Genomic DNA, 115,343 nt, shown 5'->3' on the forward strand with positions numbered 1-115,343 from the left:
ACATCCAGCGAGGCGCGCCAGAGGCCAAGACCGGCAAGCAGGCTCTCAAGCAGCCCGCCGGTGCGCAAAATCAAGATCCAGGCGTAGATGCGGATCAAAAAATTGGTCCAAAAAGGCACCAGCAGAGCAAACAGGGCGATCTGGCGCAGGGTGCGGGGGGCGCGGGCCAGCCAGAAGGCGAGCGGATAGCCGATCAACACCGTGGCGGCGGTGGTGAGGGCGGCGATGGCGAGCGAATCGAGCCAGATCTTGAAGTAGAGCGGGTCGAAGAGCCGAACGTAGCTCTCAAAGTTCAAGCGCAGCAGAACGTCGCCGTAGGGGCCACGGCTGAGCACGCTCATCAGCGCAACGAGCAGCAGCGGGACAGCGAGAAAGACGAATAGATAAACAACCGCCGGAGCCGCAAGCAGCACACCCCTGGAGGCGGAGGACTTCACGGCGCGCTGTCCGGCAGGACGACCGTATCGCGCCAATCGACCGCAAGCCGGCAGGACGTTCCCGGTGACAGGTTGCCAGTGTCGGCGCGATTTTGGAGCAGCACCCGCAGCTGCAGGCCGCCCTCTAAGGCCACCCGCTGCAGGGTCTGGGCACCGCTGTAGCTGGCTTCGAGCAGGGTTCCAGAAAACCAGTTGCCCGCACTGGGAGAGGCATCCACCGGCAGAAGCTGCAGTTTTTCTGGCCGGATCGAGACGGCCACCGGTGCGCCGGGGGCAAGGGGCACGGTGGCTACGCCGCGCAGTCGCCGGTTGAGGGCTGGGACGAAGATCGCGACACCGCCTGCGGCCTCCTCTGATTTGACTGTACCGGCAAGCCAGTTGGTCTCGCCCACGAACTCGGCAACGAAGCGGCTGGTGGGCCGCTCGTAGATTTCGCCTGCCCTTCCTACCTGGGCAATCTGGCCCTGGCAGATTACGGCGATCCGATCGGAGAGGCTCAAAGCTTCGTCTTGATCGTGGGTGACAAAGATAAACGTGATGCCCGTCTGCCGCTGCAGAGCCTTCAGTTCGGTGCGCAGTTGGCGGCGCAGTTGCAGGTCGAGGGCGCTCAGCGGTTCGTCGAGCAGCAGCACCGCCGGTCGCTTGGCGAGGGCACGGGCGAGGGCGACGCGCTGCTTCTGGCCGCCGGAGAGCTGGTCGGGGCGTCGGCTTGCGAGCTTTTCGAGCCTGACCAGTTCAAGGGTCTGCTCGACCCTGGAGCGCACCTCGCGGCGGTCGAGCCGCTCCATCTCAAGCCCAAAGGCGATGTTTTGATAGACGTTCAGGTGGGGAAAGAGCGCATAGCTTTGAAAGACGGTGTTTACGGGCCGGCGGTACGGGGGCACTCCGGCCATCGGCTCACCGAGGATGGCGATCGTGCCGCTGTCGGGTGCCTCAAAACCGGCAATCAGCCGCAGGAGCGTCGTCTTTCCGCAGCCGCTCGCTCCCAAAAAAGAAAAGAACTCCCCCGCCTGCACGCTCAGGCTCACCCCATCGACGGCCCTGAGCCGGTTTCCAGCGGGGTCACAGAAGGACTTGACGATCCGATCGAGTTCGACGACGTTCAACGGCGGCGCTCATCCTGGGCGGCGTACTTCAGCAGAATAAACGTAATGTTGTCGTGGCCAAGTTCCTCAAGAGCCAGATCGACCAGCGCCTTTGCCCCGACGATCAGATCGGTGTCGAGCAGGGGCAGCAGGGCGCTCTGCCAGAAGCGCTCGATCAGGCCACCATCGCACAGCCCATCGCTGCACAGCAGCACCAGGCACTCCTCCGGCAGGACGAAAGTCTGCACGGTGGGCTGCAGCGGAGACGCGGTGGCGACTCCGAGGGCCTGGGTGAGGTTGCCGCTGCTACTAATCTGCAGCATCGCGCCGCTGGTGGCGCGGGCCAGGCTCACCTCCTGGTTGGCAACGTCGTCATCGACTGTAAGTTGCTGGCAGTGGTGGCGGTCGATGAGGTAGATGCGGCTGTCGCCGACGTGGGCGATGTGCAGCAATCGCCCGCTGAGCAGGTAGGCGACGACGGTCGTGCCCATCTGGCGAAACTTGCTGCGTCCCTGGCGGCGATTGGCCTCGAGGATCTGCTCGTTGGCACGATGCAGCGCCTGGAGGAGGCCCTGGCGCAGCTGCAGGGGCGGCACCTGCTGGGTGCTCAGTTGGGCGAGGTCGTACTTGAGACTTTCGAGGGCCATGCGGCTTGCCACCTCGCCTGCCTCGTGGCCGCCCATACCGTCGCAGACGATCCCGAAGCTGCCTTGAGAGTCGTAGGCGAAGCAGTCCTCGTTGTTGTCGCGCCGCCCCGGATCGGTGATCCCGTAGACATCCGGCGGTCGGGTGAGCTGCCAGCGGCCTGCCTGGGCCTCAAGGGCAGCGAGCAGGGCATCGGCTGTGGCAAGTTCGCCTGCGGCGACGGCGCGGGCGATCTGCGACAGCGACGGCGCGAGCGGCTGCAGAGCAAGCCAGGCACTGCCCAGCGCGCTCAAAGATGGAGGCTGGCTGTCCGTAGCCAGATAAAACAGGCGAATCTGCCAGCCAAGCACGCCAATGTTGTCCGGCGACAGCAGGGAGGAGGCGACTTTTTCTTGCAGACACGGTTTCCAGAGCCGGACAACCTGGATAAGCCAGCCGAGCTGCTGCAGATAACTGGCCCCCGCCCATCCCTGGACAAGGGTCGGCCAGGGAGAACCATCGGCAAAGAGCGGCCCGTTGGTCAACAGTACCCACGGCGGGCCGTCCAGAGCGCTGGAGCAGGTATAAATTTCTGGAATCGCCCAGCGAAACAGGTTGAGCCGCTGGTACGGTCGGGCGAGGGCAGGCAGTTGGGCAGGGGACTCGACTGGTTGCTCCGGCTCAAGATCGCGGACCACCAGCGGAGCCGGGGCGACTATCTGATAGCGCCTGCCTGAAGCCTGGCAATTGCCGCTCATCAGATAGTACATTGCCCTACTCTTCGACTTCGAACCGGAAACTCAACTTGTTGCCCTTGCCCAGAGCGATCAGATCGCCGTGGTTGAGGCGGCGGCGAAAGCGGGTACCCGGTCGAATCAGCTCGCCGTTGAGGTAGGTACCGTTGCTGCTTCCGGCATCTTCGAGGGTGAAGGTGCCCTCGAGGTTCTGAATCGTGGCGTGGATGCGCGAGACGAACTCCGCCCCCGGCAGATGGGAGACGTCGATGTCCGGCGGGATCTCTTCGTTGGGTTTGCCGACATAGATGAGCGCTTGATCCGGCGGCAGTTCGAGCCGTTCGCTGCTGCCTGTGTGGACGAGGGCGGCGGCAGCAAGCTGCAGACGGGTGCCGGGGGAGCCGACGGCGGGCGAATTTGGGCGCGGTGGAGTTGGGACGGGACGCGGCGGCAGCGTGTTCTGCGCGGTGGGAGCGGGAGCAGCCGGTCCTGGCAGGGGGGCGCTGGGACGGGGCGGCGGCGATTCGACGATGGGCGGTGGGGCGGGGGGCGGAGCCTTGATCGCTGGTGGCGGTGGCGGCGGAGCCGGACGGGGCGGAGCCGGACGGGGCGGAGCCGGGGCAGGGGGAACCTTGGCCGCCGCAGGCGGAGGAGCCACAGGAGCGGCTGGTGGCGGAGGCGATGGAATAGCTGCCGGTGGAGCCGGTGGGGGCGGTGGCGGCGGAGCCGTCGCTGCTGCCGGAGCAGGGCGGGGCGGAGTAGGGGGTGGGGGCGGCGGAGGTGGTACAGGAGCACTCGCTACGGGCTGGGGCGGTACAGGAGCGCTCGCTGCTACCGGAGCCACTTTGGGCTCCACTTCGAGTTCGATGCCGCACTCGCCGCAGTACTGGCTGGGCAGAGGATTGATGCTGCCGCACTCGTAGCAGACAACGGCAACGGTGCTCTGGCAGCGCTGGCACTCCAGGGCGTTGTCGGGGTTGCTGTGCTCGCACCGGGTACAGATGATCGGCATAGGGCTACTGGTTAGATGAGGGTGAAGAAAGCGGTTCGGCAGCGGGCTTCAGTCCGCCTGCGCCCCCCCCACGACCGGGTTTACCTCTGGCGGGTTTGCTCAGGGTGGCAGCGGTCGGGACCGACTGCGGCGGTGGCGGTGGGGTGGGATCGTACGTCTCGATTACGAAGCCACGGCTCACGGTACCGGCCTTGTTGGTCGCCTGGAGGGTGATCGGTATCTGCTCACCCGCCCGCGTAAAGGGCGGCAGCGTCAGGGTGTACTTGGGCGGGAAGGTGCCGTAGGTTTCGATCTCGACGTTGACGTTGTCGCCTGTGATCTGCCACTTGAGTGTCACCTTATCGCCCGGATCCTTGGCGGTCTTGATCTTGAGGGAGACATTGGCGGGTGCCGGTGTGCCGTTGAGGGTAAAACTTGAGATCAAGGGCTTGCGAATCGGGTCGGGCCGCTTCTGCGGCTTCGGCACGATCTGGATCAAGTCGGTCTGGGCGGCAACGGCGGCGGCGTCAGAATTTTTTTGCAACACTTTCATCTCGAAGACATAGTAACCGCCTTTGCGCGCATCGGTCTTCACGAATCGGCACTGCAACAAGTCGGGTTTTGTAAACCAGCCACCGCCGCCCAGCAACTGGCATTTGCCCTTGAGGTCGCTGGGCAGGTTGGTGATATCGTTCAGGCTGCCCTCGAAGGCAAATTCGAGGGGCTTGCTCACCGACTGTCCGTTACCGGCGCGGGGGTTGATCACGATCTTACGAATCTGGTCGGGATTGCGAATCTGCCAGTTGAGGGTGATCCGGTCGCCGTTCTGTTCGCGGTAGACGACGCTGTCGGCACCAAAACTTTCGACCCGTACCGGATCGGGGGTGCGGAAGAAGAACCACCAGATGAGGTAGATGAGGCCCAGGATCACCGCCAGCACGATCAAGCCCGCCAGCAGCAGCTGCCACCAGGGGCGGGGCAGCCATTCGAGGGTCGCCTTGGGCATCTCCTTCGGTAGGGGCAACTCCTTGGCATCTTCGAGGTCGATCTTGAAGGGAATCTCAAACGGTTGACCGAAGAAGGGCCGCTGCCACCAGTTTTTGGGTTTGACCGTCAGATCGAGGCCAACGGTTTTGCCGGGCAACAACCGGATCTGCGAGGGTTTGCACTCGTAGATGGCGTACTCGTCCTCCTCGGTGCCTACCGCCCGGATATTCAGTTCGCGAATCACGTTGCCGTCGTTGGTGAGCAACACCTTGTAGCGCCCCGGTTTGCGGGTGACTTTGCCCAAAAGCGTCTCAATCTCGGCGGCAATCTTATAAAAGGGCGGCAGCTGCAGGTAGACCAGATCGAGCAGTACCAGATCGGGGGTGTTGGCCGAGTAGACCCGGATCGTGGGCGAATAGCTGCCCGCCAGAGTGTCAGGGGGCGGCTGAAAAGACAGGGTGATGAGCCCCTTGGTGTTGGGGTTGAGGTCGAGGCCGTCCGGGCAGTCGATGAGGCCCGGCCCGCTCAGGCTCGGTACCTGATAGCGCACCGAGTACCAGTTGTCCTCGAGGTCGGGGCAGGTGAGCCGAAAGCGATCGACCCGATCGGAGCGGTTGTGGACCTGGATCTGGATGGGCTGGGGCTTGCCGGGCTTGAGAACGAGGGGCTGGCTGGAGGAGGTCTGGGGCTTGAGCGAAAAAGTCGGATCGCTGACGCGCACGGCCTGCTGGTCGCGGGGCAGCAGTTGCAGCTGACGGGGCCGCTGCATGGGCGTGTCTTCGGGATAGTGCAGCGGGGCGTCGATGACGATGACGTAGTCGTAGGTGCCCGGAAACGCCTGGGCGGGGATCGAAAAGCGGAAGGCGACCTCGCTGCTCTGCTTGGGATCGAGGGCGAGTCGCTGGCGGGGCGAGTCGCACCACTTGCGCAGCTCTTTTGAAGAGTCGTCGATAAAGACATCGATCACCGCGCTTTGATCGCCCTGGTTGCTCACGGTGATAAAAAGCTCGACCACCTCGCCCGGCATACTGACCTGCGAACCGGGCGGGTTCATGATAAGCGCAATCGGACTCGGTCGCGTCTGAATCACGGCAGGCCCACCCGTCGCATCTGCACTTGAAAATCGTCGCCGCCGCTTACGGTGATGAGCCCCTGGCGGTCGCGGCTCAGATCGACCGTGTTGATCTTTTTGGCGCGCTCCTCGACGGTGCGGCCCGCGATAAAGCGCGCGTCGCGCCCGCCTTTGGCTGTGATGTTCCAGAGGACGACTTTGTGATCGTCGCCGCCGCTCACCAGAAAGCGGCCATCGTCGCTGAAGGCGAGGGAGCGGACGGCGAAGCCGCCGTGGGCCACCCACTGATCGATCACCGGACAGGTGATATCGATGGGCACGTTGCTCGCAACCTTTGCTCCAGAATCGATGGCGACTGCCTGGGTCGGGTCTTTGCTGTCGGCCTGCACCCGGCTACCGAGGGCCACAGCCCCTTTGAAGGGCGCTTTTTTAGGGCTCGCGACATCCGAGCACTGCGTGAGATCGTAGGTGGTGATGTTGCCCTGGGAATCGGCGGTGGCGAGAATATTCGGATTTTGGGAGGCGAGGGCGACGCTCCAGATTACGTCGTTCTGGCCGCCGCGCGGCTGCAGGCGTCGGGGTCTGCTGTCGGGGGCATCGAGGTTCCAGAGCACCAGCCGCAAAAAGCGCCCGGCGCTAATCAAGGTGCGCTCGTCGCCGCTCAGTTCGAGCGCCTGCACCGTGTAGTCGAGTTTTTTGTCCAGCTCGAAGACGTGTCTGGGCCGGGTATCGTCGGAGAGCAGATCCCACATGACGACGATCCCGCTGCCGTGGCCGCTGAAGAGGTAGCGCGAATTGGCCGTAAAGGCCAGATCGAAGACGCGGTCGTTGAGTTCGGGCTGGTAGATGAGTTCGCGGCTCTTTTCACCGGTGGCGACATTCCAGATCTGCACCGCTCCATTTTCAAGACCGGCGGCCAGTTCGCTGTTGTTGCGGGGCATAAAGCGCAGGGCGCGCACAGGCTTGCCGGTATCGACCAGAACGCCCTCGTACTTGAGCGAACCGCTGCCCGGTTCGATGCTCCAGCTGCGGATCGTGCGGTCGTCGCTGGCGCTGAAGACCAATCGCGCATCGGAGCTGATGCGCACGGAATTGACCAGGTCGGTGTGGTAGGGCGGGTTGAAGTACTGATAGAGAGAAATTGCCCCGAAACTGCCTGAGACGAAGAAAAAGCCAAACATCAGCAGCTGCAGCCACAGCGGCAGTTTGGGCAGGATGCGCAGCGTCAGCTTCTGTGCGGGCGGATCGGCGTTGCCCAGCCGGTCGTCTGCGAGGACCGCCACCGTCTCGAAGCGGTACGTCCACGGCAGACCAAACAGGGGCCGCTTTTTGAGGATCGCAAGCTTCAACTCGGTCGTGGTGGCGAGATTGAGGACACCTGGATCGGGGGTGAGTTGGTGGCCGCATCGGCTGGTGTCGCGGCCCTGCAGATCGACGGTGACTTCCTGGCGGAGGTTGCTCGCGTTTTTGAATACCAAGGCAAAATTTGCGCTCTCCTCGCTCCAGTCGGGCCACCAGGCACCGCCTTTGGCGGGCAGTCGCTGCTGGGGCTCACTGCAGTTAAATTGCACAAAGCCAACCGGCAACACTTCGAGGCTGCCCTCGGCGCGGGCAGGCGGACCCGCCTGGGGGACGCCCTCGACGCTGAAGGGATACTCCTGGCTGGGAGCCTGGCTCGGTCCTGGCGGCAGACACTGAAAGGTGGAGTCGAGCTGGGAACCGGCCTCGATGATAAAGCGGCGCTCGGTGCCCATGCTCATCCAGGTGCTGTCGATACCCACAAAGCGCAGCACCATGTCGAAGGGGCGCTGGCTCATGTTGCGCACGCGCACGGGAATATCGACCGGGTTGCGCGGATAGGTCTGAAACTGGCGCACCGGCAACTCGATCGACAGCTGCGAGGGGCCGGAGCCCGGCTCGATGATCAGCCGCAACAGGTACTTGCGCTCTTCTTTGAGCTGGGGCGAGGTGATGAGCACCGTGACGTTGACGGCCCCGACAAATCCCGCGATCGGTGTATCGACGATCGTGATCTGGAACTGGGTCCGACCACCGGGGGGCTTGGCGGTCGAAACTTCTGGATGCAGCTGGTACCAGTTGGGGTTGCGACCGGACCCGGCGGCAAGCAATTCTAGTTTGAAACCAGCAAACTGTTCACTGTCGTTGCTGACAGTCACTTCAAAGGTGACAGGCGGACCACCGGGCCGGTAGGTAACCGTCTGCTCCGAGAGGACAGCACTGATCAGGCGTTTTTCCATACAGAGTGTGCCCGGCTACCCCGCCCAGGCATGAGCGTGGCGCAATCTTACCCCCTGAGAGTGACCTCTACTGTCTTCTTTCAAAGAAACTTCTCGCACTGGAGTAGGCCACAGTCACCCACTGGTTGAGGGCGGCGGAGAACCAGTTCATGCCGCGCGCCTGCAATAGCTGCATCTCCTGAGCGGCCCGCTCCTCAGCTGCACTGCGCTTACCGGCTGGTCGGGCACCGATCCCAGGGATCTGCGGCAGATCGTTCATGCTCTTGCCAAAGATCTTGGCCCCGGAGGGAGCCTCCATCGGTCGGGGTGGACCGGCGGGGCGCTGCGGCATTCCTGGTCGCTGGGGAGCACCCGCCTGGGGCGCAACCGGCGCATTCGGGTTGGGGCGCGCTCCTGCCTGCGGAGGGTTGGGGCGCGCTGGTGCCCCGGCTTGAGGAGGGTTGGGACGCACTGGCGCACCGGGGCGCTGGGGGGCGCTCACCTGGGGCGGCGCAGCGGCAGCCATGCCGGGACGTTTGGGCAGTGGCGGCGGCTTGAAGCCGGGGCGGGCCCGGCTTGCTACCCCTTCGACGATCGCAGTTGCCCCTTTGTCGGGTCGGTGTGACTTGTTGAACGTTCCGCCGAACATCGTCTGCCGGAGGCCGTAGACGACTTGCTGAAGGTCGAGGATAGACTCGAAAAAGTTGGGCATGGTTGCTCCTTCTCCGGACCGGAGGGGACGGCAGGGCGCGTCCGCAAAGAATGTATGGCGGATCTGCCCCGCTATTATAGCCAGTTCTCCTGTACCAGCCGGAATGCCACAGCACAACCGCACCGTCAGGACGCACGGGTCATAAAACTACTAGGGACGTTTTTGCAAGAATATGCAGCCGGGTCGGCAGGGGCTAGCGTCCACCGAAGGCAACTGCCTGTTGCTGGAGGCCAAAAAGCTGCCGCCGCCGCCAGGCGTAGGTGAGAATGTTGATCCCCAATTCTTGAGCGGTGCGGATAGCGAGGCGCGAGAGGGCAAAGTTTTCGTCGATGCCCCAGGCGGAGGCGAGATCGCCCACCACCAGGATGATGCCGCCGCCGGTCAAAAGTCGCAGTGGCTGCTGGTTGATCATCGGTAGGGCCGCAAACAAAAACGGCTGGGTGCGAAGCGGGTGATCCCGCCTGAGCCGCTCCAGATATTCGAGGGGAGTCTCAAACTGTTGGGCCAGGGCCATGACACTCTCGATAAGCGGCGTGGCGTCGAGGGGCGCATCGACCAGGAGCACTCCGCCCCGGTCGAGATAGTTCTTGAGCGCTTCAAATTCGCGGCTGTTGAGCACCAGCGGTTGACGACCGGTCAGATAGAGCAGGTCGTAAGCTTCTGCCTCGACCTCTTCGTCGTCCGGCTCAAGGGTGACCTGTCCGACTTCTTCTGCACCCTGCAGGGCCGGATAGAGCACTCCGGTCGCCTTGAGCAGATAAGACAGATTGAAGAAGTTGCGCGTAAATTCGGGGTCGGGGTGGTTGACCAGAGCCATGTTGACCACCGCCTGGGGCCGGGGCTGGGCATGCAGCCGAAAGCGCAGATCGACGGCGTTGTAGCCGGGGAAGAAGACATCGCGTGGGTTCTCAAGCTGCACCGGTCCGGGCTGCAGCAGCACCCGGCAGACTTCGACTTCGAGATCTTCGGGGGGGCTGCTTTTTTCATCGACGCGGAAAGTCTCCTGAACGATGTCGCGGCGCTCGTCGCGGCGCAACTCGTCGGGATCGACGTACTTGACGACCAGATAGACCATCAGCGGCTCCTGGTCGCTCAACTCGACGGCGATCCGAAAGTCGATGGGCTGGGGCACGACGATCGGGTTGCCGATGAGGTCGATGGCGATGCCCGGCTGGATGCGCACCCAGCGCCCATCGCGAAATTCGACTCTCACATCGGCAGGTGCCGGGATTGCCTGCACGCCCAGGCCGCAGACGATTCCTGGCTGGTTGAGTGCCTGGAAGTGCATCCCCTGGCGCAGGCGGTGGTACTCGTGGGCGCGCCGCCAGCGCTCGGCGTTGATGAGCAGGCCGTCGCTCGCCTGCAGGCGCTCGAAGGGCTTGATGGACGGAGACGGAAAAAGTTGAGTCATGATCGCAAGCCGTAGCACTCGGGGTAAGAAAAATTCAAGAAGCCGCCGGTGGAGGCGGATCGGGCGGTTTGGGCGGTGGTGGAGTGGGTCTGCCCTGGGCAGGCGGGTTGGCGGCACCACCAGCCGCTGGCTTTGGCGGTACCGTTCCACCCTGGATGGGCGGTTTGGGAGGCGGTGCAGTTCCACCCTGGGCAGGGGGAGCCGGAGGCGGTGCCGCTCCTCCCTGGGCGGGCGGTTTGGCCGGGGGGGCCGGTGGCTGAGGAGCGGGCTGGGACCGATTCGGGGCGGCGGGAGCTGGTTGGCCGCCGTTGGCAGGTGTATTCGGTGGCTGGGACGCAGGAGCCGCCTTTGGATGGGGACTGGTGGCCGGTGCCGGGGGGCGCGGCGGCACACCGGCCCGTCCCTGAGCAGGAGCAGCAGGTCGGGGGGCACCGGGCGAACCGGGTGGGCGGGTGGGGGAGGACGGCACCGCCTGGCCCCCCCTGGCCGGGGCGGGGCGGGGGCGGGGCAGGTGGCCCCTCGATGAACAGATCGTAGGTGCAGAAAGCCGGGCGCTCCTGCTCGATAATCAGCCGCACCAGCCGCTCGTTGACCTGATTGGGACGCTGTTCGCGCAGGCGCACGACAAAGTGAAAGGGCCGCCCGCCCCCCAGTACGGTTCCCTGGCCGAGGTGCTCGGCACCGAGGACGAAGCCCCGGCCAAAGTGATCGCTGATGCTGATGTGTTTGCCCGCCTCCTGGGCAATGTGATCGTCGAGCGGCAGGCCGGTGTAAAGGTGCAGGTAGAGTCTCAGCCCGCGCCGGGTGCCCCGGTTGCGATAGATTTCGACCGCCCGCTTGATCAGCCGACGCTGCTGGGGGAGATCCCAGCGCGCATCGATGGGCCAGGAAACCCAGTAAGCCAGAAACGGCAGCAGTGTCTGGGGAGCGGTGAGCGGGTCGAGATTGGCCCACATCGCTTCGAGGCTGTGGTAGGCAGGCTCGAAGGTCTCCTCGAAGATCTTGAGAAAGCGACCGATAAAGTCAACTTCGCGATAAAGAACCGGCAAATAGTTGAGATAGAGGCTGTGGGCCCGCACGTGGAGGCTGAATTCTTCGAGCTCGACTTGATCGAGTTCGAGGGCGTTGGTGCCGTGAAAAAAGTATAACCGACTTTGAAAATCAAGGTCGAGCCGCCGCCGCTTCTGCGGGCTGAGTGCCTGCTGGTCCTCAAAGTAAGAAGCGTTGACCTGAAAGTAGAGCACCGCCTCCATCTGCTGGCCGGGGGCGAGTTCGTGGCCCTCCATGCCGATGCGGCACCAATCGACAGGAAAGTTGCCTTCGACGCGCAAGTTCAGCCAGATTGGGCGCTTGCCGAGATTTTTGACCTGCACGATCATCTCGCTCGGCTCCCCCGGATGCAACAGCAGGCTCGCAGCGGATTGGCTTGCGACAGTCGTCGCCTCAGCGGGCCCGGCCACCTGCAGACCAGCGAGGGGCACCGCCTCGGGGATGCGCATCGGGGTCAGCTGGATGCTGATGAGCTTGCGGTCGCTGGCCTGCGCCACCGTACACCTCCTAGCGGTTGGTAATCAGGTTGATGACGTGGCTGGAGCGCAGGCGGTTGTCGGCCCACGAGCAGATGAGTCCAAACGGACCCGGATCGATCACCGGGTCGGGGGCCGGCTTGCGCGTCCAGTTCGGCCCCCGCTTGCGCAGCGGGAAAAGCAGTACCTGCCCCAGGTAGCGCACCCCCGACGTCTGCTGCAAAAGGGCGATCACATCCGAAGGATAGACCGGGCGGCCAAAGGGCCAGCCCCTGCCATCCGGGCCGCCGGTGATCGGGTTGAGAAAGCGATAGAGGGCGACGCGCAGATTGAACAAGATCTCCTGCTGGGCACGGGGATTGTTGTACTCGGGTTCCAGGCCCACTTCGGTCTGAACGGCGACGCCGACGTATTCGGGCTCCTGCAGTTGCACCTGCACCCCCATCAAGCGCCGCTCCTCGAGGTAAGCCAGGATCTGCTGCTGCAGTTGGGGCCTGAGGCTAAAGAGATCCGGGTTGATGCCCTCACCCCGGCCCACCGAATCGGTGTTGGCCTGGGGAACGATGAGCAGCCGAACGGTGCCGGCCTGGCCTTCGGGGGTCGGCAGACAGCGCACACGGGCGACAGCACCGCTGGCACCGCGCTCGGTGAGGACCTCAAAGTCTTCGGGAGTCACCGCCCGGTCGCGAGTTCTCAGCATCTGGGGAGCGCGCAGGACGGCCTGATCGAGGGACTCGGCGTCCGCCCCGTTGCGGGCAGGCTGGTGGTTGGTGACCCGCGCGATGTAGGGGACGGCGGATTTGAGCACCTTGAGGGCACCGACCTGCACGTTGCCCTTGCGGCCACCGCCTACCCGGTAGGAGACCATGCGGATGAGCGCCCCGCGCGGTGGAATCGCTCCGTACTGGCGCTCCTGCTGGGCGTTCTGCTCGTCGTAGGCCACCAGTTGCGGGGTGATGCCCTGCTGCTGGATGCGCGAGCGAATTGCGCTTTCCATGCGGATCTGGCCGGGTTCGCGAATCAGGGGACCAAACTGGACGGTGCCGGTGAGCGAGTCGATCGTATAGTGCAGGTCGTCCGGCCCGGAATCGGCAAAATCGGGCACCTCCTTCCAGATCTGCGGCAGGCCGCTCGGGGGGGTGACGAGGATGTGCTCGTTCGGCGTGCGCGCCAGCACAGGGGAACCTTGAAGCTGGAATTTCTGGCCGGGGATGCCGTCGCTCGTACCGAGGCGCTCCTCGCGGATTGTCGTGCTGTTGCTGGCGTTGACCGTACCACCGATCGAGCGCACCGCCAGGCCCACAATCCGGGGCGAAGCGTTGTAGGCAGGCTGGTTGGGGGAGGCAGGCAGACAGACGCAGCGCAGCCAGCGGCCCTGGTAACTTGTGAAGCGCGCCGGTGGCCAGCGCTGGGGTAGGTGCAAGATCGTATCGACGCCCTGCAAAGGATTTTTGCCCTGCTGGGCCATCTCGCTGAAGCTGAAGCCCCGCGTGGCGTCGTCCGGTTCCCGCAAAAGCACCGGCTGCCAGCGCTCACCGTCCCAGGCTTCCCAGCGCCGGGGCGGCAGGTTGGGGTTGATGCCGGTGGGGGTGGCCGCTGCCCCTTTGAAGGTGACAGCGAGCACGTTGCCGTCGAGGGGCTGCTCGGGATCGATCACCAGATAAAAACAGTTGCCCGCCTGGGGTTGCTCGTCGAAGATGGGTTGCTCGCTTCCTCCCCAGTGGCCGTTCGGCTGGCGGGTCCACAGGTCGGTGACTCGGTCGCGCAGCGCCTGGGGCGTCTCGTCGGTGGTCTGGGAGGTGAGAAAGTGGGTCAGATAAGGCCGCCCGATGAGCAAAGGCCGATCGGTCGTAAAGACAATCGCCTCCTGGGTCTGGGTGCGTTCGGTGGCGACTTCGGCACCCGCCGGTATCCGGTAAACATCCGGCAGGGAGTTACTGAGATAAAACGTAATGTCGGTGCTGGCAGGAGCGGGGGGCTGCAACCGGATGCCCAACAGCTCCAAAAAGGCGACGTAGTTGCGCCGGGGCACCTGATTGAAGCGCAGGAGCATCTGGTCGGTGAGCCAGGCAAATAGCTCGATAAGCGTGATACCTGGATCGCTCAGGTTGTAGTCGGTCCACTCCGGGCAGTAGCGAGGAATGCGCAACAGGCACTCGGAAACCAGATCCTCGAAGGTGCGGTCGTCGAGGTTGGACTTTGGTAGCTTGGGCAGAAAATCGAACTCCACGGGTGGCTACTCCGTCTCGGCTTGCGGATTGAGGTAAAAGGGGAAAACCAGACTGCGCGGATCGGGGACGCCCTTGAGGCGGTACTTGATGATGATATCGACTCGCCCGCGCACCGGGTCCGGCTCGGTGAGCACCTCGTCGAGGTCGATGCGCGGCTCCCAGATTTCGAGTGCCTCGCTGACGGCCATCCGGATGCGCAACAATGTCGTCGTGTTGAGGGGAGCAAAGGCCAGATCCGCCAGGCGGGAGCCAAAATTGGGGCGGTAGACCCGTTCGCCGACGCCGGTGCGCAAAATGATCCAGATCGCCTCCTCGACATCCTGCGCGGCGGAGCTGACCTGGATGCCGCCCTGCAAATTGAGCCTTAGGGGAAAGGCCAGGCCCGTACCCAGGTACGCGCGCTGTTTTTCGCTCAGTGAGTCTTCCACAAAGACAATTCCGCACCTGCATGGGGCGTTCCATAGACTATCAAGCTTAGCGGAGGCGGACCATTCGCCAAAGGTCGAATGGCCCTACAGGCGCTTTGCGCCAGCCTGACCGGCCTCGAGTCTAAAAGCGGCGAGGGTGCTTACCGGGCTATCGGAGCGGGTGACATCGCTTACGGACCGGTAGTCGGTCCGCCACAGCCCGCGCTCAAGAGTGCAAAGTCCGTAGCCCCGCGCCGCGCCGTCGAAGAACCGGATGTGGGGATTGGCCGGCAGGGCGGCCTGGACGCGCCGGATCCAGTCTTTTGGAAAATCGGAGCTGATCGAGGTGCCGGTAAATTCGGTGGCGACGGTGGCCGATTCGGGCTTCTCAAAGTCGCTCTTTAGATCGCTGACCCAGCTTGAATGGATGTCGCCGCTCAAGACGACCGGGTTGGCCACTCGCGCTTCGGCAAGAAACGCCAGCAACCGGGAACGGGCCGCCACATAACCGTCCCACTGATCGAGGTTGTAGATGGGTTCGGCATCGCTGCCGCTATTGAACTGGGCCATCATCGTCTGCTGGGCGATCACGTTCCAGCGCCCGTGCGAGCGGCTGAGCCCCCCGAATAGCCAGCGCTCCTGATCGGTTCCTGTCATCGTCGCTTCTGGGGCGAGGGCGGCGGCACAGCGGGGCTTGAGGCCATCGTCGCAGGGCTGGTCGCTGCGGTACTGGCGGGTGTCAAGCACCTGCAGGGCCAGCAGATCGCCAAAGGCGAAGCGCCGGTAGAGTTTTAGACTGGCACCGTCCGGCAGAGCGCTGCGGCGCAGGGGCATGTGCTCGTAGTAAGCCTGGTAGGCAGCGGCCCGCCGTCTGCGGAAGGTCTGGGGATCCTGGCTATCCTCGGGGATGAGCCCGGCATAGTTGTTCTGGACTTCGTGATCGTCCCAGGTGACGATCCAGGGAAAGGCGGCGTGGGCGGCCTGGAGATCGGCGTCGAGTTTGTAGAGGGCGTAGCGGTTGCGGTACTGCTCAAGGCTCGTCGCTGCCGGGCCGTCGTGCTGCCGGACCCGGCCCGGCAACGCTCCCCGCTCGTAGATGTAATCGCCCAGGTGCAGGGCAAAATCGAGATCCTGGGCTGCCATGTCCCGGTAGGCTGCGTAGTAGCCCGCCTCGTAGTTCTGGCAGGAGGCAAAGGCGAAGCGCAGTCGTGCTGGGTGGGTGCCAACTGCCGGAGCGGTGCGGGTTCGCCCGACCGCACTGACCTCGTTACCCACCTTGAAGCGGTACCAGTACCAGCGAGCGGGCTGAAGCCCACTCACCTCGACATGAACTGAGTGCCCCCACTCCGGTCGGGCCGTCACCGTTCCCTGCCGGACGATCTGGCGCATCCGCTCATCTTTGGCCACCTGCCACTGGACATTGACGGGCCGGTTGGGCATCCCACCCCCTGCCAGCGGCTCCGGAGCCAGCCGCGTCCAGAGCACCACGCCGTCGGGCAGCGGATCGCCCGAGGCGACGCCAAGGCTAAAAAGCGGTCCACTGCCGGCTGCCAGTGCCCGGCGCACCAGAGGTGCAGTCACGGCGAGACCGACGAAGAGGCCCGCACCGGCCAGCAACTGTCGTCGGCTCGTCGCCAGTCCGATTTCCTGCCCGTTCGTCATCGAAAAATGTTCAATAAACCCCTACAAGTCTACCGACTTCGATCAGCGCTCGCAGTCTAAAGTTCGTTCGGGTCGATGCCCAACTGCCGCAGGCGCTCAGCGAGCGCGTCCGCCCGCGCCCGCTCCTGCTCTGCTCTAACTTGCTCCTGAGCGGCCCGCTCCGCCCCGCTCGGTACGACCTGCCCTTCGCGGTCGCACCAGCGCAGCCAGGTGTCCTCGCGGCCCTCAAATTCGCCCTGCCAGAGGGTGAGACCAATCCCCACGCTGTCAAGCCAGGTGCTTGTGCGGGAAACGTAGTCGAGGCCGGAGAGTTCAAAAATTTCGAGCACCGGTCCTTTGAGCTGTTGCAGCGGGTCGTAGATCGCATAGAACGGCACCCGCATCGCCGCGTAGGTGCTGAACTTGCTGCCCCGCTCGTTGCCTTCGGTGTTGGAGACAATCTCGATGACCACCTCCGGCGGCTTACCGAACTCCCAAAAAAAGTAGGAACGGTTCTGTTTTTGCCACCAGTCGCGGGCGAGCTGGACATTTAAGCTCAAGAAGGCATCCGGCACCAGGGGCGGGCGGTTGAGCGCATAAAAAAGCCCGACGTTGGCAGCGACGATAAACGGAGCTGTGAAGACCTGGCTGCTGTAGAGCGGCTCGGTGAGCAGCCGCTACTGCTTTTCGGAAGGAAAATTGTCCACCGGCGCATCATCCTCGGTGACCAGATTCGCGATCGCCGCCGCCAGTTGTTCAGAAGAAACTTCCATAACCTGCTCTGGAGTGATCTTCGCCAATTATGGACAGATTAACACATTTGGTGCTATCCATTGGCCGTCAGGCAGCCCAAAAAGTGTCCGGCAGCCGTGCGGCGGTGAAGAGCTTCAACGCATTCTGGCAATCGCAAGCCCGGCGACGCGGGTGATCGCAGGTCCAATCGCCCGGCCCAGACCTCCCAGGTGCTTCTCCGCTAAAAAGCGGCTGCGGGCGGCGTAGATCGCCGAGCGCAGCTTGAACTGGGAATGGTCCGCCCGATAGGTGAGTACGTTGTGGCCGGCGCGCTGCCAGTCGCTCTGCTCGGTGGGGCTGAGTCTACCCTCGGAGACGACGCGATCGAATAGCTGGGTGCCAGGCAGCGGGTAGGTGACCGTAAAGCTCAGATAGTCGAGGGGCAACGTCGGGATGAAGCGCAGGGTGGCGAGGATGTCCTCGGTCCGCTCGCCTGGATAGCCCACCTGAAAGAAGGCGGCGGCTTTGATCCCGACGCTGTTTGCCGCCTGGATCGCTGCGTATACATCCTCTGGGCTGAAGCGCTTGCCCATCTGCCGCAACACCCGTGGGCTGCCGGATTCGACGCCAAAGAAGATCCGCTCGCAGCCCGCCTCGGCCATCCGCTCGAAGACCTTGCGCTGCACATCCACCCGGCCCAGGCAGTCCCACTTGAACTTGAGCCCGCGCTGGAGGATCTCTTCGCAGATCTTGAGGGCGCGCTGCCAGTTGAGCATAAAAATATCGTCGGAAAACCAGATGTGGGTGTAGCCCGCCGAGAGGGCCGCTTCGATGTCCGTAAGCACCTGATCGATGCTGTGCTCGCGGTAGGTGGCTCCAAAGATGGGCTGGTCGCAGTACTCGCAGCCGTAGGGACAGCCTCGGGCGGTAAAGACCGGCGTCTGGGCGTAGCCAAAGGTCTTGAGCCAGTAATCGCGGTAGTGCTCGTGATCGAACAGATCCCGCGCCGGCATCGGTAGCTGGGTGAGCACCGCTTTGGGAATGAGCGGTGCCTTCGCCGTGCCGGTAAGCGCCCCGGCCCCATCCAGCCTCCGCAGTCCAGCAAGCTCTTCGTAGGGGCGGCCAGCTTTGAGCCGGCAGATCAGTTCGTCCCACAGCAATTCGCCCTCGCCGCCCATCACCAGATCGAAGGGGGGCAAAAACGCCTGGGGCTTGCCGGAGGGCATCGGGCCCCCGGCGACCAGCAGCACGTCCCGGCCCAGGCGCTCGCGCAGGCTCCGCGCCAGGATCAAGGCGTCGGCGTGCATCGTCACCATGCAGTAGATGCCCACCACCAGCGGTTTTTCGGCCACCGCCTGCTCGATTGCCCAGTCTGTACCCCGGAAGGTGCAGTCGAGAAAGCGAACGCTGTGGCCGCGCGCCCGCAGATAAGCGGCGATGAAGCCCTGGCCCAGGGGCGGGAAGAGCCACAGCTTCCGCCCTGGTGCCTCGCGGTGGACGTAAGGGTAGATCAGCACCACCTCGGCCATCGGTTGGACGCTCTTTGGGTCTTGGGGCAATTTATTGTGGCATGGGCTCCGATAATTAAGGGAGTCCTGTCAACCTGCAAAGCCCGTGTCCGAGACGATCTGCGCCATCGCCACCGCCATCGTTCCCCAGCAGGGCAGCGTCGGCATCGTGCGACTATCGGGCGACGAGGCGCAGGCAATTGCCGCTCGCGTCTTTCGAGCGGCGGGCAAACAGCGCTTCGAGAGCCATCGCATCCACTACGGCCACTTCGTCGCTCCAGATGGAACAGTCATTGACGAGTGCCTGATGCTCTTGATGGCGGCTCCCCGATCGTTCACCCGCGAGGATGTGGTCGAATTTCACTGCCACGGCGGAATCGCCGTCGTCCAGCAGATTCTGCGCACCTGCATCGAGCAGGGAGCACGGCTGGCCCGGCGGGGCGAATTTACGCTGCGGGCCTTTCTCAATGGCCGCATCGACCTGACCAGGGCGGAGGCGGTGGCAGAACTGGTGGCCGCCCGCTCCCCGGAGGCTGCCCAGGTGGCCGTCGCAGGGTTACAGGGCAAACTCGCCCAGCAGGTGGGCACCCTGCGCAACCGTTGCCTGGAATTGCTCGCCCAGATCGAGGCGCGGCTCGACTTTGAAGACGACCTGCCGCCCCTGGACGAAGGGGCGATCAAAGCCGATCTGGCTATTCTCCATGCCGGAATGCGCGAACTCATCGCCACCGCCAGCCGGGGCGAGCTGTTGCGCACGGGCTTAAAAGTGGCGATCGTCGGGCGGCCCAACGTCGGCAAGTCGAGTCTGCTCAACGCCTGGAGCCGGGTGGATCGGGCGATCGTCACCGAACTCCCTGGCACGACCCGCGATCTGGTCGAATCGATGCTCAACTTGCAGGGTATTCCCCTGCAGGTGCTCGATACCGCCGGCATCCGCGAAGCGCAGGATAAAGTCGAGCAGCTAGGCATCGAGCGCTCCCGCAGCGCCGCCCGCACAGCCGACCTGGTGCTGCTGGTGATCGATCGCACCGAAGGCTGGACCTGCGCCGACAGCGAGATCTTTGCCCAGTTGCGCGACCAGCAGCCGCCGCCGCTCATCGTCGTGGTCAACAAAAGTGACCTGGAAGGCCCGCCCATCCATACCCCGACGCGGGGCGTAGTGGCCCAGGTCGCCACCGCCGCTGCCTGGGGCCAGGGCATCGCCGAACTTGAAGCGGCGATCTTATCGGCGATTGGCCAGCAACAGCTGCAGCTCAGCAACAGCGACCTGGCGATCAACGAGCGGCACCACGAGGCACTGGTACGGGCCGAGGCGGCCCTCAGCCGCGTCGATGAAACCCTCGTAGCAGGATTGCCCCTCGATTTCTGGACGATCGATCTGCGCACCGCCGCTCAGGCGCTCGGTGAAATCACCGGCCAGACTGTCACCGAGGCCGTGCTCGATCGGATCTTCAGCAAGTTCTGTATCGGCAAATAAAGAAAGTCTCCGATGCTGTCGGTTCGCTTTTGGTTTAGTTGTTAACTTTATTAAGAGATCCTGGAACTTCGCTCGAAGTGAGCGGTGCTCTGGGTAAGTTCGGACCGTAGCTTCAAAGGTGCGTGTGCGTGAACCTCGAACTGGCCCACTTACGAGCAGATTGCGGTGGCGCACCTTCTCCCGTCGCCGCCTGCTCGGCTGGCTGACATTAGCAGCAGCTGGTGGCGGTCTGTTGCAGTGGCGCTTCGCAAAGGCACAGCCTGCAGTCTTTGAGCAGGACAGGCTTCAGTTGCCCCGACGGCTGGACAGGCCGCGCCGGGTCGCTGTTGTCGGCGGTGGACTGGCGGGACTGGCCTGCGCCTACGAGCTGACGAGTCGGGGCTTTCAAGTGACGCTCATCGAGCGCGCCGACCAACTGGGTGGCAAGCTCGTGAGCTGGCCTATCGAGGTACTGGGCGAAAAGTTCACGATGGAGCACGGCTTTCACGGCTTCTTCCCCCAGTACTACAACCTCAAGAGCCTGGTGGCCGAACTGGGACTGGGGGGGAATTTTCGCGATCTCAAGACCTACGCGGTTCTCTACCGCCGCAAGTACGCCCCCGAAATTTTTCGCCCGAGCAGTGCTGCCTTTCCGTGGAACATCGTCGATCTGGCGATCGCATCGGCCAATCGGGCCGACTGGGGCCTTAACCTGGTAAGCCCCGCCCACTGGCAGGTCTTCCAGGCGATCACCAGCTTCCACTCCCAGCAGAACCGCAGGCCGCTGGAGGATTTTTCGGTGAGCGAGTGGGCAGCCGGCAGCTTTCCGAGGGGACTGTTCGATCTCTATTTTTTGCCCTTCGCCAAATCGACCCTCAACGCCCCGGATTTGCTGAGCGTCGGGGAGATGCTCCAGTTTTTTCACTTTTATTTTTTTGGCAACCCCGAGGGCCTTGCCTTTCAGGGCACCCGCACCGATATGGGCACGAGTTTGATCGAGCCGATGGCGCGGGCGATAACGCGCTGCGGCGGCACGATCGTCGCGGGTGCTCAGATCGAGCACATCCGCTGGCAAAATGGCCGGATCGCTTCGCTCACCTACCGCCAGGGCAACAGCAGCTCCGGTACAGTTCCTTTCTGGGTAGAGCCAGATCGCGTCCACAGCGCCGGTCCCGACCAGAACTATACGGACGGCGAGCAGTCCTTCGCCGTGCGGGGGGCGGCCCGCCAGGCGGTCTCCCTCACCTGTACCCACCAGGGCTGCACGGTGGCTCGCCTGCCGGACGGTCAGTTTCGCTGCCCCTGCCACGGTGCCACCTACGACAGCGAGGGGCGGGTCTTGCAGGGACCAGCCCGCCGGGACCTGCCTCGCCTCAAGGTCGTTTCGTCCACCGGCGAGCGGCTGCAACTGGCAAGCGAAGCACCGGCGGCAACACCGGTGGAGCTTGAGGCCGATTACTTTGTGCTGGCGGCGGACGTGCCGGGAATGCAACAGCTATTTGAGCGCAGTTCGGGCGATGTCAACGAGGCCGTGCGCGATCAGGTGCGCAAGTTACCGGTCGCCGACCCGTTTGCAGTCGCCCGCTTCTGGTTCGACCGCGACTTCGAGTGGCACTACAGCGACTTTGCCTCGCTGTCGGGTTACCGGCTCACCGACAGCATCACCCTCTACCACCACATCCAGCGCGAGTACATCGAGTGGGCAAAGCGCACCGGCGGCAGCGTCGTCGAACTGCACGCCTACTGCTACAAAGAAAAAGAATTTCCGACCCGCGAGGGACTGCTCGCCACCTTCGAGGCAGAACTGTTCGAGATCGTGCCTGCCCTGCGCACCGCCCGCATCCTGCACCGGGAACTGCTCAATCAAAAAAACTTCTCCGGTTATCCCCCCGGCAGCTACGCCGATCGCCCCGAGACAAAGACAGCGGTGGCGAATCTGCTGTTTGCCGGTGACTGGGTAAAGATGCCCTTTCCCTGCGGCCTGATGGAGCGGGCGGTGAGTTCCGGCCTTCTTGCCGCCAACGCCATCTTGCAATCAGAGGGGCTGCAGCGGCGGACCCTGCACACGGTCAACCCGGAAGGTGCCCTGCGTCCCCTCACCCGGCTGTGGGATCCGTAGGCGATGAACGACATTCGCAGGCTGCCCATCAACCCCGACCACTGGTACGCCGTCGCCCAGAGCCACGAACTGGCCCACAAGCCCCTGGCAGTCACCCTCTGGGACAGGGCGATCGTTCTATTTCGCAGCCAGAGCGGCACTGTTCATGCCCTGGAGGACCGCTGCCCCCACCGGCAGGTCAGACTGAGCGGTGGCCGCATTTTCAAAGACGAACTGGAGTGCGCCTACCACGGCTGGCGCTTCGACAGCCAGGGCATCTGCACCTACGCGCCCTACCAGCAGGGGGTTCCTAGAGGCTGCCGGGTGCGCTCCTACCCCGCCTGCGAGGGCGACGGCTTTGTCTGGATTTTTGCGGGCGATCCGGCGCAGGCCCACAGCCGGTTGCCCCTCGCCATTCCCGAATGGTCGCACCTTAACTACATCGCCACCGTCTCGCTCATCGACTGCCGGGCCCATTTTTCGTATCTCATCGAAAACCTGATGGACATGCACCACGGCCACCTCCACGAGAACTTCCAGGCGTGGGGCGAAGCTCAGCTTGAGTCGTTGAGCGAGCAACCGGAGCAAATAGACGCCACCTACACCGCCGAGAGCTACTACCGCATCGATCGGATCTGGTCGGTGGCGCAACTGTTTATACCGGCCCTGCGCCAGCCCCACCCGGAGACGCTCAAGGTGAGCTACATCTATCCCCACTGGCGATCCAGTCTGGGAGCCGATTTTCGGATCTATTGCCTGATCTGCCCCACGGGATTGCGCACTACCCGCGCCTACCTCGTTCACTTCACCTCCCTCGAAGCGTTCGATCACCTGCACAAACTGCCGGTGCCCTTTCGCCGCTTAGTTAAAGACAGCTTCTTCGGCTCCGCCCAGAGCCTGCTCGACGGGCTGGTGCGCCAGGATGTCGAGATGATCGAACAGGAACAGCGCGCCTACGACCACTCGCCCTCTCAAAAAAACTGGGAACCGAACCGTGCCCTCGCCGCCGTACAGCGCCTGATTCGCGCCCAGAGCCGGGCTGGTCAATCGGCACTGTAGGTTCTACGCTGTAAATAAACAGCGATCCTGGAGAATGGACAGATCATGGCTGTAATCACGCTCCTCAGTGACTACGGTCTGGAGACCAGTGCCGTCGGTGCCATCAAGGGCACCCTCATGAAGGGGTGTCCGGGCGTACAACTTATCGACCTCACCCACCAGATCCAGCCGCAGGATCTGCTTGCGGCCCGCTTCGAGCTGATGACGGCCTACCGCAGCTTTCCGGAGGCGACGGTGCATCTGGCGATCGTCGATCCGGGGGCGATGCTGGGCCGTCGGGCGGTGGCCTTTCGCACCGCCCAATATGCTTTTGTCGGCCCAGACAATGGCCTGTTCGACGGTGTGCTCGATCTCGAACCAGCTTTAGAGGCGGTGGAGTTGCCCGGTCTCCAGTCGCCGCCCAATCGCCTGTTTCGAGGCCGCGATGTCTTTGCCCCGGCGGCAGCCGCCCTCGCTGCCGGCAAAGCTCTCAGCCAGGTTGGCAGGCCCATCGCCCCGGCGTCGCTGGCGCGCTTTGAGGTCAACCTCGCCGATCGGCGGGCGGACGGCATCCACGGCCAGATCCAGAGAATCGACCGCTTCGGCAACTTGATTACGAACATTCCCGGCGAATGGGTAGGCGAGCGGCTCTGGGAAGTGCGCGTCCTGGGCCATCACTTTCTTTTTTCCCTTGCCGGTGCCGATCCCCAGGGGGGCAGACTGCAGGCACAGATCGCAAGCCACGGCTTTGTCCAACTGGTCTTCGAGGGAGGCGACTGTGCGCGCCGCCTTGGGGTGGCAGTGGGCCAGGGCGTCGTCATGCGCAGCCTCAGTCCTGTGCTCTAGACGATGAACTGGCCATCGCTATTTTGGGCAGCCTGGTAGCTGCGGGCATCAAAGTACAGATCTTCGAGCGTCACCTGATCGAGGGCAGCGAGCACCGAGCGGTGCAGCCGGTCCCAGAGGGCAAACGTTACCCAGTCCTCCGCCTGCTCGTCGTCGCGCAACTGCCGACTCAACGGCTCGATCCCATCGCCCACGGCCCTGAGGATCGCCCCCAGGCTGATCTGCGCCGGTGGCCGGGCGAGCAGATAGCCCCCCTGCACTCCCCGCACCGAAGCCACGAAACCGTTTTGTCGCAAAATAATGAGTAATTGCTCAAGAAAATGTTTAGAAATGTTCTGACGAAGGGCGATCTGGCGGATCGACTGCGGTGGTCCGGCGCGGTGGATCGCCAGATCCAGCAACGCTTTAACGCTGTAATGGCCCCGGGCGGTTAATTTCATCTTTCGATTAAGTATTGTAAAGGAGAACGGATGGTATTCTGGAGTCGGTGTTACATTCATGCGTAAAGCGCAATTTATTGCAAGGACTGCGGCTTCATGAGCAAGGTGTATGACTGGTTCCAGGAGCGCCTCGAAGTTCAAGCGCTCGCGGACGACATCACAAGCAAGTACGTCCCTCCCCACGTGAACATCTTCTACTGCCTGGGCGGGGTGACGCTGATTTGCTTTTTGATCCAATTCGCCACCGGCTTTGCGATGACCTACTACTATAAGCCGACGGTGGCCGAGGCGTTCAGCTCGGTCAACTACATCATGAACGAGGTGAGCTTCGGCTGGCTGATTCGCTCGATCCATCGCTGGTCGGCTTCGATGATGGTGCTGGCGATGATCCTGCACGTCTGCCGGGTCTACCTGACGGGCGGCTTCAAGCGCCCGCGCGAGTTGACCTGGGTAACGGGTGTTCTGCTCGCTTGCCTCACGGTCAGCTTCGGTGTGACCGGCTACTCGCTGCCCTGGGATCAAGTAGGGTACTGGGCGGTCAAGATCGTCACCCAGGTGCCCTCGGCCATTCCGGTCGTAGGCGATCTGATCGTGCAGTTCCTGCGCGGCGGTGCCGGTGTCGGCCAGGAGACACTCACCCGTTTCTACAGCGCCCACACCTTTGTGCTACCCTGGCTGACAGTGGTTTTTATGTTGATGCACTTCTTGATGATTCGCAAGCAGGGCATCTCCGGTCCCCTGTAAGCACAAACCGGATTTACCAGACAAGGAGAGAGTGAGATGCCGATTAAGCGTCCCGAACTGGATGATCCTGAGATCCGCGAGCTGCTCGAACAGGGCATGGGCCACAACACCTACGGTGAGCCTTTCTGGCCCAACGACATCCTGATTTTTGGCGTCGTGATCTTCGGTACGATCGCAAGCATCGTTGCCCTGGCCGTCCTCGACCCGGCCAAGATGGGCGAGCCTGCCGATCCGTTCTTGACACCCAAGCACATCCTGCCGGAGTGGTACTTCTACCCGGTCTTCCAGATGCTGCGCACGGTGCCCAACAAGCTTCTGGGTGTCGTCTTGATGGTCGCGATTCCGCTCGGCCTGGCGCTCGTGCCTTTCATCGAGAACGTCAACAAGTTCCAGAACCCGTTCCGCCGCCCGATCGCCACCGCCGTCTTTTTGATTGGCGCAGTGGTCACCTTCTATCTGGGCATCGGAGCGATGATTCCTGACATCGGCAAGTCCCTCACCCTGGGACTGTTCTAAGCGCTGCCGATTCCACTTCGTCTTCCTAAAAAGCGCCGCAGACGCGGCGCTTTTTGCTTGTCGCTAGAATGTGCTGCCAAAGCGGCTTTGAGCCATAATAGAGGGAAGTCGGCTGTTGACGGATGCCCGCAGTTGGCCTAGCTTAAAATTAGTTAATAAACTTAACACTCGTGTCCGGGAGGGAGCCGTTCTGTGAATAACAAGAACTGGCGCAATGCAGGTCTTTACGTACTGCTGGCGATCGTCGTCATCTCGCTTGCCAGCGCTTTTTTCAGTGGTCAGCCCCAGGCTCAGCCCGAACTGCGCTACAGCGAGTTCCTGCAGCAGGTGGATCAAGGCCAGGTCAAGCAGGTGCAGGTCAATCAGGAGAACCTGACCGCCCAGGTGGTACTCAAGGATGACTCCAAGGTGCGGGTGAACCTGCCTCCGGGCGACAAGCAATTCTGGAATCTGATGCAGAAGAAGGGGGTCGAGGCGACGCCGATTCAGCCTAGCGGCAACAACTTCCTCTTCTCTGCCCTCAGCTCCTTCTTCTTCCCGCTGCTGCTTCTGGGCGGCCTGTTCTTTCTTTTGCGCCGCGCCCAGGGCGGTCCCGGCAACCAGGCGATGAACTTCGGCAAGTCGAAGGCCCGCGTGCAGATGGAGCCCCAGACCAAGACCACCTTCACCGACGTTGCGGGCGTCGAAGAAGCGAAGCTTGAGCTGCAGGAAGTCGTCGATTTTCTCAAGAACGCCGATCGCTTTACGGCGGTCGGGGCCAAGATTCCCAAGGGCGTGCTCCTCGTCGGTCCTCCCGGCACCGGCAAGACGCTGCTCGCCAAGGCAGTGGCCGGTGAGGCGGGGGTACCGTTCTTCTCGATCTCTGGTTCTGAATTTGTCGAGATGTTCGTGGGCGTCGGTGCCAGCCGGGTGCGCGATCTCTTCGAGCAGGCCAAGAAAAATGCCCCCTGCATCGTATTTATCGACGAAATCGATGCCGTAGGCCGCCAGCGCGGTGCCGGCCTCGGTGGCGGCAACGACGAGCGCGAGCAGACCCTCAACCAGTTACTGGTCGAGATGGACGGTTTCGAGGGCAACACTGGCATCATCATCATCGCCGCCACCAACCGCCCCGACGTCCTCGACGCGGCCCTGCTCAGGCCCGGTCGCTTCGATCGGCAGGTGGTCGTCGATCGGCCCGACTTCAAGGGCCGCCTGGAGATTCTCAAAGTCCACGCGCGCGGCAAGACCCTGGGCAAGGACATCGACCTCGAGAAGATTGCCCGTCGCACCCCCGGCTTTACCGGCGCGGATCTGGCGAACCTGCTCAACGAGGCCGCCATCCTCGCCGCCCGCCGCAACCTCTCCGAGATCTCGATGGACGAGGTCAACGACGCCGTCGATCGCGTCCTGGTCGGCCCCGAAAAGAAAAATCGTCTGATGACCGAAAAGCGCAAGCGGCTGGTAGCCTACCACGAGGTCGGTCACGCCCTGGTCGGTGCGCTTTTGCCCGAGTACGATCCGGTCCAGAAGATTTCGATCATCCCCCGTGGCATGGCCGGTGGCCTCACCTGGTTTGTGCCCGACGAAGAGCGCGCTGATTCCGGCCTTTATAGCCGCTCCTACATGATCAACATGATGGCGGTCGCCCTCGGTGGCCGAATCGCCGAGGAGTTGATCTACGGCGAGGCGGAGGTGACGACCGGAGCCTCCAACGACCTCCAGCAGGTGGCCCAGGTCGCCCGCAACATGGTCACCCGCTACGGCATGAGCGACAAGCTCGGTCCTGTGGCCCTGGGCCGCCAGGGCGGCAGCATGTTCCTGGGCCGCGACATCATGACCGAGCGCGACTTCTCCGAAAAGACAGCCGCTGTGATCGACAAAGAAGTGCGCGACCTCATCGACCAGGCTTACGACCTGGCGCGGAGCATCCTGCAGCGCAACCGCGAGCTGATGGACCGGGTGACCGAGGTGCTCGTTCAAAAAGAGACGGTCGACGCCGAAGAACTCGAGCAGTTGATCGAGGCCAGCCTCAGCAAGGCCACCGCCTGATCGGCAACTAAAAAGTCACACCCAGAGCACCCGGAAAGTAAATCCATCCGGGTGCTTTTTTACTGGCTTTAGAGACTGCCTACGGCCCGCTGGATGGCGACCAGAGCCCGGTTGTAGCCGATTACCGCCGTGAGCTGGTTGACCCGCGCCTGGGTGAGGTCACGATCGGCGGTGATCACATCCGTCTGGGTGCCCACGCCCGATTCAAAGCGGCGGCGGGCCAGCCGCAGTGCTTCGGTGGCGCTCACCACCGCGTCGTTGGCGGTCTGGATCTGCTGTCTTGCGGTCTCAAGCGTCGAGATCGAAGTCTCGACGCTGTAGCGCACGGTGTTGTAGGTGTCGCGGTAGTTGACCTCGGCGATGCGGGCAGTGGCGACGAACTGGGCAGCGTTGGCGTAGGCAGCACCGCCGTCAAACAGTTGCCACTGGATCTGGGCACCGACGCTGTAGCCGGTGTAGATGCCGACCACCTGATCGAGCATATTGTCGTAGAAAGCACCGGTGGCGAACAAACTCACCTGCGGACCGTACTGGGCGTAGTTGACAGCCTCGTTGGCCTTGGCCTGGCGGCGCAGGGTGTCCTGGTAGGCCAGCTCGGTGCGCTGGGTGAGAGCCCGCTGGATCGATTCGTTGAGGCCCAGCTTCCAGTCACCCACCTGCTCGATGGGTTCATTCGCCTTGATCTCCGTCGGATCGTCGTAGTTGAGCAATCGGGCCAGGTTGCGCTCGTTGACCACGCGCTGGTTGAGGGCGTTGAGATTTTGTTGGACGGAGTTGGCCAGTTGCACCTGGGCCTGGAGCACGGCGAAGTGGGTGCCGGTACCGGCCCGCTCTTGAGCCTGGGCGTCGCGGAGGCTGGCCTGGGCGCTCTTGACGGAGGCGGTGCCGATTTCGACGTTGCCGTCGGCGGTCTGCAGGTCGTAGTAGGAGCCGATCACCGTGTTGATCACGTTCTGGCGGGTGGTCTCGTAATTGAGCGTCGCCGCCTTCAGGTTCTCCTCGGCAGCGAGGATCGCACTGCCGACCTGACCGCTCGAATAGACGACCCAGTTGACGTTGATCGAGCCCTGGACCACTGAACTTTCCGATAGAAAGAGCGATCCGATATTTGAACTGGAGGTTGCCGTCGTAAAGGCGGTGGCAAGGGCCTGGGCCTGGGCATTGTTGAAGGCGGGCACCTGGCCGGAGCTGACAGTTGCGACGGCGCTGCCGGCAGGAACGGCTCCCGTGAGCGCGAGGGATAAGGGGTTGCTGCCGGGGGTTGCCGTCACGATGGCGTTGCCGGTGGTCACACCGAGCGAGGAGAAGACACTGCCGGTTCCTGTCTGCTGGAACTGGCTCGGATTGAACGTCGGGGTGTTCGCGGTGCTCTGGTTGATGAGCACCCGCTGGATCGTGTTCTGTGGCAGCTGGCTGTAGGTGTAGCTGGTGTTGAGGTTGATCGTCGGGTACAGCCCCGCCTGGGCCTGAAATTTACCCGCCAGAGCCTGCTCGACGGCGTAGCGGGCGGCCAGCAGTTGGGTACTGTTGGCGAGGGCGATGTTGATCGCGTCGCGCAGCCTGAGCGATACGGTGTTCTGAACCCGCAGTTCGACGGGGTTGGCCGGGATCGGCGGCCTCTGCACCTGAGCCGGGGGACCAGCGAGGTCGGCTGCTCCGCTGCCCGTGGGTGTCGCGTCTGGGCCGGTGGGCGCATTCTGGGCATGGGCTGCCCAGGCCGTGCTGAGGCTTACCGCCAACAGCAGCGCAGCGCTGCGAATTCTCATCGAAGGACACTCCTCAAGAAGCTATCGGGGGCTTGGGTGAGCAGATGGACTCACCGCCGGGGCTCACCGCGCAAAATTACGATCAACGCCGACGATTTAGACGATATAGGCGAATGCCCGGATCTGCAGTGTTTAGTTTATGAAGTTCCAGGGAATGAACTCAATAGCGTCGGGTTAATAACGAAAAGATTCAAGGAAGGTTGACAAAGGGCAGCGCGGCAACCGGTGATAATAAAGGACAATCCAGCCGGTGCAGTGAGAAAGATGACGAGAACCGCAGGCATACGGGTGTTTCTGGCCGCCGCGAGCGCAGGTAGCTGCCTGTCGGGCCTGCCCCTGCTCGCTCAGACCAGTCAGACGACGATCAATATTCCCAACACCAGCACGTTCGTCACGATACCGGGCACCTCCACCACCGGTCGCAGCGCCGTACCCGCCACGCCCACACCCACGACCGTACCGGTCTACGCCGGGCCGGTGCTGCCGGGGGGCACCTACAGCGGTCCTATCTCCGGCGGCACCTTCGTCAACGGTCTGCTCGTCACCCCAAACGGCAGCTACTCCAACACCGGCATCTACCAGGGGCTGCCGGCACCGGTGGTCAACTTCAACGCCGTCAACAACAACAACGGCACCTCGCCGACCCTCAGCCCCAGCAGTGGTCCTTAAATCCGTTTGGAAGCTCTCTGCGCGCCTGCCCTGAGCCTCAGTAGCTGATCTGGAGGGTAACATCCGCTTCGACCTGGGCGGTGCCGCCCTCGATCGGCGTCGAAGCGTCGGCGGAGAGCGTTTTGGCCAGGGCGAACGGTCGGGGCGGGCGACTGGTGTCGCCTACCTGAATCGAACGCACCTGTCTGGCGGTGAGGTTGAGGCTTTTGAGCACGGCATCCGCCTGGGCCTGGGCGTCGGCGACGGCCCGGCTGAGGGCGACGCTGCGCGCCGCATCGAGTTGGGCGTCGGGGGCACTGAAGCTCAGGTTCTGCACGACGTTCGCACCGCTGCCGACGGCGGAATCGAGAATTTTGCCCGCCTGGGCGATCGGCACCTGAAAGCTCAGGTTGCTGCTGGCCGTAAAGCCGATCACCTTCGCCGGTTCGCGGTTGACGGGGTTGTTATAGCGCGGATAGAGCTGTACGTTTGTCGTCCGCAGCTTCTGGACCTGCAACTGCTTGAGGCGATCGACCAGGGGGTTGAGCTGGGTGCGCAACTGCGCCTGGGCTTCGGCGGCGGTGGAACCGTCGGCCTGCACGCCGAGGTTGAAGATCGCATCGGTGTACGGAACGCTCTCGCTTCCGTGTCCTGTCACCGTCAGGGTGCGCTCGGGCGGCGTTGCCTCCTGGGCCTGGGCAGGGAGAAATGTCATAAGGGTAACGATGCAACTGAGAGCGACGACGAGAAGACGCCTTGGCATAGAGGGATGGGGGTAATGTCTCCACGAACCTAGCATTTCATCCTCTTCATTCGGGCGCAACAACCGATAGACACGAGCGCAAAAAAGTGTGAGCCCGCTCGTAGATATCAAGACGGCTGCTCAGGCGCGGCCCGGCGACGTTGAGAACTTTGATCGCCTGCCGGGCGAGCCAGTCGCTCACCTGATGCGGGTCTGGAGTGTCCGATAGATCGATCACCAGGCAGGGTCTACCCAACTCGGTGCAGAGGCGGCGGGTAAGGGCAGTGCCGCCGGTGAGCGCGCCGATTGTCAAGATCAGCGTGCCGTCCGAGTCGCGGACGTTCCAGGCGGTGCGCTGGGCCGGATCGGTGCTCGGCGTCTCCCTGAGGGGATATTCGTCAGCGATCGGACCGTCTTCTGCCCAGTGGCCAGCCGGACACCACCCTCCGATCGCAATACCTTGTTCGCGGGCCGCATCGAGGGCCGCGCGATCGACGCCGCTCTGGCCGCCGCTCACGATCTGCTTGAGGCTCAGGCCCATCAATCGAGAGGTCCGGCAAAGTCCGAATCGACGTAGTGAAACAGAATCGATGTCGAGGTGCAGTGCTGGGGCAGGCGCTTGCGGAAGTGAGAAATCGCCCGGCCCCGAAAAAGCAGTGCGTCCCCCAGAGCCTGATAGACCGTCACCAGTTCCCTCTCGGTTCGCAGATGCAGCGGCCAACCGGTGGCCAGTTCCGGCTCCGGTGCAAAGTCAAGGCAGAGAGCAAGGGTGTACTCGCACTGCTCGCGGTCACAATGCTCGGGCAACTCGACGCCCCCCGGATAGCAGAGGCTGAACACGTAGGAAGGCTTGAGGGGACGCCCGGCGACGGCACTCACGACTGCAGTGAGTTGATGGTGAAAGAAGTGAACGACCGGCTCGTTGTGAAGACTATAGAAGCGATAGTCGCCATCAACTCTCGGTTGCAGTCTGTCCTTGCGGTGCAGGTAGCGGTAGTACCGGCGCAATGCCCCCAGGTAGAAAGGATGGAGCAGACCCGCCAGGGGCACCCAGCCTTCCTTGAATTGTTCACCAGCCAGCCCAAGCTTTTGCTCCCAGACTCGACGCCCGATTGCCACATCCTCTTTAGCCCGCAGCACTCCTGCCCATCGCAGGAGCGAGCGCATAGAAGGTGTGAGACCTGCTGGTTCCTCTGCACCGGGTTGTAACTGCGAGAAGACCGCAGCAAGCCTGGAGCCATACCAGAACGGCATCTGGACCTGCGTAGCCGGATCGTTCAGCCAGACCGTCGGCCAGGTGTCAAGGAAAGCCGGTGGAATACTCGCGATCTGCTCGGGCCATTGACCGGCTGGTAGAAATTGGCAGGACGGGTTGACCACCAGTGAAACAGTCTCAGTTGCATCGACTGGCACGAATCTGGCAGGCACCAGGAAGTCTGGCTGCTCATCGAGCAGGCAATAAAAACGATCCGGCGCGGGTCTTTTGGCTGGGGCAGCCTGCAGCGCGCCGGTGAGCCAACTAAAGGTGAGGGTGCTCATCGATGCAACCAGCCGTTGATGGTGAAGCGGCTATCGGCAAACGCCTTCGAGGGGCAATGCACCGGCAGGATCTCGTGTACCAGTCGGCCTGGGAAAAAGACAATCTGGTTTTGTTGGGGGATGATGCCCTTAAAGGAGCTGGCTCCAGAACACCCGTTCTCGAAGGACGTGTCGTAGATTCGCAGCTCTCCACCAGTGAAAGCAACCGGTTCGCGGTGGAAGAAATAGATAAAGGTGATCTCCCTGGTGCGGCTCAACTCGTGGGTTGAATCGGTGTGCTTGCCAAAAAAATCGCCATCGTTGCTCGCCGTCATCTGCGGCTCGACTTCTGCGATTTCAAATGGTGTATATTCGAGCTTCTCAGCAATTCTCGGCCAATAAGAAAGAATGCGCTGAGTAAAAAGCGTGGAGTACCTTTCTAGATCGAAGAAGACGCGGGAGCGCCGCTGGCTAAAATCGAGGTTGTTCGTACCGCTGCCTGGCACGAGTACCCGGCTGGCTTGAAAGTGAGCCTCGTGAGCGAGGGCAAATTCGATCAGCCCAGTCAACTCCTCCTTGGATAAAAACTCTTCAAAGACTGCAACCTGCGTACCCCGTATGGTTGCACTGTTAACAGAACGCTGACCGTTGGGAGTCTGTTGGCCAATGAGCGGTTCTCTGCTTTTTCGAGTACTTGTCGTATCGGGTGGATGAATGCGCATCGGCACACCAGGAAGAGCATCGGGTGGATGAATGCGCATCGGCACACCAGGAAGAGCATCGGGTGGATGAATGCGCATCGGCACGCCGGGAAGACCAGGTTCTTGTGCATCGACACGGGCTGCTTGAGTGTTCATCTGGGTATCCACAAGACGACGCACCACCGCATCGCCAAACACTCTAGCCATACGCTGGCCGATAACATTCCCCACAGCACCGGCAAGTCTTTCGGCAATCGCCGCTTCTAATTCTGCAGAAGGTGTTTCATGGGATTTTATGTGCTGAAAAATACTGGCCAATAGCTGCCGTTCCTGGTCTGTGATCACTCGCTCATCTTTTATCAGAGCATCACAAAGCATGTCGATGGTTAGAGATTGTGTTTCCACCCGTGAGCACTCCTTACTGAAAACGAGAACTTTCCTTGTCTTCCCGCATGACTTGCAAGCGCATGGCATTGACCTGAGCCTTGAGAGTAGCCACTATAGCTTGAGACTCAGGATCTTTGAGTACATCTTTGAAGATCGGCTCTTTCGTCAACCAGCGGTAGTTGCGAAAGCCAGAGTGAATCGCTGCATCGAGCCAGTATTGCGCCTTTGCCTTTTCTCTTTTGATGGCATAAATAGCGGCAAGATCAAGACGAATTTTAAAGTTCTCGTCGCCAGCGGCAATCCGCTGCTCGTCGAGTCGAAGGCTGCGCCCTAATAGCTCTCTAGAACGTAACTGCTGTCCCTGCTGAAGTGCAATGTAGCTCAGCTGAGTTGTTGGTTGCAACTGAGAGATAAAAAAGGGTAATTGGGGATCGATATCGTCGATAAGCTTTTTCAAGTACCCATCAGCCTGCGGCCAGTGCCCCTGGATGTATTCGATGTACCCGGCACTGTCTAATGCCATTGGTTCTCGTGAATTTGACTCCAGCAAGCTATTCACCATCTGTTGCGCCTGCTTGTTTTCTCCCTGCAACAAGTACAGGACGCTCAGTGTATACAAAGAATAGCTGTAATCAGGCTGAAAGCTGAGGGCCTTGTTCAGCCATTGCTTCGCTTTTTCATCTTCTCCAAGGAGCCAGTAGACAAAGCCAATGTCATCGTAGGCATCGGCGGTAGCAGGATTGATCGAGAGTCTCTTTTTGTACAGGTGCATTGCAGAGTCAAGGTGGCCTGTGTCCCGCTCTACACCGGCGAGGTTACCGATCGCAGGATAATAATTTGGATTCGATGCGATGATACGCCGATACTCGGCTGCTGCCCGATGCAGTTGTCCTTTGGCATCGTAGGCTTCGCCCAGGGAATTACGAGCATGGGGGGAGTCAGGATCGAGGTTGAGCGCTTTGCGACTGACGGCAATCGCCGTATTCAGCCACGCTGGAGAGTCACCGAAAGCCTGTGTTTTTTGAACATAGGCGGCAGCGAGGCCATCGTAGGCACGGGCGTACTCAGGATCTCTTTGCAGGGCGCGCTTGTAGAGATCGATGGCCAGCTCAGTATATTTTCTGGTATTGCGACGGCGATAGGCGTTGCCTTGCAGGAAGTAGTTATAGGCAGTCAGGTCATCAGGTGGTATCTGCCCGAGGCGCGAGCGCTCCTGAGGAGACAGTTTTACTTGCAGAGTACTTGCGATCTGGCTCGCGATGTCCGCCTGGATCGTGAAGATATCGCTGAATTTGCGGTCGTAGTGCTCTGCCCAGAGCTGCGCCTCGGTTTGGGGATTGATCAGCTGAGCGACGATGTGAACCCGCCCACCTTCAAGGCGGGCATCGCCGGTGACGATCGCACTGACTCCCAGTTCCTGGGCGATCTCGCGCAGGCTCTTGTTGCTGTTTTTGTAGTACTGGGCGACATTGCTGGAGATGACGGTCAGCTCGGCGATCTTGCCCAGTTCGGTGGTGATGTCGGTGGCGATGCCATCGCTGAAGTAGCGATTATTTGGATCGCTGCCGGTATTCTCAAAAGGCAGGACAGCGACGGATTTGCCTGAGAGGGTTTGAAATGGTGCTGTCGGGGAAAAGCTGTGCTGATAGACCCAGACGCCCGCTGTGAGCATAGCGGCCAGCGCTGCCACACTCAGCGATTCGCGGTAGCGGCGCAATAACTTGGAGCTGCGATACAGCAGCGAATCCTTGCGGGCCAGCACCGGCAGACCGTCGAGGTGCCGCCGGATATCCTGGGCAAACTCGGCAACTGAGCTGTAGCGGCGATCGGGTTCCTTGCGCAGAGCTTTGAGCAAGATTGTGTCAAGATCGCCCGCCAACAGGGCACTACGCCGACGCAATTCGGCAGTGAGCGTCTGACTGCTCTCCGCCGGGGCTATTGCCTGAATCTGCAGCACGGCTTTGCTCGGCAACTCCGGCTGGGTCTCGCAGACGAGCCGCTCCAGCGCCTGGAGCGAAGAATTTTTGATCTCGAAGGGGCGCTGGCCAGTCAACAGCTCGTAGAGGACGACCCCCAGCATGTAGACGTCGCTCGCGGTAGTGACCGCTTCGCCGCGAATCTGCTCGGGACTCGCGTAGTTGGGCGTCAGCACCCGCATCGCAGTCTGGGTGAGGTCGGCGGCTTTTGGATCGGGGGTGAGGATTTTGGCGATGCCGAAGTCGAGCAACTTGGGCACCCCCTGCTCGGTGACAAGGATGTTGCTCGGCTTGATGTCGCGGTGGATGACGTGGTGGCTGTGGGCGTACTGCACAGCCGAACAGACGCCCAAAAAAAGTTCCAGCCGTTCACGAATGCCGAGTTGGGCGCGGCTGCAGTACTGATCGATGGGCAACCCCCGGATGTAATCCATGATGAGGTAGGGGCGACCGTCGGCAGTCGTGCCGCCGTCTAAGAGCCGGGCGATATTCGGGTGGTCGAGGTCGGCGAGGATCTGCCGCTCGATATAGAAGCGGCGGGTGAGCAGATCGCTGTTCAGTTCTTTTGCGATCAGTTTGACCGCTACCTGTCTTTGAAATTGCTGGTCGGAGCGCTCGGCCAGATAGACCGTCCCCATGCCTCCCTGGCCGATCGTGCGGAGCAGGCGATAGGAACCTATCGCACCGTCGATGGACTCCGTCTTTGAAATCACGATCTCCCCGGCATTTTCGGGTGCATCCAGATAGCTCTCGATTTGAAGGGGCAGGATAGGAGCATCGAGAAAGCCGTCTTCCTGCTCGTAGAGGTGAAGCGCTGCCTGGACGGCCTGCTGCAGTTGCTCGTCGCCCGCGCACGCCGAGACGACAAAAGCAGTGCGATCGCTCCGGGCACACTGGAGGGCGGCCTCGAAGACGACTTCGACCTTTTGCCACTGCCTTTGATCCACAGCTCAAGCCCCCATCTGCGCCCTTAAGAACAGGCGAGCAAGAGTCCACTGGCGCTTGATCGTCGCCGGTGAACTACCGAGGGCGGCAGCGGTCTGCTCGATCGTCATCCCGCCAAAATAGCGCATCTCGACGATGCGAGCCTGGACCGCGCTCAGCTCCGCCAGCCGAATCAGCGCCTCGTCGAGGGCGAGCAGTTGCTCATCTTGCTCACCGGCAGGAAGACTGCCCAGGCGATCGAGCGAGACTTTGATCGCCTGACCGCCGCGCTTGAGAGCGTGGCGGGAGCGAGCGTGATCGACGAGGATGCAGCGCATCGTCCGGGCCGCCACCGCCAGAAAGTGAGCCCGGTTCTGCCAGGTGGGCACCTGCCTGGGGGCGACCAGTTTCAGATAGGCTTCGTTGACCAGGGCCGTTGGCTGCAGGGTGTGGCCGGCAGCCTGGGAGCGCAGATAGCGGGCTGCCAGAGTGTGCAGTTCCCGGTAGACAAGCGGGGTCAGCGCTGCTAGCGCCTCCTGGTCGCCGTCGCTCCACTGGTTGAGAAGCACCGTTACATCGTGGGTATTCATCTGCAGGCGGACCTCATCACCCATTGCAGCTTGAATTACGCAGGCACTGGTACCGAACAGCAAGCAATACGCGAGATCAACAGCCAATTGCGGCCAGATAGCCGTGATAAGTATGTCAGGACCGAAAGTCGAAAGGGTACCCATCATCATACATGCAATCGCTCTACGGCCCTGCCGCAAATACAATCACGCCTGCTCGCGGACGAGAAGAATCACTGGATTCCTGTCATTGTTGTGAAGATTTCTTTCGAGTTGTCCTAACAAGCCTATCGCCACTTCTGGCAGCAATGTGTCTGAACACAGTAGTGTCATTTTCATGCGAGACGCGAAAAAAGCGATTTCAAGTAGATAGAGGGCGACGGTATAGCAGGCTGGGGGGAAAGAAGCGGTCGCCCTCAATAAAGAAAACGAAATTGGGCAAACGATCGGCTCATGGCTGGGGTATTTTCTTTTGACCCGGCGGCGGTTTGTCGGTGCGCTCAGGACGCAGCCTTTAGATTGGAAGAAGACCGCCCCTGCCTGGTACCGACCGTGATCGACCAGCCCTACCTCGATAGTCTGCAGATTTTTGGCATTCACCTGGGTCTGGAGCGCATCCGGGCGCTGCTGGACGCGCTCGGCAATCCCCAGAATGCCTTTGAGGTGATCCACGTCGCGGGTACGAACGGCAAGGGGTCGGTCTGCGCCTACTTGAGCGCGATTTTGCAGGCGGCGGGTCTCCGCACAGGACGCTACACCTCGCCCCATTTGGTGCGCTGGAACGAGCGCATCTGGCTCGATGGCCACTGGATCGAAGATGGACCACTGGATGCCTGCCTGAGCGAAGTTCAAGCAGCCACCGCTCTGCTGGCGGACGCGCTCGGCCCGCCAACCCAGTTTGAAGTGATGACGGCGGCAGCCCTGCTGCACTTTGCGCGCGCGAAGGTCCAGGTGGCGGTTGTCGAGGTGGGGCTCGGAGGACGCCTCGATGCCACCAACGTCTTCGATCGACCGCTGGTGAGCGTCATCACTGGCATTGGCCTCGATCACTGTGCCCAACTGGGCGATACCGCCGCTGCCATTGCTGCCGAAAAAGCCGGAATCCTGCGGCCAGGGGTGCCGCTGGTCTGCGCACCGGTGGAACCGGAGGCCGAACGGGTGATCTGCGAACGCGCGGCAGCCCTCGCTGTGCCCGTCACCGTCGCCCATCCGGCGCAGGAGGCGGCACCGGGCGAGGCGGTGTGGGAGGGCTTTCGCTATCGGCTACCTCTTGCCGGGGCCGTGCAGCTCCAAAATAGCGCCACCGCCCTGGCCGTCTGCCGGGTTTTAACCCAGCGCGGCCTGGCGATCGGCGAGCAAGCCCTGCGGCAGGGTCTGGCCCGCACCCACTGGCCTGGCCGTTACCAGTGGCAGCAAGAGCAGCTGTTACTCGACGGTGCCCATAATCCCCAGGCAGCCGTTCACCTGCGCCACTACCTCGATGCCATCCGCCCCGGTGAACCGGTCCGCTGGATCGTCGGCATTCTAAAAAGCAAGGACGCCCGCTCGATGCTCACCGCCCTTCTGCGTCCCGGTGATCGTCTGCTCGCAGTGCCTGTTCCCGATAGCGACAGTTATCCGCCTGCAGAACTGGTCGCTATGGCCCGTTCGCTGGGCATCGAGGCCAGAGAAGCGAGCAATACCGGCGAAGCGCTCACAGGCCCGTGGGAATACCTGAGCGTGATCGCCGGATCGCTCTATCTGATCGGTGCCCACCTTGGGGCGGGCGCACCACAGACAAGTAATTAAAAAATTAGTTGACAGGAGTGGAGCCCTGGCGCTAGGCTGGTCCTATAGTAATTAATAATTTAATAGTCAGAAGGTTTCCGCCGCCATCCTCTGTGTCGAGTGCGAAGGTGAGACTGCGATGCAACCGTTGATTCAGCTAAAAAATGTCTCAAAGGTCTTCATCAGCGATGCGGTCGAGACCCACGCCCTTGCCGGGGTCGATCTAGAGATCCAATCGGGCGAGTACGTGGCGATTTCCGGTCCTTCCGGCTGCGGCAAATCATCGCTACTTGCCATCCTCGGCCTGCTCGATACGGCTACCAGTGGGGAATACTGGCTCGACGGCAAGCCAGTGGCACAGCTTACGGCCCTTGAGCGCTCGCGGCTGCGCAACCGCCAGATCGGCTTTATCTTCCAGGCATTCAATCTGATTGGCGATCTGACGGTTGCCGAAAATGTCGTTCTTCCCCTCACCTATCGGGGTCTACCGGCCTGCGAGCGCGAAAAGCGGGTCGAGGAGGCGCTTGAGCGCGTCGGTCTTTTTCATCGCCGCAGGCACTACCCGGCCCAACTCTCGGGCGGCCAGCAGCAGCGGGTGGCGGTGGCACGGGCGCTGGCGGGACGACCGGCGATTTTATTGGCGGACGAACCGACGGGCAACCTCGATTCGGGGATGGGCGAGTCGGTGATGGGCCTATTAGATGAGCTGCACGCAGGCGGTGCCACGATCTGTATGGTCACCCACGATCCGCGCTATGCAGAGCGAGCCGGCCGTACCGTCCAATTGCTCGATGGCCAGATAGTCGAGCAATTGGCGGGCAAGCCTGCAAGTTTTTGAGCAACCGCCAATTACGCGATCCGGGGCCGGACGGTAGCGACGGCGCTGCGCCAGAGCAGGATCTCCCCATCGCCACAGGCAAGGCACAGGCATTCGCCGTCCTGCCAGCGCAGGCGGCCATTCAAGTTCTCGCCCGTCAGGGTCGTAAGCTGCACCGGCACCTGATCGCGGATGAGGGTTTGCAGGTAGCGGGTGCTGGGGAGGCTCAGATCGAGAGGAGACATGGATTCACCGGCTAGAAGAGCGCCGCTGCCCGCTTGTAGCCCTCGTCGAGGATTTCGCTGAGGGTCGGGTGGGTGTGAACGAGGTGGGCCAGTCGCTCGACGCTCTCGCGGTGGGCGATTGCCTGGGCGGCTTCGGCCACCAGAAGTGATGCCTCCGGGCCGAAGATGTGACAACCGAGCAGTTCACCGCTCGCGCTGTCGTAGACGAGTTTGGCCATGCCCTCGGTCTCACCCTGGGCGATAGCTTTAGAGTTCCCGCCAAAGTAGGTGCGCACGACACCAACTTTGTAGCCCTGTTCTCTGGCGACAGGCTCGGTAAAGCCGACGAAGCCGATTTCGGGGTGGGTAAAGACCGCCGCCGGGATCGCCCGATAATCGATGCGCCGCTCGTGGCCCAGCATATTTTCGACGGCGACGACGCCCTGGGCAGCGGCGGCGTGGGCGAGCATCATCTTGCCGGTGGCATCGCCAATCGCCCAGAGGTGCGGCACGCTCGTCGCCATCCGATCGTCTACCGGGATAAAGCCCCGGTGGGTCTCGACGCCCACAGCTTCGAGGCCCAGGTTTCTGGTATCGGGCACGCGACCGGTGGCCACCAGCACCGCATCGAACTCGAGCACCTCGCCACTGGCCAGTTCCACCGTGGCCGGGGTGCCGGGGGTGACCTTTTTGGCGAGCACGCCCACTTTTGTATCGATGTTGCGCGCTTTAATCAGCACCTTTGTCGCCAGCCGGGCGATATCTGGATCGAAGCCCGGCATCAGGCGATCGAGCGCTTCGATCATCGTTACTCTGGCCCCGAGGGCGGTGTAGACGTCCGAAAATTCGAGACCGATGTAGCCGGAACCGATGATACAGACGCGCTCAGGAACGCGATCCAGCCGCACCCCCTCGTCGCTTGTATAGACAGTAACGCCGTCGGTGACGATCCCCGGCGGTACGAAGGGGCTGGAGCCGGTGGCGATGAGTACGTCGCGGGCGGTGACAGTCTGCACCTCGCCGGTGGGCGCTTTGATTTCGACTTGCTGGGGGGCGAGCAGTTGGGCCCGGCCAGGGAGGATCGTCGCTCCCAGCTTTTGCAGGCTGCGGGTGAGGTCGGTGCGGATCTTATCGACCACCCCGGCGGCGTGGGCAGCGATCTTCTCGCGCTCGAAGCGCACCTCGCCCACGTAGATGCCCAGATGTTCGCTCTCGCGCAGTGAGCGCAACCGACCGGAGGCGGCGAGCAAGGCTTTAGAAGGGATGCAGCCACGGTTGATGCAGGTGCCGCCCATCTCGCGTGCCTCGACAACGGCCACCTTTAACTTGTGGGCGACCGCGTGCAGGGCCGCTCCGTGGCCACCGACGCCGCAGCCGACAATCAACAGATCATAGTCAAATCCCACGCCCTTACCCTCGTGCCGTCATTCTCATCCTATCGGCGATCAAGGCTGCATTGCGCGGTCGATGAAGGTCTGCTGACAGCTCACCTCCGGCTCACCGGCTGCAGGCTGGCGGCGGGTGTAGGCTCCGTTGGTCTGCAACTCCCAGCTCTGGCGGTTATCGGCCAGGACCAGTTCTAAAAAGGCAATCAGTTCGTCGCGCAGCCGGGGCTCCTCGACGGGCACTATCGCCTCCACCCGGCGATCGAGGTTGCGGGGCATCCAGTCGGCTGAGCCGATAAACACCTGGGGACTGCCGCCGTTGCCGAAGTAGAAGACCCGCGAGTGCTCAAGCAACCGGCCAATGACGCTGATGACCCGGATATTTTCGCTGATCTCCGGATAGCCGGGCCGCAGGCAACAGATGCCGCGCACGACGAGGTCGATCTTGACGCCCGCCTGGGAGGCGCGGTAGAGCGCCCGGATGAGGGCCGGATCGACCAGAGCGTTCATCTTGGCAATGATCCGACCGGGCTGATCGCTGCTATGCAACTCGATTTCGCGCTCGATGAGGCTCAAGAACTGATCGCGCATCCGGGCCGGAGCCACCAGCAAGCGCCGGTAGTGGCTCTGGCGGGAGTAGCCCGTCAAAAAATTGAACAAATCGGTCAGATCCGCTCCCAGCTCCGGACGGCAGCTAAACAGACCGAAGTCGGTGTAGAGCCTGGCCGTTTTAGAATTGTAGTTACCTGTACCAATATGGACGTAGCGGCGGATCTTGCCTTTCTCGCGGCGAACGACCAGGATGCCCTTCATGTGGGTTTTAAGTCCCACCAGGCCGTAGACGACGTGGACGCCCGCCCGCTCCAGTGCCCGCGCCCAGTTGATGTTGTTTTTTTCATCGAAGCGCGCCTTCAGTTCGACCAGCACCGCCACCTGCTTGCCGTTTTCTGCCGCCCGGATCAAAGCGTGGACGATGGGCGAGTCGCCGGAGGTGCGGTACAGGGTCTGTTTGATGGTCAGTACGTTGGGATCGTCGGCGGCAGCGGCGATGAACCGCTCGACGGTGGCTTCGAAGGCGTCGTAGGGGTGATGAACCAGCCGGTCGCCGTGGCGAATCAGGGCAAAGATATCCCCATGGGAGGCAAATTCGGGCGGCACGCGGGGAGCAAAGGGCCGCTCCTTCAAATCTGGCCGATCGAGGCTGACCAGTTGCCAGAGGCAGGTGAGATCTAAGAGGCCGTCGATCTCATAGACGTCCTGCTCCTCCAGTTCGAGTTCTTCGAGCAGACGGGTGCGCACGTGGGCGGGCATCTGGGGCGTAATTTCAAGGCGCACCGCCTGGCCGAGTCGCCGCCGCCTGAGCGATTCTTCGATCGTAAGCAGCAGATCTTCCGCCTCCTCCTCGGCCAGCTCCAGATCGCTGTTGCGGGTCAGGCGAAACGGGTGCCAACTCAGCACCTCCATGCCGGGGAACAACTGATCGAGGTGGGCACCGATCACCTCCTCGATGGCGATGAAGTGGTTGGGCACCCCCAGGGGCACCAGCCTCGGCAGGGGCGGCACCTTGAGGCGGGCAAAAAGTTCCTTGCCGCTGGTGGGGTTGCGCACGAGCACGGCAAGCGAGAGGCTGAGGTTGGAGATGTACGGAAAAGGATGGCCCGGATCGACTGCCAGCGGTGTCAATACCGGAAAGACTTCTTCTTCGAAGTAGCGCTGCAGCCGCTCCTGCTGGCGGGGAAGCGCCTCGACCTGCTCGTAGCGGCAAAGGTGAATGCCCTCCTCGGCCAGACGCGGCAGGATCTGCTCGCGCAGGCCGAGCATCTGGGCTTCGATGAGGGGCCGAATGCGGTGGGAGATGGCATCGAGCTGGGCCTGGGGCCTTAAACCGTCCAGTGCCCGTCCCGGCAGGCCCAGTTCCAGCTGCTGCTTGAGGCCGGAGACGCGCACCATAAAAAATTCATCGAGGTTGCTGCTGAAGATCGCCAGAAACTTCAAGCGCTCAAGCAGGAGGTTGCGCTCGTCGAGCGCCTCGGCCAGGACGCGGGCATTAAACTCCAGCCAGCTCAGCTCCCGATTGATGACAAGCGAAGGATCACCAAGATCGAGCTTGATATTCGCGCTTTCTGGTAAAGAGGTTTCCGCCATGCAGGAATTCTCTGATTTTTCCTATGATGACACTCCTTCAGGCCAAAGGCGGTATTGCCGGCTGCACGAACCAGCAGCTCTACTGTCCATTGCTTGAGCCGCTACGACTCAATTCAAATGACATATTGCTGGAATTTGATCTATAATAAGAAGTATGAAGAGTAATTTGCAGCAAGGAGCAACCTCCATGCAAGAGTCTGTCCAGCGAAAAGGGGCTTTGCGGGTCGGCAGCCTGTTTGGCATTCCCTTCTTCGTGGATGCTTCCTGGTTTTTGATCCTGGCCCTTGTCACCTGGTCTTACGGGTCAAGCCTGGCCGCACAGCATCCCGAGTGGGAGGCGCTGACGCCCTGGATCACCGGCTTTGTCTCGGCCCTGTTCCTGTTCGGCTCGGTCGTGTTGCACGAGTTGGGCCATAGCCTGACGGCGATGGCCCAGGGCATTCGGGTGCAGTCGATCAGCCTGTTTTTGTTCGGCGGTGTAGCGCAGATCGAGCGCGAGTCCCGTTCGCCCTGGGGCGCGCTGGCCGTTGCCCTCGCCGGCCCCCTGGTAAGCCTTGCCCTGTTCGGCGTATTTTTTGGCCTGGGACAGGTGCTGCCGCTCGATGGCCCGATCGCGGCAGTGGTGAGCCTGCTTGCCTCAGTCAACCTGGCTCTGGCGGTCTTTAACCTGCTGCCGGGCCTGCCCCTCGACGGCGGCAACGTCCTCAAGGCGATCGTCTGGGGTGTGACCGGCAACCAGTACAAGGGCGTGCGCGTCGCCGGGCTCACAGGCCAGGTGGTCGGCGTGCTGATGATCCTGGCGGGTCTTCTTGCCTTCGGCAACTTCAGCGGCCTCTGGTTTGCGGTCATCGGCTGGTTCGTCTTCAGCAACGCCCGCCGCTACAGCGACTACGCCCGTGTCCAGGAACGATTGAGCGCCTTTACCGCAGCTCAGGCGGCGGTCTACTCCGAGCCTGTCCCGGCAGGCACAACCCTGCGCACCTTCGCGGACCTGTACGCTGTCTCAAGCCAGCAGCGCAGCTTCCTCGTCACCGACTTTAGCGGTCGCCTCGTAGGCCATGTCGATCGCAGCGTGCTGCTGGCGCACCCGGTCGAGCAGTGGCCCTATATCCCGGTGGCAAGCGTCCTGCAGCCCATCGACGCGAGCGAGACAGTCGCCAGTTCTGAGCCGCTCGATGCGGTGCTGGTGCGCCTTGAGCAAAAGCGCCTATCCCGCCTCGCCGTGCTCCAGGCCAACGGCCTGCTCGTCGGCCAGGTGCGCATCGAGGACATCCGGCGGCTCTTCGATCACCCCCAGCGCTGGCGGCTGGCCGGTTAAGCCGCCATCCAACTGTTGCGGTCAACCTGTTTCTACCCTCCCCACCGGGAGGGTTTTTCTTTTTCACTGCCCAGCTCAGCTATTGACATTAACTCTCAAGAAGTCTTATCCTGCGAGACATCGGTTAATCCTCTCTTGCTTGTAAGCCACAGGCAGGCTGGCGGTGGATCTTCTCTCCATATCCGCTCTCAGCCTGTCTTTTTTTGTGACCCCATCCCCGGCTCCTCACCCCTCACCCCCAGCCCCTCTCCCACAAGGGGAGAGGGAAGTAAGACAAATCTGCAACTAACTTCACTTAGCCCCTCTGCAGCCCAGTTACAATGAACCCCCTTCTTCTCTCCTTCCCCGGCGGGGGAAGGAGAGAAGGAAGGGGGCAGGGGGGTATGGGGAGGTGGGGGACATTTCCAGCAAGCACTCAAAAAGCAAAAAAACGACTAACCCCAAAAACTCTTCTTCTCCCACCCCAGCCCAAAACCCTATGCTTTTCGAGCCTCGTCTACTTAATCCTTTGCCTGCGCCTACTCGTTGGGGTTTGTTCCTGCAGCCGCCAGATTTTTATTGAGATTGAATTTAGATAAGCTACGAAGCCGCTCACCCTAGAAGCGTTGCCTGATGTATACTTTTGTAAAGTGCGCAGGGATTACAGATGATCGAGCGGTCAATCGAGGTAGAAGTGGCAGCGCCCCTGGCAGCGGTCTACGCGATCTGGGCCGATCTCGAAAATCTGCCGCGCTGGATGCGCTTTGTCAAATCGGTCCGGATTCTACCAGGGACAGAAGATCTCTCGCGCTGGCAGTTCGGTCTCGCAGCGCCGCTTGTCGTGGAGTGGACTTCGCGGATCACCCGCCGCATTCCCCTCCGGCTCATCGCCTGGGAGTCCGTTTCTGGCCTCACCAATCGCGGTTCAGCCGAATTTTTTCCGACCGAGCGCGGCTGTCGCCTCAAGCTGACCCTCAGCTTTGATAGCCCGAGTGGACTCGCGGGTGAATTTTTGCAGCGGCTGGGCGTCGAGCGCTGGGTGGACGAAAACCTGATCGACGATCTCAGGCGCTTTCAGTCCCTGGTCGAGCAGGACACCCCCCGCCAGCCCGTAGCTTAGTTACTGCACGCCCAACAGCTCGACATCGAACAGCAGCGTCGAGTTGGGTGGAATCGGCCCGATGCCGCGAGCACCATAGCCGAGGCTGGGCGGGATCACCAGTTTGCGCTTGCCGCCCACTTTCATCGTCGCTACCCCCTCGTCCCAGCCCTTGATCACCTGGCCGACGCCGAGGACGAACGAAAACGGCTGGCCCCGATCGCGGGAGGAGTCGAACTTGCGGCCATCTTCGAGGGTACCGGTGTAGTGGACGGTCACCTTCTGACCTGTCTTGGGCGTCGCCCCGGTACCGACCACTTCGTCGAGATACTTAAGACCGTCGGGAGTGGTCGCGTACTGCTGAGACATGCTGTTTTTTCCTTTGGTAGTGGTGCTGGGTGTACTGGGAGCGGCGCTTGTGGGTGCAGGCGATTGGAGGCAAACCGCCAGGGTGCTGGCGGCAGCCAGAAGCAGCCCGGCGCAGAATTGGGAAGCAAATAATCGTCGGTTGTCCATGCCCTGTCGTATGGTTGGGTTGCCCCTCACTCGTTTAACACACAAATTTTCAGACAGGAAGACCTCCTGTCCTCCACCTCACACGTTGGACGCCCATGGACAGGCGCTTTGAGCAGCAGATCGAGATTGCCGCCGATCTGGCCACGGTCGATCGCTGCATCACCGAACCAGTTCTCATGAGGCAGTGGCTCAATCCACTTTTGGGCTGCGAGAGTGTCGGCGAGTGGTCCACAAAACCAGGCGGGCGCTTTCGTTTCACGCTCCATCTGCCACTGCTGTCACCTGCCCTCGACTGTGAGGTGATCGAAAGAGCCTTGGGACTGGTGGTCTGGCGCTTTACGGGCTTCTTCGAGGGCACCGACCACTGGGAGGGCCAGCCACACCCGTTCGGCGTACGGCTCGTCAACCGTTTTTGCTTTACGATCCCGAACCCTCTTGTGCGCACAGGCTTCGATCTTTTTGCCAGCAACTTGACCCGCTCGGACATGCAGGCGCAACTGCACCGTCTGAAGGTCGTGGCCGAGCAACAGCAGAGCAGGTATCCTGATAGCAACGGTTCTTAACAAAAGGAAATGACTGCGAATAGCGGACTTTTTAACCGGCGCTTTGCCAGGAACTTTGTGCCCCTGCCCGGTTTTCGTGTCCCGGAAGTGGGTCAGAATGCCCCGGATTTTACGCTCCCCCGCGTCGGGGGTGAGCCCGTGCGTCTTTCAGCCCTGCGCGGTCAGCCAGTGGTACTTGCCTTTACGCGCATCTTTACAGAAAAGCTCTTCTGCCCCTTCTGTTATCCGCACATCCAGGATCTCAAGCAGCGCTACGGCGAGATCAAAAAGGTCGGGGCAGAACTGTTGATGGTGAGCAGCACCGACGCCCGCCAGAGCGCTCAGGTCGTAGCCGATCTGGAGCTACCGTACCCGTTTCTTTACGACCCTGACTGCCGGATCTTCCGGCTCTACGGGGCCGGTCAGGCTCTCGGCGCACCGCTACCGGCACAGTACATCGTCGATGCCAAGGGCCGCATCCTCTACCGCCACCTGTTTTCGTTCATCGACAGCAACGCTTCTACCGACGAGGTGCTCGGGGTACTGGCAGAGGCGGAGCGGCTGCAGCAACGCTCCTACTAACCGCCCGCAATTGCCGGGACGATACTTACCTCGTCGCCGTCTTTGAGGGGGGTGTCGCGGCCCTGCAAAAAGCGAATGTCTTCGCTGTTGACGTAGAAGTTGACGAAGCGGCGCAACTCGCCGTTCTCGGCGCACAGGCGGGCCTTGATCCCCGGACAGTGGCCCTCCAGCGAGTCGAGTATTTCGGAGACGCTGTTGCCGCTGCACTGGACGGTCGAGCGCTCGTTGGTGAGCTTGCGCAGCGGGGTCGGAATCAAAACGGTGACGGACATAGCGGTCGATCTCCCTGAATTTTCAAAAACTGGACAATTCGTGCTCAGACGAGCGTCTGCTGCCAGTCGAGCCGATCGAGGGTGCGGGCCCGCTCAAGGGCGCGCTCGAAGCTCGCGAGGCTGGGCTCGATCTGCAGCGGCTCACCGGCGTAGGGAGCGATCGCTTCCTGGGTCTTGAGGCCGTTGCCGGTGATGTAGACCACCGTCGTCTCCTCCGGGTCGATCTGCCCGGCTTCGACCAGTTTTTTGAGGACGGCCACGGTCGTGCCACCGGCGGTCTCGGTGAAGATGCCCTCGGTCTGGGCCAAGAGCTTGATCCCTTCGATGATCTCGCTGTCGGAGACATCTGCAATCGAGCCGCCGCTCTTGCGGGCGATGTCGAGGGCGTAGATGCCGTCCGCCGGGTTGCCGATCGCGATCGACTTGGCGATCGTGGCGGGTTTGACCGGCGTGACAAAATCCTGGCCCCCTCTGAACGCTTCGGCGACGGGCGAGCAACCGCTGGCCTGGGCACCGCTCATGCGCACCGGCTTATCGGCCACCAGCCCGGTTTTGATCAGTTCTTGAAAACCCTTGTAGATCTTGGTGTAGAGCGAGCCCGAGGCGATCGGGGCAACGACGTGGTCGGGCAATTGCCAGTCCAGTTGCTCGGCCACCTCGAAGGCGAGCGTCTTTGAACCTTCGGAGTAGTAGGGGCGGAGGTTGATGTTGACAAAGCCCCAGCCGTGGCGATCGGCGACTTCCGAACAGAGGCGGTTGACCTGATCGTAGTTGCCATCGACGGCGAGCACCTGCGGGCCGTAGATGAGGGTGCCCAGCACCTTGCCCGCCTCCAGATCCGCCGGAATAAAGATGTAGCATTCGAGCCCGGCGTGGGCGGCGATGGCGGCGGTGGCGTTGGCGAGGTTGCCGGTCGAAGCGCACGATACGGTCGTAAAGCCCAGTTCCCGCGCCCGCGTCAGGGCGACCGAGACGACGCGGTCTTTGAAGCTCAGACTCGGTACATTGACCGCGTCGTTTTTGAGGTAGAGCGCCTTCAGCCCGAGCCGCCTTGCCAGCCGCTCGGAGCGAATCAAAGGCGTCAGGCCCGTGCCCAGATCGATAAGCCGCTCGCCACTCACCGGCAAGAAAGGCCGATAGCGCCAGATCGAGCGCGGTCCGGCGGCGATGCTCTGGTGGCTCACCCGCGAGCGGATCGCCTCGTAGTCGTAGGCGGCTTCGAGGGGACCAAAGCACCACTCGCAGACGTGGCGGGCTTCTGCGGCGTACTCCGCACCGCACTCGCGGCAGCGCAGTCCGCGCAGGGTGCTGGTAGAACGAATCGGTGTCTGGGTCATATAGCTTCAATTCAACAACAGTGGGCGCATCCTATCACGGCCTGTCAAACCTCACAAAATAAACCCGACTAATTTAGTCGTGTATTGTTTTATCAGGTTGCTCCCGGCGGGCCGTTAGGCTGAGAAGATGGAGCCAGGATATTTACAGGCGGTAGATCCTGCGGACGAGGAGAGCTTTGCGGTGCTGTCTCGATTGCTGGCGGTGGCCCTGCCGGGCCACTGGACAGAGACGATGCTGCGCTCGGACATCGTTCAGCCTGCGAGCCACTACTACCTGGCCTGGGCAAAAACGGGCGAGGCGGTGGGTTTCGGCGGATTCTGGCTCATCGAGGACGAGGCGCATCTGGTAGTGCTGGCTGTCGAGCCGGCCTGTCGGCAACGGGGCGTGGGTACGGCCCTGCTCTGGGGGCTGTTGCAGTGGGCCCGCGAGCAGGGGGCGCGGCGGATGACCCTCGAAGTGCGGGCGGACAACGAGGCGGCCCTGGCCCTTTATCGGCGCTTTGGCTTTGTGGAGCTGGGGCGGCGACCGGGGTACTACGGCGAGGTCGATGGCCTGGTGCTGTGGACACCGCGCATCGACGGACCAGATTACGCCGGGCAGCTGCAGCAGTGGGCGGCGGGCTGGCGGCGGCCCTGAGTAGGGCGATCCCTACCTGAAAGGGCAGGTTACAAAACCGACGGAGATGGTAAAAATTTAGTTACGATGGGGAGGAGTCCACCGAGCGGGGAGAGCCCACTTCATTCGTTTCAACTATCCGACTTATATACAAGAAGCGTCGCCCTCGTCGAGGGCTTTTGCAGGTGTGGGGCGGCAATGTCAAGACTCTCAGAGTGAGGCCAGGAGCGGTTTTATCCAGATCCGGGCCGCTACTCGTGTTAGGATGAATCAACCCTCAAGGGGCGCTGCAGGTGAAGGGACATAGCCATGTTTGAAAGATTTACCGAAAAAGCGATCAAGGTCATCATGCTGGCCCAGGAAGAAGCCCGGCGCCTGGGCCACAACTTTGTGGGCACCGAGCAAATTCTGCTCGGGCTCATCGGTGAGGGTACGGGCGTCGCCGCCAAAGTGCTCAAGTCGATGGGCGTCAACCTCAAAGATGCCCGCATCGAGGTCGAGAAAATTATTGGCCGTGGCTCCGGGTTCGTGGCGGTCGAAATTCCATTTACACCCCGCGCCAAGCGCGTGCTCGAGCTTTCCTTAGAAGAAGCGAGACAGTTGGGGCACAACTACATTGGCACCGAGCATTTGCTCTTGGGCCTCATCCGCGAGGGTGAGGGGGTGGCCGCCCGCGTCCTCGAAAATCTTGGCGTCGATCTGACCAAAGTGCGCACCCAGGTCATCCGGATGCTGGGCGAAACTGCCGAAGTTTCCGCCGGTGGCAACCCTGGTCGTACCAAGACGCCGACCCTCGACGAATTTGGCTCCAACCTCACCCAGATGGCTTCCGAGGGCAAGCTCGATCCGGTAGTGGGCCGCGAAAAAGAGATCGAGCGGGTGATCCAGATTCTCGGTCGGCGCACCAAAAACAATCCCGTGCTCATCGGTGAACCCGGCGTGGGCAAGACGGCGATCGCCGAGGGTCTCGCCCAGCGCATCTCCAACAACGACGTGCCGGACATTCTCACCGAAAAGCGCGTCGTCACCCTCGACATCGGCCTGCTCGTTGCCGGTACCAAGTACCGGGGCGAATTCGAGGAGCGCCTCAAAAAGATCATGGACGAGATCCGCGCTGCCGGTAACGTCGTGCTCGTCATCGACGAGGTTCACACGCTCATCGGTGCCGGTGCTGCCGAAGGGGCGATCGACGCCGCCAACATTCTCAAGCCTGCCCTCGCGCGCGGCGAACTGCAGTGCATCGGGGCCACTACCCTCGACGAATACCGCAAGCACATCGAGCGCGACGCCGCCCTCGAACGGCGCTTCCAGCCGGTGATGGTGGGCGAGCCGTCCGTAGACGAGACGATCGAGATTCTGCGGGGCCTGCGCGAGCGCTACGAGCAGCACCACAAGCTCAAGATCACCGACGAAGCGCTCATCGCCGCCGCTCAGCTCTCCGATCGCTACATCAGCGACCGCTACCTGCCCGACAAGGCGATCGACCTCATCGACGAGGCCGGTTCCCGCGTCCGGCTGCTGTCCTCCCAGTTGCCTCCGGCGGCCAAAGAACTCGACAAAGAGTTGCGCCAGATCCTCAAAGACAAGGACGACGCCGTGCGCGGCCAGGACTATGAGCGGGCGGGTGAGTTGCGCGACAAAGAAATGGAAATCAAAGGCCAGATCCGCGCCATCGCCCAGGCCCGCAAGTCCGAGACCACCAGCGAGGAGTCGCCGATGGTCACCGAGGAAGACATCGCCTACATCGTCGCAAGCTGGACCGGTGTGCCCGTAAGCAAGCTCACCGAGTCTGAGACCGAAAAGCTCCTGCACATGGAGGACGTGCTCCACCAGCGGCTGATTGGTCAGGAAGAGGCGGTCAGGGCAATCTCCAGGGCGATCCGGCGCGCCCGCGTCGGCCTCAAAAACCCGAAGCGGCCCATCGCCAGCTTTATCTTCAGCGGCCCCACCGGTGTCGGTAAGACTGAATTGGCCAAGTCCCTCGCCACCTACTTCTTCGGCTCCGAGGACGCGATGATCCGCCTCGACATGTCCGAGTACATGGAGCGGCACACGGTGAGCAAGCTCATCGGCTCGCCTCCTGGCTACGTCGGCTACAACGAGGGCGGCCAGCTCACCGAGGCAGTGCGGCGGCGTCCCTACACGGTGATCCTCTTCGATGAAATCGAAAAGGCCCACCCGGATGTCTTCAACGTGCTCCTGCAGATTCTCGAAGATGGCCGCCTCACCGACGCCAAGGGCCGCACGGTCGATTTCAAGAACACCTTGATGATCATGACCAGCAACGTCGGCTCCAAGGTCATCGAAAAGGGCGGCGGCGGCCTCGGCTTCAACACCACCGGCTCCGAAGAAGAACAGCGCTACAACCGGATCAGCGAACTGGTCAAAGAAGAACTCAAGCAGTACTTCCGGCCAGAGTTCCTCAACCGCCTCGATGAGATCATCGTCTTCCATCCGCTCACCCGCGAGGAAGTCAAGCAGATCGCCGTGATCATGCTGCGCGAGGTGTTCGCTCGCCTCGAAGAGCAGAACATCAAGCTCGAGATCACCGACGCCTTCAACCAGAAGCTCATCGAAGAAGGCTACTCCGCCACCTACGGTGCCCGTCCCCTGCGCCGCGCCATCCAGCGCCTGCTCGAGGACCAGCTGGCCGAAGAGATCCTCTCAGGCCGCCTCAAAGAAGGCGACACCGTGCAGGTCGATGTCGATAGCGACGGCAAGCCGGCCTTTCTCGTCAAAGAAAGAACCCTGGCTACCGCCGAGGGCACGGTCTAGCGGCCACTCGTCAGCAAAAGCCCCCGGACCTCTCGGTCCGGGGGCTTTATCGTGAGTTCATTTTTGGCCTCCGCCTAATCGCGGATAACGCGGCTACCGGCAAACAGCAGCACCGCACCGGCCAGGGCCAGCAGCACCCAGGACCAGACGCCGACTCCGAAACCATCGAGGGACAGGCCCGCAAAACCAAGGGCGACGCCAAGACCGAACAGGCGGCCCGTCTTGCTGCAGGCAGGGAAGAGTTCACAGGCAGGATGCTCGAACGCCCGTACCGCGCTGTCCTCGTAGAATTCTCTCGATAAAGGTGTGAGCATGTAGACCCCTTGCAATCGTCCGTACTCAACAGAGTAGTGTCCCAAGCCCCAGATCGGTACACCGAAGGGCAAAAAATTAATGAACGTTTACAGACATCTCCATGAGTGCTTCTTCAGTCAGTATTAATACCTATTTCGCTTGGGAGATAGGCAGCAGGGCAAAGACGGCGATCGAGGGGTGGCGGTGGCAGTTTGATCAGGATGGTATACTTTTCGTGATAGGCAGGAAGCGACGGTGAACTGGTTAAATGTGGCGATGGCGATCGTTGCCGCCGGGATCGTGCTCGGGGGTCTGTGGATGGTTTTTGCCGGCGCAAAGGCGATGGGAGACGACGAACCGCGCCGCCGCTGAGGCTAGAGATCGGGGTGGGGGAGGAGCCTGCCCTTGCTTTCGGGCGCTGGATGTTCGCCCACGGTCGGAACCGAGGAGAAGATAAACGGCAGCAGCAGCACCCCCAGAACGATGAGCCCGAAGGTAAAGATCCAGGCCCACCGGCGGCCTGGCCGATAATCTCCAGCCTCGATCTGCAAAAAAGCGCGGTCATAGCGCCAGGTACCGATCAAAAGACAGCTGATCCCGGCTACCAGAAGCAACGCCCCCTCGGTCTGGGAGTTGAGCCAGCCCGGAACGGCGATCCGCCCCTCCCCCAGCATCAGGCCCAGGGAGCGCAAAAAAAGACCGAAGCGGGCGATCACAAAGCCAAAGCTAATCAGCGTGATCGACGTGCGCACCCAGGCGAGGAAGGTGCGCTCGTTGGCCTGGTGTTCGCGCTGACGGTCGATGCCTTTACTTACGGGCAGCTCAGGGGCGCTCATTGGCCTCAGCCCGGCGTTTGAAGATAAGACAGCCCAGGGGGGGCAACCGCAGAGCGAGGGAGTAAGGCTGGCCCTGCACCGCCCAGTCCTCGCTCGCTATACCGCCCTGGTTGCCCTGGTTGCCGCCGCCGTAGAGGCTGGCGTCGCTGTTGAAGATCTCCTGCCAGAAACCGGCCTGGGGCACTCCGACCCGGTAGTGGGTGTGGTAGCTCGGCGTGAAGTTGCAGACGAACAATAGCCGCTCGTCGGGGTCTTTGCCCTGGCGGACGAAGGAAAAGACGCTGTTGGTGTAGTCGTGGCAATCGATCCAGAAAAAGCCGCTGGGGCTGGTGTCCTCCTCGTAGAGGGCCGCCTCGCCGGTGTAGAGGTGGTTGAGGTCGCTGAAGAACCGCTGCATCTGCTGGTGCTGGGGGTAATCGAGCAGGTGCCAGTCGAGGGATTGCCAGACATTCCACTCGCGCCCCTGGGCAAATTCCATGCCCATGAAGATCGTCTTTTTGCCCGGATGCCCGTACATAAACGTGTAGAGGGCGCGCAGGTTGGCAAATTTTTGCCAGCTGTCGCCGGGCATCTTGCCGATCATCGAGCCTTTCATGTGTACGACCTCGTCGTGGGAGAGGGCGAGCACGAAGTTCTCGAAGAACGTATAGGTGATCGAGAAGGTGATGTCGTTGTGCTGGTAGCGCCGGAAGAACGGGTCGGTCTTGAAGTAGCGCAGCGTGTCGTGCATCCAGCCCATGTTCCACTTCAAGTTAAAACCCAGCCCGCCCAGGTAGGTAGGGCGGGAGACCAGGGGCCAGGCGGTCGATTCTTCGGCGATCGAGAGCGCACCGGGAAAATACTTGAAGATCAGTTCGTTGAGCTGGCGCAAAAAGCTGATCGCTTCGAGATTTTCTTGACCGCCGTAGTCATTGGCCACCCACTCGCCGTCCTTGCGCCCGTAGTTGAGGTAGAGCATCGAGGCCACCGCATCGACCCGGATGCCGTCGATGTGATAGCGCTCGAACCAGAACAGGGCGTTCGCTGTCAGGAAGTTGCGCACTTCGTTGCGCGAGTAGTTGAAGACGAGCGTCCCCCACTCCTTGTGTTCGCCCTTGCGCGGATCGGCGTGCTCGTAGAGGTGGGTGCCGTCGAAGAGGGCAAGGCCGTGGCCGTCCTTGGGAAAGTGGGCGGGAACCCAGTCGAGGATCACACCGATGCCCGCGCGATGGCAGCGATCGACGAAGGCCATGAACTCGGTCGGTGTCCCGTAGCGGGAGGTAGGGGCGTAGTACCCCAGCACCTGGTAGCCCCAGCTGCCGTCGAAGGGATGTTCGGCGATGGGCAACAGTTCGATATGGGTAAAGCCCATCTGCTGGACGTAGGGAATGAGCCGCTCCGCCAGTTCGCCGTAGCTCAAAAAGCGGTTCTCCTCCTCGGGCACGCGCATCCAGGAGCCGAGGTGAACCTCGTAGATGGCAAGCGGTGCCCTGAGCGGGTCGGTGTGGGCGCGGCGGGTGAGCCAGTCCGCGTCGTGCCATTCGTAGCCGTCCAGGTCCGCTACTACCGAGCCACTTTTGGGCCGTACTTCCATCTGGAAGGCGTAGGGGTCAGACTTTTCGTAGATGTGGCCAAAGCCATTTTTGATCTCGAACTTATAGACCGTTCCCACCGTCAGGCCGGGAATAAACAGATCCCAGATCCCCGAGTCGCCCAGCCGCCGCATCTGGTGAATGCGGCCATCCCAACGGTTAAAATCCCCCAGCAAACTGACGTTGCGGGCATTTGGTGCCCAGACCGCAAAATGAACGCCCGCCACACCGTCGTATTCGGCCCTGTGGGCTCCCAGCTTTTCGTAGATCCGGTTATGGTTGCCCTCAGAAAATAGATGAATATCCAGCTCGCTCAAGGCTGCTACCCGAAAGCGATAGGGATCGTCTATGATCCGCTCCTCTCCCCAGCTTTCGACAATCCGCAACCGATAAGCGCCCGGCGGCCCGGCAAGCACCGCCTCGAAGAGGTCAGGATGGACGGCATTTGCCATCGCCACCTCGCCCCCCTCAGATACAAGGCGGACCGAGTGTGCTCCCGGCTGAAAGGTGCGCACTACCCACTGCCCGTCGTTTACCAGTGCGTGCGGACCGAGGATCGCGAACGGGTCGCTGTGCAAGTTCGCAGCGAGGGCTTCGATCGCCTGCCTTTCAAGAGTAGAATACATGCAAATTTGACCAGATTGAACTTGCCGGTTGCCACCGGACAACCGTTTCCCTTTAGCTATCTTTATCGTACCTTCCGAGAAACCCTATGCGTACAGATAGGAAAGGAGTCCCTCTTGGGACCATCCACCCATTCGGGGGCAGGAGCAGGAGTGTTCGGCGAGGGGGCTCGATGTTCTCTGAGCGAACTAACTTTACAGAATCTGTGCTAAAATGTAAAGTATGGAACGTGCTTACAGGTACCGCTTTTACCCAACACCAGAGCAAGAGCAGCTTCTGCGTCGAACCCTTGGCTGTGTGCGCTTGGTCTTCAACAAAGCGCTCGCATTCAGAACCGATGCCTGGTACCAGCGCAAAGAGAAAGTAGACTATCTGGCTACTTCTAGCTTGCTCACGACCTGGAAGCAACAGGAAGATCTGTTTTTTCTGAACGCGGTGAGCAGCGTTCCCCTTCAACAGTGTCTGAGGCACCTGCAAAAGGCGTTCAGCAATTTTTGGGCGGGGCGTGCCCGTTACCCCAACTTCAAGAAGAAACGCCACGGCGGGGCAGCCGAATTCACCCGCTCGGCTTTCCGCTACAAAGACGGGCAACTGTTCCTTGCCAAGTGCGATGCGCCTTTGGCCATCGTCTGGAGCCGTCCCCTGCCTGAAGCGGTCCAACCCTCGACGGTGACGGTGAAACTGGATGCGGCGGGTCGTTGGCATGTGTCGCTTTTGGTAGACGACCAGACGGTTGAACCCTTGGAGCCGAACCAGAAGGCTATTGGACTAGATGTGGGCATTACTGCCCTGGTGACTACCAGCACAGGTGAGAAAGTCACTAACCCAAGGCATTACGAGCATTACTACAAGCGGTTGCGCAAGGCGCAGAGGGATTTGGCTCGCAAGTCCTCTCGAGAACCAGGACAAAAGAGTAGTCGCAATCGCGAGAAAGCTCGTCGCAAGGTTGCTCGTATTCAAGCCAGGATTGCCGACAGCCGCAGAGACTTCCTGCACAAGCTCACTACCGCTATCGTCCGTGAAAATCAAACGGTCGTGGTGGAGGATTTGGCTGTGCGGAACATGGTGCGCAACCGCCATCTCGCCCACTCCATCTCGGATGCGGGATGGGGGGAGTTGGTGCGTCAGTTGGAGTACAAGTGCCAGTGGTACGGTCGGACGCTGGTGAAGGTGGACCGCTTTTTCCCGAGCAGCAAGCGCTGTTCGAGTTGCGGTTACATCTTGTCTGTAATGCCGCTGAGTGTCAGGGGGTGGATCTGTCCTGGGTGTGGGACAGTCCACGACCGGGACATCAACGCGGCGAAGAACTTGCTGGCCTGCGGGTTGGCAAGTGCTGCCGTGGGACACACGGTGGAAGCCTGTGGAGCGAACATAAGACCTGGAGGACATCGTGCTGAAGGGCAGTTGCATCGAAGCAGGAACTCCAAATCGTGAGGTTAGGAGTCCCCACCTTCAGCGAAGCGAGGTGGGGAGGATGTCAATTAAGTACATCTTTAGTAAAAAGGGCAGGATTGTGGCCCGTCTGACGGACAAACACCCGCACCGCCTTGGCACCGTAGCTCGTGCTCCAGTGGTGCGGTGCGTAGACGAGCTGAAAGCCCGGCGGTATCTGGCCTGCGGCTAGAGCTGGAAAACGTTTCAGCAGCGGGTAGACCTGGCGATACCGGCGATCGGTGATCGCGGCGATATAGCTATTCTTGTCCGGCGGGTAGAAGCCCCCGCGAATGCGCTCGGGGGGCCAGTGGCTGTAAAAGGCAACCACGGGACTATCGGTGATGAGCAGCCGGGCGGGATCGACCCGGCGGGCCAACCATTCGCCCGCCAGTTCGGAGGGCCGGCCCAGCACGACCCAGCGCGGCCACAGTTGCAGGTAATCGAAGCTGAAGACCAGCAGGAGGGCTGCCGCAGCGAACGGGAGCACACTCAGTTTGCGGTGAGTCGGGCAGAGGGCGGCAAGCAGAGCTACGAGTACCAAGTAGTAGCGGCTGCTGCCCGTCAGCTCGCCCCCCGCTACCAGCGCACCCAGGACGACAAGGTAGCCCCCGGCCAGCAAAGCGAGTCCCGCTTGCTTTTTGGAATTTACCAGCACCCCCAGCGCTGCCAGGGCCAGGGGCAGGGCCAGGGGCCGGACGGAAAAAGCGGCCAGTTGAGCGAATTTTTGAGAGAGCCCTGGCAGTTGCTGCTGATCGACACTCGCCCAGAGCAGGGTCCGCTCCGATTCCTGGTGGGTGAGCCAGAGCCCAATCGCGAGGGCGACGACTGGCAACAGCGTCCAGAGATATTGCACCCTGGGGTGTTCCCGATATTGCCAGGCTTGCCAGCCAACCGCGAGCAGCACCAGCGGCCAGCTTCCCCGGTCCGCAAGGGCGGCAAGGCTCCAGAAAAAGCTGCCGCAAAGCAAACGCTCCTTTTGCCAGGCCAGCGCCCCCGCCAGCACGAGCAGGGTGGAGAGCGGTTCGACGATGCTCAAACTGCCGTTCAAGACAGTGATCGGGTTGAACAGAAAAATTACCGCCGCCCCCAGACCGGCGTGGCGCACAAGCAGAGCCGCGCTCCCCAGGGTCAGCAGGGCGCTGAGCGTTGCCAGGGCTCCGAGATTGTGCCAGCCAAAAGTGGCGAGCCAACCGGCAGCGAGCCAGTGGTAGAGCGGTAGCCAGCCGTTGCTGGTGCCGGTGAGCGGATCGAGAGCGACACCGGTGCGGGCGATCTGGGCGGCGATGAGCCAGTGGTGGTAGCTATCTTCCCAGGCAATGCCCAGAGCCTGCCGCTGCAACTGCAGCCACAACCAGAAGGCAACAGCAACCCCCAAGGCTGCTGTTTGCAGCCAGAGACCGCCGCGCTGTTTGAAGATGTCCGTGTACTTGCTGGAACGGCAACCCCCCCAGTATCGCGCCCGGTGAGCAACGATTGGGCAGCCACTGGTCTGGTGAGCGGCGACGCTTCGCGAGATGATACCAGAGTCTGAGTCTTGAACGACAGCCGATGGTGCTCTCTGTTGTCCTGCTATTGCTGGCTGCCGCTGGTCTGGGGCTCAGCCTCTGGATTGTATTGCCCGCTCCGGTCTTTGCCCTGCTCACCCTCAGCATCGGTGCGGCGGAGGTGAGCCCCTGGCTGATGCTCTGGAATCTTGTGGTGCTCGGGCTTGCAGTCCTGGGCTTTCAGCACTCCCGGCCGCATCAGGTCGCGCTGGTGCTGGCCTGTGGGGGTCTTGCCCTGAGTGCCCTGCCGCTATTACAACTGCCAGCCGCCCAGAAGCAGTTTTCAGCGGCGATGGCGGCAGCTTTTGGGCCAGATTACGAAGCCCGGATTGCGCCGCAGGTCCGAGCCCGGATGCGCTCCGCTCCCTTCTCGCTCATCGACAGCTTCAGAGGCATAGCCGACCTGCCGGTGCCGGTGACGAGCGTCCAGCTTGCGCGCACGCCTGTTCCCCTGCGCGTCGATATCTACCGTCCGCCCGCCCCAGGACCGCACCCGGCGCTGGTGGTTATCTACGGCGGTGCCTGGCAGCGGGGCGATCCCGGCCAGGATGCGCAGTTGAGCCGCTACCTGGCTTCGCGCGGCTGGGCGGTCTTTGCCATCGACTACCGCCACGCTCCGGCCTGGCGCTTTCCGGCCCAGATCGAGGACGTGCGGGCGGCCCTGGCCTTTATCCGGCAGCGGGGAGCTGAGTACGGAGCGGATCTGGGACGGGTTGCTCTATTGGGCCGCTCGGCGGGGGCGCAACTGGCGATGCTCGCCGCTTACACACCGGGTCTGCTGCCGGTGCGGGCGGTGGTGAGCTACTACGGCCCGATCTACCTGGCCGACGGCTACGCCGATCCGCCCCGCCCCGATCCGATCGATACGCGCTCGGTGCTGGAAGCTTATCTTGGAGGGCCGCCGGCAGCGCAGAGCGAGCGCTACCGCCTCGCCTCACCGGGCAGCTACACCGACCGTCCCCAGCCGCCGACCCTGCTGGTCTACGGCGAGCGCGACAACATCGTAGAGGCAAAATTTGCCCGCAGATTGGCGCAAAGCCTGCGCGCCTCCGGCACCCAGGTGGCGCTACTTGTCATTCCCTGGGCTGGCCACAGCTTCGATGCGGTCTTCTCAGGACCGAGCAACCAGCTTGCGCTCTACTACACCGAGCGTTTTCTTGCCTGGGCCGTCGCCGAGACTAAGAACCGCTCGTAGTCGAGGCGGAGCGCATCTGACGCTCCAGGCGCGCTTCGGCGTAGCGCAACAGCGTATCGAGCGAGTCGAGCCGGTTCTGCCAGGTCTGGACGCGGTAGGGACGCAGGGTTTTTTCGTAGCCCAGCCAGTTATTTAAGCCGTCGCGGGTGCGGGCAACCTGCTCGCGGGCGGTGCGCAACCAGCCGGTGGTCGGTTGTCTGGTGAGCACATCGAGGGCGGCCTGGGTGCGGCTTACCTGGGCACGCCAGTCGGCGAGGGTGTAGTCGCCGACCCAGATCTGCTTTTGTTCGACTAAAAAGTCCCACTCTTTTTTGAGCGCCCCAAAGCGCTCGATCGCCGTCGAGATCGGGTCGCGAAACGGAATGAGCTGGGAAGCGGAGGAGGAGTTGGCGAGCATCTCCTGCTGGTTGTCTTCGAGGTGGGCGGCAGCAAAGAGCGAGTAACCGCCGGAGGGCAGGTCGCGCACCGCCTGGAGCTGGTCGCGCAACTGGACCTGGGGCAGCGACATCAAGTTGAGGCTGGGCAGGATGAGCACCGGTGCCTGCTTCAGTTCGGTGACGGCGGGTTCGACCAGTTGCTGGAGGCGGCGGGTGTTGAGGGCGTAGGTCATCGGTACCAGCAGGTCGATCGTCCCCTGGGTGGACCAGCTTTCCCAGTCCTGCTGCAGTTGGCGCAACCGTTCGCCGGGGGGCTGGGGAAAAACCGCCGCTGAGAGGATGATCTGGGGCTTGAGGCGGCGCAGCGATTCGGAAGCCTGGGCGACAAAGTTGCTCACCTGCTCGGTCTTGAAGCGCTGCCAGAGCGACCAGAGCGAGCTTTCTTCGGGACTGATCTCGATCGGATCGACGCCCACCAGTTGGGTAAACTGGCTGCGCGCCGCCCGCCCGTAGCCAAAGAACTGGCCCGCCGTGCGCTGCAGGGGATAGCGGATGTAGTCGAACTGGACGCCATCCACGTCGTAGCGGGTCACGATCTCCTGCAAAAGGCTGATCAAGTAGGCGCGCACTTCCGGGTTGGCCGGATCGAGCCAGTACTCGGGCTGGCTTGCCGGGCGAAGGCTACCTTTGCGGTTGGTCTGGGCCCAATCGGGGTGGGCGGCCAATACCGGACCGGGATAGTCCTGGGGCCGGTTGATGAGCACGTTGTGGCGGGTGTTGCCGGTAGCAAAAGTCCAGATCCAGGCGTGCAGTTCGAGTTTGCGCTCGTGGGCGAGCTTGACGGCGGCGGCCAGCGGATCCCAGCCCAGGGTGAGTGGGTTCTGGGCCGGGGCAATGCTGCTCGGGTAGATCGTAAAACCGGCGTTGACCGTCTCGAAGAAGACAGTGTTGACCCCCGATTGGGCGAGGCGGTCAAAGATCTTTTTGAGACCCTCCTCGGAACCCGCCCGCACGATCGTGCCGCGATCGAGCCAGATCGCCCGCACCTCCGGCAGAGCCGCTTTTTGTGAGGTCGGATAGTGCGACCAGAGATCTTCGATCGCATCTTCCCAGAGTGAGCGCGCCTGGCTGTCCTGGCCGTCGCGCAGAAGGGCCGGCAGATCTTTTAGCGTCTGCTCGGCGCGGGCAATCGCCACCCGGTAGGCCGCTGGAAATTGTTCTGCGCCCTTGGAGCGGGCGTCACTGGTAAGCAGAGCACTTTCGACGCGGCCTAAAACCCCTTCGAGTTCTTTGGTCATCGCCGTCACCTCGACCGGGGCCAGCTTGAAGCCCTTGCCAATGCTGCCGGGTAAAAAGCGCTCGACCGCCGCCGCCAACCAGTCGCGATCAAAAGTTGGCGAAGTGAGCCCCCACTGCCAGCCCAGGTAGGTGGTTTCGTCGGTGATCAATACTGCCGGGGCACCGCTGCTGTCGTCCCAGTTGGCGGCGACGCTGGCGGGGCTATCCTCGCTTCGGATAAGCACGCCCCCCTGCACAGTGCTCACGGTATTGCCCAGTTTGGCCCAGGGCTGGCTCAATTGCACCTGGGTATGGGCGGGTGCGGCAAGGGGTTGCAACCAGTAAGACCCGAGCAATTGCTTGAGCGCGTCGCGCACCTCCGGGGGCGAGTCGGCCCCGACAGGCCCACTCACAATCAGCCGCCCACCTGCTTCTACCCACTGCTGGAGGCCCGTCACCTGCTCGATCGTGAGCGTTGTCAGGTTCGGCAAAAACACAACCTTTGCCTCACCCAGGTTGTCCGGCTTGAGATCGTCGAGGGACAGAACGCGATAGCGCAGGTTAAGCCGCTCGATGCGGCCCTTCAGCGTGTCCCACATGCCTGGATCTGGGGGCTTGACGACGACCAGCGGCGTCGCCTGGGCGGCAAACGCCAGGGGGGCCGACGACCACCACAGCCAGAGCGCCAGGAGAAATCCCTTCCAACGGCTCACTCCGCACACCCTTTGTCAGGTTTACTCTTGAGGAAGTTTAACAAAATATCAAGCAGATCTTGCGATCGCCGCTGCCAATTGAGAATTTGGTCCCCTCAAAAACCCAGTTGCAGTCCGAGACCGACCGACACGGCGTTGTCGGCGCGCACCCTGAGGCTCTGGTAGGGCGACAGTCCGAGGGCGTTGGTGGCAAACAGATCGAACGACAGCCCGCCGAGGCCCGGCGCAAAGCGCACCCCCGCCTGCCAGGGCATCAGTTGGGCCAGGCTGTCGCCCACAAAAGCGTTCTCGCCGCGAAAGACAGGCGTCACCTGGGCGATGAGATCAAGGCCAGGAAAGACGCGCAGCGAACCGCCGAAGCTGGCCCCAATCAGGGGAGAGCGGTCGCCGCCGCGCTGGAGGTAGACGACTTTTGGGTTCACCCAGAGGCTGTGACCGGCAGGCAACGTGTACTGGGTCGGAAAAGAAAGGGAGATGACAAACAGTTCACCGATATTTTCGGTGGCAAGACCGATCAAGTTGGGCGGAATCGGCCCCCGGTCTCCGGCGGGGGTCTGCCCAGGGACCGGCGGGCAGAGCGTCGGTTGTCCGTTGATCGCCTGCTCCAATCCGTTGCGGGTGCCGTTGATGAAGTTACAGGCGCGGCTGGAGGTGCGCCCGATCGTAAAGACGCCGCTTAAAGTAAACGGATCGCCGCTCGGCTGGTGCAAAAAACGAATCTTGGTACTGAGGCCGCCGTCGGACTCGTCCGGGCCCGCCGGGGCAAAATCGCCATAAAAACCCGCTTCAAAGTCGTTGAGGGTTCCGGCGCGAAAGGCGGCAGCGAAGGTACCGGTGCTTGCCACCAATCGAACCTGGTTGGTGCCCTGGCTCACGGTGCTGCCGTCGAGCAGATCGAAGCTCGCCGGAATATAGAGGCGGCGCACCTCCGGCGGCACCCCCGGCTCGAAGGTGTCGGCAAACTGGCGGTTGACGGGCAGATCTAAGAAGTACAGCAGCCGGTCCTGGGTAAAGGTGAGGCCGACGCCGATCGCCGTGTAACTATCGATGGCGGTGAACGACGGCGCGCCGGAGTTGGCGTAGGCGTTGCTCGCGAAGATATCGATGGCCAGGCGCGGGTTGACCAGATAGCGCAATCCGGCGTTGTAGACGAGCTTTTTGGTGGGCAGGCCGCTGTTGCGATCGACGGTGTTGTAACCTGCCAGGATGAAGGTCGCATCGCCACGAATCTGGAAGCGCGGCGAGATCCGAAAGGCACCGCCAAAGCCGATACCGGCGGTGAGACCAAAGCGGGTGCTGACACCGGGATTGACGGGGGTGTAGATCGCACTTTCGCCTGGAAAATACGCGAGCCGAGGCGAGATCGTAAAGGCGTAGCGATCGTCGTAAGCCTTGTAGGTGATCGGCAGTTCAAGAGAAGGAATCAGTTGAATCGCATCTTGAGGACGGCCAATCGTGGGCAGGTTCGTCCCCGGCAGACCGGTGAAGGTAAAGGACGGTCGGCTGAAGGTGAGGCCGACGACGACGCTCGATTTGCCTCCCAACAGATCGCCAAGCCGAAACTTGCCGAGGGCGGTGATGTCCTGAAAGATGTTGCCATTGTTGATGCCAAAGCGGCGCTGGACGACGTAGGGCCCCTGCACGCCGGGCACCGAACCGTTCGCCCCCTGCAGGTCGAGCGTCAGTTCGATGTCGTTATTCAGTCCCCAGACGTACTCGGTGGACTGGTTGGTGATTAGATCGTCGTTGACCGCCTTTTCGGGCCGATAGATGCGCACCAGTTGCGTCTGCATCAATTCGCCGTCGCGCAGGTGGGCAGCGGTAACAAGACCGTAGGTGCGCTGATCGATCGCTTCGATGGGCGAGCGCACAAAGATCTGGGCTTTTTCGACCTTGCGCTGCAGCAGTTGCTCCAGGCTCTGGTTGCTGTTGTCGTTGAGCAGCAGCGAACTGTCGGTGCTCTGCTTTTGCAGGCCCTTGAGATCCTGGGCGGTGCCGGTCGGCTCGTCGGTGAGAACCTGCGAGCCGCTGCGGGCAAGCTGTGCCCAGCCCGGCTGGGCCAATCCGACGAGCAGAGTCAGAGCCGTACCCCAGAGCAACCGGTTCAAGGGTTTCACCTGTAAGGGAAGTCTCGGGAATTATAGCGTGGTCTGGCAGGAGCGCTGTTGTCCTCCTGCGGTGCTGGTCATTTGCTGGTTGATTTGTTTGGGTATTTGCTAAAACCGTTCCCCACCCCTCCTCACCCCCCCTGCCCCCCGCTCTCCTCCCCTGCCCCGCCGGGCAGAGGAGGAGAGGGGGGGTTCACTGTAACTGGGCTGCAGAGGGGTTAAGTGAAGTCAGTTGCAGACTTGTCATCGTCCCCTCTCCCCTTGTGGGAGAGGGGCTGGGGGTGAGGGATGAGGGGGCCAGGTCCATTTAGCCGCCCAGTTCAACCCGTGCGCCGACGCGGAAGGTGGTGCCGGGGGCCGGGTTGCCGGGGAAGAACTCGTACTGGGTGTCGGTGATGTTGAAGACGTTGCCCAGGATCGTGAAGTTGGGGGTAACTGGCAACTCCACCGCCAGATCGAGCGTTCCCCAGGCACCGACGAAGGTATCGGTGCCGGGACGGCGCTTGCCGCTGTCGTAGCGGCCCACCAGCGAGACGAGCAGGCCCTTGTTGAGGTAGGTCAAAGTCGCAACGAGGTTGTTGAAGGGAATGCTCGGATCTTGATACTGGTAGAAGAAGCTGCCGTTGACGATCGAATCGTTGAGGCCGAAGTTGCGGGCGTCGGTGTTGGTGTAGGCGACCCGCAGGCGCAATTGGTCGTTAATTTGCCAGTTGCCTTCGACCTCGATGCCCGAAGCGCGGCGACCGGCGATGTTCTGGATCTGCTGGACGATGCCCGATTGGAACGTCGGCGAATCGGGGTTGTTGACGTCCGGATTGACGAAGGTAATCGCCGTGAAGGTGTTGTTGAGGTAGGTGTTGAAGTAGGTCACCTTAAAGCCGAGATTGGGAGCCGGGGTAAAGTCAGCGCCAAAGTCGTAGGTGATGCCGGTCTCGGGCCGCAGGTTCGGGTTGTCGATAAAGATGCCTGAAATCACGTACAGGTCGGCGATGTTGGGCGCGTTAAAGACCTGCGACCAGTTGCCGCGAAACGACAGCCACGGAAAAGGCGTCACCCGCAGGCCCGCGCCTGGAGTGACCACCTCGCCGAACTGGGAGCTGCTCGTGTAGCGCAGGCCCACGTTCGCTTTGACCAGATCGCTGAAGCTGATGTCATCGACCAGAAACAGCGACGTGCGGGCGATGGCCCGATCGAAGAACGATCGGCCCCGGCCCTGCTGCTGGTAGACCCGGTCCTCGATGAAGTTGACGCCAAAAGATAGCGTCTGTCCTGGCGAGAGCTGGGTGTTGATCGCCGTCTGGGCCTCGAACTTGTTGCCGTCGGAGTAGGGCTGGGTCGTGCCTGCAAAGGCAATTTCGCCGATGCCGCTCGCCGTCGGACCGTTGACCGCCAGACCACCCAGGAGGTTGGTGTTGTAGAAATAGGGCGTCGGGCGCGAGGTCTGGAAGACCTGGCGGTTGAAGGCGACGTAGCTGTTGAGGCTGGTGGTGGGCGTCAGGTCGGCGTCCCAGTTGAGCGTGACCTCGACGTTGCTGGTCGAGCGGCGGGTAAAGAACAGAATATTCGCCAGCGCTCCTTCGGCTGCCGGGTACGGGTTGCCCGTGGGAAAGACCGTCTTGCCGTTGTAGCTGGTGTTGAAGGCGAAGGGCAGGCCGAACTGAAACTGGGTGGTGGCGGTGCCGATAGCGAGCAGGCCCGGACAGCTTGTCTCCCGCCCGTTGCGGTCGAGGGGAAAGAAGCGGTCCCCGGCGGTGGTGCCGTTGCCGTCGGGGGCGGCGGTTGCCCCGGCAATGCAGAGGTTGAAGTAGTTGGCCCCCGGTCCCTGATCGTCGAAGCGGTTGTTGCGGGCGTTGGCTCTCAGGGTGATCTTGTTGATCGGGTCCGGTTTCCAGGTAAATTTGCCGGTGTAGCTGTCGGCGGCGTTGTAGGCCGAATCCTGGATGCCCTGGACGGTAACAGGCGGCCCGACGGTGGGCTTCAAGTAGCCGTAGAGGTCGATGGGGCCAGTGTTGTCCGGGTCGTTGTTGCCGGGCCCGGCGATGTTGTTGGAGTTGCCGGAAAGAAAAGCGCCGGTGTTGGGATCGAACTGGGCGTTCGGATAGACGCCCGGTGTCGTCGTACCCGGCAGCGTACCGGCGTCGATCGCGTTCTGGGGCGGTTTGGAGTTGGCATTAGAAGACGGTCCGTAGAACTGGGTGGTGTTTGGGACAGTGATCTTGAAAGGGTAGTTGTTGAAGGCGACGACGCTGGAGAAGACCAGGTTGTAGCTAAACGTGTCGTCGCCGCCGCCGTACTTGCCCAGGTAACGGGTAAAGCCGTAGCTGCCCGCCTGGTATTCGAGGAGAAATTTGGGTGGTCCCTTGGGTGTTTCGGTGATCAAGTTGATGACGCCACCCACCGAGCCCGCGCCGTAGCGCAGCGTCGCCCCGCCGGTCACGACCTCGATGCGCTCGAGATCATCGACGGAAATTTGGGAGAGAGCACTGCGGCCATTCTGGGGATAGGTGATGTTAAAGCCGTCTCTCAGTACCTGGAAGCGCTGGTCATCGAAGCCGCGCAAAAAGTTACCGCCGGCGTTGCGCACCCCGCCCAGCGAGGGCTGGCCGACAAAACCCGGAATCAACTGCAGCGCATCGGTGGCGGTCACTGCGCCCTGGGCCTTAAAGTCTTCTTTTTTGACGGCGTAGGTGGTGGCGGTCGTATCGCGCTGGCGGGTCGGGCGGCGGGTCGCCGTCACCGACACTTCATCGAGAATGTCCCCTTCTTCGCCGGGCTCCGCCGCCGTGGTCGGAGCGGGTTGGGCTGCCGGTTGGGCTGCCGGAGCGGCCTGGCTGACCTGCTGAGCAGTTACCGGCTTACTCCAGTTCCAGAGCGGCGGGGGGGGCACCAGATCTTCTGCCCGGCCCCGGTCGCGCTGGAGCAATTCCTTTGCACTCTCCAGCGGCAGTGTCTGGCTGTTGGCGGCGGCGAGGGTGCCTGTCGGTTTTGCCAGTGCTGCCGGGTGAGCGACAAGCGCCGGTACGAGCATGGCCCCGCAGAGGGCTCCACACAGTGGAATCGGTTGTCTCATGGTCCGTTCACTCCTTTGATCACACTGTAGAGAGCAGGTCGCCTCCCCTGTTTTGGGGGTGAAAATGGCGATGCAATCTCTACTGTTCCCCATAGAGTACCAGCCGTCTGCGCACTGGAAGTATCGGACCGATCCTTTTCTAGAATTGAGAATGTTTCGCACATCACCGGGAGGACCACATCTGCGCTACATCTGCTTCTACAAGCCCTACGGCGTTCTCACCCAGTTCAGCGACAGCCAGGGACGTCCGACGCTCAAGCACTTCATCGATGTCCCAGATGTCTACCCGGTGGGCCGTCTCGACCGCGACAGCGAAGGCTTGCTGTTGCTGAGCGACGACGGTGCTTTTGCCCACCGCCTCACCGACCCGCGCTACGGCCATCCGCGCACCTACTGGGCACAGGTGGAGGGCGTTCCGGAGGCGGCAGCCCTTGAGCGGCTGAGGATCGGTGTCGAGCTAGATCGGGTGCGCACCCGCCCGGCCCAGGTCGATGGGATCGCTCCACCTTCTTTGCCGGAGCGATCCGTTGCGATCCGCTACCGGGCCCATATTCCGACAAGCTGGCTGAGCCTCACCCTCACCGAGGGCCGCAACCGGCAGGTGCGGCGGATGACAGCGGCAGTGGGCCATCCGACCTTGCGCCTGGTGCGCGTCGCCGTCGGTCAGTTGTTTCTAGGCGACCTCGTTCCTGGCCAGTGGCGCGATTTGACGGCTCAGGAGTTGCGGTTGTCGATGCTCAAGCTTGCTTACAAACCAACCCGATAGCTCCAGGTATGGCGCACGACAGGCGGAGTGCCGGTCGGCCCGCTAAGATCCAGCCGTCCGGATTAAAAGATCCTGTGTCCGCCGTCGAAACCTACCAGGCCGCCCTGCAGCACCACCAGGCCGGGCAACTGCCCCAGGCAATTGCTCTGTATCGACAACTGCTCGCCCAGCTTCCGGATCACGCCGACGGTCTTTTTGCCCTTGGTCTGGCGCTGTACGAATCGGGCGAGGCCGCCCCCGGTTTTGAGGCGGTTCATCGGGCGATCGCCCTTAACCCTACTGCCGCCAGCTATCACTACACCCACGCCCTGCTGTTAAAAGACCAGAGTCGCTCCCTCGAAGCCCTCGACGCCGCCGATCGCGCCTTCTCGCTCGCCGCAACCGATTTTGAGACCCTTGCCAGTCTCGAAAGTCTGTATCTCGAACTGAGCGGCGACCTGCAGGCGCAGGGGCATTTGTCCGAGGCAGCGCGCGGCTGCGAACAGGCACTTGCGGTCAATCCCCAGTCCGCCGAGGCCCACAACAACCTGGGCAACCTGCGCGCCCAGCAGGGCAAAGCGGCGGAGGCAGTCGAACACTATCAGCGCGCCCTTGCCCTTGCCCCCCGTCTGATGGAAGCGGTCTACAACCTGGGCAACGCCTTCAAGGCGCTGGGCCGCCTCCAGATGGCCGTGCTCTATTACCGCCAGGCCCTTGTTCTGCAGCCGGATCTCCCCCAGGCCCATTACCAGTTGGGCAGTGTTCTTATCGAGTTGCAGGACTGGCCGGGGGCAGAGGCGAGTCTGGGCCGGGCGATCGCTCTGTCTCCTACCTGGGCGGAGCCGCACTTTCAGCTGGGATGGGTGCTCGATCAAAAAAATCAGCGCCCGGAGGCGATCGCGAGCTACCGGCGCTCGCTCGCTTTAGATCCGAATCTGGCCGAAGCCTGCAACAACCTCGCCATTCTGCTCGAAGCCGATCTAACGGTGGATCTAGAAGACATTGCGGCCCTGTTTCGGCGGGCGATCGCCTGCAAGCCCGACTGGGCGGACCCACACTACAACCTGGGCCGAATCCTGGTCTTTCAAAGCCGCTTCGCCGAGGCGGAAGCGAGCTATGGGCGGGCGCTTGCCCTGCGGCCCGACTGGTCAACGGCCCATGTCGGCCTGGCCAGTTGCCTTTTAGAGCAGGGGCAGTTGCCTGTGGCGATCGCCTCCTATCGGCAGGCAATCGCCTGCAATCCGGAAGATGCCCAGGCCCACGCCCTGCTCGGCTGCGCGCTGCTATTGGGCGGTGACTGGCAGGCGGGCTGGCCGGAATACCAGTGGTACCGCCGTTCTGCGGGCCTGGTGGGTGAGATTCCCGTCTTCGATCGGCCCCGCTGGGACGGTTCTGCGCTCGCAGGCCGGACGATTTTGCTTTTTTGCGAGCAGGGTATCGGAGATGCGATCCAGTTCGTCCGCTACGCCCAACTGCTCAAGGCAATGCAGGCCAGCGTTGTCGTCCAGTGCGCCGCTGCCTTGAAGCGCCTCCTTGCGCCCTGCCCGGCCATCGATGTCCTCGTCGGCTACGGCGAGGCGCTGCCGCCCTTCGATGTCCACGTTCTGCAGTTCGATCTGCCGCTGCTACTCGATACTCGGATCGATGGGGTTCCCGTCCAGCAGCCTTATCTCACTCCTCCTGTCCAGAACGATCTGCCGGATGCCCTGCAGGAGACGCTGGCGGCAGTTGAAGCTGCCAGGATAGGCATCGTCTGGTCGCCCAAGTCCCAGTTTCGCGGCGATCAAAAGCGCTACTGCCCGCTCGCCCACTTCGAGCCGCTCCTTGCCCTGCCGGGTTTCCGGTTCTTCTCGCTTTATAAAGGCGAGCGGTTGGGTGAACTGGAGCCTTATCGCGAACGCATCGTGGATCTGGGCTCGCACTTTCGCGACTTCGCCGACACCGCCTGGGCGATCGATCAGCTTGATTTGGTCATTGCGGTCGATACGGCGGTCGCCCATCTGGCTGGGGCAATGGGCAAACCCGTCTGGATCCTGCTGCCGTACCTGCCGGACTGGCGCTGGCAGCTCGGGCGCGAGGACAGCCCCTGGTATCCCACGGCTCGCCTGTTTCGCCAGCCCGTCCCCGGCGACTGGCCCGCTTTAATCGATCAGGTGGTAGGCCGCCTGAAAAATCGCTAGATGCTCAAGATCTACTTCTACTGCTGTGAAGCCGGCCCGCCGGAGCGCACCGCCTATCAGCACGGCCTGGTTTGCCTGGCAGAAGGGCTACAAGAACTGGGCCAGCCTTTTTATGCCAACATCGACTGCTGGCCGCTGACCCCTGGGCGCGAAGCGTACCTGTTCCGCCACGACCCGCACATCGAGCCGGAGGACTGCGATGTGGTCGTGCTCGATCACAGTTGGACCGTTTACGGTCGGACCCTGCCCCCGGCAGTGCTCCAGCCCCGCCGCCGCTTTGCGGTCGTCTACGTCGATCACGCCGATGGCGTCTATACACCCGCCTGGCAGCCGCCCATCTGCGACTTCGACTGGATCTTGCGCCCCCACAGCAACGAGCGCTTTGCCTACCCGGCCCGCTTCGTCCCCTGGGCATTCGGGCTTTCCAGCCGGATCTTGCAGGCGCTGCCCGGCCTGCCACAGTTTGAGACCAGAAAGCGATCCGTCCTCAGCAACTACCGCAGCACCCACCCGCTCCGGCAACTGGCAAACAGCCTGTTTTTGCCGCGCCTCCGCTCGCTACTCACTATCGACGCCACGGTAGAAGCGCTCGCACCACCCGAAGCGTCAGCCGACCACCGCCTGCAGTGGGAGCAGACCGGCAGACGGCACGACCCGCGCTACTACGCCCGCCTGCTGGGCTCGACAGCCTGCGCCTGCTTTGGCGGCTTGTTGCAGCCACCCCTGATTGGCAACACGCCCCTGTTGCACTGGTGGGACAGCTGGCGATTCTGGGAAGCGCTCGCCGCCGGTAGTGTCGCCTTCCACGCCGATTTTGAAAAGTACGGCGCGGCGCTGCCGGTCATGCCCCAAAACTGGCAGCACTACATCGGCATCGACTTTGACAACCTGCAACCGGCGATCGAGCGGCTGATGGACGAGCCGGAGATTCTCGAAACGATTTCCAATCAGGGCCGCCAGTGGGCGATCGCGCACTACGCGCCCCTGCCTGTTGCCCGGCGGTTGCTCGCACTGCTTGAAAGTTGAATCGCCGGAGGTAGGACAGAATACCGGCTCCCGGCCCCCGCTTGCCCTAAGATTGCTCAGACCAACTGCACTCTGCCGCTCAGACTATGCGATTTGACATCCTGGTGCGCACCTGTGCGCGGGTCGAAGCCTTCACAGGCCGCCCCCGCTTTATCGCAGTGCCCAAGCAGGAACTCCTCCTGCGCTGCCTCCACTCGCTCATCCTCTCGATCAACGCCTGCCTGCAGGCGTACAGAGCTTTTGAGATCAGCCTCACGGTGCTCGACGATCACTCCGACCCGCAGACGGTGCGGCGCGTCCGCTCCCTGCTCGGCACGGCCCAGGTGCCGACCCGCTTTTTGACCCTCGCCGGGACTGGCAATGGCCAGTCGCTTCTTGAAAATTATGAGTACGCCCGCAACCACTGCCCGGACTTGATTTACTTCTGTGAGGACGACTACCTGCACGACCGGATCGCAATCACCGAGATGCTGCAGACCTATGACCTGTTGCAGCCGTCCTTTCCCAACGGACTGGCCCTGCACCCCTGCGACTACCCGGACCGCTACCTCGCTCCCTATCCGTCCTACATCTACCTGGGCAGCACCCGCTTCTGGCGGACGATCCTGCACACCACCGGCACCTTTGCAATCACCAACGCCGTCCTGCGCCGCTACTACGAGCACTACCTGGCCTTCACCCGCTACGGCATCGACCCCACGATCAGCGAGGACAACTCGATCAACCGGGTCTACCGGGAGGTGCCCTGCATCTCGCCGCTACCCAGCCTGGCGATTCACCTGCAGTACGTCCACACCCTCTCGCCCTTTGTCGATTGGCAGGCGTGGTGGGAGGCGGCCCAGGTTCCCGAGCCGGTGCAATAACGGGCGTTTGCGGTAGTGGCCTTCTCTGGGCGAGGATACCAGGAGTACCTGGATCGCCTGACTGTGGGAATCAAACACTGGCTTGGACCGGCTGCACTTTTTTTGCTCGTTACTTTGGGGGCACCGCTGCTGGCGGCGGGCGAGATTGCCCCGAACGAAAATCTCTTCGTAGACGGCATCCCGCCGCTGCCGGCCAGTCTCGCTGAGGCGGTAAGCCGCTACACCGAATTTCGCACAGCGACGTTGACGAGCTGGCATCCGTCCCGGCGCGAGATCTTGATTCTGACCCGCTTTGCTGACACCAATCAGGTCCACCGCGTCCAGATGCCGGGCGGAGCGAGAAGCCAGCTCACCTTCTACCCGGACCGCGTCCAGGCCGCCTCCTACCCGCCCCGTCCCAGGGGCAATTACTTTGTCTTCTCAAAAGACACCGGCGGCAACGAATTTAGCCAGAATTACCGCTACGACCTGGACACGGGCAGGGTGACGTTGCTGACGGATGGCCGCTCGCGCAATTCGCCCGGCGTCTGGTCCACCGCAGGCGATCGGGTTGCCTACACTTCGACCCGGCGCAACGGCAAGGACACCGACCTTTACATCGAAGACCCCCGCGAGCCGCGCAGCGACCGCAAGCTGACCGACCTCGAAGGCGGCGGCTGGCAGCCGCTCGACTGGTCGCCCGACGACCGTCGGCTGCTGGCGCTCGAAGAAATCTCAATTAACGAAAGTTATCTCTGGCTCTTCGATGCGGCGAGCGGGGAACGGACGCTACTTACCCCCAGAGGCTTACCTGAGAAGATTGCCTACGGCGATGCGCGCTTCAGCGGCGATGGCCGGGGGCTGTATCTCACGAGCGACCGGGGCTCCGAATTTTTGCAACTGCAGTATCTCGACTTAAACACCAGGCGCTACCGGTCCCTGAGCGCTGCTATCCCCTGGGATGTCGAGAGTTTCGAGCTGTCGCAGGACGGCAGGCACCTGGCCTTTGTCACCAACGAGGCCGGGATCAGCAGGCTGCACCTGCTCGACACGGCTACAGGCCGGACGCGAGCGGTGCCAAAGTTGCCCGTCGGGCTCATCGCCAACCTCGATTGGCGCGCCAACAACCAGGAGCTGGCCTTCAATCTCTCTACCGCCCGCTCGCCCGCCGATGTCTACTCCTGGAACATCGCCACCGACCGCATCGAGCGCTGGACCACCAGCGAGCTGGGTGGGCTCAACCCGGCCAGTCTCGCTGAGCCGCAGCTGGTGAACTGGCCGAGCTTCGATAAGCGGACGATCTCTGGCTTTCTCTACCGGCCACCGGCAAAATTTACCGGCAGGCGGCCTGTCATCATCAACATCCACGGCGGGCCGGAGTCGCAGTACCGGCCAGGGTTTCTGGGCCGCAACAATTACTTGATCGACGAACTGGGCGTGGCCATCGTCTTTCCGAACGTGCGCGGCTCCTCCGGCTACGGCAAGACCTTCGTGCAGCTCGACAACGGCTTCAAGCGCGAGGATTCGGTCAAAGACATCGGAGCCCTGCTCGACTGGATCGCAACCCAGCCGGACCTCGATCCGGAGCGGGTGATGGTTACAGGCGGCAGCTACGGCGGCTATATGACCCTCGCCGTCGCCACCCGCTACAACGATCGCATCCGCTGCAGCCTCGATGTCGTGGGGATCTCCAACTTTGTGAGCTTTCTTGAGCGCACCGAAAGTTATCGCCGCGACCTGCGCCGCGTCGAGTACGGCGACGAGCGCGACCCCAAGATGCGCGAATTTCTGCTCGCCATCTCCCCGGCCAACAACGCCGCCAGGATCACCAGGCCCCTCTTCGTCGTCCAGGGCAAGAACGACCCCCGCGTGCCCCTCAAAGAATCCGAGCAGATGGTCGAGACCGTCAAGCAAGGCGGTAGCCCGGTCTGGTATCTGATGGCCACAGACGAGGGCCACGGCTTTGCCAAAAAGAAGAACGCCGACTTTCAGTTCTACTCCACCGTTGCCTTTATCCAGCGCTACCTGCTCAACCAGTGAGTCTGCCCGTTCTTCCAAGTGGGTCTGCGAAGCCCTCGAAGCGCTCTGGCAGGTGCGCAATCTCAGCAAGACCCACTGACTGTGCCCAGGGCAACGGTAAGTGTAATCACTCATGTATCGGTATCGATTGACCCGGTTTTTTCGATTGCCTTTAAGCAGCCCCTATGCTGAACGTGGGGCACTTATCCTGTTCGCTCATCTGCAGAAGCTGCAGTCTTTAACTATGCCTGAACTGCTCGGCAGAGCCATGCTGGGAGGGCGTTCGTCCCAAGTCGTCTATCTGGCCTCTCACCGGGGCTGGCCTGTGAGCGTGGGTGCGACGGCGCAGATCCTCCCCTGTGCGGGCATTGCCATTGCCCGGACCGATTCCTGGGCACTGGCTCTATGGCTCATCGACGCCATCAACGCCATTCTCGACAACAAAGAGTACGCCTCGCGCCGCCCGCCCGGCAAGATCGAGCGCAGCGGCCACTTCGAGGTCGTCGAGGGCAACCTGTTCGCCTGGGGGTGGCCCTGGAGCTGGAGCAGCAGTGGTATCCAGATCGCCCGCACCGTCTCGGGCGAACTTTGTGAGCGCCTCAATAGTCTCTGCGCTGCCGACTCCGAGCAGACCCATCAACTGTAGTTGCTGCCGGAGTGGGCAACCCAAAAATAAAGCCGATCACTTCGTCTGACCGGCTTTGATCTGGAGTTATTGATTGGGTTAGCGGGGAAAACCGCTGCCGGCGACGATGTTGAGCACATCGCGCACGACGCTGTAACCGGCCAGATCCCACAGCAGATAGGCGATAAATCCGATCATGGCCAGACGGCCATTCCAGATTTCAGCCTGGGGAGTAAAGCCAAAGCGAAACGCATTGCGGTCATGGGCCGGATCCAGCGGATCCGCTACGATCGTCTTGCCCTCTTTGTCCTGTCCAGAAATCATTTTTACCTCGATGTAGCTTGCTTTAGTTACAGCGTAGGTGCTCGGTGCCTGCGAGTTATCCATCCAAAGTGCATGATTGCTGTCTGTCCAACTGGAGAGAATGGGCAGATATTGCCCCCACCTGCCGTCCATTGACACTTTCTATCTCCCTGCTGACGTCCTCAGTGCACCTCGGTGGTTACAACTGCGGCTAAGCGGATTCGGCAAGGGGTGCCTGTCCGGCACTGGGCAACAGTTGCCACCCCTCCCGCAAAAGTTCCTGGAAGGTGGCCATTCCCGCCGAGCCCTCAGGAATGTCGTAGTCCGGGAGCATAAATTCGAGGCACTGATGATAGGGCCGCCACGGCAGGGTGGGATGGGTGCGCAGGTGCAGAATTTTGCGATGCGCACTGCCAATAGGAGCGAGCCAGCACATTTGTCCGGTCATGATGTCCTCCTGATTCAGGAAGTTTATATAAATAGAAGTTCTGCAGATACTAGATGTCAGTTAAGGAAAAGAGCAGAAGCCTGTCAAACAGCTTGAGGTTTGCCTCAGATCTAGGCTCAAAGCACTTATTGAGCTGGGCAGTCACAAACGGAGAGCCCAACAGCGAACTTCGTTATCTTCACGGTATTCAGCGGCACTATCGTAGCTGTCAGTCTTTGGGGTGAAGTTCCCAGATAAAAAGACAGATAACCGGAAATTTTTCAATAAGCGCTCCAGCTATGCAACTGGATCCCCAGACGGTCAACTCTATCAAAATAGGGATACTGCTGCTGCAAGGGTGATCTAAGCTTGCCGCAGGCCAAACAGGCTTTCATTGCGCCGTCGGGAAGGGACACACATGGGAAGACATCCAAACATCCCGCCAATCGTCGAGAGTCGAGAAAGCGATTATCGCGATTCGGGAGTCGAAAGCAGCGTAGCGATCGCCGGTCATCCGCTTCATCCAGCCATCGTCACCTTTCCCATCGCTTTTCTGGTCGCCGCCTTTGGCAGCGATCTGGGCTATTATCTGACGCGCGATCCGTTCTGGGCCCGCGCCTCGCTGTGGTTGCTCGGAGCAGGTCTCATCACCGGTCTGATAGCGGCTCTGACCGGTATGAGCGATTTTTTGCGCGTCAAGCGGGTACAGGCGCGCACCGCCGGTTGGCTGCACATGAGCCTCAACGTCGTCGCCCTCGGGCTCACGGTCGTCAATTTCTGGGCGAGGCTGGGCGATTCAGCCGCCGCCGTGCTGCCTTTTGGCATCGTCGCCTCGGCGATCGTCGCCGCCTTGCTCGGTGCTTCCGGGTGGTTCGGGGGCGAGCTGAGCTTTCGCCACAAGATCGGCGTGATCGGCGATCACGACGAACGGGTGCCCTGAACCACGTCCACCGGCAACAGCGAAAGAAGGAAAAAATGCAGCAGATACGGTTAAAGCCGCTTGCCCAGCAGGTGGTCGTTGTCTTCGGCGCTTCGAGCGGCATCGGACGCGAGACTGCCCTGCGCCTTGCCCAAAAAGACGCAAAGCTGGTGGTCGCCGCCCGCACCGAGTCGGCCCTCGTCTCCCTGGTCGAGACAATCCGCGCCCAGGGCGGTCAGGCCGTCTACCAGCTCGCCGACGCCGCTCGGATCGATGAGGTCCAGGCGGTGGCGGAGCGGGCAATCGTCGAGTACGGCAGGCTCGACACCTGGGTACAGGTCGCCGGTACGGCGGTGATTGGGCCTTTTCTTGAAACGACGGCGGCGGAATTCGAGCGGGTGGTGCAGGTCAATTTGCTCGGTCAGGTCTACGGAGCGATGGCGGCCCTGCCCCACCTCAAGCGCCAGGGCGGAGCGCTCATCCACATCTCTTCGGTCGAAGCGCGGCGATCGATGCCGCTGCAGAGTGCCTACGCCGCCTCCAAACACGGCATCGAGGGCTTTCTTGATTCGCTGCGACTTGAACTGGAGCACGATCGCCTCCTGGTGAGCGTCACCAACATCCTGCCGGGGGTGATCAACACGCCCTTCTACAACAAGGCGCTCACCAAACTGGGGGTCAAGCCCAGTTCGGTGCCGCCCTTCTACCAGCCCGGCCTTGTCGCCGATGCGATCCTCTTTGCCGCCGAGCATCCCGTGCGCGAATTGATCGTGGGCGATGCGGGACGAGTGCTCGATTATCTGCAGCGCCTCTCACCTGCCCTCACCGACCGCCTGCTGCAACTGGTCGGCTTCAAGTTCCAGTACACAGACCAGATCGAGGGCGAATCGGCCCCCAACAATCTTTTCGAGCCGATCGAAGGGGACAACCGCACCGAAGGCGACTACCGCCAGCTCACCATCCCCAGCTTCTTTGACTGGCTCGATCGCTACCCAGGAGCAAAGTGGGCTCTGGGGGGAGCGGCGGTGGCAGCGGTGGCCCTGCTGGCTGCCGGACAGTCCCGTCGTGGCGAGTAGCCTGCCGCCCCAGGTGCCTCTCGTCCAGTCGCCTGTTTATCATGGCAGCAGGCTGTGGAGCATCGCGATGGAAGCAAAAGCGGTTCAGGCCATCGTCGAGAGGGCAGCAACGGCCTGGATGACGGGTGATGCGGCTGCCTTTGCATCGCTATTTACAGCCGACGGCGAATGCATCGTGCCGGGCAACCGCTGGGTCGGGCAAAAAGCGATCGCTGCTGCCCTCGCCGAATTTGCTGCCGGTCACACCAACGTCAAGATCAGCGTCCGCCAGATCGTCGCCGACGGCGACCATGCCGTAGTCGAGTGGTCCTGGGAGGACACCGAGACGGCCACAGGTAAGCGCACCGTCGCCGACGACGCCATCGCCGTCGATTTTGTCCGGGGCCAGATCCGCCGCTGGCGCGAATATATCGATGCCCAGACGCCCAGTCGTGCCAATGGGAGCAACTGAGCGCGAAAAGATGCTCGCAGGCGAGCTGTACCGGGCGAGCGACCGGCAACTGGTGGCGCTGCGCGAGCGCGCCAGAGCCCTGTTTGGGCTCTACAACGCCACCGGAGCCGATGAGACCGCTCGTCGTCAGGCTCTGCTCGGCGAACTGTTCGGCAAAGTTGGCCCTACCGCCGAGATCGAGCCGCCCTTTTTTTGCGATTACGGCAGCCAGATCGAGGCTGGGGACCGGTTGTACCTCAATACCGGCTGCGTGATCCTCGATTGCTGTCCGGTCCGCTTGGGCGAGAACGTCCTCTGCGGACCGAACGTACATATCTATACCGCCACCCATCCCACCGATCCGCGCCTGCGCTGGGAAGGGTACGAGTGTGCCCTGCCGGTCGAGATCGGCGATAACGTCTGGCTGGGCGGCGGGGCAATTGTCTGTCCGGGGGTGACGATCGGCAGCAACGCCGTGATCGGAGCCGGTAGCGTCGTCGTCAAAAATATCCCAGCGAATGTCGTGGCCGTGGGCAACCCCTGCCGGGTAGTGCGTCAACTGGATTCGGAGCCGCCTTGAAATACCGCATCGTACTCGTTACTTACGGATCGCTCGGCGACCTGCACTCGTATCTGGCGGTGGCAATCGGCCTGCGCGAGCGCGGGCACGACGTGCTCCTTGCCACTTCCGCCAACTACCGCTTAAAAGTCGAGGGCGAGGGCGTGGCCTTTCATCCCCTGCCGCCGGACATAAGAAGTGCTGGGGCAGGATCCGGAGGTACGGCGGCGATCGATGGATCTGCGGGGCGGCACTGAGTACGTCGTGCGCTCGATCTTCCTGCCCCACCTGGAGCAAAATTACGAGCAATTGCTCACCGTCTCTCAGGGCGCGGATCTGATCGTCTCCCACACCCTCGCCTACGCCGTTCCCCTCGTGGCTGAGAAACTGGGCCTGCCCTGGCTCTCTGTCTACCTGCAGCCTGCGGGCATCTTCTCAAGTTACGATCCACCTGCTCTTCCTGCCGCGCCAGTGCTCACCGCCGCACGCGGCTTTGGTCGCTGGCCTTACCGGGCGATTTTGGCTCTGGGCAAGCTGGCCTCGCGTTCCTGGATTGTCCCGATCGAGGCTCTGCGCTCGCGGCTGGGCCTGCCGCCTTCGCCCCGCCACCCGATGGTCGAACCGTATTCGCCCTACGGCTCGCTGGCCTGGTTTTCTCGCCTGCTGGCGGTTCCACAACCCGACTGGCCGCCCCGGACGACAATTACAGGCTTCCCTTTCTATGACAAACAGACAGCCGAACAAGCCGGGCTGGACCCAGCTTTGGAGGCTTTTCTCGCTCGCGGTGAGCCGCCGGTGGTCTTCACCCTCGGCTCTGCCGCCGTGTTCGATCCGGGCACGTTTTATGAGCAGAGCCTGATCGCTGTGCGGCGAACGGGGCTGCGGGCGGTGCTCCTGGTAGGAGAAGAGGGAATGTCTGCGCTCTCGAAGACTACAACCGAGCGGATCTACGTCGGTGCCTACGCGCCCTACTCGGCTCTGATGCCCCGCGCCCTGCTCAACGTTCATCAAGGGGGCATCGGCACCACCGCCCAGGCACTGCGCTCCGGGCGACCGATGCTCGTAGTGCCCTTCAGCCACGACCAGCCGGACAACGCCGAGCGCGTTACAAAACTGGGGGTAGCAAGGATGATTCCGCGCAGCGCCTACACCGCCCAAAAAGCGGAGGCGGCCCTGCAGTCCCTGAGCACAGACCAGCGGTTTGCCCAGCGCGCCCAATCGGTTGCTGCCCAACTGCGCTCAGAAGATGGCGTCACTGCCGCCTGCAGGGCAATTGAATCTGTCTGCCTGACTCCACCCATCCCGCCTGCCGCTGCTCCTGCCAGACTCCCCGATTGTCCCCGCTTATCCCCCCTGCAGCCCAGTTACAGTGAACCCCCCCTCGTATATTGCTATTGGTTCCAAGGTAGCGGTGAGGACTGTGCCCCCCCTTGCGGCTTTGACCGCGTGGAAGAGATTGTCCCCCGCTATCAAGGACCGGCAAAGCTGAACCGTATCGAGTGGCACTGACCACGTATCACGAGGCTAGACTTTTGCCGTCCTGCGGAACTTGCCTACCTCCTCTGAAGCTTCAACTGGAGACACTCATGCAGCGAGACGGTTCACAAAACGACTATCAGCTATTTGTCGGTATTGATGTGGCGGCACTCACTGTCACTGCCGCCTGGCTGCTCACCCACGCAAAGCCTACCGCTGCCATCACACTGCCCCAAACCCCCGAAGGACACTGCCAATTGGCCGAACGCTTACTCGCCGTCTGTCCCACCGCCGCTGAGGTGTTAGTGGTCATCGAAGCCACAGGCTCCTACTGGATGCGACTGGCCACATTTCTGGCGCTCAAAGGTTTTGCCGTCAGTGTGGTCAACCCCGCTCAGTCTCATTACTTTGCCAGGGCACTGCTCAAGCGTTCCAAAAGCGATGCGCTTGATGCCCAGACGCTTGCCCAACTCGCTGCCGCCCTGCAACCTGGTCTTTGGCAGCCGCCGCCTGAGATTTATTACCAACTCCAACAGCGCCTGCAGCATCGCGATGCCTTGCTGCAGCAACGCCAACAACTGCACAACCAGTTGCACGCTCTGCGGCAATTTCCGTTGGTGGTGGCGGCGGTACAAGCGAGTCTGGAGCAGTTGAGCCACACCTTCGATGAGCAGATTGCGCAGATGGAAGCTCAGCTAGAAGCGCTGCTCGCCCAAGACTCGCTTTGGCATCAAGCTGCAACCAAGCTGCGCACTATCAAAGGCATTGGGTCTGTCACCGCTGGGTGGGTGTTGGTGAGTACCCTCAACTTCGGCTGCTGTGCAACGGTGGAAGCGGCGGTGGCCTACGCGGGTCTCGCTCCCCGCTCCCACCGTAGCGGCACCAGCCTTCATAGACCAGAGCGCATCGGCCATGCAGGCAATGCCCGCTTACGCACGGCGCTGTATATGGCGAGCTTGAGTGCGATCCGCTGCAATCAGCAGATTAAAAGCTTTTACCAGCGGCTACGAGCAGCCGGTAAACCGGCAAAGGTAGCGCTTTGCGCTGCGGCTCGCAAACTCTTACACATTGCCTGGGCGGTTGTGAAAACAGACACGCCTTTCGATGCAGAGCACGGCAGGTTGGTTTGCTTGCAGTAGGGCGGAGGAAGAGAAGAAAGGAGGAGGCTGCTTGACTCTCAATACCGTATCTCTTCTCCTCTGCCCGGCGGGGCAGCCCCCCATTCGGGGGGCAGGAGGAGGAGAGTGGGGGGCAGGGGGGGTGTGGAGGGGTGGGGGAAAGGCTCCCTTAAACTCCCAGCCACCTACAAACCCACATCAAATTCAGAACTGCTCAGGTATCGAATGTATTGATATGACGTATGAGACTTTTACCAAAAGGCGTTTACTGCGGCCAGGCGTTCTTCTGTAGCAATGCTTACGGCCCTCTGCTCCCCAGCTGTCAGGCACTATGATGTAGCCGGAATTTGGGAGAGAGGCAGTGAGCACAGTGATCGAGCAGGTGCGCGCTCGAGAAATTCTCGATTCGCGCGGGCGTCCGACTTTAGAAGCAGAGGTCGTCCTGAGAGGCGGAGCCACAGGCTGGGCGGCGGTGCCGAGCGGAGCCTCGACCGGCAGCTTCGAGGCGCACGAGTTGCGCGACGGCGACAAGGCCCGCTACGGCGGCAAGGGCACCCTGCAGGCAGTGAGCAACATTCTCACCGTGCTGGCACCGGAGATCGTCGGCCTGGACGCCCTCGATCAAGTCGGGCTTGACCGGCGGCTGATCGCGATTGACGGCACGCCCAACAAGTCGCGCCTCGGGGCAAACGCCCTTCTGGGGGTGTCGCTCGCTACTGCCCACGCGGCGAGTGCGGCCCTCGGGCTGCCGCTATTTCGCTATCTGGGCGGGCCTCTCGCTACGGTGCTGCCGGTGCCCTGCTTCAACGTCGTCAACGGTGGGGCGCACGCCGACAACAACGTCGATATTCAAGAATTTATGATCGTGCCGGTGGGCGCTCCCAGTTTTCGCGAGGCGCTGCGCTATGGGGCAGAGGTCTTTGCGACGCTGCGCGGTGTGCTGCACGATCAAAAGTTAGGGACCGGCATCGGCGACGAGGGCGGTTTTGCCCCGGACCTCAAATCCAATCAAGAAGCGCTCGACCTGCTCGTCCAGGCGATCGAGAAGGCGGGCTATCGTCCGGGGGCAGATATTGCGATTGCCCTGGACGTGGCGGCCACGGAGCTTTATAAGGACGGCCAGTACCACTTCGAGCAGCAGGCGCTCTCCGCCGCTGAATTTATCGCGGCCCTGGCAAAGTGGGTGGACAGCTATCCCATTGTCTCGATCGAGGACGGCCTCGCTGAGGACGACTGGGAAGGCTGGCAGCAGCTGACCGAAAGGCTCGGGGGCCGGGTGCAACTGGTGGGAGACGATCTATTCGTCACCAACCGCAGCCGGTTGCAAAAGGGCATCGACCTGGGAGTTGCCAACGCGATTTTGATCAAGGTCAACCAGATCGGTACGCTAACCGAGACCCTCGAAACGATTGCCCTGGCAGGTCGTCACCGCTACCGCTCGATGATGTCGCACCGATCCGGCGAGACTGAAGATGTCACGATCGCCGATCTGGCAGTGGCGACGCGCTGCGGTCAGATCAAGACCGGCTCGCTCGCTCGCTCCGAGCGGGTCGCCAAGTACAACCAGCTCTTGCGCATCGAAGAAAAGCTGGGGGACAGCGCGGAATATCTCGGGCAACGGGCGTTCTAACTCCCTTCTTTTTCCCCCTCCCCTACAGGCGAGGAGCAGAGATCCTAACTCGTCTGCAGCTTCTGGGCGGCAGGTTCGGCCAGGTGCGGAGGCAGATGCTGCTGCAACAGACCTGCAAAAGTCGGCAAGAACTGGCCAATCGTCTCGGGGGAGAGGCCCACCTGATTGAGTTGGGCCAGCAATTGGGCCGTCGAGCCGAGGTTGCCTCCGAGGCTGCCTGCCACCTGGCCTAAAAGCCCCGCCAGCGGATTGGTGGCCTGGGCCTGCTGTTCGCCCTGGACGGCCTGCCCAAGCCAGGTGCGGGCAAGGGGGATGTGATCGAGAATTTCGTTGAAGGTGCCCGCCTCCAGCTGGCGGCTTAAAAACTGCAGGGCGACGCCGGCGGCGGCTGCCGCCAGATCGTGGGGAATACCGAGGCGCTCCGCCAACTGGGCAATCAGTTGCGCACCGGGCGAGGAAGCGTTGCCGGTACCAGAAACCATTGGACACCTCCAGGGAGACTGCCCGCCGATTCTACCAGCCTGACCGGACGAGCGGTCCGGTTGGAGGGTACGATAAAGAGCGTCCGCCGGGAGAACCGCGATGGCCGAAGTTTTTACGCCTGAAGTGAGCGAGCGCATCTGCCAGCACATGAACGCCGACCACGCCGATGCGGTCGCCCTTTACGCCCGCGCCTTTGCTTTAGAGGACAGCAGGCCGATCGAGGCGGCCCGGATGCTCGCGATCGACCCGCTGGGGATGGATCTGCTCGTCACCTTGAGGGACGCCCACCTGCCTGTGCGCATTCCCTTTGACCCGCCCCTCAAGGACGCCGAAGATGCTCACCACACCCTGATCGATATGGTGAAGACGGCCCGCGCCCGACTGGCAAAAACCCCGTAGTGCTCTTAAAACAATGGCCATGAGTTCACCGGAAGAGCAAGTCGCCCGCAGGGCGCTCGCGATCCGCATCAAGCAACAGCTGACGGATCTTTCAAAAGAGATGCAAAAGTGGCAGGGCTACGCCGATCTGGCCCACAAGCAAAACCGGCCCGACATGGTGGCTGCCGCCGAGCAGCGGCTCGCCGAACTCACCGAGCGGGCCAGAGTCCTCTGGAAACAGCGCGACGAATTGCTGAGCGAAGAGCGCTTTGCTGAGCTAGAAATCGACGACGAACTGGCCGCTCTCAAGCAAAAGCTCAAGGGCAGCACTGACATCAAAGATGCTGAATTTGAAGTGATCGACGACGAACTGGCCGCCCTCAAGCGCCAGGTACAGCCGCCGCTAAAAGAGGACTGATCCCCTTTGGGCGTCACACTGTAACATTCTATTAAGGCAGTGTGAGAATTGACGATGAAGATCCTGGTGGTGGGTGCGACGGGCAACCTAGGCCGACAGATCGTGCGGCGGGCGATCGACGAGGGCCATACTGTCCGCTGCCTGGTGCGCAACCGCGAAAAGGCGCAATTTCTTGAGCAGTGGGGCGCGCAACTTTTTGGCGGCGACCTGCGGGAGCCGGAGAGCTTTGGGCCGTTGCTCGCTGAGGTGGAGGCGGTGATCTTAGCAGCGAGTGCGCTCGCCAACCGCGACGCCCGCGACAAGACCAACAACATCGAGAACGTCGATGATCGGGGGATGCGTGCGTTTATCGATGCGATGCAGGGGCTACCCATCGAGCGGGTGGTGTACACGTCGCTGTTGCGGGCGGACGAATTTGCCGGCATCAAGATGATGGCGATCAAGCGGGCGGTCGAAGCCCACCTGGAGCGCTCGGGCCTGCCCTATACCATCCTGCGCCTGGCTCCCTTCATGCAGGGACTGATCCCGGAGTACGCCCTGCCGATTCTCGAAAAAAAGCCCGTGCGCGTGCCGAGGACGCCCTCGCCCATCGCTTATCTGAGCACCCTCGACGCCGCCGCCTTCGCCGTCGCTGCCTGCACGGCGGGGGGAGCAAAAAACGCCACTGTCGAAGTGAGTGGCCCCGAACTGTGGCAGACCGACGCCATCATCAAGCTCTGCGACGATCTGGCCAACCACAAGCAGGTGCCGAAGGTCAGCCTTCTCTCCGACGGCCAGAAGCGCCTCAACGCGTTTCTCGCCAGAATGCTCAACCCCAATTTGATCGACCTGCTGCAATTTAGCGAAGCCTTTGCCACGGGCAAACCTTATGCCGCTGACATGGAAGCCGCCGGAGCGATTTTTGACATTCCGGCCACTGCCCTCACCAGGGTCGATCCGTTCTTGCGCGAATACTTTGCAATCATCAAGCGCCGCCTGCGGGAGAAGAACTACCAGGAACCCAAGATCAAACTGCCCTTTTAGCACCGGTCTTTGACAGGTTGTCTTTTGACAGGCCGGGCCCACTCCTCTACAGTTCGATGCTGCAGGAGCAGTTGAGGGGCGGACTTGAGCAGACAGATGCGGTGGGTTGCAGTGGTTTTTTTGCTGCTTGCGATCGAGGGTGAGGCAGTCCTGGCAGAACCGGGCCTCGTCCTGACGCGCCGGGCGCTGGCAAAGCAGGAGGCGGACATCCAGACGGTCGCCCAGGCCCTGGAACCAGGCAATCCGACGAGTCCCGCCGGTGGCATCAGCCTCGACGAGGTGGTCGTCACCGCCAACCGCCGACCAACCGCGATCAAAGAGACGACCAGCACGGTCTACGTCGTAGACCGCAAGGAAATCGAACGCAAGGATGCCGTCAACGTGGGCGAGGCGATCCGGGGGGTGCCGGGGGTGCAGGCGAACGTCTTTGGAGCGGGGGCGGACGTTCACAACAACTTTTTTGTGCGCGGTCTGCCGAATCTGGGCGTGGGCGTGCTGGTGGATGGGCGACTGATCACCAGCATCAACCAGGAACACTTCGACCTGGCGGATCTGCCGGTCTACAACGTCGAGCGCATCGAGGTTTTAACTGGCAGCGGCACGACGCTCTACGGCTCCAACGCCGCCGGGGGCATCATCAACGTCATCACCCGCAAGCCCACCGGGCCGCTCGAAGGTGACATCAAAGTCGAGTTCGGCTCCTACGGCTTCAGCAACTACATCCTCAACTACGGCGGCAAGCTCGATAAGTTTGGCTTTCATCTTGGTTACCGCCAGTTCGACGCGAGCAACGACTATTACTATCAGGTGCAGCGCCCGACGGGCCTTTTTACGGGCTTTCGGCCCAACGGCGACGTCCATCAAAAGTTTTACGATCTCAACTTGAGCTACGACTTCGACGATCGCAACCGGTTGCGCTTCGACGGTTACCTGCGCGGCGGCGACCGGGGTTTAGCTCCCTTCTCGATCATCGATCCTTCCCGCCCACTGGTGAACGACGAGGGCGAACCGCAGTTCGAGCTGACCCGCCTCAATACCCAGTCCCACGGCCTCGCCCTCACCTACGACGCGGACCTTGGCCAGGGCAACGACTCCCACCTGCAGGTGACAGCGGCCATCGACCGCAATCTGGTGGTCGAGCGCGAAACGTTCGACCCGACGGACCTGGGCGAGTACACCGACGTTTCGATCTTCAACTTTTCGATTCGCCACGACTGGCAGTTCAACCCGAGCAACAACCTCACCTACGGCTTCGACTACATCCGCGAATTTGGCCGCTCCGGCGAGAACGCCGCCGGTGGACTGTTTAACTTTGACACCGGTGCGAGCCGCCCTGCCCTGTTTGCCCTCTACACCTGGAAAGTAGCCAGCAACTTGATCATGACTGTCGGGGCGCGCGAGACGATCCCGGACAACCTCCAGGCGAAGGGCCTGAACCGCGCCCTCACCAGTTCCTTCGACCCGAGCGCCGGTATCCGCTGGCAGATCACGCCTACCCTCGCGCTCAGGGCCAACTACGCCCGCATCTACCGCATCCCCAACTTCAACGACCTGTTCGGTCGGACCACCCACATCGGCAATCCCTTCTTAGAACCGGAAACCGGCAACTCCTACGACGTGGGCCTCGACTGGCAGACCGGCAATACGAGCCTTTTGCGCCTTACCTACTTTCGCCAGGAGGTCGATAACCTCACCGACTATCTGCTGGTGCGCAACGCCTGCAACCTCAACGGCAATGCTCCTGACTGCAACGACGATCCGGCAAGCAACGCCGAGCGCTTTCGAGTCAACTATCCGCGCATCGATGTCTCCGGTTGGGAGCTGGCCTACAACTGGCAAATTTCACCGGTCCTGAACGTCTTTGCCACCGGCACCGTCACCGACTCGCGCATCATTCAGGCTCCCAACCCGGCCACCATCGACGCCCAGTTGCAGCAGTTGGGCATCATCAACAACTCCGACGAGGGCACCTTCCGGGTGGACGTGGCCGAGCGCAACGCCCTGGTGCAGACGCAGTACCCGCTAGTGCCGTTTCTTACTACCCGCTTTGGCCTCAACTACGAATCGCCCACAGGTTTTGCTGCCAGTCTGTTTGTTAACCTCTCCGGCGGCAGGTCCGTCGATGTCAACCACGTCGGTCCCTTCGACACCACCCACCCGGCCCGCCTGCCCCCCGGTTCGCTCTTGCCCGGCTACACGACCCTCGATCTCTCCCTCAGGGTGCCGATCGCCCGGACGATCGTGCTCAACGCCTTTATCGACAACTTGCTCGGCACCTACTACGAGCGCTCCTACGGCAACGCCGCCCCCGGCTTTAACTTCCGAGTGGGCCTGAGCACGAGTTTCTAGCCTCATCCTCGGTTGCGGCTTGACGAGAATTTCTCTTTCTGCTACTAACAGATATTATTAGTTAGTGGAACCTGTTCTATGCCCACCAGCGTGGCCCTTGGGGAACACTTCGAGGCTTTTATCAAAGCTCAGCTCGCTTCAGGACGTTACAACAATGCCAGCGAAGTTGTCCGTGCTGGACTACGGCTGCTTGAAGAACAGGAAAAGCTGGAAGAACTCCGCCGCGCCGAACTGAGGGCAGCAGTCCAGGAAGGTATAGATAGTGGTCCTGGTCGTTCGGTCGAGGCTGTTATTGCTGAGCTGCGTGCCAGGCGCTCTGCTCAGCGCGATCAACGCCAGGTCTGATGCAGGTTGTTCTCTCAAAGCGCGCCGAGCTTGACCTCGAAGAGATCACCAGTTTCATCGCCCTAGACGATCCAGCCGCTGCAGAACGCTTTGAAGATAAATTGCTGGAACACACCCGTGCTATCGGTCTGGCCCCGCTCGCATACAGGGCACGACCGGATTTGGGAGCCAATATCCGCTCGTGCGCTCATGGTCGTTACCTTATTTTTTCTCCGTTGATCCAAGCTCGGTAACGATCCTGCGCATTCTGCACGGCGCACGGGATATCGAGAACATCTTCAACTCCTGAATGCGCCATCACATACAGAGTAAGAGCATCAGTGGTGGGTCGGGTTCTTGCAATGGAAGTGCTTGCAAAAGAGTTAGCCACCGAGCGTAAAGCGGCCTCCGAGGCGGAAGGTGGTGCCTGGTGCCGGGTTGGCGTCGAGGTACTCGTACTGGGTGTCGGTGATGTTGAAGACGCTCGCTGTCATAGTAAAGGCGGTGGTAATCGGAATCTCGAGGTTGAGATCGAGGGTGAGCCAGGAGGGCACCCGCGAGGAGTTGTCGCCCCGAAAGCGATATTTGCCGTCGTCATAGCGACCGAGCAAGGTAGCGCTCAGGCCCTTGTTGGTATAGGTGAGGGCGGCAATCACGCTGTTGAAGGGCAGGTTGTAGTCCTGGAACTCCTTGTAGTTGGGGTAGGTAACGCTGTCGATGTCGTCGCTGTAGTTGCCGTAGGGGCGCGCATCGACGTTCGTCCAGACCACCCGCAGACGCCACTGATCGGCGAACTGCCAGTCGCCAGAAAATTCGATGCCGCTGCCTCTGTAGCTGCCGAGGTTGATCGTCTGGGAGATGGTGACCGGTTCGCCGTTACCCGGTGCAAAATTCGGGTTAAAGAAGGTCTGGTTGTTGAACTTGTTATCGACGTAGGTGTCGAAGTAGGTGAGCTTGAAGGCGAGGTTGCGCGCCGGGCTCCAGTCCACGCCGATGTCGTAGGTGATGCCGGTTTCCGGTTTGAGGCTGGGGTTGGGCAAGCCCGTGTTCTGACCGTAGGTGCCGGTAGTGACGTAGAGGTTGAGCAGGCTGGCGGAGTTGAAGACCTGGGAGTAGTTGCCCCGCAGCGACAGGTTGTCAGAAAGGTTGACCCGCACACCGGCTGCCGGGGTGAGAATCGAACCGAACTGGTCGCTGTTGGTGTAGCGCAGGCCGACGTTGGTGGTCAACAACTTGCTGAAGATGATGTCATCGACCACAAAGACCGAGAGGCGGCTGGTCGAAAAACCTTTGTTGAAGTAGCTCAACAGTTCGTTGTTGTCGCCGCGCACGTTCTCCTGGTAGTCGAGCTTGTCCTGGACGTAGTTGACCCCGGCGCTGAGGATCTGGCCGGGGGAAAGCTGAACGTTGTAGCTGCTCTGGACTTCGTAGCGCTGGCCGACGACGTAGGGCCGCAGCAGATTTGCGCCGATCAATAGCTCACCGGCTCCACTGGCGGTACTACCGTTAGCAGCAATACCTCCCAGCAGGTCAGAGTTATAGAAGTAAAGCGGGTCGCGATAAAAGTGCAGTGCCTGGCGGTAGTACAGAAAGTACGTGTTGAGCGACTGGGAAGAATTGATGTCCCAGTCCCAACTGAAGGTAAATTCTGATTCGCTCGATGAGCGCTGGCGAAAAAAGGCGTCCTCGCCCTGGGCCTGCTCAGCCGACGGGTAGCTAAAGCCCGGTTTGAAGCTGATCCGGCCATTGTAGCTGTTGCTGTAGGAGTAAGGCAGCGCCAGGGTCGAGGAGGCGGTGACGGGCAGGTAGGTCTGCAGCGGACAGCGCTGCTCGCGACCAGAAATATCGACGGGCAAAAAGCGATCGAAGTTGTAGGTGCCGTTTTTGGTGGCGGTTGGTCCGGCGATGATCCCGCAGGCGTTGTAGTCGAAGTAGCCGGGACTGCGATCGTCGATGAGCAGGTTGTGCTGGTTGAAGCGGAAGCTCAGCTTGTTGTTGGTGGTCGGCTTGTAGATGAGCTTGGCCATGTAATTGTCGTTGCCGACGTGGGATTCGTTGTTGATCCCCTGGACTTTGAGAGGCGGGCCGACCTCCGGCTTCAAGTAACCGTACAGCGAGGTGCCATCTGGAAAGCCGCCGTTGAGGCAGGTGCCGAAAGCGTCAAAATCTGCAGCGTTGTCGGAGTTGCAGCCGGGGTTTCTAGCCACGTCGTTGGGGCCATAAAACTGGGGCGTGCGCGGCAGGGTAAAGCCAAAGGGGTAGTTGTTTTGAGCAGCGATGCCGGTGAAGATCAAGTTGTAGGCAAAGATGTCGTCGCCGCCGGAGAACTTGGCCACTGTCCGATTGAACGAATAGCTGCCGTACTCATAGCTGACGGTGAGCCTGGGCCGGCCCTTGGGCGTCTCGGTGATCAAGTTGATCACACCGCCCACCGAACCGGAACCGTAGCGCAGCGTCGAACCGCCCGTGATCACCTCGATGCGCTCCAGATCGTCAAGAACGATCGCCGAAACGTCCGAGCGGCCATTGAAGGGCGAGCCGAGGCGCACACCGTCTCTGAGCACGACGTACTCGGTGTCCGGGAAGCCTCTTAAAAAGTTGGCGCTCAAGTTGGACTGGCCACCCAGAGCCGGGGTGGAGTTGTTGAAGCCAGGAATCAGCAGCAGAGCGTCGGAGACGGTGACCGCTCCCTGGGCCTGAAAGTCCTCGCGCTTGACGATGTTGACCGATTGGGTGGAGTCGCGGGCGCGGGTGGGACGGCGGGTGGCGGTGACGGATACTTCGTCGAGAAAATTACTTTGATCTTCGTCCGGCCCAGCGGCGGTGGCCGCCGGCGGCTCCGGGAGGTCAGCAGGGCGCTTCTGGCTCAGTTTGGGCTCCAGCGGCTGTGTCCACTGCCAGGCGGACGGAATGTTCTGCAGATCGGCGGCACCGGTGCCTGAGGCTTCGCGCAGCAGATCGCGGAGGTGGGGTGTTGCCTCCTCACTGCTGCGCGCAAGACGATAGCCGTCGGGAACCACCGGCTCCGCCAGCGCCCGCCCCGCGCCCACAAGGGACAGCGAACCGGCCAGCAAGACCGCCACCGCCAGCACAGAGCCGGGACAGCTCATCAACTGTATATTTTTAGACATCAATTACTCCTCACACAGCAGGGGGCTCGATGCGCAATCTTTTGCACGGCGAAAGCCGCCGTGCAGCGGAACATTCAAATAAAGGCGATCAGCAACTCTTCGAGAAATTTACTCCAATAACAGGTGCTAACAAGAATCAGTGTCGGAGAAGCTATTAAATTGAGCTTGCAATTGCATTTGCAAATCAAGAAAATAGAACTTCAAGAATACCTTGCAGTCGATGTTGGCCTCCAGGATAAAACTTACTTTCGCTTTAGCGACTGACGATAGCGCCCATCGCAAAAGGATTTTGTATCTAATACCACTTTGTGCGTTAACAGTGGACTTGAGACTAGTTTTCAGTCGTATGGGCTTCTGGTTATCAATTAGATAGCGAACTGGAATGAGACCGAGATAAAAGCAGAAACTGACGCTTTTTGCAGCGGTTGGTCTGTTCTGGTAGTTGTCCCTTCGCTCAGCACTGGTCGGATCGTGATAGCCTGCTACGGTTGGCAGGCGAAATTATGGCAGGCACCCTGCGTCTGGCGCTTATTGGTCTGGGTACGGTCGGCAGCAGCGTTCTTGCAATCTTGAACGATGTGGCCGGTCTCGATTTGCGTCTGGGTGCGGTACAGGTAGTCGCCGCTGCCGTGCGCGATCTGACGAAAGCGCGCAATGGTCCGCTGCCGCCGCTCTACGAGGACGCCCTGGCCCTTGCGTGCCGCCCGGACATCGATGTCGTGGTCGAGGTGATGGGCGGGGTCGAGTTGCCCTATCAGCTTCTAAAAGCAGCACTCAAGGCCGGTAAGCACGTGATTACGGCCAACAAGGCGCTGCTTGCCCGCCACGGCGAGGAATTGTTTGCCCTCGCCCGCACCCAGAACCGGCAATTGCGCTACGAGGCGGCGGTGGGGGGCGGCATTCCGCTGCTGCAGCCGATCGAGCAGTGCCTCGGGGCCAACCACATCCAGGCGGTGACGGCGATCATCAACGGCACGACCAACTACATCCTCACCCAGATGGCCACCCGCCAGATCGCCTACGAGGAGGCGCTGGCCGAGGCCCAGTCTCTGGGTTACGCCGAGGCGGACCCGCGCGCCGATGTCGAGGGCAACGACGCCCAGGAAAAGCTCACCCTGCTTGCCGCTCTTGCCTTTCGCACGCCCCTGCCGGATCTGGCAGCGGTCTATCGCGAGGGGATCACAGCGGTTGCTCTGCCCGACGTGATGAACGCCCAGCAGTTGGGCTTTGCGATCAAGCTTCTGGCTATCGCCACCCGCACCGCCGATGGCCGCCTCGATCTGCGGGTGCATCCGACCCTGGTTCCCCTCGATCACCCCCTCAGCCGGGTCGATGGAGCCTACAACGCCGTGCTCATCCAGGCGGAACCGGTGGGCTCGATCATGTTCTATGGCCCCGGCGCGGGGGGTGGACCGACAGCGAGCGCGGTCGTCTCCGACATCATCAATATCCTGGCCGACGCGCCTACCGGGGCGATCCCGCCTGCGAGCGAAGCGGCTCCTTTGCACTATCTGCCCATCACCGCAGTGCAGACGCGCTTTTATATTCGCCTTCGCGCCCTCGACCAGCCCGGTGTCATTGGCCACATTGGCCAGATCTTCGGTCAGCACGCCGTCAGTCTCGCCTCGATCGTCCAGAAAAATCCGCGCGGTGCGGCGGCAGAACTCGTGATTATCACCCACGATGTTCCAGAGGCACGGCTACGGGCCGCCCTTGCCGAGTTGCGCGCCAGTGCCGTCGTCCAGGAATTTTGCACCGCCATCCGGGTTCTGCCCGAAGGCAAGCGCTAGTCTAAAAAGCGGTCGATTGCCTGGTTGAGCGCCTGAATTTCAGCCAGACCACCGCCGTTGTTGACCGCATGCACGATGCAGTCGCTCAGGTGTTCTTTTAAGATCAGCCTGGCCACCTGGGTAAGGGCAGCCCGCACCGCCGAAATCTGCACCAGTACCTCCGGACAGGGCCGGTCCTCGCGCACCATGTTGCTGATGCCCCGCACGTGCCCCTCGATCCGCGCCAGCCGATCGACCAGCACCTTGATGTGGGCCGGGTCGTGATGATGGTGGACTGCTGACTCGATTGGCAGTGCTGTGGGTTGTAACTCTGAACTCATAGTGTCAGTGTACCAACGGCCCTACGGCTCGCCGTCGATGCTCGACTCGGCCAGGGGCAGATCGGTGAGCGATCGCACCCAGCGGAGGAGTGCCTGACGCAATGACAGAAATCCCCAGCCTTTTTGAGCGGAGATAAACAGCGCCAGGGGATACTCCTGCTCGGCAAAGCTGCGCAGCTCAGGACTGACCCGGTCCACTTTGTTGAAGACTAGCAACTGGGGACCGGTGGCGATGGGCAGGCTTTCGAGGATGCGCTGGACAGCTTGAATATGGTTCATCCAGGCCGGATTGGACAGATCGACGACGTGCAGCAGGGCGTCGGCCTCGGTCACCTCTTCGAGGGTGGCTCGAAAGGCATCGATGAGCTGCGGCGGCAGGTCGTGGATGAAGCCCACCGTATCGGTGAGCAGCACCGGATCGCCCGTGGGCAGCTCCAGACGGCGGGTGGTCGGATCGAGGGTGGCAAAAAGCTGGTCCGCCACCAGCGCGTCCGCGTCGGTAAGGGTATTGAGCAGCGTCGATTTACCGGCGTTGGTGTAGCCCACCAGGGCAAAGACCGGCACTTCCTTGCGCTGGCGGCGGGCGCGCAGCCGGGCGCGGTGGGCCTGCAGGGCGTTGACTTCGAGCTGCAACTTGGCGATCCGCCGCCGGATAATCCGCCGGTCCGTTTCAAGCTTCGTTTCACCCGGACCACGGGTGCCGATGCCGCCGCCCAGGCGCGAGAGCGCCCCGCCCCGCCCGGTGAGTCGCGGCAGAAGATACTGCAGCTGGGCCAGCTCGACCTGCAACTTGCCCTCGTGGGAGCGGGCCCGGCGGGCAAAGATATCGAGAATCAGCTCGTTGCGATCGACTACCCGCACCCCGACCGCCTGTTCGAGGTTGCGCCCCTGGGTGGGGGTGAGTTCCCGCCCACAGACGACCAGATTTGCCCCCAGATCCTGCACGCTGAGAGCCACCTCTTCGAGCTTGCCCTGGCCAATCAGCGTCGAGGGATCGGGCTGGGCGCGGCGCTGGTAAAAGACCTTGAGCACCTCGCCCCCGGCGCTCGTCACCAGCTGCACCAGTTCAGAGAGTTCTTCTTCCATCGCCCGCTGGCTGGTGCGCGTCGAGAAAAAATCGACCAACAGCACCCGCTCGCGGTCGCTCTCGACCGCCCGCGCCGTCGCTGTGCGCCGAAATTCGTCTTCGAGATCTTCTAAGAAGACATCAAAATCTTGAGCGGCCACCTGGCTTAGAGATTGCGGTGTAGAAACCACCCAGCGCGCCAGCGGATCGGGGACGAGGTTGGCAATCTGTGCCCGCTGAACGAAGCCGCTCGGCGCAGCGCTGCGGCGGCGAAAACCTTCGACGGCGACATCGAGGATCACCAGCGCGTCGAGCCGCTGCAGGGCGAGGGCAGTGAGCGCTCCCCGATTTGGCCCCTGCATGTCAAACTGGGTGGCGATGCAGCGCAGGCCGCTCAGACGCTCGGTGCCCTGGCGGGGCAACTCGTCTATCGAAAACTGGGTTTCTTTGGGCGTACCCACCCCGACCCGCACCACCTGCCCGCGCCGGTTGGCGTACACGCAAAGCGGCGTCTCCAGCTCTGCGCTCAAAGCTGCCAGCCGCTCGCCAAACTCGATGCTCAAAAAACGATTCAGAGGAAACGGCAGGCTGTACAGTCGGCTCAGCTGTCTGAGTTGAGCGGGCTTGAGACCTTTGTGAGAACCGTAAATCTTATCTATGATCTGAACCTGAAAGAACGGCAGTTTCGTAATGGCCCTATTATAGCGACGCGGACGCGCCGGTAGCCCTTCAAGAAAGGCTGTCTTAAGAAACGTCCCTCAAAGCCTCCTCCCGATGGCAGATTGCACCTGCTGCGATTCGAGAGTAGCTAGATGTAGAGACATCGAGTCGCAGGCGAGGGACAGCATGGGCAGCAGCAGACGCCAGTTTTTGATCACCACTTCGGGTACCCTCGCCGCCGGGATCGCTGCCGGCACAGGCAGTACCGTTCAGGCCGCCGGACAGACAAAAAGCGGCGAGATGCTCTACCGGACCCTGGGCCGCACGGGCGAGAAGGTGTCGGCGATCGGCCTGGGCGGCCACCACATCGGACGGCCCAAAGACGAGCAGGAGGGCGTCCGGATTGTCCGGGCGGCCATCGACCGGGGCATCACCTTTATGGACAATTGCTGGGACTACCACGAAGGGGGCAGCGAGTTGCGGATGGGCAAAGCCCTGCAGGGCGGCTACCGCCAGAAAGTCTTCTTGATGACCAAGATCGATGGCCGCACCAGAGAAGCCGCTGCCCGGCAGATAGACGAATCGCTCAGGCGGCTGCAGACCGACCGGATAGATCTGCTGCAGCACCACGAAGTCCTGCGCCTCGAAGATCCCGACCGCATCTTCGCTGCCGGCGGGGCGATGGAAGCGGTGCTTGCGGCGCAAAAAGCCGGTAAGGTGCGCTACATCGGCTTTACCGGCCACAAGGACCCGCTTGTCCACCTGCGGATGCTCGAAGTGGCTGCCCAAAACAACTTCCGCTTCGATACGGTGCAGATGCCCCTCAACGTCATGGATGCTCACTTTCGCAGCTTTGAAGCCCAGGTGCTGCCCAAACTGGTCGCAGACCAGATTGGTGTCCTGGGCATGAAGTCGATGGGCGATTCGCACGTGCTCAAAAGCAACACCGTCAGGCCCATCGAGTGCCTGCACTACGCCCTCAATTTGCCCACTTCGGTGGTGATCACGGGCATCGACAGTATGCAGCTGTTGGATCAGGCTTTCGAGGCGGCGCGCACCTTCGAGCCGCTGAACCCCGATCAGGTGAGCGCCCTGCTCGCCCGCACCCGCGAGGCGGCACTGCGGGGCCGCTTCGAGTTGTACAAGACCACTCCGCAGTTCGATACGACGGCCCAGAAGCCCCAGTACCTGGGGTAGGGGTTGCAATCAACCTGAGCGGAACCGGTTCTATTCTTGAGATTTAATATATACTTTTGTGACTCTTGCTGTACAATGGCGGTCCTATATTAGTCCAGCCCTTCACGAGGGAATAGGGACGGACGCCAGAGCAAGTAGGCGATTGGTCCTACCAGAGGCACCGCTGCCGCCAGCCACAGGGGCCAGATCTGCTTAGAGTTGCGACGATACAGATCGTCAGGGATCAGCACCGGCAGCAGGGCGGTGCTCACGACAAAATCGAGACTCATCACGTGTACGAAGCGCGAAGCGTGCCACTGGGCAGCGAAGGCGGCCCAATCGCCGTGGGTGAGGCCGTTATAGAAAAACCAGCCTATTCCCACTGCAGTGAGCAGTACGAGCCAGCGCGAATCGAAGATGCGCACCAGCCAACCGGCTGGTTTGCGGGTGGGCCAGTTGTGGTGCGGCTGGCGCAGGATCAGATAAGGGAGCAACGCGAAGGCACCGACAGCGAAGGCTGCCAGCCCAAAGGGCCAGGCAGGCAGTTTCTGGCCGTGGCCGTCGGGGATAAGCAAAAATAGATACAGTAGCGGGATCAGCCCCATCAGGTTAAACAGCGAGACCACCAGCGGCTCGCCCTGACCGAGGGCCAGCGCTGTCAGGCTCTGCACCAGTTGCTGGGGCGTCTGGGTCTCGGCGGGAGCAAGAAAAAAAGCGTAGATGCCAAAGGCTATCCACACCAGTCCCAACAAAAGGCGAACGACGAAGGTCGGCATCCTGTTCTCCCCCAGTCCTGCTACAAGTCTAATTTCAGCTTCCCGTATCAGCGGTAGTGCTGGGCCTATGTCTATCACCAGCACTTTACGATAAGAAAAATTAGCTGGGGCCGATAAACATGAGTAAGCTCCCTGCTGGAGCGGGAGACACTTTTTTCCAGGAGATGAATCCCATGTCGTCCCTGCCCGTACAGTTGCTAAAAATGTGGAGAATTTCGGTTACCAAGGAGGGTAGGCGGTCAAGTTCGTCTCTGAGACTTCTGAACCAGGGAGTAGGTCTCTCTACGCAGCGAGACCAGCCATCAGGTCCATTTTTGCTTTTTATAAAAATTGACACGGGTGTCTTTTTATTCCTCTTTGACATTGAGCCAGTGATGGTGGGCGATTATTCGCTACAGGTCATCAATGGTGAACCAAACTTCGAGCGTACTTTTCTAACAGCACCACAGATCAAAAGAACAGCGTGCGATCTAGTAGCACAAGTCGCTTCGGGACAGCAGATAGAACTTCCAGTCCTGTTAGGCGAGTGGGAACCGAATGCAGAAATCAATGGCAACTGGCAGCAAGACCTGAACGCCAATCGGTTACCCCAGGTGGCAGGTTGAGATTCAAGGGATGACGAAGGTCGTCATCCTGTTCTGCTACAAGTGTAGTTTTCGCTTTCAGTACTGGGGAACTCTTCAGCGGTAGTGCTGGGCCTGCAACTCGAAGAGGCGGGCGTAGGTGCCCTGGCGGGCGATGAGTTCGTCGTGGCTTCCCTGCTCGACAATTCGCCCCTGGGCGAGCACGTAGATGCGGTCGGCGAGTTTGACGGTCGAAAGACGATGGCTGATGAGCACTGTTGTGCGCCGGGCCGCCAGAAGCTGGAACTTCTCGAAGATCTCGTCTTCGGCGGCGGCGTCGATGGCACTGGTGGGTTCATCGAGAATCAGCACCGGGCAATCGCGCCAGAAAGCCCGTGCCAGCGCCACTTTTTGCCACTGGCCAACGCTCAGTTCTTCGCCTTGATCGAACCAGCGTCCCAGCAGCGTCTGGTAGCCGTCGCGCAACTGGGCGATGACCTCGTGCGCACCCGATGCCTGGGCGGCACGGGCGATAGGCTCGCTTTCTTCGGCGTGGGCGGGGGCGATATTTTCGGCGGCACTCAGGTGATAGCGGGCAAAGTCCTGAAAGATAGCGCTCACCGTCTGCCGCCAGGTGCGCAGGGACAGATCCCGCAGGTCGATGCCATCGACGGTGATCCGGCCTGCACTCGGGTCGTAGAGGCGGCAAAGCAGCTTCACGAGCGTTGTCTTGCCCGAGCCGTTCTCGCCGACGAAGGCGACGATCTGGCCAGGGGCGATCGTGAGGTCGATGTGGTCGAGGGCCGATTCTTTGCTGTCGGGATAGCAGAAACTCACGTTCTCGAAGCGGATGCCGCTCTGCAGCGGCAGGGGCAGGGAAACAGGCTCGGCAGGCTCGGCGACGTGGTTGGGCAGATCGAGAAATTCGTAGAGGTAGCTTAAGAACAGGTTGTCTTCGTAGAGGCGAACAAGGCTGCCCAGTGCCTCCTGCAGGTAGGTCTGAGCGCGCTGGAATGCCTGGAAGTACATGAACAGATCCCCCAGGGTAAGCCCGCCCTGCAGGGTGCGAAGAGCGATGTAACCCAGGCAGGCAAGAATGGCGACGGCTGCTCCGGCCTGGGTGGCAAAGTCGGCGAGTGCCTGTTTAGAAGCCAGTTGCAGCCGCTCGCGGCGCAACTCGGCGCGCAGCTCGCAGTAGCGCTGCTCAAAAGCCTCCGCCAGATCGAAGAGACGAATTTCTTTGGCGTGGCTGTCGCCGGTGAGCATTCCGTTGAAGTACCAGGCCCGCCGCTCGCGCGGGGTGCGCAGGCGCTGCCAGCGAAAGAGGGTCTCAGCGTAGCGCAGCCGCACGAGGGTACCAGGCAGGACGGCAGCGAGCAGCAGCAGGGCCGTCCCCCAGTGCAGCGTCAACAAAAGCAGAGCCACCGCGAGCAAAGAAAATACACTCTGGCCCAGTTGCACCAGCCCGGCGATGATCCGGGCGGGGCGAAAGGGTGCTTCCTGTAAGGCCCGGTGCAGCGTGTCGTAGTAGCGGGCATTCTCGTAGTAGGCAAAATCGACCGCCGCCGCCTTGCGGTGGACGATCCCGTGCAGATAATCGGTCACCACCTGGGTCTGAGCCTCGCTCACCCAGCCGCTCAGCGCCCGGCAGGCGGCAGCGGCCAGGGCCGTGAGCCCCAGTAGCCCCAAAAGCGGCAGTACGGTGGCGAGGGCACTGCTTTTATCGGGCAAAAGCAGGCCGCTACTCACCCCATCGACCAGCAATTTTGTCAGATAAAGCGAGGCGACGGGCAGAACCGCCTGCACGACGAGCAAAACGAGATTGGCGCTCGTCCAGCCGGGGCTGCTCTGCCAGACCAGCCGCAGGGCACGGCCCAGTTGTAGTACCTGCCGGATTTGCAACCTGTTTTGTTGTGCCATCGCTAGCTATGCACTCCCGGCGCTGAGCGCTGCCAGGTGCGAGTGCGCAAAAAAGCGAACACATCCGGCAGGCGGGCGAACTGGCGCGGGTAGAACAACTGCTCCACCGGCACCCGCGCCACCAGTTCGGCGTAGGCGGCGAGCAAGCCGGGATGGGTGACAGCAAAGTAACGGGCGTAGTAGCTGTGGGCAATCAACTCGAAGACCGCCTGGGCCGGCGGCACCGTCCGGCTTTCGATCCGATCGCCGTCGCTCTGCTCCAGCAGGTAGATCGCCTTGAGGGGCACCGGCTGATTCTGGACCTGCCCGCCCAACCGGGTTGGGTGGAGGTGAAGCTTGTAGTCGGTCGTGCCCGCCACCAGGCCCAGGCTCTCGGCGGTGTGGGCAAACAACTTGAGGCGGGCGTAGCCGGGGATGGCCTGCATCTGGCGATCGACGCTGAGCACGTCGTCGCTTACGAGCGCTGCGCCCTGGCTCAGGCAGTAGGCGCTCAGGGTCGATTTGCCGCGTCCGGCGTGGCCCACGAAGGCCATTGCCCCTTCTTTGAAGGCAACGGCGTTGGCGTGAACGGCCACACGGCCCTGCAGCAACAGACAGGTGCCGAGCACACTCGCGGTCATAAAATTGAGAAGCGAGCTTTCACACTGGCCTGCCTCGGGGTTGACCAGGAGAATCTCAACGCGCTGGCCATCCTCGTCGATCCAGACACCGACCGTCTCAGACCAAGCGAGCCATCGCCTTCCGCCGCGCTCACCAGCAAAAATTTCCTCGCTCAGCCCCCGGCCATCCAGGGCGACCGGCAACGCATCCACGCTGCGCAGGCAAACCTGCTCAGCCTTGAGAGCGGGCTGCAACTCCCGATAAGCGATCTCCGCCAGCGTATCGAGAACGGAGGAGGCCCGGTTCGCCTTCAGCATGGCCATCTGGTGCCCTCTCCACCGTGCGCCGATCAGCAAACGCTATGGGAACCGAAGCCACCGGGATAGCACTCCGGGTGCAGCGGCGGATAGGCCGCCGTCATCGCAGTGAGGTTGCCGAGGGGCTTGACCTGAGGAGCAATATAGGCGCGTTTCTGGGAAGACTTCATAGTTTTTACCTGCCTGTGCGAGGGAAAGAAGAAGCTTGTTTGCTCAGTATAGAGTCGCCAACGTAGCGCGATCCGTTTTGAGGCGCTGGAGGGCCGCAGATTGGCCAAAAAGGACTAAGTAGACGAAGCGAAAAGCATCAGGTTTTGGGTTGGAGTGAGGGAAGCGGATTTTTGGGAGCTGGTTGTTCTTTTGCTTTTTTGGGTGCTTGCTAAAACCGTCCCCCACCCCTCCACACCCCCACCTGGCCCCAAAAGGGGCCTGCCCCCCGCTCTCCTCCTCCTGCCCCCCGACCTGGCCCCAAAAGGGGCATGGGGGGCTGCCCCGCCGGGCAGAGGAGAAGAGATACGGTATTGAGAGTCAAGCAGCCTCCTCCTTTCTTCTCTTCCTCCGCCCTACTGCAAGCAAACCAACCTGCCGTGCTCTGCATCGAAAGGCGTGTCTGTTTTCACAACCGCCCAGGCAATGTGTAAGAGTTTGCGAGCCGCAGCGCAAAGCGCTACCTTTGCCGGTTTACCGGCTGCTCGTAGCCGCTGGTAAAAGCTTTTAATCTGCTGATTGCAGCGGATCGCACTCAAGCTCGCCATATACAGCGCCGTGCGTAAGCGGGCATTGCCTGCATGGCCGATGCGCTCTGGTCTATGAAGGCTGGTGCCGCTACGGTGGGAGCGGGGAGCGAGACCCGCGTAGGCCACCGCCGCTTCCACCGTTGCACAGCAGCCGAAGTTGAGGGTACTCACCAACACCCACCCAGCGGTGACAGACCCAATGCCTTTGATAGTGCGCAGCTTGGTTGCAGCTTGATGCCAAAGCGAGTCTTGGGCGAGCAGCGCTTCTAGCTGAGCTTCCATCTGCGCAATCTGCTCATCGAAGGTGTGGCTCAACTGCTCCAGACTCGCTTGTACCGCCGCCACCACCAACGGAAATTGCCGCAGAGCGTGCAACTGGTTGTGCAGTTGTTGGCGTTGCTGCAGCAAGGCATCGCGATGCTGCAGGCGCTGTTGGAGTTGGTAATAAATCTCAGGCGGCGGCTGCCAAAGACCAGGTTGCAGGGCGGCAGCGAGTTGGGCAAGCGTCTGGGCATCAAGCGCATCGCTTTTGGAACGCTTGAGCAGTGCCCTGGCAAAGTAATGAGACTGAGCGGGGTTGACCACACTGACGGCAAAACCTTTGAGCGCCAGAAATGTGGCCAGTCGCATCCAGTAGGAGCCTGTGGCTTCGATGACCACTAACACCTCAGCGGCGGTGGGACAGACGGCGAGTAAGCGTTCGGCCAATTGGCAGTGTCCTTCGGGGGTTTGGGGCAGTGTGATGGCAGCGGTAGGCTTTGCGTGGGTGAGCAGCCAGGCGGCAGTGACAGTGAGTGCCGCCACATCAATACCGACAAATAGCTGATAGTCGTTTTGTGAACCGTCTCGCTGCATGAGTGTCTCCAGTTGAAGCTTCAGAGGAGGTAGGCAAGTTCCGCAGGACGGCAAAAGTCTAGCCTCGTGATACGTGGTCAGTGCCACTCGATACGGTTCAGCTTTGCCGGTCCTTGATAGCGGGGGACAATCTCTTCCACGCGGTCAAAGCCGCAAGGGGGGGCACAGTCCTCACCGCTACCTTGGAACCAATAGCAATATACGAGGGGGGGTTCACTGTAACTGGGCTGCAGGCGCGATGGGTGAGGTCAGTCGCAGGCTCGTCTTATTTTTCTTCTGCTGCAAGGGAGGCAGGGCTGCTTGGAGCTGATGTTGAATGACCTTCGTCTACTAGCAACCCTTCCATCGTGACCGCAGCGTCGAAGTGGTCGAGCCGCGACCCGGTTTTCTGCCGTCCGGTGGGAGGATCAACCCTACCCGAGGCACAGGCCACCGCAGGCAGGAAGTTGCCACAATGAGATGTACATCCTACCGAGTTTCGAGGAGCAAGAAGGTGAGTCAGCAAACCTACAAGAATATCGAAGGGTACCGCAACTTCTGGCTTGCCGCCACACCAGTGATCGACGGCGCAGTGCGCACGATCGGCCTGCATCGGACTCTGCCGCCACTGTATAAGACCGCCAAGGTGATCGGCGTGCTCAACATCGCCATTCCGACCCTCATTCTGGCTGTGATCGAAGAAGTCTGAATGGTCCCTCAGCTGCGAACGCCGAGGGCAAGGCTCAGGATGTGCTTCACGTCGTAGGGCGGGCTCTGTTCGCTCACGATTCGGCCCCCCTGGAGCACCAGCAACCGCTCAGCCACCTGGACAAGCTCCGGCAGATCCGAGGAGACGAGCAAAATAGCGGTGCCTCCGGCAGCGAGGGTGCGGATGAGGCTATAGATTTCAGCTTTCGCTTCGACATCGACGCCGCGCGTCGGCTCGTCGAGCAACAGAACCCGGCAACCGGCAAGCAACCAGCGCCCGAGGAGAGCCTTTTGTTGGTTGCCGCCACTTAATGTCCGAATAGCCATCTCCTGGCAGCATGGGGCGAGGCGCAACTGTCCTGCGAGTTCGCCGCAGGCTCGTCTTTCTCGATCCTGGGCGATCATTCCCATTCGAGAATGGTTTTTGAGGGTACCGAGGGCCATATTTTCGCGCACGACGCGCTCTGGAATAAGACCGTGGCGCTTGCGGTCCTCGCCCAATAGACCAATTCCCAGAGCAATCGCTTCGGCAGGCGAGCGCAACTTTACCGGTCGCTCACCCAGATGGATCGTTCCCCCTTCCGCTGCCTGGGCACCAAAGAGCGTGCGCACCAGGCGGGAGCGGCCCGAGCCTGCCACCCCCATCAGCCCGACAATTTCTCCGGCCCGCAATTCCAGGTGGACGTCCTTGAGGGGGCCGGTGCGCAGGTGGCGCACCGCCAGCACCGGGCGCTGAGCCACCGGGCGCTGGTGGGGCGTGGATGCCTCCAGCGTGCGACCGACCATGTGTTGTACGACCGCTCCCGGTGTGAGCGAACCGACACTGGCACTGTGAACCCGTTTACCGTTGCGCAGCACCGTCACCCGGTCGCACAGCTCGAAGATTTCCTCCAGCCGGTGCGAGATATAGATAATCGCCGTCCCGTCGTCTCGAATCCGGCGCAGCACAGCGAATAACTGGGCCGTCTGCTGGGCGCTGAGGCTGGCGGTCGGCTCATCGAGAATCAACAGCCGGGTGCGCTGCCGCAGGGCGCGGGCCGTCTCGACCATCTGCTGTTGGGGAAGGCTGAGCTGACGGACGAGGGCACAAGGATCGATGGCCTGCCCCAGCCTCTCCAGGAGCCTGCGGGCCGTTACCTCGATCTGAGCAAAATCGACGGGCCGCCACCAACTTTGCGCCTCACCCAGGCAGATATTTTCGGCCACGCTCAGTTCTGGTACCAGGGCCAGTTCTTGATGAATCATCGCAATCCCCTGGGCCCGCGCCGCACGGGGCGAATCGAGGCGCACGGGCGCTCCCTGCCAGCGGATTGTGCCGCTGTCGGCGGCCAGCGCACCGCAGAGAATCTTCATCAGCGTCGATTTTCCAGCGCCGTTCTCGCCCACCAGCGCGTGCATCTCGCCCGCCTCGACCTCGAAATCGACGCCATCGAGCACTGTCACCGGACCGAAGCGGCGCGTCACATTCTCGATCTGCAATAAAGCCATGCTGGAGCTATCTGTCGCTGTCGAAGAGCATACCCGCCCTCGTCCGCCGTCGCCATACCTTTCGCCGGGCAGAGAGGGATGCGACAGCCGCCTCGCCGAGAATGTACGGATTGAAAGCGTACACGTTTGACACAGAGTCAGCCACTGTGTACGCTTTGAAGAGGTACAAAGTTTAGAGAACGATCATGTCCAGAGCTGCAATCAATGACAATGGACGGATGAGCTTCCGGGTGCGGCCTGAGCAGAAGGCGATCCTCATGCGGGCGGCAGCGATCAAAAAGACTGGTCTGACCGATTTTGTGCTGCAGAATGCCCTACAGGCCGCCGAGAGGGTGATCGAAGCAGCCGAGCGCGTGCAGCTTTCCGAACGAGACAGTCTGCGAGTTCTCGATCTTCTCGAAAACCCACCGGCACCGAATGCGAAGCTGCGGGCAGCTGCGGCTGCACTCCCGCCCTTAAGATGACGCCTGCATGGCACGAGGAAGCGATCGCCAGACACCACGACCGCAAGGCATTTGATTGCGGCGACCAAGATCTCAACAACTTCCTGCGCCATTCAGCGCGCCAGAGTCACGACAGGGGCGGTGCAAAAACCTTCCTGGCTATCGGCGACAGCGATGGGTCGATCCTTGGCTTCTACAGCGTTGCACCGGCAGAGCTTGCCTACGCCCGGACACCGGAAGTTGTCCGTCGTGGGTTGGCAAAGCACGCAGTACCGGGCTTTCGGCTCGCACGGCTTGCCGTGCATGTCGATGTGCAGAAAAAGGGCCTGGGCGGTCAGCTTTTACTTGCCGCTGGCCGCCGTTGCCTGCGGACTGCAGCAGAAGTTGGCGGTGTCGTACTCTTGATCGATGCCAAGAGTCCGCCCGCTGCAAGCTGGTATGCCGGCTTTGGTGCGGTGGCCCTGGAAGATGCACCTCTGACCCTCATGTTGCCGCTCGAAACGATCGAGATATCCCTGCGAGCTGCAGAAAAGCTCTAATGGGTACGTAGGAGCAGAGGCGATGACAACACGACAGAACTTTTTGCTTTACGGGGCGAACGGTTATACCGGTGGCCTGATTGCCCGGAAGGCGACCGAGGGGGGGCTGCGGCCTGTTCTCGCGGGCCGCTCCCAGGCGGTGGCGAGGCTTGGGGCGGAACTGGGGCTGGAGTACCGGATTTTTAACCTCGAAGACCGCGCTGCCCTCGATCGGGCTCTAGAAGAAGTGGTCGCTGTGCTGCACTGCGCCGGTCCTTTTGTGCGCACCAGTGGGCTGATGGTGGCGGCCTGCCTGCGCACCGGCACCCACTACCTCGACATCACGGGTGAGGTGGCGGTCTTCGAGGCGGCGATGGCCCGCCACGAGCAGGCGCAGCGGGCGGGAGTCATGCTCATGCCGGGGGTGGGCTGCGACGTGGTGCCCACCGACTGTCTGGCGGCTTATCTGGCAGCGCAACTGCCGGAGGCGGATAGCCTCGTTCTGGCGCTGCAGATTTTGAATGTTGTCTCACGGGGAACGGCGCTCACCATCGTCGAGGGCCCCTACGAGGGCGGGCTGGTGCGCCGCGACGGCATCCTCACCCCGGTTCCGGCGGGTTATAAGACCCGGAGCTTTGACTTTGGGGCCGGGGCGGAGGAGGCGACGACGATCCCCTGGGGCGATCTCAATACCGCCTTCTGGCAGACGGGCATCCCGAATATCGAGGCGTACCTGGTGCTGCCGCCGGCGGCGCGGTTTTTACTTTTTGCAGGCCAGTGGCTGGGGGGTGTGCTGCGCTCGGAGCCGGTGCGCAACCTCCAAAAACAGTTCATCGCCTCCGGGCCACCGGGACCGACCGAGGCGGAGCGGCGGGCCGGGGTCTGCCGCTTCTGGGGGGAGGTGACCAAGGAGGGGCGCTCGGTGCAGGCTCGCCTGCGGACGGTAGAAGGCTACACGCTCACGGCCCTTACGGCTTTGCTCATCGCGCAGAAAGTGCTCTCAGGCCAGTTTCAGCCCGGCTTTCGCACCCCTGCCCAGGTGTACGGGGCGGATCTCATCCTCGAAGTCGAAGGGTCGCTGCGCGAGGATCTGTAGCTAGCGACCGATGCGGATCGCCCGCCAGAACATGCCCATCGCCCCACCGACGACAAAGACCAGGTCGAACAAAATCCGCGAAATTTGCAAAAGTTTGCCAAGGTTGCGGCTGAACTCGGCTGCCGGCGCAGGCAGGTTGAACAGGTTCGGCACCGCCTCCAGGGCGGTGCCCAGGGCCAGGCCCATCGGATAGACGGTGAGAGCCACCCCCAGCACCAGCGCCCAACCGACGCCATTGTCCAGGATCTGTTCTTTGAAGAGCTTATCGAAGCACAGCCGCACCGCCACGCCCGCAACCACCCCGCACAACAGGGGCAGGACGACACCGAGGAGGATCGGGTTACGGGTGAGGGGGTTGGAGATAAACAACAGCGTCAGCAGGGGGCAGACCACCAGCAGGCCCAGATCGCTGAGGACGACGCTCCAGGCGATCTCCGGCCACGGTAGCAGAGACATTCGGCGCAGCATGGCATCGGCAGTAGAATGATCTTTCTCACTCTATCGCAACTTGCAGGGCGTGCCGCTCCAGCAACTTCTGCGCTCCTGGCTTGTAGAGCAGATAAAAAAGCATCTCGATGTAGCGCAGCAGATCTTCGCGGTTCTCCTGGGAACCGTAGTTCCAGAAGCCGTAGATGCGGGCGAGGGAGAGCAATCGGGTGGTGTGGATCTTCCAGGTGTAGGTGCTGTAGACGCGCTGGATCCCCCGGCTTGAAATTTGCTGCCAGTAGTCGGGGTTGGCGTCGCACTTGGAGAGAAATTCGACGATCGAAGCGGCCATCTCCTCCTGGGCGTTCGGGTTGATCAAGAAGCCGTTGACGCCATCTTGAATGATCTCAAGCGGGCCGCCGAAGCGGGTGGCAAAAGTTGGCAACCCCGAGATCATCGATTCGAGAATCGTCAGACCGAACGCCTCGAAGAGCGCCGGTTGCACGAAGATGCCCTGGCGATCGGCCACCACCCGATAGATCTCGCCCGAATCGACCTTGGCGAGGCGCACCCCCAGCCAGCGGATCTTGCCCGCGAGCTGGTAGCGATCGACGATCTCGTAGAGCCGGTTGATCTCGGCAATTTCTTCGCGGTCGGTAGAATCTTCAGCCCGCAACTTGCCCGCCACCAGGATCAAGTTGGCCCGCTCCTGCAACTCGGGGCTCTTAGCGAAGCACTCGGCAAGGCCCGTCAGGTTCTTGATCCGATCGAGGCGGGCCATCGAGAACAGGGGCCGCTTCGTGGGGTCGGCCAGATGGCCAAAGACCTGCTCACTGTCCTCGAGGCTGAAGAGCAACTGTTCGAGGCGCTCCCGGTCACCGGGGGTGCGCTCCTCGGTGCGGGTATAAGGAAAGTAGATATTCTCGTTGACGCCGGGGGGCACGACGTTGAACTTGGGGTTAAACAGGTCGATGCCGCTGACGACGTGGTACAGCTCGGGCATCGTGAAGTGCCGGTAGGACTCGTACTGGCCCATGCTGTCGGGGGTGCCCGCGATCTCCTGGTAGGTGCTGCTGATGATAAAGTTGGCGGCGTTCATCGCGATCAGATCGGCGGTGTACTGCAGCGAAAAGTGATACTGCTCGTCGAGTTCCTGCCAGTGCAGGTTCGAGAGGGCGTACTTCGACTTTTCGAGGGCGTGGGCGATGTTGCACTGGGTCACCTTCAGGCGGCGGGCCAGCAAAAAGGCGACGAGATTGCCGTCGGAGTAGTTGCCGACGATGAGGTCTGGCCGCCCGCCCAACTCGGCCAATAGTTCCCGCTCCGAATCGAGGGCGAACGATTCGAGGTACGGCCAGATCTCAAAGCGCGAGATCCAGTTCTGGGTAACAGACGGGTTAAATTCCCGAAAGGGCACCCGCAGGATCCAGGCATTGTCGGTGCCGTAGACTTTTTCGAGCCGCTGGTTGGAGCGGGTGCCGTCGTTGTTGGCAATGAGCCGCGTCAGAATAATCACCTTTGGCGTCGTCTCCAGCCCTGCCAGGGCGTGGTCCTCCTGCAGTTGCTTCTCAAGGCTGCGGGCCTGATCGAGCACGTAGACGACCTGGCCGCCGGTATCGGGACGACCGAGTACGCCCTCCTGGCCGAACCAGCCGTGGCTGGAGACGAGCACCACCCGAAACAGCATCGGGATGCGCGAGATCAAAGATTCGAGAATCTCGTGGTCGGGCGAGTCGATGAGCGCGTCGAGCAGTTCGAGCGACTCGCGCACCCGCGCCGCCGTGTTGCCCCAGCCAGGCTCGAAGCCGAGCGATTGCATGTCGAAGCGGAAGTTGGCGTAGGGTTCGTCTGGACGCCTGCTGCTCACCAGCGCCAGGACGCGCTTGAGCTGGGTGCTCAACTGCTGCTGGGTCTGAATGCGCTCGTTGATCAGTAGCTGCGTGCCGTTGTAGCGGTGCAGACGCAAGAACTGAAACAGCGTCTGTAGCCACTGGCCCGGATCTTGAAAGAGTTTGCTCGAAAGATAGCGGTTGAGAAACTGCACCCCCCGGCCAATGTTTTTAGGATCGCGGATGCTCGGCGAAAAGTCGTAAAAAGGCTGGAAGTCCAGCTCCAGCACGTCGCCATCCTGGGGCCGGAAGCGCCCGGCGGTCTGATCGCACAGGTCGAGGTACGCCTGAATCGTCATCGGCTCGACTCTAAGATCCTCGCGGTTGATCCGGACCACCTCCTGCCGGGCGACCACCGGCCTGATGACCAGGCACAGACTCTCGTTCTCGACGATGAACTCCTGCGTAAAATAAATCAGTCTTGCAAGCAACGAATGGTTGTAAAAGTTCGCTTCCTTGCCGACACTTGCGCAATATTCTGAAAAAATTTGCAATATATCGCTTCGTAGCAGGTAACGCTTTTCTTGCTGGTAGAGTAAGCCGATGAACTGGCGCAGGTCGGCGCGCTCGTCACTATCGATTACCATCTGCAGGAGTTCCGACATACAAGCTCCTTTTTTCGTCTCAACTAATGATGTTACGGCTGCGTAACCCAGGGGCGTCCTACTATAGATAGAGATGCACCGAGGGAGTTCCCAACGCCGGATGTTAAGCCGTCGCCGTCTACTGGTTTCCGGGCTGATCGCAACCGGAGGTGCCACCCTCGCTCTGCCTGCCTGGGCAAGGGTCGAGGCTGACTCCCTCAAATTTGAGACTGTGCCCATTCCGATTGTCGGCCTCGAAGCGCCCCTGCGGGTGGCTCAACTGAGCGATATCCACTGGGACCACCGCAGTGTGCCGTGGAATTCGATCGAGCAGGCAATCGACTACATCAACGCTGCCGAGGTCGATCTCGTTGCGCTGACTGGTGATTTCGTCACCTACGATCCGGCCCCGATCTTTGAACTCGCCCCGGCTCTGGGCCGCCTGCGCGCCCGTCACGGTCTTTTTGCGGTTCTGGGCAACCACGACAATGCCCACCCGAGGGGAGCACGAACGATCAAAAAAGCCCTGGCCCGCGAACAGATTGTGCTTATCGAAAACCGCTGGACAGCGGTCGCCTCACTGGCCGTAGGTGGCACGGGCGACCTCTGGCACGGGCCTTTTGAACCCGAGCGCGTCTTGATGCCCCTGCGCGGCAGACGCCCGCTGCTGCTACTGTCCCACAACCCGGATGGCTTCTGGCGGCTGGGCGAGCAGCGCCTCGACCTGCAGTTGTCGGGGCACACCCACGGCGGCCAGGTGCGCCTGCCGGGGGTCGGGCCGGTGCTCGCCCTCAAAAACCGCCTGGGCGACCGCCTGCGCCGCTATCTGCCCGAACTGGGCGATTCGCTGCAAAAACACGCGATCATCCGCACCAACAGCTGGGCGGGCCTCTACGGACAGGGAAAAAACTGCCTCTACGTCTCGCGGGGCATGGGCCGCTTCAAGCGCCTCAGCATCGGCTGCCCGCCGGAGGTGACGATCATCGATTTGATCCCGGCCTAGTCGCCGCTACTGGTGCATGTAGGCTTCTACCAGGCCGGTGTGCAGCGCCTGCTGCTCCGCGAGGAGCTGATCGCCCCAGCGCAGGCAGTGATCGAGGGTGAGGCGCAACCGCTCGAAGACCGGCGGCTGGCCGCCGTGGTTGACAAGGTGGAGGCTGATATTTTCGAGGCCCCAGGCTTTGATCTGCCTGAGCAACTGCTCGTCGTAGGCCCGCGCCCGAATCGCCGCAAAAAAATCCACCGGTTGCCGGGCAAAGCGCTCCTGCAACCGCTCCAGATCGAAGCGCGACATCTGCGGGTCGTCGGCGAACATCCCCTGCAGGATACCGGACAGCTCGGCGGGAGTGGGCTCCCAGTAGAACTTGTCCATCCGCCCTTCGCGGGTCAGGGGGGCGTAGAGCTTTGAAAAATCGTTGCCCGTGACGACGATCGGGATGCGCGGCAGCGGCTTAGCGTCGTAGCTGCCGGGCAGCTGCACGTTCGTAGGGTTGTCGGCGATCGCCATCAGCGCCGCGTTCACCATCTGGGTATTGACCGTGTACTGGATTGAGTCGCGCCAGTAGCCCGCCCCGGCGTCGATGTCGTGGATGACGAGCACCGCCACCCGGCCCCGCACCCGGACAAGTTCCGCCGCCTCCCGGTAGCGCAGGCGGATCAGACGGCTGGGCTCCCCGGCATCCGGACTCTCCAGCTCCGCCGAGGCAATGTGAATCGTGTTGGCCCCCAGATCTTCGAGGCTGCGCTCGACCATGAACGATTTGCCCTGGCCCTTCGGCCCATGAACGCCCAGAAGGAGCGGAACCTGGACCCTGGGCAGTTGGGCGAAGTTCCTTGCAATGTGCAGCGCCACCTTGTCGCGGAAGCGCTCTGGAAGAAAGTAATCGGTCATGGCCCTGCCCCCTCCGATCGAAGCCGCCGCACCCGGCTGGTCAGCATTGCCATAGTAAACCGTATCAAAAGCTACTGACTGTTCGTCTTTTGAGAGAGGGGCGGGAGCTTCAGCTTCTAAGCCAGGCGCTATGCATCCAGCAGGCGAACAGCGCCAGCAATCCGGCTGCCAGATAAAAGCGATTGACCACCTGCGTCTCGTGCAGGCCGCCCAGTTCGAGGTGGTGGTGCAGCGGTGCCATGCGCAAAAGCCGTTTGCCCTTGCCGTCCGGTCCCTTGGTTGCCTTGTAGTAGCTGACCTGGGCGATCACCGAGAACGCTTCGATTACAAAGATGCCGCCCACCAGCGCGAGGGCGAGCAGTTGGCCGCTCAGCACCGCCACCGCCGCCAGCACCCCGCCGATAGCCAGGGCACCGGTATCGCCCATAAACACCCTCGCCTTGTGGCGGTTATGGACAAGAAACCCCAGGCAGGCACCGGCCAGGGCAAAGCAGAGGGCCGCTAAAGCCGGATGGGCAGGTAGAACGATGAGTCCCAAAGCCACCGCTGCAACCGCAGCGGTGCCTCCCGCCAGACCGTCGAGGCCATCGGTGATGTTGACGGCGTTGGCGGTACCGGTGAGTGCCACTAGCGCCAGTGGCCAGAAAAGCCAGCCCAACTCCGCCAGGCCCCGAATCGCTGTGCTGTGGCCTGTAACAATCGCGTACAGGCAGAACAAAAGACCCGCGCCGATCAACAGGGCCATCTTCTGGCGGGGGGTGATGCCTTTGTTGGACCGTTGCCGGATGATCTGGTAGTCGTCGAGCCAGCCTACCAGGCCATAGCTGCCGGCCAGGCTTACGGCTGCGAGCAAGTCTGCGTCGAACCCGGCAAACAGCAGCGGCACCGCCAGCGCCCAGGGCATAAAGAAGATGCCCCCCATCGTCGGGGTGCCCACTTTTTTAAGATGGGACTGCGGCCCGTCCTCGCGGATGAACTGCCGGGCCTTCCAGCGCCGGAGCAGCGGCACAGCGGCAAAACCGCTGCCGGCTGCGACGATCAGTGCGCTGCCAAAGATGGCCAGTTGGGCCGGGGAGCGCCAGGCCAGTACAGCGATGAGCACCGCCCCGACCATCAGGGCGGAGCGCCAGCCGGATGTGGGACGGGAGGGACGGGAAGCCAGTTCCATGTGTGGATTGCAGCGGAGCGCTAGGCTGGAGGCCAACCCCTATAAGAATATCCATGATCTCCGTTGAACAGGCGCAGGAACTCATCCTTAAAGAGGTAAAATCGACTGCCGCCGAGCGCTGCGATCTTCTCAGTGCCCGCAACCGGGTACTGGCGGAGACAGTCTATGCCCGCAGCGACTTTCCTGCCTTCGACAACTCGGCGATGGACGGCTACGCCGTGCGCAGCACAGATGGCGACCTCGATCACCTCGAAATAATCGAAGTGATTGCCGCCGGACAGCGGCCCAGCCGCACTCTGGAGCGCGGTCAGGCAGCCCGGATCATGACCGGGGCGATGCTGCCCTCTGGGGCCGACGCCGTTTTAATTCAAGAAGAAGCCCAGCCGACAGAAAACACCCTGCGCTTCGACAGGTTTCCTGCCGCCGGGGCGAACGTGCGCCGTCGGGGCAGCTTCCACCAGAGCGGCTCGCCCCTGCTCACCCCCGGCAGTGTTCTTGCCCCCGGTGAAATTGCCCTGCTGGCGGCGGCCCAGCGCTCCTTCGTTCTCGTCCATCGCCCGCCCGTAGTCGCGATCCTCTCCACCGGCGACGAACTGGTGGGCATCGACGGCGATCTGAGCGGTGTGCGGATCGTCGATTCCAACCAGTACGGTCTTGCCGCCCAGGTTCAGCAGGCCGGGGCTGTTCCCCGCCTTTTAGGGATTGCCCCCGACGATCCGACGATCATCCGTGAACGCCTGATCGCTGCCCTCGACGCCGATTTCATCCTGCTTTCGGGCGGGGCGAGCGTCGGGCAATTTGACTACACCCCAAAAGTGCTCGAAGAACTGGGTGCCCAGGTCGTCCTCTACAAGATCAACATGAAGCCCGGCAAACCCCTGCTCTTTGCCAGGTGCGGCGGCAGGCTGGTCTGGGGGTTACCGGGCAACCCGGTCTCATCGCTTTTTTGTTTCTGGCAGTTCGTCTATCCCGCTATCCGCAAGAGCCTGGGCTACCCGCCACAGCGCTGGCTGCTGCCCACCGTCCAGGCAAAGCTCACCAGCCCCGTGCGCTCAAGGGGCGACCGGCGCGCTTACCTGCGCGGCCAGCTCAGCTACCAGCAACAAACCTGGCATTTCAGTCCTTACCGCACCGACAATTCCGGCGATCTGGTGAGCCTTACGGGCATCAACGCCTTTGCCTGGCTCGAAGCGGGCGCTACCGCCGCCGCTGAGGGCGAACAACTTCCTGTACTGGTTGTTGGCGAAGTGCTCACCGGTTAGCTGGCCCCCTTTGGGATGAGATTATCAGCCTGCCAACCGACTGTCGATCTGCTCTTGCAGATCGCGACTCTCGATGCCAAGTGCCGTGAGCAAAGAACGGGCTGAGGAGCGTTCCGCCGCCAGTAACCCGGCCAATAGATGCTCGGGCTGTACTTTTTGAGAACCGAAACGCCCGGCAATCGTCGCTGCCTGCTCGATGGCGATTCTGGCATCTTCGTCGAAGGGCAGCTCTGTATTCTGGCTCTGCACCATCGCGAGCCACGTCTTGAGCCCGGCGGGGAGCGCTGCTTTCCAGTCAGGCCACTTCCCACTCTGCCCGGCCCGTCTCTGGGCGGCCCGACGCGCAACTTTCGCATCCATCCCGGCGGCGTGCAGCCACTGCGCTGCATCACCGCGTTCCTGATTTGCCAGGCTCAACAGTAGATGCTCGGCGCTGAGGGAGTTTTGACCCAGGCGCTGTGCTTCGCTGTCGGCCAGAACAATAACCTGAATCGTAGCGGAATCGAAATTCTCGAACATGGACCGCTCCGGGTAGGGGCTGCCATTATCGGGTCTATCTTACACGAGGCCGTACTGGGCCACCTGCATCTGCCAGAGAGCAGCGTACTTGCCGCCCCGCTGGAGCAACTGCTCGTGGTTACCTTCTTCTACAAGTGCGCCGCGATCGAGTACGAGGATGCGGTCGGCGAGGCGAGTGGAGGCGAGCCGGTGGGTGACGAGCAATGCCGTGCGGCCCCGGACCAGTTCTGCAAAATGCTGATAGATCTCAAATTCGCTTTTGGGATCGAGGGCGGCAGTCGGCTCATCGAGGATAAGCAACTGAGCCTGTTCCCGCAAAAAGGCGCGGGCGAGGGCCAGCTTCTGCCACTCGCCGCCGGAAAGTTCGGTGCCGTCGAAGGGTTTGCCCAGGGGCGTGTCGAGGGTCTGGGGCAACTGGTCTATCAGCGTGTCTGCTCCGGCCCTGCGCACCGCCTGCTCGATGCGCCCGCGCTGCTGTAGAGCAGAGAGATCCGCCAGGGCAATATTCTCCCAGGCGGTGAGGGCGTAGCGGCCAAAGTCTTGAAAGATCGTCGCGACCTGGCTGCGCCAGCTTTCTAAATCGAGATCTCTTAGATCTTCTCCGTCGATGTGGATGCTGCCCCGGCTTGGGTCGTAGAGTCTGGTGAGCAACTTGACGAGGGTCGTCTTTCCCGAGCCATTCTCACCCACCAGCGCCACCAGTTCGCCGGGCCGCAGGGTGAAGGATACTCCCATCAGTGCCTGCCGTCCGTCCGGGTAGCAAAAATCGACGCAATCGAAGACGATGCCCTGGGCGATCGGACTGGGAATGGCTCTACCCGGTGTGCGGATGGGCAGCGTCGGCTGCACCTGCAAAAAAGCAAAGAAGCGCTCCAGGTAGAGCAGGCAGTCGTAGAGCATCGTCGAGTGGTGAACCAGTTCCGAAAAACTGTACTGGAGCCCACCCAGCGCCTGCACAAATAGCAGGACGCTGCCCAGGCTGAAGCGCCCAGCGATGGCCAGGGAGACGACCGTGTAGAAAGCGAGGCCATTACCGACAATGCTGAGCAAAGCTGCTCCCGCCGACCAGGCAGCCTGTCTGTTGCGAAGCCCGCCCATCGTCCGGTGCAACTGCCGGAAAGCAACGAGGTAGCGCTCGATAAAAAAGCTGCCCAGGCTAAAAAGCCGCACTTCCTTGGCCCAGGTATCGGTCAGCATCAACGCGCTGTAGTACTGCATCCGCCTCGCTTCCGGGCTGCTCCAGAGGGTGCCGTTCCAGACCTGCTGCTGAAGCCGGTAGCCCAGATAAATTTGCGGCAGTGCTGTCACCAGGATGAGCAGGGCAAGCCACAGACTGGCCTGAGCCAGCAAAGACAGCATCGCAAGCAGCGTCACCAGCCCGCGAGCGGCATTGGCAGCGAACAGCAGCAGGTTGAGCGGTCTGTAGGCTGCCTGCTGCTGCAAAATCTGCAACTCGTCGTAGTAACGGGTGTCCTCGAAGCGGCTCAGATCCGGGAACTGCTCGGCCTTGCGCATCAAAAGAACATTCATCCGGGCGGTGAGCTTTTCTCCGAGGTTCCCCTGCAGCGCCTCTGCCCAGGGCTGCAGCAGCGTCTCCATCGCCAGAGCCCCTATCCAGAGGGCAATGAGCCGGGTCAGCAGAGCGCTGTCGAGGGGCTGTCCGTGGACCAGAGCGACCGAGAGCGCGTCCACGACCTGCTTGATAAGCCAGATCCCCACAGCGGGCGAGAGTCCCTGCAGCAGCAGCGCTGCCGCCAGAAAAGTACTCTCAGCAGCAGAAGTGTCCCAGAGCACCGCCAGCGATTGCCGGAGCGTCTGCAGGCGAACAACGATTCCGGCAATGTTTGTCATGGCTCTTACGAAAAATATAGAAGGGGAAATAGACTACGGTACTTGAAACAGGGTGCAACAAAATCCGCCTGCGTTTCGATTCGGAGCGAAGCTCTGGCAACTTTAGC

General features: G+C 61.7%; 99 protein-coding genes and 1 pseudogene (1 of these 100 only partly in view). 47 read left to right on the plus strand and 53 right to left on the minus strand.

Features of this window, described 5'->3' with window-relative positions:
• From GKIL_RS13430 to GKIL_RS13495, 14 genes and pseudogenes are all read right to left on the minus strand, one after another.
• Positions 1-437: the 5' portion of an ABC transporter permease gene (locus tag GKIL_RS13430; protein WP_023174196.1), read on the minus strand. The gene continues 409 nt to the left of window position 1, outside the view; only the first 437 of its 846 coding nucleotides appear in the window; it begins with the start codon at positions 435-437; its stop codon lies beyond the left edge, outside the window.
• Positions 434-1,543, minus strand: coding sequence for an ABC transporter ATP-binding protein (locus tag GKIL_RS13435; RefSeq protein ID WP_023174197.1), 1,110 nt, complete (start codon positions 1,541-1,543; stop codon positions 434-436). Before GKIL_RS13435 ends, GKIL_RS13430 begins: the two co-directional genes overlap by 4 nt.
• On the minus strand, positions 1,540-2,916 hold the full coding sequence (locus GKIL_RS13440; RefSeq protein WP_023174198.1) for a PP2C family protein-serine/threonine phosphatase: 1,377 nt from the start codon (positions 2,914-2,916) through the stop codon (positions 1,540-1,542). Before GKIL_RS13440 ends, GKIL_RS13435 begins: the two co-directional genes overlap by 4 nt.
• Positions 2,917-2,920: 4 nt before the next feature.
• On the minus strand, positions 2,921-3,892 hold the full coding sequence (locus tag GKIL_RS25755) for an FHA domain-containing protein (RefSeq protein ID WP_023174199.1): 972 nt from the start codon (positions 3,890-3,892) through the stop codon (positions 2,921-2,923).
• Between the two features lie 4 nt (positions 3,893-3,896).
• Complete coding sequence (locus GKIL_RS13450) at positions 3,897-5,948, minus strand: COG1470 family protein (protein WP_023174200.1); 2,052 nt, start codon at positions 5,946-5,948, stop codon at positions 3,897-3,899.
• Positions 5,945-8,188 carry a WD40 repeat domain-containing protein gene (locus GKIL_RS13455; RefSeq protein WP_023174201.1) on the minus strand — a complete coding sequence of 748 codons (2,244 nt, stop codon included), beginning with the start codon at positions 8,186-8,188 and terminating at the stop codon, positions 5,945-5,947. Before GKIL_RS13455 ends, GKIL_RS13450 begins: the two co-directional genes overlap by 4 nt.
• A 67-nt stretch (positions 8,189-8,255) precedes the next feature.
• Positions 8,256-8,879, minus strand: a complete 624-nt coding sequence (locus GKIL_RS13460) for a hypothetical protein (protein WP_023174202.1) — start codon at positions 8,877-8,879, stop codon at positions 8,256-8,258.
• 193 nt (positions 8,880-9,072) lie between these two features.
• On the minus strand, positions 9,073-10,290 hold the full coding sequence (locus GKIL_RS13465) for a DUF4159 domain-containing protein (protein WP_023174204.1): 1,218 nt from the start codon (positions 10,288-10,290) through the stop codon (positions 9,073-9,075).
• On the minus strand, positions 10,287-11,837 hold the full coding sequence (locus GKIL_RS24225) for a phage tail protein (RefSeq protein ID WP_023174205.1): 1,551 nt from the start codon (positions 11,835-11,837) through the stop codon (positions 10,287-10,289). The genes GKIL_RS13465 and GKIL_RS24225 overlap by 4 nt, the downstream gene beginning before the upstream one ends.
• Positions 11,838-11,847: 10 nt before the next feature.
• The gene (locus GKIL_RS13475; RefSeq protein WP_023174206.1) at positions 11,848-14,046 is read right to left on the minus strand and encodes a putative baseplate assembly protein; all 2,199 of its coding nucleotides are present in this window, start codon (positions 14,044-14,046) and stop codon (positions 11,848-11,850) included.
• Positions 14,047-14,052: 6 nt separating this feature from the next.
• Positions 14,053-14,475, minus strand: coding sequence for a GPW/gp25 family protein (locus tag GKIL_RS13480; protein WP_023174207.1), 423 nt, complete (start codon positions 14,473-14,475; stop codon positions 14,053-14,055).
• Positions 14,476-14,559: 84 nt separating this feature from the next.
• Complete coding sequence (locus tag GKIL_RS13485; protein WP_023174208.1) at positions 14,560-16,116, minus strand: alkaline phosphatase D family protein; 1,557 nt, start codon at positions 16,114-16,116, stop codon at positions 14,560-14,562.
• Positions 16,117-16,172: 56 nt separating this feature from the next.
• Positions 16,173-16,868: pseudogene (locus GKIL_RS13490) on the minus strand (Uma2 family endonuclease).
• A 114-nt stretch (positions 16,869-16,982) separates the two neighbouring features.
• Positions 16,983-18,356, minus strand: a complete 1,374-nt coding sequence (locus GKIL_RS13495) for a B12-binding domain-containing radical SAM protein (RefSeq protein ID WP_023174211.1) — start codon at positions 18,354-18,356, stop codon at positions 16,983-16,985.
• An 85-nt stretch (positions 18,357-18,441) separates the two neighbouring features.
• Between GKIL_RS13495 and mnmE the strand changes: the two genes are divergently transcribed.
• The 4 genes from mnmE to GKIL_RS13515 all read left to right on the plus strand — a co-directional run bounded on the left by mnmE (position 18,442) and on the right by GKIL_RS13515 (position 23,773).
• Complete coding sequence (gene mnmE / locus GKIL_RS13500) at positions 18,442-19,812, plus strand: tRNA uridine-5-carboxymethylaminomethyl(34) synthesis GTPase MnmE (protein WP_023174212.1); 1,371 nt, start codon at positions 18,442-18,444, stop codon at positions 19,810-19,812.
• Between the two features lie 124 nt (positions 19,813-19,936).
• Entirely contained in the window at positions 19,937-21,910 is a 1,974-nt protein-coding gene (locus tag GKIL_RS13505) for an FAD-dependent oxidoreductase (RefSeq protein WP_023174213.1), read from the plus strand.
• 3 nt (positions 21,911-21,913) lie between these two features.
• The gene (locus GKIL_RS13510) at positions 21,914-22,948 is read left to right on the plus strand and encodes an aromatic ring-hydroxylating dioxygenase subunit alpha (RefSeq protein WP_023174215.1); all 1,035 of its coding nucleotides are present in this window, start codon (positions 21,914-21,916) and stop codon (positions 22,946-22,948) included.
• A gap of 45 nt (positions 22,949-22,993) precedes the next feature.
• Positions 22,994-23,773, plus strand: a complete 780-nt coding sequence (locus GKIL_RS13515; RefSeq protein WP_023174216.1) for an SAM hydrolase/SAM-dependent halogenase family protein — start codon at positions 22,994-22,996, stop codon at positions 23,771-23,773.
• On the opposite strand, the gene GKIL_RS13520 is transcribed toward GKIL_RS13515, so the two are convergent.
• Positions 23,770-24,213, minus strand: coding sequence for an Rrf2 family transcriptional regulator (locus GKIL_RS13520; protein ID WP_023174217.1), 444 nt, complete (start codon positions 24,211-24,213; stop codon positions 23,770-23,772). The genes GKIL_RS13515 and GKIL_RS13520 overlap by 4 nt on opposite strands.
• Positions 24,214-24,309: 96 nt before the next feature.
• On the opposite strand from GKIL_RS13520, the gene petB reads away from it, so the two are divergent.
• The 3 genes from petB (at position 24,310) to ftsH (ending at position 27,504) form a co-directional block, all read left to right on the plus strand.
• On the plus strand, positions 24,310-24,957 hold the full coding sequence (petB, locus tag GKIL_RS13525; RefSeq protein ID WP_023174219.1) for a cytochrome b6: 648 nt from the start codon (positions 24,310-24,312) through the stop codon (positions 24,955-24,957).
• Between the two features lie 36 nt (positions 24,958-24,993).
• Positions 24,994-25,473, plus strand: coding sequence for a cytochrome b6-f complex subunit IV (petD, locus tag GKIL_RS13530; protein WP_023174220.1), 480 nt, complete (start codon positions 24,994-24,996; stop codon positions 25,471-25,473).
• Between the two features lie 192 nt (positions 25,474-25,665).
• A complete protein-coding gene (ftsH, locus tag GKIL_RS13535; protein WP_023174221.1) occupies positions 25,666-27,504 on the plus strand; it encodes an ATP-dependent zinc metalloprotease FtsH in 1,839 nt (612 codons plus the stop codon).
• Positions 27,505-27,572: 68 nt separating this feature from the next.
• Here ftsH and GKIL_RS22745 read toward each other — a convergent pair whose 3' ends face one another.
• Positions 27,573-29,270 (minus strand): TolC family protein, encoded by a 1,698-nt coding sequence (locus tag GKIL_RS22745; RefSeq protein ID WP_023174222.1) that lies wholly within the window; start codon positions 29,268-29,270, stop codon positions 27,573-27,575.
• 264 nt (positions 29,271-29,534) lie between these two features.
• Between GKIL_RS22745 and GKIL_RS13545 the strand changes: the two genes are divergently transcribed.
• Positions 29,535-29,939 (plus strand): hypothetical protein, encoded by a 405-nt coding sequence (locus GKIL_RS13545; protein ID WP_023174223.1) that lies wholly within the window; start codon positions 29,535-29,537, stop codon positions 29,937-29,939.
• A gap of 37 nt (positions 29,940-29,976) precedes the next feature.
• On the opposite strand, the gene GKIL_RS13550 is transcribed toward GKIL_RS13545, so the two are convergent.
• The 6 genes from GKIL_RS13550 to GKIL_RS13575 form a co-directional block, all read right to left on the minus strand.
• On the minus strand, positions 29,977-30,633 hold the full coding sequence (locus tag GKIL_RS13550; RefSeq protein ID WP_187293814.1) for an SIMPL domain-containing protein: 657 nt from the start codon (positions 30,631-30,633) through the stop codon (positions 29,977-29,979).
• A 94-nt stretch (positions 30,634-30,727) separates the two neighbouring features.
• Positions 30,728-31,201 carry a putative molybdenum carrier protein gene (locus GKIL_RS13555; RefSeq protein ID WP_023174225.1) on the minus strand — a complete coding sequence of 158 codons (474 nt, stop codon included), beginning with the start codon at positions 31,199-31,201 and terminating at the stop codon, positions 30,728-30,730.
• Complete coding sequence (locus tag GKIL_RS13560; protein ID WP_023174226.1) at positions 31,201-32,199, minus strand: hypothetical protein; 999 nt, start codon at positions 32,197-32,199, stop codon at positions 31,201-31,203. The genes GKIL_RS13555 and GKIL_RS13560 overlap by 1 nt, the downstream gene beginning before the upstream one ends.
• Entirely contained in the window at positions 32,196-33,284 is a 1,089-nt protein-coding gene (locus tag GKIL_RS24230; RefSeq protein ID WP_023174227.1) for a 2OG-Fe(II) oxygenase, read from the minus strand. The genes GKIL_RS13560 and GKIL_RS24230 overlap by 4 nt, the downstream gene beginning before the upstream one ends.
• Before the next feature lie 13 nt (positions 33,285-33,297).
• A complete protein-coding gene (locus GKIL_RS22755) occupies positions 33,298-36,189 on the minus strand; it encodes a protein kinase domain-containing protein (protein ID WP_023174228.1) in 2,892 nt (963 codons plus the stop codon).
• Positions 36,190-36,192: 3 nt separating this feature from the next.
• The gene (locus GKIL_RS13575) at positions 36,193-36,780 is read right to left on the minus strand and encodes a sigma-70 family RNA polymerase sigma factor (protein ID WP_245595852.1); all 588 of its coding nucleotides are present in this window, start codon (positions 36,778-36,780) and stop codon (positions 36,193-36,195) included.
• 474 nt (positions 36,781-37,254) lie between these two features.
• Here GKIL_RS13575 and GKIL_RS13580 point away from each other — a divergent pair, with 474 nt between their 5' ends.
• Positions 37,255-38,523, plus strand: a complete 1,269-nt coding sequence (locus GKIL_RS13580) for a bifunctional folylpolyglutamate synthase/dihydrofolate synthase (RefSeq protein ID WP_223173770.1) — start codon at positions 37,255-37,257, stop codon at positions 38,521-38,523.
• A 118-nt stretch (positions 38,524-38,641) separates the two neighbouring features.
• Positions 38,642-39,340 (plus strand): ABC transporter ATP-binding protein, encoded by a 699-nt coding sequence (locus GKIL_RS13585; RefSeq protein ID WP_023174231.1) that lies wholly within the window; start codon positions 38,642-38,644, stop codon positions 39,338-39,340.
• An 11-nt stretch (positions 39,341-39,351) separates the two neighbouring features.
• Here the strand turns inward: GKIL_RS13585 and GKIL_RS13590 are convergent, their stop codons facing one another.
• From GKIL_RS13590 to ppk1, 3 genes are read right to left on the minus strand one after another with little or no spacing between them, the layout of a single operon-like run.
• Positions 39,352-39,564, minus strand: a complete 213-nt coding sequence (locus tag GKIL_RS13590; RefSeq protein WP_023174232.1) for an Hfq-related RNA-binding protein — start codon at positions 39,562-39,564, stop codon at positions 39,352-39,354.
• Between the two features lie 11 nt (positions 39,565-39,575).
• Complete coding sequence (lpdA, locus tag GKIL_RS13595) at positions 39,576-40,949, minus strand: dihydrolipoyl dehydrogenase (protein ID WP_023174233.1); 1,374 nt, start codon at positions 40,947-40,949, stop codon at positions 39,576-39,578.
• 39 nt (positions 40,950-40,988) lie between these two features.
• Positions 40,989-43,073 carry a polyphosphate kinase 1 gene (gene ppk1 / locus GKIL_RS13600; protein WP_023174234.1) on the minus strand — a complete coding sequence of 695 codons (2,085 nt, stop codon included), beginning with the start codon at positions 43,071-43,073 and terminating at the stop codon, positions 40,989-40,991.
• Positions 43,074-43,260: 187 nt separating this feature from the next.
• Here ppk1 and GKIL_RS13605 point away from each other — a divergent pair, with 187 nt between their 5' ends.
• Both GKIL_RS13605 and GKIL_RS13610 read left to right on the plus strand, forming a co-directional pair.
• Positions 43,261-44,391 (plus strand): site-2 protease family protein, encoded by a 1,131-nt coding sequence (locus GKIL_RS13605; protein ID WP_023174236.1) that lies wholly within the window; start codon positions 43,261-43,263, stop codon positions 44,389-44,391.
• Between the two features lie 646 nt (positions 44,392-45,037).
• Entirely contained in the window at positions 45,038-45,490 is a 453-nt protein-coding gene (locus GKIL_RS13610; RefSeq protein ID WP_023174237.1) for an SRPBCC family protein, read from the plus strand.
• On the opposite strand, the gene GKIL_RS13615 is transcribed toward GKIL_RS13610, so the two are convergent.
• Positions 45,491-45,985 (minus strand): FKBP-type peptidyl-prolyl cis-trans isomerase, encoded by a 495-nt coding sequence (locus GKIL_RS13615; RefSeq protein ID WP_023174238.1) that lies wholly within the window; start codon positions 45,983-45,985, stop codon positions 45,491-45,493.
• A 95-nt stretch (positions 45,986-46,080) separates the two neighbouring features.
• Here GKIL_RS13615 and GKIL_RS13620 point away from each other — a divergent pair, with 95 nt between their 5' ends.
• Both GKIL_RS13620 and GKIL_RS13625 read left to right on the plus strand, forming a co-directional pair.
• A complete protein-coding gene (locus tag GKIL_RS13620) occupies positions 46,081-46,548 on the plus strand; it encodes an SRPBCC family protein (RefSeq protein WP_023174239.1) in 468 nt (155 codons plus the stop codon).
• Positions 46,549-46,557: 9 nt separating this feature from the next.
• On the plus strand, positions 46,558-47,109 hold the full coding sequence (locus GKIL_RS13625) for a peroxiredoxin family protein (RefSeq protein ID WP_023174241.1): 552 nt from the start codon (positions 46,558-46,560) through the stop codon (positions 47,107-47,109).
• Here GKIL_RS13625 and GKIL_RS13630 read toward each other — a convergent pair.
• Positions 47,106-47,381, minus strand: a complete 276-nt coding sequence (locus tag GKIL_RS13630) for a MoaD/ThiS family protein (protein ID WP_023174242.1) — start codon at positions 47,379-47,381, stop codon at positions 47,106-47,108. The two genes, GKIL_RS13625 and GKIL_RS13630, sit on opposite strands and share 4 nt — an antisense overlap.
• A 44-nt stretch (positions 47,382-47,425) precedes the next feature.
• Positions 47,426-48,718: a threonine synthase gene (gene thrC, locus GKIL_RS13635; protein ID WP_023174244.1), complete on the minus strand. Its 1,293-nt coding sequence runs from the start codon at positions 48,716-48,718 to the stop codon at positions 47,426-47,428.
• A gap of 127 nt (positions 48,719-48,845) precedes the next feature.
• On the opposite strand from thrC, the gene rimI reads away from it, so the two are divergent.
• Together rimI and GKIL_RS13645 are read left to right on the plus strand one after the other, a co-directional pair.
• The gene (gene rimI, locus GKIL_RS22760) at positions 48,846-49,355 is read left to right on the plus strand and encodes a ribosomal protein S18-alanine N-acetyltransferase (protein ID WP_023174245.1); all 510 of its coding nucleotides are present in this window, start codon (positions 48,846-48,848) and stop codon (positions 49,353-49,355) included.
• 288 nt (positions 49,356-49,643) lie between these two features.
• Positions 49,644-52,109, plus strand: coding sequence for an ATP-dependent Clp protease ATP-binding subunit (locus tag GKIL_RS13645; RefSeq protein ID WP_023174246.1), 2,466 nt, complete (start codon positions 49,644-49,646; stop codon positions 52,107-52,109).
• A 74-nt stretch (positions 52,110-52,183) separates the two neighbouring features.
• On the opposite strand, the gene GKIL_RS13650 is transcribed toward GKIL_RS13645, so the two are convergent.
• From GKIL_RS13650 to glgB, 3 genes are all read right to left on the minus strand, one after another.
• Positions 52,184-52,423, minus strand: coding sequence for a hypothetical protein (locus tag GKIL_RS13650; RefSeq protein ID WP_023174247.1), 240 nt, complete (start codon positions 52,421-52,423; stop codon positions 52,184-52,186).
• Positions 52,424-52,777: 354 nt separating this feature from the next.
• Positions 52,778-53,239, minus strand: coding sequence for a YidH family protein (locus GKIL_RS13655; RefSeq protein ID WP_023174249.1), 462 nt, complete (start codon positions 53,237-53,239; stop codon positions 52,778-52,780).
• Entirely contained in the window at positions 53,226-55,436 is a 2,211-nt protein-coding gene (glgB, locus tag GKIL_RS13660; RefSeq protein WP_023174251.1) for a 1,4-alpha-glucan branching protein GlgB, read from the minus strand. Before glgB ends, GKIL_RS13655 begins: the two co-directional genes overlap by 14 nt.
• A 220-nt stretch (positions 55,437-55,656) precedes the next feature.
• On the opposite strand from glgB, the gene GKIL_RS13665 reads away from it, so the two are divergent.
• Positions 55,657-56,868, plus strand: a complete 1,212-nt coding sequence (locus tag GKIL_RS13665; RefSeq protein WP_023174252.1) for an RNA-guided endonuclease InsQ/TnpB family protein — start codon at positions 55,657-55,659, stop codon at positions 56,866-56,868.
• 43 nt (positions 56,869-56,911) lie between these two features.
• On the opposite strand, the gene GKIL_RS13670 is transcribed toward GKIL_RS13665, so the two are convergent.
• On the minus strand, positions 56,912-58,243 hold the full coding sequence (locus GKIL_RS13670) for a hypothetical protein (RefSeq protein WP_023174253.1): 1,332 nt from the start codon (positions 58,241-58,243) through the stop codon (positions 56,912-56,914).
• Between the two features lie 173 nt (positions 58,244-58,416).
• On the opposite strand from GKIL_RS13670, the gene GKIL_RS13675 reads away from it, so the two are divergent.
• Positions 58,417-59,607, plus strand: a complete 1,191-nt coding sequence (locus tag GKIL_RS13675; RefSeq protein WP_023174255.1) for an alpha/beta hydrolase — start codon at positions 58,417-58,419, stop codon at positions 59,605-59,607.
• Here GKIL_RS13675 and GKIL_RS13680 read toward each other — a convergent pair.
• From GKIL_RS13680 to GKIL_RS13690, 3 genes are all read right to left on the minus strand, one after another.
• Positions 59,591-61,975, minus strand: coding sequence for a family 10 glycosylhydrolase (locus tag GKIL_RS13680; RefSeq protein ID WP_023174256.1), 2,385 nt, complete (start codon positions 61,973-61,975; stop codon positions 59,591-59,593). The genes GKIL_RS13675 and GKIL_RS13680 overlap by 17 nt on opposite strands.
• 95 nt (positions 61,976-62,070) lie before the next feature.
• A complete protein-coding gene (locus GKIL_RS13685) occupies positions 62,071-64,083 on the minus strand; it encodes a hypothetical protein (RefSeq protein ID WP_041243946.1) in 2,013 nt (670 codons plus the stop codon).
• Positions 64,084-64,390: 307 nt separating this feature from the next.
• The gene (locus tag GKIL_RS13690) at positions 64,391-67,153 is read right to left on the minus strand and encodes a TonB-dependent receptor (protein WP_023174258.1); all 2,763 of its coding nucleotides are present in this window, start codon (positions 67,151-67,153) and stop codon (positions 64,391-64,393) included.
• Between the two features lie 151 nt (positions 67,154-67,304).
• Here GKIL_RS13690 and GKIL_RS13695 point away from each other — a divergent pair, with 151 nt between their 5' ends.
• From GKIL_RS13695 to GKIL_RS13720, 6 genes are all read left to right on the plus strand, one after another.
• Positions 67,305-67,919: a pseudouridine synthase gene (locus GKIL_RS13695; protein ID WP_041243948.1), complete on the plus strand. Its 615-nt coding sequence runs from the start codon at positions 67,305-67,307 to the stop codon at positions 67,917-67,919.
• Between the two features lie 8 nt (positions 67,920-67,927).
• Positions 67,928-70,078, plus strand: a complete 2,151-nt coding sequence (locus GKIL_RS13700; protein WP_023174260.1) for a tetratricopeptide repeat protein — start codon at positions 67,928-67,930, stop codon at positions 70,076-70,078.
• The gene (locus GKIL_RS13705; protein ID WP_023174261.1) at positions 70,079-71,104 is read left to right on the plus strand and encodes a glycosyltransferase; all 1,026 of its coding nucleotides are present in this window, start codon (positions 70,079-70,081) and stop codon (positions 71,102-71,104) included.
• An 86-nt stretch (positions 71,105-71,190) separates the two neighbouring features.
• Positions 71,191-71,967 carry a rhamnosyltransferase gene (locus tag GKIL_RS13710; protein WP_023174262.1) on the plus strand — a complete coding sequence of 259 codons (777 nt, stop codon included), beginning with the start codon at positions 71,191-71,193 and terminating at the stop codon, positions 71,965-71,967.
• Positions 71,968-72,081: 114 nt separating this feature from the next.
• On the plus strand, positions 72,082-73,986 hold the full coding sequence (locus GKIL_RS13715) for a S9 family peptidase (RefSeq protein ID WP_420841403.1): 1,905 nt from the start codon (positions 72,082-72,084) through the stop codon (positions 73,984-73,986).
• Between the two features lie 223 nt (positions 73,987-74,209).
• Positions 74,210-74,611, plus strand: a complete 402-nt coding sequence (locus GKIL_RS13720) for a hypothetical protein (RefSeq protein ID WP_023174264.1) — start codon at positions 74,210-74,212, stop codon at positions 74,609-74,611.
• A 78-nt stretch (positions 74,612-74,689) separates the two neighbouring features.
• Here the strand turns inward: GKIL_RS13720 and GKIL_RS25925 are convergent, their stop codons facing one another.
• Positions 74,690-74,914: a chlorophyll a/b-binding protein gene (locus GKIL_RS25925; RefSeq protein WP_051382951.1), complete on the minus strand. Its 225-nt coding sequence runs from the start codon at positions 74,912-74,914 to the stop codon at positions 74,690-74,692.
• 190 nt (positions 74,915-75,104) lie between these two features.
• Complete coding sequence (locus GKIL_RS13730; RefSeq protein WP_023174267.1) at positions 75,105-75,341, minus strand: hypothetical protein; 237 nt, start codon at positions 75,339-75,341, stop codon at positions 75,105-75,107.
• Between the two features lie 397 nt (positions 75,342-75,738).
• Between GKIL_RS13730 and GKIL_RS13735 the strand changes: the two genes are divergently transcribed.
• From GKIL_RS13735 to eno, 8 genes are all read left to right on the plus strand, one after another.
• Positions 75,739-76,260, plus strand: a complete 522-nt coding sequence (locus tag GKIL_RS13735) for a DUF2231 domain-containing protein (protein WP_023174268.1) — start codon at positions 75,739-75,741, stop codon at positions 76,258-76,260.
• Positions 76,261-76,304: 44 nt separating this feature from the next.
• Entirely contained in the window at positions 76,305-77,315 is a 1,011-nt protein-coding gene (locus GKIL_RS13740; protein ID WP_041244777.1) for an SDR family oxidoreductase, read from the plus strand.
• Positions 77,316-77,382: 67 nt separating this feature from the next.
• Positions 77,383-77,766 carry an SgcJ/EcaC family oxidoreductase gene (locus GKIL_RS13745; RefSeq protein WP_023174271.1) on the plus strand — a complete coding sequence of 128 codons (384 nt, stop codon included), beginning with the start codon at positions 77,383-77,385 and terminating at the stop codon, positions 77,764-77,766.
• On the plus strand, positions 77,753-78,325 hold the full coding sequence (locus tag GKIL_RS13750) for a sugar O-acetyltransferase (protein WP_023174272.1): 573 nt from the start codon (positions 77,753-77,755) through the stop codon (positions 78,323-78,325). Before GKIL_RS13745 ends, GKIL_RS13750 begins: the two co-directional genes overlap by 14 nt.
• Positions 78,322-78,561 carry a glycosyltransferase gene (locus GKIL_RS25310; protein WP_051382823.1) on the plus strand — a complete coding sequence of 80 codons (240 nt, stop codon included), beginning with the start codon at positions 78,322-78,324 and terminating at the stop codon, positions 78,559-78,561. The genes GKIL_RS13750 and GKIL_RS25310 overlap by 4 nt, the downstream gene beginning before the upstream one ends.
• The gene (locus tag GKIL_RS13755; protein WP_051382824.1) at positions 78,539-79,813 is read left to right on the plus strand and encodes a glycosyltransferase; all 1,275 of its coding nucleotides are present in this window, start codon (positions 78,539-78,541) and stop codon (positions 79,811-79,813) included. Before GKIL_RS25310 ends, GKIL_RS13755 begins: the two co-directional genes overlap by 23 nt.
• A gap of 77 nt (positions 79,814-79,890) precedes the next feature.
• A complete protein-coding gene (locus tag GKIL_RS13760; protein WP_023171280.1) occupies positions 79,891-80,919 on the plus strand; it encodes an IS110 family RNA-guided transposase in 1,029 nt (342 codons plus the stop codon).
• A gap of 340 nt (positions 80,920-81,259) precedes the next feature.
• Complete coding sequence (eno, locus tag GKIL_RS13765; RefSeq protein WP_023174273.1) at positions 81,260-82,528, plus strand: phosphopyruvate hydratase; 1,269 nt, start codon at positions 81,260-81,262, stop codon at positions 82,526-82,528.
• A gap of 44 nt (positions 82,529-82,572) precedes the next feature.
• Here the strand turns inward: eno and GKIL_RS13770 are convergent, their stop codons facing one another.
• Positions 82,573-83,010, minus strand: a complete 438-nt coding sequence (locus GKIL_RS13770; protein ID WP_023174274.1) for a DUF2780 domain-containing protein — start codon at positions 83,008-83,010, stop codon at positions 82,573-82,575.
• A 100-nt stretch (positions 83,011-83,110) separates the two neighbouring features.
• On the opposite strand from GKIL_RS13770, the gene GKIL_RS13775 reads away from it, so the two are divergent.
• The 6 genes from GKIL_RS13775 (at position 83,111) to GKIL_RS13800 (ending at position 87,757) form a co-directional block, all read left to right on the plus strand.
• Positions 83,111-83,410 (plus strand): DUF2470 domain-containing protein, encoded by a 300-nt coding sequence (locus tag GKIL_RS13775; RefSeq protein WP_023174275.1) that lies wholly within the window; start codon positions 83,111-83,113, stop codon positions 83,408-83,410.
• Positions 83,411-83,429: 19 nt separating this feature from the next.
• Positions 83,430-83,807, plus strand: coding sequence for a hypothetical protein (locus tag GKIL_RS13780; RefSeq protein ID WP_041243950.1), 378 nt, complete (start codon positions 83,430-83,432; stop codon positions 83,805-83,807).
• A gap of 54 nt (positions 83,808-83,861) precedes the next feature.
• Positions 83,862-84,830, plus strand: coding sequence for an NAD(P)H-binding protein (locus GKIL_RS13785; RefSeq protein WP_023174277.1), 969 nt, complete (start codon positions 83,862-83,864; stop codon positions 84,828-84,830).
• 96 nt (positions 84,831-84,926) lie between these two features.
• Positions 84,927-87,179, plus strand: a complete 2,253-nt coding sequence (locus GKIL_RS13790) for a TonB-dependent receptor (protein ID WP_023174278.1) — start codon at positions 84,927-84,929, stop codon at positions 87,177-87,179.
• 78 nt (positions 87,180-87,257) lie between these two features.
• The gene (locus tag GKIL_RS13795; RefSeq protein ID WP_023174279.1) at positions 87,258-87,524 is read left to right on the plus strand and encodes a type II toxin-antitoxin system ParD family antitoxin; all 267 of its coding nucleotides are present in this window, start codon (positions 87,258-87,260) and stop codon (positions 87,522-87,524) included.
• Positions 87,524-87,757, plus strand: coding sequence for a type II toxin-antitoxin system RelE/ParE family toxin (locus GKIL_RS13800; protein WP_023174280.1), 234 nt, complete (start codon positions 87,524-87,526; stop codon positions 87,755-87,757). The genes GKIL_RS13795 and GKIL_RS13800 overlap by 1 nt, the downstream gene beginning before the upstream one ends.
• 129 nt (positions 87,758-87,886) lie before the next feature.
• Here GKIL_RS13800 and GKIL_RS13805 read toward each other — a convergent pair whose 3' ends face one another.
• Complete coding sequence (locus GKIL_RS13805; RefSeq protein WP_023174281.1) at positions 87,887-90,634, minus strand: TonB-dependent receptor; 2,748 nt, start codon at positions 90,632-90,634, stop codon at positions 87,887-87,889.
• Positions 90,635-91,137: 503 nt separating this feature from the next.
• Between GKIL_RS13805 and GKIL_RS13810 the strand changes: the two genes are divergently transcribed.
• Entirely contained in the window at positions 91,138-92,424 is a 1,287-nt protein-coding gene (locus GKIL_RS13810) for a homoserine dehydrogenase (RefSeq protein WP_023174282.1), read from the plus strand.
• On the opposite strand, the gene GKIL_RS13815 is transcribed toward GKIL_RS13810, so the two are convergent.
• A complete protein-coding gene (locus GKIL_RS13815) occupies positions 92,421-92,744 on the minus strand; it encodes a metal-sensing transcriptional repressor (protein ID WP_023174283.1) in 324 nt (107 codons plus the stop codon). The genes GKIL_RS13810 and GKIL_RS13815 overlap by 4 nt on opposite strands.
• A gap of 21 nt (positions 92,745-92,765) precedes the next feature.
• Positions 92,766-94,469, minus strand: a complete 1,704-nt coding sequence (gene hflX / locus GKIL_RS13820) for a GTPase HflX (RefSeq protein ID WP_051382825.1) — start codon at positions 94,467-94,469, stop codon at positions 92,766-92,768.
• A 187-nt stretch (positions 94,470-94,656) separates the two neighbouring features.
• On the opposite strand from hflX, the gene GKIL_RS13825 reads away from it, so the two are divergent.
• Positions 94,657-95,667 (plus strand): aldo/keto reductase, encoded by a 1,011-nt coding sequence (locus GKIL_RS13825; RefSeq protein WP_023174286.1) that lies wholly within the window; start codon positions 94,657-94,659, stop codon positions 95,665-95,667.
• Positions 95,668-95,756: 89 nt separating this feature from the next.
• On the opposite strand, the gene GKIL_RS13830 is transcribed toward GKIL_RS13825, so the two are convergent.
• Positions 95,757-96,422 carry a hypothetical protein gene (locus GKIL_RS13830; RefSeq protein WP_023174287.1) on the minus strand — a complete coding sequence of 222 codons (666 nt, stop codon included), beginning with the start codon at positions 96,420-96,422 and terminating at the stop codon, positions 95,757-95,759.
• Between the two features lie 314 nt (positions 96,423-96,736).
• Between GKIL_RS13830 and GKIL_RS24840 the strand changes: the two genes are divergently transcribed.
• Positions 96,737-97,027: a hypothetical protein gene (locus GKIL_RS24840; RefSeq protein WP_144080396.1), complete on the plus strand. Its 291-nt coding sequence runs from the start codon at positions 96,737-96,739 to the stop codon at positions 97,025-97,027.
• Positions 97,028-97,102: 75 nt separating this feature from the next.
• On the opposite strand, the gene GKIL_RS13840 is transcribed toward GKIL_RS24840, so the two are convergent.
• From GKIL_RS13840 to GKIL_RS13850, 4 genes are all read right to left on the minus strand, one after another.
• Complete coding sequence (locus tag GKIL_RS13840) at positions 97,103-98,905, minus strand: ABC transporter ATP-binding protein (protein WP_023174289.1); 1,803 nt, start codon at positions 98,903-98,905, stop codon at positions 97,103-97,105.
• A 2-nt stretch (positions 98,906-98,907) separates the two neighbouring features.
• Positions 98,908-99,828 (minus strand): phosphoenolpyruvate carboxykinase (ATP), encoded by a 921-nt coding sequence (locus GKIL_RS13845; protein WP_023174290.1) that lies wholly within the window; start codon positions 99,826-99,828, stop codon positions 98,908-98,910.
• A gap of 26 nt (positions 99,829-99,854) precedes the next feature.
• Positions 99,855-99,992 (minus strand): hypothetical protein, encoded by a 138-nt coding sequence (locus GKIL_RS25315; protein WP_023174291.1) that lies wholly within the window; start codon positions 99,990-99,992, stop codon positions 99,855-99,857.
• Positions 99,993-100,385: 393 nt separating this feature from the next.
• Positions 100,386-101,414: an IS110 family RNA-guided transposase gene (locus GKIL_RS13850; RefSeq protein ID WP_023171280.1), complete on the minus strand. Its 1,029-nt coding sequence runs from the start codon at positions 101,412-101,414 to the stop codon at positions 100,386-100,388.
• Between the two features lie 493 nt (positions 101,415-101,907).
• Between GKIL_RS13850 and GKIL_RS13855 the strand changes: the two genes are divergently transcribed.
• Positions 101,908-102,102, plus strand: coding sequence for a hypothetical protein (locus GKIL_RS13855; protein ID WP_023174292.1), 195 nt, complete (start codon positions 101,908-101,910; stop codon positions 102,100-102,102).
• 8 nt (positions 102,103-102,110) lie between these two features.
• On the opposite strand, the gene GKIL_RS13860 is transcribed toward GKIL_RS13855, so the two are convergent.
• Positions 102,111-103,589: a sugar ABC transporter ATP-binding protein gene (locus GKIL_RS13860; protein ID WP_023174293.1), complete on the minus strand. Its 1,479-nt coding sequence runs from the start codon at positions 103,587-103,589 to the stop codon at positions 102,111-102,113.
• A gap of 185 nt (positions 103,590-103,774) precedes the next feature.
• Between GKIL_RS13860 and GKIL_RS13865 the strand changes: the two genes are divergently transcribed.
• From GKIL_RS13865 to GKIL_RS13875, 3 genes are read left to right on the plus strand one after another with little or no spacing between them, the layout of a single operon-like run.
• Positions 103,775-104,053 carry a type II toxin-antitoxin system TacA family antitoxin gene (locus tag GKIL_RS13865; RefSeq protein WP_023174294.1) on the plus strand — a complete coding sequence of 93 codons (279 nt, stop codon included), beginning with the start codon at positions 103,775-103,777 and terminating at the stop codon, positions 104,051-104,053.
• Positions 104,050-104,571, plus strand: a complete 522-nt coding sequence (locus GKIL_RS13870) for a GNAT family protein (protein WP_023174296.1) — start codon at positions 104,050-104,052, stop codon at positions 104,569-104,571. Before GKIL_RS13865 ends, GKIL_RS13870 begins: the two co-directional genes overlap by 4 nt.
• A gap of 22 nt (positions 104,572-104,593) precedes the next feature.
• Positions 104,594-105,646, plus strand: a complete 1,053-nt coding sequence (locus tag GKIL_RS13875) for a saccharopine dehydrogenase family protein (RefSeq protein ID WP_023174297.1) — start codon at positions 104,594-104,596, stop codon at positions 105,644-105,646.
• Here GKIL_RS13875 and GKIL_RS13880 read toward each other — a convergent pair whose 3' ends face one another.
• Together GKIL_RS13880 and GKIL_RS13885 are read right to left on the minus strand one after the other, a co-directional pair.
• The gene (locus GKIL_RS13880; RefSeq protein ID WP_041243954.1) at positions 105,647-106,102 is read right to left on the minus strand and encodes a hypothetical protein; all 456 of its coding nucleotides are present in this window, start codon (positions 106,100-106,102) and stop codon (positions 105,647-105,649) included.
• Between the two features lie 37 nt (positions 106,103-106,139).
• Positions 106,140-108,566: a sucrose synthase gene (locus GKIL_RS13885; protein ID WP_023174299.1), complete on the minus strand. Its 2,427-nt coding sequence runs from the start codon at positions 108,564-108,566 to the stop codon at positions 106,140-106,142.
• Positions 108,567-108,666: 100 nt separating this feature from the next.
• Here GKIL_RS13885 and GKIL_RS13890 point away from each other — a divergent pair, with 100 nt between their 5' ends.
• Positions 108,667-109,548, plus strand: coding sequence for a metallophosphoesterase (locus GKIL_RS13890; RefSeq protein WP_023174300.1), 882 nt, complete (start codon positions 108,667-108,669; stop codon positions 109,546-109,548).
• A 6-nt stretch (positions 109,549-109,554) separates the two neighbouring features.
• On the opposite strand, the gene GKIL_RS13895 is transcribed toward GKIL_RS13890, so the two are convergent.
• On the minus strand, positions 109,555-110,436 hold the full coding sequence (locus tag GKIL_RS13895; protein ID WP_023174301.1) for an AAA family ATPase: 882 nt from the start codon (positions 110,434-110,436) through the stop codon (positions 109,555-109,557).
• A 109-nt stretch (positions 110,437-110,545) separates the two neighbouring features.
• On the minus strand, positions 110,546-111,604 hold the full coding sequence (mraY, locus tag GKIL_RS13900; protein ID WP_023174302.1) for a phospho-N-acetylmuramoyl-pentapeptide-transferase: 1,059 nt from the start codon (positions 111,602-111,604) through the stop codon (positions 110,546-110,548).
• A gap of 53 nt (positions 111,605-111,657) precedes the next feature.
• Here mraY and GKIL_RS13905 point away from each other — a divergent pair, with 53 nt between their 5' ends.
• Positions 111,658-112,866 carry a molybdopterin molybdotransferase MoeA gene (locus GKIL_RS13905; protein ID WP_023174304.1) on the plus strand — a complete coding sequence of 403 codons (1,209 nt, stop codon included), beginning with the start codon at positions 111,658-111,660 and terminating at the stop codon, positions 112,864-112,866.
• A gap of 24 nt (positions 112,867-112,890) precedes the next feature.
• Here GKIL_RS13905 and GKIL_RS13910 read toward each other — a convergent pair whose 3' ends face one another.
• Both GKIL_RS13910 and GKIL_RS13915 read right to left on the minus strand, forming a co-directional pair.
• On the minus strand, positions 112,891-113,385 hold the full coding sequence (locus GKIL_RS13910; protein WP_023174306.1) for a Clp protease N-terminal domain-containing protein: 495 nt from the start codon (positions 113,383-113,385) through the stop codon (positions 112,891-112,893).
• 39 nt (positions 113,386-113,424) lie between these two features.
• A complete protein-coding gene (locus tag GKIL_RS13915) occupies positions 113,425-115,236 on the minus strand; it encodes an ABC transporter ATP-binding protein (protein ID WP_023174307.1) in 1,812 nt (603 codons plus the stop codon).
• Between the last annotated feature and the right edge of the window lie 107 nt (positions 115,237-115,343).

This window comes from Gloeobacter kilaueensis JS1, from assembly GCF_000484535.1.
Taxonomy (GTDB): Bacteria; Cyanobacteriota; Cyanobacteriia; order Gloeobacterales; family Gloeobacteraceae; genus Gloeobacter; species Gloeobacter kilaueensis.

Coding starts and splice junctions, on each gene's coding strand:
- GKIL_RS13700 (WP_023174260.1), top strand. CDS start 67,928: ATGGCGCACGACAGGCGGAGTGCCGGTCGGCCCGCTAAGATCCAGCCG.
- GKIL_RS13615 (WP_023174238.1), bottom strand. CDS start 45,985: ATGGACAACCGACGATTATTTGCTTCCCAATTCTGCGCCGGGCTGCTT.
- glgB (WP_023174251.1), bottom strand. CDS start 55,436: ATGTATTCTACTCTTGAAAGGCAGGCGATCGAAGCCCTCGCTGCGAAC.
- GKIL_RS13890 (WP_023174300.1), top strand. CDS start 108,667: ATGTTAAGCCGTCGCCGTCTACTGGTTTCCGGGCTGATCGCAACCGGA.
- GKIL_RS13710 (WP_023174262.1), top strand. CDS start 71,191: ATGCGATTTGACATCCTGGTGCGCACCTGTGCGCGGGTCGAAGCCTTC.
- GKIL_RS13815 (WP_023174283.1), bottom strand. CDS start 92,744: ATGAGTTCAGAGTTACAACCCACAGCACTGCCAATCGAGTCAGCAGTC.
- GKIL_RS13650 (WP_023174247.1), bottom strand. CDS start 52,423: ATGCTCACACCTTTATCGAGAGAATTCTACGAGGACAGCGCGGTACGG.
- GKIL_RS13880 (WP_041243954.1), bottom strand. CDS start 106,102: ATGTCTCTGCTACCGTGGCCGGAGATCGCCTGGAGCGTCGTCCTCAGC.
- GKIL_RS13575 (WP_245595852.1), bottom strand. CDS start 36,780: ATGGGTGATGAGGTCCGCCTGCAGATGAATACCCACGATGTAACGGTG.
- GKIL_RS13910 (WP_023174306.1), bottom strand. CDS start 113,385: ATGTTCGAGAATTTCGATTCCGCTACGATTCAGGTTATTGTTCTGGCC.
- GKIL_RS13695 (WP_041243948.1), top strand. CDS start 67,305: ATGTTTCGCACATCACCGGGAGGACCACATCTGCGCTACATCTGCTTC.
- GKIL_RS13795 (WP_023174279.1), top strand. CDS start 87,258: ATGCCCACCAGCGTGGCCCTTGGGGAACACTTCGAGGCTTTTATCAAA.
- ppk1 (WP_023174234.1), bottom strand. CDS start 43,073: ATGGCGGAAACCTCTTTACCAGAAAGCGCGAATATCAAGCTCGATCTT.
- GKIL_RS13850 (WP_023171280.1), bottom strand. CDS start 101,414: ATGCAGCGAGACGGTTCACAAAACGACTATCAGCTATTTGTCGGTATT.
- petD (WP_023174220.1), top strand. CDS start 24,994: ATGCCGATTAAGCGTCCCGAACTGGATGATCCTGAGATCCGCGAGCTG.
- GKIL_RS13555 (WP_023174225.1), bottom strand. CDS start 31,201: ATGGGCCTGAGCCTCAAGCAGATCGTGAGCGGCGGCCAGAGCGGCGTC.
- GKIL_RS13620 (WP_023174239.1), top strand. CDS start 46,081: ATGGACAGGCGCTTTGAGCAGCAGATCGAGATTGCCGCCGATCTGGCC.
- GKIL_RS13585 (WP_023174231.1), top strand. CDS start 38,642: ATGCAACCGTTGATTCAGCTAAAAAATGTCTCAAAGGTCTTCATCAGC.
- GKIL_RS13465 (WP_023174204.1), bottom strand. CDS start 10,290: ATGACTCAACTTTTTCCGTCTCCGTCCATCAAGCCCTTCGAGCGCCTG.
- GKIL_RS13705 (WP_023174261.1), top strand. CDS start 70,079: ATGCTCAAGATCTACTTCTACTGCTGTGAAGCCGGCCCGCCGGAGCGC.
- GKIL_RS13550 (WP_187293814.1), bottom strand. CDS start 30,633: ATGACATTTCTCCCTGCCCAGGCCCAGGAGGCAACGCCGCCCGAGCGC.
- GKIL_RS13810 (WP_023174282.1), top strand. CDS start 91,138: ATGGCAGGCACCCTGCGTCTGGCGCTTATTGGTCTGGGTACGGTCGGC.
- petB (WP_023174219.1), top strand. CDS start 24,310: ATGAGCAAGGTGTATGACTGGTTCCAGGAGCGCCTCGAAGTTCAAGCG.
- GKIL_RS13610 (WP_023174237.1), top strand. CDS start 45,038: ATGATCGAGCGGTCAATCGAGGTAGAAGTGGCAGCGCCCCTGGCAGCG.
- GKIL_RS13860 (WP_023174293.1), bottom strand. CDS start 103,589: ATGGCTTTATTGCAGATCGAGAATGTGACGCGCCGCTTCGGTCCGGTG.
- GKIL_RS13780 (WP_041243950.1), top strand. CDS start 83,430: ATGAGTTCACCGGAAGAGCAAGTCGCCCGCAGGGCGCTCGCGATCCGC.
- GKIL_RS13590 (WP_023174232.1), bottom strand. CDS start 39,564: ATGTCTCCTCTCGATCTGAGCCTCCCCAGCACCCGCTACCTGCAAACC.
- GKIL_RS13690 (WP_023174258.1), bottom strand. CDS start 67,153: ATGAGACAACCGATTCCACTGTGTGGAGCCCTCTGCGGGGCCATGCTC.
- GKIL_RS13885 (WP_023174299.1), bottom strand. CDS start 108,566: ATGTCGGAACTCCTGCAGATGGTAATCGATAGTGACGAGCGCGCCGAC.
- GKIL_RS13865 (WP_023174294.1), top strand. CDS start 103,775: ATGTCCAGAGCTGCAATCAATGACAATGGACGGATGAGCTTCCGGGTG.
- GKIL_RS25925 (WP_051382951.1), bottom strand. CDS start 74,914: ATGATTTCTGGACAGGACAAAGAGGGCAAGACGATCGTAGCGGATCCG.
- GKIL_RS13745 (WP_023174271.1), top strand. CDS start 77,383: ATGGAAGCAAAAGCGGTTCAGGCCATCGTCGAGAGGGCAGCAACGGCC.
- GKIL_RS13605 (WP_023174236.1), top strand. CDS start 43,261: ATGCAAGAGTCTGTCCAGCGAAAAGGGGCTTTGCGGGTCGGCAGCCTG.
- GKIL_RS13515 (WP_023174216.1), top strand. CDS start 22,994: ATGGCTGTAATCACGCTCCTCAGTGACTACGGTCTGGAGACCAGTGCC.
- GKIL_RS13510 (WP_023174215.1), top strand. CDS start 21,914: ATGAACGACATTCGCAGGCTGCCCATCAACCCCGACCACTGGTACGCC.
- GKIL_RS13760 (WP_023171280.1), top strand. CDS start 79,891: ATGCAGCGAGACGGTTCACAAAACGACTATCAGCTATTTGTCGGTATT.
- GKIL_RS13895 (WP_023174301.1), bottom strand. CDS start 110,436: ATGACCGATTACTTTCTTCCAGAGCGCTTCCGCGACAAGGTGGCGCTG.
- GKIL_RS13800 (WP_023174280.1), top strand. CDS start 87,524: ATGCAGGTTGTTCTCTCAAAGCGCGCCGAGCTTGACCTCGAAGAGATC.
- GKIL_RS13770 (WP_023174274.1), bottom strand. CDS start 83,010: ATGGTTTCTGGTACCGGCAACGCTTCCTCGCCCGGTGCGCAACTGATT.
- GKIL_RS13630 (WP_023174242.1), bottom strand. CDS start 47,381: ATGTCCGTCACCGTTTTGATTCCGACCCCGCTGCGCAAGCTCACCAAC.
- mraY (WP_023174302.1), bottom strand. CDS start 111,604: ATGGAACTGGCTTCCCGTCCCTCCCGTCCCACATCCGGCTGGCGCTCC.
- GKIL_RS13625 (WP_023174241.1), top strand. CDS start 46,558: ATGACTGCGAATAGCGGACTTTTTAACCGGCGCTTTGCCAGGAACTTT.
- GKIL_RS13750 (WP_023174272.1), top strand. CDS start 77,753: ATGGGAGCAACTGAGCGCGAAAAGATGCTCGCAGGCGAGCTGTACCGG.
- GKIL_RS13755 (WP_051382824.1), top strand. CDS start 78,539: ATGGATCTGCGGGGCGGCACTGAGTACGTCGTGCGCTCGATCTTCCTG.
- GKIL_RS13520 (WP_023174217.1), bottom strand. CDS start 24,213: ATGAAATTAACCGCCCGGGGCCATTACAGCGTTAAAGCGTTGCTGGAT.
- GKIL_RS13665 (WP_023174252.1), top strand. CDS start 55,657: ATGGAACGTGCTTACAGGTACCGCTTTTACCCAACACCAGAGCAAGAG.
- GKIL_RS13840 (WP_023174289.1), bottom strand. CDS start 98,905: ATGGCACAACAAAACAGGTTGCAAATCCGGCAGGTACTACAACTGGGC.
- GKIL_RS13785 (WP_023174277.1), top strand. CDS start 83,862: ATGAAGATCCTGGTGGTGGGTGCGACGGGCAACCTAGGCCGACAGATC.
- GKIL_RS13870 (WP_023174296.1), top strand. CDS start 104,050: ATGACGCCTGCATGGCACGAGGAAGCGATCGCCAGACACCACGACCGC.
- GKIL_RS13825 (WP_023174286.1), top strand. CDS start 94,657: ATGGGCAGCAGCAGACGCCAGTTTTTGATCACCACTTCGGGTACCCTC.
- GKIL_RS13845 (WP_023174290.1), bottom strand. CDS start 99,828: ATGGCCATGCTGAAGGCGAACCGGGCCTCCTCCGTTCTCGATACGCTG.
- GKIL_RS13905 (WP_023174304.1), top strand. CDS start 111,658: ATGATCTCCGTTGAACAGGCGCAGGAACTCATCCTTAAAGAGGTAAAA.
- GKIL_RS13545 (WP_023174223.1), top strand. CDS start 29,535: ATGACGAGAACCGCAGGCATACGGGTGTTTCTGGCCGCCGCGAGCGCA.
- GKIL_RS13735 (WP_023174268.1), top strand. CDS start 75,739: ATGGGAAGACATCCAAACATCCCGCCAATCGTCGAGAGTCGAGAAAGC.
- GKIL_RS13830 (WP_023174287.1), bottom strand. CDS start 96,422: ATGCCGACCTTCGTCGTTCGCCTTTTGTTGGGACTGGTGTGGATAGCC.
- GKIL_RS13495 (WP_023174211.1), bottom strand. CDS start 18,356: ATGGCCGAGGTGGTGCTGATCTACCCTTACGTCCACCGCGAGGCACCA.
- thrC (WP_023174244.1), bottom strand. CDS start 48,718: ATGACCCAGACACCGATTCGTTCTACCAGCACCCTGCGCGGACTGCGC.
- GKIL_RS13485 (WP_023174208.1), bottom strand. CDS start 16,116: ATGACGAACGGGCAGGAAATCGGACTGGCGACGAGCCGACGACAGTTG.
- GKIL_RS13775 (WP_023174275.1), top strand. CDS start 83,111: ATGGCCGAAGTTTTTACGCCTGAAGTGAGCGAGCGCATCTGCCAGCAC.
- GKIL_RS22745 (WP_023174222.1), bottom strand. CDS start 29,270: ATGAGAATTCGCAGCGCTGCGCTGCTGTTGGCGGTAAGCCTCAGCACG.
- GKIL_RS13560 (WP_023174226.1), bottom strand. CDS start 32,199: ATGAGCACCCTCACCTTTAGTTGGCTCACCGGCGCGCTGCAGGCTGCC.
- GKIL_RS13655 (WP_023174249.1), bottom strand. CDS start 53,239: ATGAGCGCCCCTGAGCTGCCCGTAAGTAAAGGCATCGACCGTCAGCGC.
- GKIL_RS13455 (WP_023174201.1), bottom strand. CDS start 8,188: ATGGAAAAACGCCTGATCAGTGCTGTCCTCTCGGAGCAGACGGTTACC.
- GKIL_RS13720 (WP_023174264.1), top strand. CDS start 74,210: ATGCCTGAACTGCTCGGCAGAGCCATGCTGGGAGGGCGTTCGTCCCAA.
- GKIL_RS13675 (WP_023174255.1), top strand. CDS start 58,417: ATGGTGCTCTCTGTTGTCCTGCTATTGCTGGCTGCCGCTGGTCTGGGG.
- GKIL_RS13730 (WP_023174267.1), bottom strand. CDS start 75,341: ATGACCGGACAAATGTGCTGGCTCGCTCCTATTGGCAGTGCGCATCGC.
- GKIL_RS25315 (WP_023174291.1), bottom strand. CDS start 99,992: ATGAAGTCTTCCCAGAAACGCGCCTATATTGCTCCTCAGGTCAAGCCC.
- GKIL_RS13460 (WP_023174202.1), bottom strand. CDS start 8,879: ATGCCCAACTTTTTCGAGTCTATCCTCGACCTTCAGCAAGTCGTCTAC.
- GKIL_RS13915 (WP_023174307.1), bottom strand. CDS start 115,236: ATGACAAACATTGCCGGAATCGTTGTTCGCCTGCAGACGCTCCGGCAA.
- GKIL_RS13875 (WP_023174297.1), top strand. CDS start 104,594: ATGACAACACGACAGAACTTTTTGCTTTACGGGGCGAACGGTTATACC.
- GKIL_RS13790 (WP_023174278.1), top strand. CDS start 84,927: ATGCGGTGGGTTGCAGTGGTTTTTTTGCTGCTTGCGATCGAGGGTGAG.
- GKIL_RS13645 (WP_023174246.1), top strand. CDS start 49,644: ATGTTTGAAAGATTTACCGAAAAAGCGATCAAGGTCATCATGCTGGCC.
- GKIL_RS25755 (WP_023174199.1), bottom strand. CDS start 3,892: ATGCCGATCATCTGTACCCGGTGCGAGCACAGCAACCCCGACAACGCC.
- GKIL_RS13805 (WP_023174281.1), bottom strand. CDS start 90,634: ATGTCTAAAAATATACAGTTGATGAGCTGTCCCGGCTCTGTGCTGGCG.
- rimI (WP_023174245.1), top strand. CDS start 48,846: ATGGAGCCAGGATATTTACAGGCGGTAGATCCTGCGGACGAGGAGAGC.
- GKIL_RS13440 (WP_023174198.1), bottom strand. CDS start 2,916: ATGTACTATCTGATGAGCGGCAATTGCCAGGCTTCAGGCAGGCGCTAT.